Below are 115,343 nucleotides of genomic sequence, written 5' to 3'. Positions count from 1 at the left end.
AAAACAATGGATATTCTTTTTTGGCCGTTTATATCACCACGATTGTTGAAAGCAATCAACTGGAAGATTTTATTCTTCCTTCGCTTGCATCATTTGACCCTGAAAAAGCAAAGGCTGCTGATGACACATCAGACTTTCTTCTAAATCATGTTATTGCTTTAAAGGCGACCAGAAGAATAACGGATATGAATCTTGCCGTTAATGAATTGCTCATGGGGAATAAATACTGTTATCTTTATAGAAGGCCAAACTAGCTGCATTGTAGCTGGAACGGACAAGTTTCCTGAGCGGAGTATTTCAAATCCCAAGGCACAGCGGACATTGAAAGGACCTGACATAGGTTTCAATGAAGATATTTCTTCGAATACAGCGCTTATCAGAAAAATTATTAAAGATCCAACACTAAGGATTGAGTCTCCGGATTATATCAATTCCAATACCAAAATTTCCATTGTTTACATGGAAGGGAAAGCCGATAAGGAAATTTTAAAAGAACTGAAAGAAAAATTATCATCTATAAAAATGGATGTAATCCTTGATTCCAATTATCTAGAAGAAACCCTGACAAGCTCATCAAGTTCCATCTTTCCGCTAACCCTTTCGACCGACAGGCCGGACGTTGTCTGCAGTGAAGTTCTCGAGGGCAGGATTGCTCTCATTGTTGATGGATCGCCATTTGTTGTTACACTGCCAACCGTATTTGTCCAGTTGTTTCAGTCACCTGACGATTACTACTTTCTTACTAAAAAAATATTTGTGAAACGGTTTTCCAGGATTTTAATATACAGCTTTGCAATCTTGCTTCCAGCTTTATACATCGCATTCACCATTTATCATCCGGGGCTGATTCCAACGAATCTGCTTGTAGGAATCGTTACACAGAGGGAACTTGTGCCGGCTCCTACTGTCGTGGAAACCGTCGTGTTTTATTTCCTGATTTTAATTATTACAGAAAGCTCACTTAGACTTCCTCAATCTGTTGTATTTACAGTCACTGTTTTTGCGGCGATCGTTCTGGGCCAATCTGCTGTGGAAGCTTACCTAGTTCAGCCATTTACTCTTGTTGTCTTAAGTGCATCTTACATTTTTTCAAGCATTATACCGGTCTATACACTTGCCCCCGTTTCACAAAAGCTGACAATCATCTTTATGTTTTTGGCATCCATTCTTGGATTCTTTGGAATCATTGCGGGAATTTTGTATTACTTGCTGCAGCTGTCCTCCTCAAGATCATTCGGCGTGCCTTATCTGGCACCGTTTGCCCCCTTTAAGCTGGAAGACCAAAAGGATGCTGCAGTCAGGCTGCCTATTTATGAACAGCTGAATAATAAGAAAACCTTTACGAAGGAAGAAAAAGACCGCCTGAAAAATGATTAGGGAGGATGCTATGAAGAAAAAACTATGGACAGCAATCTTTTTCGCCGTCCTTACTCTTGGCGGCAGTGTGTTTATTTCAAAGAATGTTGAAGATACGCTTATTAAATCCATTGCCATTGTATCTGCGATTGGTATTGATTCGAGTAATGAAGGGTATGAAGTAACCCTCCAGGTAATTAATACAGCATCAAAACCGGATTCATCAGGTGATGAACCTGGCTCAATCACTTACCGTCAATCGGGAAAAACAATTTCACAAGCAATAAAAAACATCTCAAATCGAAATTCAAGGAAGGTTTTTCTTGACAGCGCAGAACTAATTCTGATAGGAGAAGAAATAGCAAAAGAAAAAGGAATCAAAGACATTACCGCCTTTTTTTTAACGGAGTCTGAGATCTCATCAAGCATAAAAATCATGGTTACAAAAAAATTTCCCGCAAGTAAAATCTTAAAGACCATAACCCCTATACAAAAGGTTTCTTCAAAAAGAATAAATGAAATTCTTTATAACAATGAAACAAACATTGGATCCGCTGTTAATATGTATCCAATTAAAGTCATGAACGATTTGCTCAGAAACATAAAGCAGACCGCACTTCCATTTGTTACCTTAAGCAGCGATGATGAGATTGCTTTTACAAAAGAAAACATTTCTACTGCGGAACCGGCTGTTCTGCTGGTCATAAACGGAATGGCCTATTTCAAGCAGGATAAGCTTGCAGGTTATTTGGACAGGGATGAAAGTAAAGTCTATAATGCGTTCACGAACAGAATTAAAAAGACAAGTATCGAGACAGGATGCGGATCAGATGACCAGGGATATTTTACGATTAGCATTACAAGGTCAAAAACCAAAGTCGAACCTGAGTATCAAGAAGGCAAGCCCTCTTTTCATGTAATACTCAAGGCTAAAGGGAAATTCTTAGAAAGCACATGCAAACAGGCCAAAATAAAAAATCTTGAATCCAAGGCTGAAGCGTTCTTGAAAAGCGAAATGAATTCCCTGATAGCCAAAAGTCAGGAGGAAAACAATGATTATCTTGGTGTTTTAAAAGAGGTTTATTTAAAAAATCCTTTTGAATTTAACGAGATCAACAAAAATTGGAGCGAATTGTATCCATCTGTTCCAATTACAGTAGATGTAGACTTGACGATTGAGAAAATGGGGGATGTTAATAAAATACCCTAAACCATATAAACAAAGGATGATAGAATGATTAATCAGCAGATAACCCCTTATCAGGTTTTTTCTTTAATGGTGCTGTTTCTCCTCGGCAGCACAGTAGTTGTCGGACTTAGTATTGATGCAGAGGAAGAGGCATGGCTTGTGAACTTGATTGCGATGATTGCAGGTGTAGGAATCTATTTTCTGTATAACTGGCTGCTCCGCATTCATCAAAGCAGAATAACCTTTTCAGAGCTTTTAAAAACAGGTTTCGGCAAATGGGGAGGGAAATTTGTACTTGGCCTTTATTCGGCTTATTTCCTTTATATCGGCATGAGAGTGGTGAAGGATTTTGAATTTTTTATCAGCTCCGTTCTTTTTTACAACATTCAGACATGGGTAATTGGTCTGGTTTTTGTTCTGCTGGCAGGCTATGCCTGCATTTTGGGCTTAGAGGCCATTGCAAGAGTTTCAGAACTGCTCTTTTTCGGAAGCATCCTGCTGATTGCACTAACTACCTTAATTACCGTCTTAACGCCATTGTTTGAATGGACAAATGTTCTTCCGCTTATAAAACCGGACTGGAAGACGGTTATAGGAAATATTTTCTCTGCCAAGATTACCTTTCCATTTGGAGAATTAGTCGTTTTTCTCATGATTTTTCCCGCTGTTAATGATCAAAGTTTTCTTCTAAAAAAAGGCTGGATGGCTGTCGTATTCAGCGGATTGATCATCATTGCGATTACAGAATCCATTATCGGCTTGTTAGGGGCAAAAATTGCAAAATTTTTTTCCTATCCTCTCATTAAAACAATTGAAACCATTGATTTGCTGGATTTTTTTCAGCATGTGGAGATTTTGTCTGTTATAGTCTTTTTCTTTGTAGGTTTTATTAAGGTGGTGCTTTTCCTTTATGCATCTGTAAAAGGCTTATCTGAGGTTTTGCCAAAAGTTAAAAATAACTATCTTGTATATGCTGCTATTTCCGCTGGATTTGCTTCAACTTTTTTTATGGCAGACAGCATTAATGAGCATATCAAGATCGGGCTGGAAGTTGTTCCAGTATATATCCACCTGCCATTTCAATTCGGGGTTCCCATTCTGCTGCTGATTATCCTTCTGATTAAAGCGCATCTTCAGAAAAAGAATGCGCCTGTGCAATAATAACAGTTGCAAAACCGTCTGGGGAAGAGTAGACTTTTTAACAAACGTAAATATGAAATCGGGAGCTTGTGGAATCAGGCTGAGAGTACGGCTAACTGCCGAAGACCGAATGAACCTGTTGGATAATGCCAGCGCAGGGATGTGTTTCAGGGATACATATGAGCACTTTGCCGCGGCAGAGTGCTCTTTATTTTTAGGGAGGGGAAAACATGATACAAGCGGAAACGATTGCAGCGGCTTTAGAAAAACTAAGAACAGAAAAACCTCTGGTGCACAATATTACAAATGTGGTAGTAACAAATTTTACAGCAAATGGCCTTTTGGCAATCGGAGCATCCCCAGTCATGGCTTATGCAAAAGAAGAAGTGGCAGATATGGCTAAAATTGCAGGGGCACTCGTATTAAATATTGGTACATTAAATGAAGAAAATGTAGAAGCGATGCTGATTGCAGGAAAATCTGCAAATAAGCATAACGTGCCCGTTATTTTTGATCCGGTTGGGGCAGGGGCAACGACGTACCGGACAGTGACGTCACAAAAAATCGTTAAAGAACTGGATATTACTGTCCTTAGAGGAAATGCTGCTGAAGTTGCAAATGTAGTCGGGGAGAACTGGGCGATAAAAGGAGTCGACTCCGGTGATGGTGAGGGTGATTTAATTGCGCTAGCTGTAAAAGCTGCAAAGCAGTTAAACACGATTGCGGTGATTACAGGAAAACAGGATATTGTTTCAGATGGTGAAACAACCTATATTTGCAAAAATGGTCATTCTCTTTTAACAAAAGTAACGGGTGCAGGGTGTTTGTTAACCTCTGTTATCGGCGCATTTTGTGCTGTTGAAAAAGACTATGTTCTTGCTTCAGCCGCAGCATTAGCGGTTTACGGAAGTGCAGCGCAACTTGCAGCTGAAGGAATTGAAGGCCCCGGCAGCTTTCAAATCAAGTTTTTAAACAAGCTCTGCCAAATTTCAGCAGAAGATATCCAAAAGCTAGCAGCACTCGAGGAGGTTAACCATGTCAATCTCTAAAGCACTTACGATTGCAGGCTCTGACAGCGGGGGCGGAGCAGGAATTCAGGCAGATTTAAAAACGTTTCAAGAATTGAATGTGTATGGAATGTCTGCCATTACAGCGATAACCGCACAAAACACGCTTGGTGTTCATGGAGTATTTCCGTTAACAGCGGATGCGGTTGTGCAGCAGATTGAAGCGATTGGCTCAGATCTTGGAGCTGACGCTATAAAAACAGGGATGCTCTTTAATAGTGAAATTATAGAGGCAGTCTCTGAACAAATTAAAAAATTTAACTGGAGCAGAGTGATTGTAGATCCCGTTATGATCGCAAAGGGCGGGGCATCTCTTTTGCAGGGTGAAGCAGTCGATGCAATGAAAAAACATTTACTTCCGCTTGCTTTGATTGTTACACCCAATATTCCAGAAGCTGAAGTGCTGACAGGTATGAAAATTCATAATCTCGATGATCGCCGGACTGCAGCTGAAGTTCTGCACTCTTTAGGCGTCAAGAATGTTGTCATTAAGGGCGGTCATGCTGAAAACGAAAACCATTTAGTGGATTTATTATATGATGGAACTGAGTTCAGTTATTTTTCAAGTGAACGGATTGAGACAAAAAATACGCACGGTACGGGTTGTACATTTGCAGCAGCAATTACAGCTGAGATTGCTAAAGGAAACACAGTCTATCATTCAGTAGAAACCGCCGTGTCATTTATTCAGGAAGCGATTAAAGAAGATCTTGAACTAGGACAGGGGCACGGACCGACAAATCATTGGGCTTACCAGCAGAAAAAGAGGAGATCTTTGCATGTGGAATGAGGAAATGCGTTCAAAACTCCAGCTGTATTTTATCATGGGAAGCACAAACTGTAAGGAAGACCCTGAAAAAGTCCTCCTGAAAGCCATAGATGGAGGCATTACGATGTTTCAGTTCAGGGAAAAGGGAGAAGGCGCTCTTACAGGAACTGAAAAAATGAACCTGGCACAGAAATTGCAGAATCGATGCAAAGAGCATGCCATTCCATTTATCGTAAACGATGACATAGAACTCGCTCTTACTTTGAACGCGGATGGGGTTCATATCGGACAGGATGATGAAGATGCAAGTACAGTCAGAAAGAAATTAGGTGAAGGAAAAATAGTAGGTGTCTCAGCTCATACGCTTTGGGAAGTAAAGAAGGCTATTGCTGATGGAGCTGATTATATCGGGGCTGGACCCATTTATCCGACACTTACAAAGGCAGACGCTGAACCTGTTAAAGGAACTTCTCTAATTGAAGAAGTAAGGAAAAGCGATATAAGGATTCCGATTGTTGGCATTGGCGGAATTAATGAAGGCAATGCTCGAGCAGTTATTGAAGCAGGTGCAGATGGAATATCCGTTATTACTGCGATCAGTCTTGCGGCAGATGTGTTTGAAAGTTCTTCTGCATTGAAGAAAGCAGTTGCTGGAATTTCAGAGTAATAGAAAACGTGCAAATCATTCTCAAGATTTGCACGTTTTTTGTTTGTTAATTTTTTATAACTTTGATGTTGACTAGAATGTTAAATCGTTTAAAAAGGATTAAAAGAAAAAGCATAGAATTAAGAGAGGAAGATTTTTTTTAATAAAATGCATCAATAATATTATTATGTAAAGTGGAGCGGATAAAATGATTAAACACCTAAACCATAGAGATTACAGCACAGCAGAAAAAATTCTGGGAATACAAATCCCTGCTTACCTAATTGAAGCAGAAATAATCGGGTTCAGAGATATCCCACAGCTTAAAGAAACCCCAAAGGACATTGCTGCTTCAACAGAAACCTTTATTGGCTGCATGTTGGAAAATGATATTCGCGGAGTACTGTCTTATGAAAGGGGGGAAGAAGCTCTCAATATATGCAGACTAGTGGTTCATCCTGGCTTTTTTCGATTAGGAATGGCTTCTACTCTGCTTGATTATCTTTTAAAAAAGAATTTGAATAAAAGAGTGACAGTATCTACTGGATCAAAGAATTTCCCTGCAATAGCACTTTATCAATCTTTTGGATTTGAAAAAACAAAAGAAATTGAAGTAGCTCCCGGTGTAAGGATAACATTGCTTCAAAACGGAAGAACAGATTAAATTCTGTTCTTTTTTTGTGAGAATATGTAAATAAAGCATAGGTATGATGTTCTAGAATGAAAGATTATTTATAAAGAATGCATAGGCAGGAATGACTGATTTTTCAGAAGTCATTGACATTGATAATCATTTTCAATTAAGATTCATGTGTATTCACTTACAAGGAAGTAAGGAGCTGAATCCTATAGAAACGCTATATGAATTTGAAGCCGTCATAGAGGACAGAGAGTTAAATCATACCATTTCACTTCGTCCGGTGAAAATAACAGATTTAGAGATTTTATATGTCTGGATGCATCAGCCCCATATTGCTCCTTTCTGGAAGCTGAATGTGAGTAAAGAAGATTTTTATGCTTATTTAGAACGCTCAGTCAAAGCAGAGCACAAACGAGTGTATCTATGTTTTGTAGATGACTTGCCTGCAGGTTATCTCATTGCTTATTCGATCCAGCATGATTCAATTAGAGACTTTTATCAGGCAGAACCGGGTGATCTTGGCATGCATTTATTAATTGGGCCAAGAGAGCTTTTAAATAAAGAGGATGGCTTAATGATTGTCAGGGCGATGACTGCATTTCTTATGAAAAAATTCCGATCAAGAAGAATCATTGGCGAACCTGATATAAGAAACCGGATCGTCATTCCAATTTTAAAAGAGATTGGCGGATATGTTGCGGATACCATTTTGCTCCCTCACAAAAAAGCTGCACTCGTAATAGGTGAACATGATCGTTTTAATGATTATATGTCCAGTAAAAAAGTAACTTTTATCAAACTTCCAAGTGAAGATATTAAGCTATTAAATGTGGAAGGCAGGAGCAATATGTGAAAACTTTTCTCCCGATTGATGATGATATGAAAGAACTGCTGAACAGAATAGGTGCAAGAATGGCTGAACTCAAACACCCTCCATTAAGCGAGTTATCTGCACTGCAGTCAAGGTATTTTTATAAGGAAGCACGAACATTTTTTCAAAGGATTGAAATGAACGACTTAATGATTCACAACGAAAAGATACAATCAGCTGATCATATAATTCCAGTAAGAATTTATCAGCCAAAGTCATCGGAACTGCTGCCTGTATTGATATTTATGCATGGCGGAGGTTGGGTATTTGGAGATCTTGACAGTGCAGATTCCATGTGCCGGTATTTTGCAAAAAACGCCAATTGCCTGATTGTGTCCGTCGGTTACCGGCTTGCGCCTGAGCACCCATTTCCTGCAGCGCTTATGGATGTTCTTGCTGTTTCAGAGTGGGTTCCTCAAAACATCTCAAAATGGAATGGGAATCCAGCACAACTTGCAATTGGAGGAGAATCATCCGGAGCAAATCTTGCAGCAGCAGCTGTCAATTGGATAAGTGATCAGGGAAAACAGACGTTTATATTGCAGGTTTTAATCACTCCTGTATTGAATCACAATTTTGACACAGAATCCTATCGTTCTGGCTATTCGTTTAATCTGACGAAAGAAAAAATGGAATGGTTTTGGAATCATTATTTAAGCGATCAAGAACAGGGAAAGAATCCATATGCATCACCTCTCCTTGCTGTAAATGCAAGCGTCCCTCCGGCAATGATTGTGACGGTTGAATATGATCCGTTAAGGGATGAAGGAAAGCTGTATGCTGAAAAGCTTGCAGATGCTGAAATTCCTGTCACATATTTGTATTATGAACAGCTTGTTCACAGTTTTCCAAATATGATCGGACAAGTAAACAGGGCAGATCTTGCGATGATAGATTTGACCAGTCAGCTGAAAAGTTTGCTGAGAAAAAATTTTTAATTTTTTTAAATGAGAATGAGAATTATTTTCAAATAAGAAAGGTGATTATTTATGCTAACGAATGAGTTTTACTTAAGCAGCCAGCGCAAGAGAGAATCGAATGCAAGGTCTTATCCGCGCAGAATTCCAATCGCGATCAGTGAGGCAGAAGGGATTTATGTGAAAGATGTTGAGAATAAAACCTACATAGATTGCTTGGCAGGGGCAGGCACTCTGGCACTTGGACACAATCATCCGGTTGTGATAGAAGCAATGGAAAATGTGATAAAAGGCAAGCGCCCGCTTCATACGCTCGATCTTACTACACCAATGAAAGAAGAGTTCGTTGAGGAACTGTTCGACGCTCTTCCGAAAAAATTTGCTGAAAATGCGAAAATCCAATTTTGCGGTCCTTCAGGCTCTGATGCGATAGAAGCGGCAATGAAACTTGTAAAAACAGCAACTGGCAGAGGCGGCATGCTATCCTTCCAGGGCGGTTATCACGGAATGACAAATGGTTCGCTTAGTCTAATGGGCAACCTTGGACCGAAAAGCAAAATACCCAATTTAATGTCTGACGTTCACTTTCTGCCATATCCCTATTCGTACCGCTGTCCGTTTGGCATAGGAGGAGACGAGGGTGCAGCAATCGGTTCCACTTTTATTGACCGCACTCTGAACGATCCGGAATCGGGTATTGTGAAACCTGCGGGCATGGTCATGGAAATTGTGCAAGGGGAAGGCGGCGCCATTCCAGCTCCTGATGAATGGGTAAGACAAGTACGAAAGATTTCAAATGAACAGCAAATTCCTCTCATCATCGATGAAGTGCAGACAGGCTTTGGCCGCACTGGGAAAATGTTTGCCTTTGAACATGCTGACATCAACCCTGATGTTGTTGTTCTTTCAAAAGCTATCGGAGGAACACTGCCTTTAGCAGTTGTTGTTTATCATAAAGATCTTGATCAATGGGAACCGGGAGCACATTCAGGCACTTTCCGCGGGAATCAGATTGCGATTGCTGCCGGTACAGCCACAATGAAATTTATTAAGCAGGAAAAGCTTGATGAACAGGCAGCACTGCTTGGCGATTTCTTAATGCTGCGCTTAAAACAAATGAAGCAAGAAGTATCGTCTATTGGAGATGTTCGGGGATTAGGACTGATGGTAGGCGCTGAAATTGTAGATAAAACCGCAGCTGCAGATGCCATTGGGAGTTATCCTGCGCATCCGAAGCTCGCGAAGCTTATCCAGCAGGAATGCTTTAAACGAGGGCTTATCCTTGAGCTTGGGGGGCGCTTTGGGAGTGTGGTCCGTTTCTTGCCGCCGCTGATTATTTCAAAAGAACAGCTAGACACGGTATGTGATATATTCTTCGAATCTGTTAAAGCCGCAGAAAGAACACTCAGCCCAAGTTTAGTTTAGGATGTGGATTATATGATGTCAGCAGTCAAAGAAAAAACAGCTTTTGAACATATATTTTTATCAAATCATCAATCAAGCTTTGAACATTATGAAAATCAAATGACGCATGCGATGAACTCCGTTAAAAGGATAATGGCATCCAAGGATCCATACAGCGGTTTGAGTCCTTTTGACGTGAAGAAGGAATTAGATCAAGATTTTCCAGTCTTTCAGCCTAAAACGAATCAAAATGAGCAAACGGTATATGAAAAGCTTACGGCTACCATCACTTCAAATACCATTCATGTCAGCCATCCATCAACTGCTGCACATCTTCACTGTCCGCCAATGATTCCCGGTTTAGCAGCTGAAGCCATTATTTCCGGCTTAAACCAATCCATGGATTCATGGGATCAAAGCGGCGCAGCTACTATGGTTGAGCAGTATGTTATGAATGGACTGTGCGGGATGTTCGGGCTTCCTGATGGAGATGGTGTGATGACAAGCGGCGGAACGCAGTCTAATTTAATGGGGCTGCTGCTTGCAAGAGAACGTGCTGCTTTAAAATTTTGGAACTGGAATAGTAAAAAAAAGGGTCTTCACCCTGAGCAGCATCGTCTGAAAATCCTCTGCTCAGAAGCAGCCCATTTTTCAGTACAGCAGGCAGCGTCAATATTAGGATTAGGTGAAGATTCTGTTGTTTTAGTAAAAGCGGATGATAAGTACCGAATGTGTATGGATGATTTAGCTTCATGCATTGACGATCTGAAACAGAAGGGGGACTTGCCTTTTGCTCTGATCGGAACAGCAGGAACAACAGACTTTGGCAGCATCGATCCGCTTGCGGAAATGAGCAGCCTGGCTATAGAACATGGCCTGTGGTTTCATGCAGATGCTGCTTATGGAGGCGGGCTGGTCTTATCAGATACCCATAAGCATAAACTTGCAGGTTTAGAGAAAGCAGATTCCATTACAGTCGATTTTCATAAAATGTTTTATCAGCCAATCAGCTGCGGAGCATTTCTGGTAAAGAACAGGGAGTCATTTTCATTAATCAGACATCATGCGGATTACTTGAATCCAATTGAAGACGAGGAAGATGATATCCCGAATTTAGTTTCTAAATCCATTCAGACTACAAGACGCTTTGATGCACTGAAACCGTTTCTGTCCTTTCAATTAGTTGGAAAAGAAGACTGGGAAGAGATGATTGATCACACGCTGCTTGTATCGCAGAAAACGTATGAGCTGCTGAAAAAAGAACGTGAATTCAGTGTCTATCACCACCCTGAACTGAGCACAGTTGTTTTCAGATACATCGGGACAGGCTTTTTAACAAATGGGCAGCTCAATCAATTAAACTATCAAATCCGGGAAATTCTTCTGAAAAATGGAGAAGTGATCATAGCCCGGACGAAGGTGGACGGCAATGCTTGTCTGAAATTCACCTTTTTGAATCCATTAACAAAAATGAGTGATGTTGAAAAAATCATCAGAAGAATGAAAGAAATCGGAGAAGATGAAACAAGGAGGCTGCATGATGAACAAACTTGAAGCGATGGCTCTTGCTGAAAAAGCAACTCTGCAAAGCTATTTAAATTGCTTTCTGCGTGAAACAAACAGCGGGAATCTTAGTGAAGGTGCACCTGTTGCATTAAGAAAGAAGCACAATGGAAAATGGATTCATGTTCGTTTACACAAGCAAAATTCTAACCTTTATATCCCTGCAAGCTATCTATCGGAGACAGGGCGCCACCTGTTAGAATATCCAGTTTACTGTGAAAATGAGGAAATCGATTACATAACATGCATTGTAAAAACGATGAAAGAACTGGATTCAAACTCAGCTGAAAAAAACGAAGAACTGCTTTTACGAGTCAAACAAAGCTGTGAATCCATGGCTCAATTTCTAGAAGAGCGAGCTAAAGATGAGGAAGAGCTGTATCAAACCTCATTTGATTTTATTGCAGCTGAACAGTCCCTTTTGTTTGGCCATTTGCTTCATCCGACACCAAAAAGCAGACAGGGAATGACTGATTCGGATATTAAGACGTATTCACCAGAATTAAAAGGAGCATTTCCGCTGCATTATTTTAGAGCTCATGCAGAGTCCATTTATTCAAAGTCAACAATGCCAAAGTCAGCAATTGACCTTATAAAGCAGCTTGTCAAGGATGACCCGGAGATCGATGATGCGTTTAAAGAGAAGTATGCGGGCGAGGATGAGTACGCGCTTCTTCCCATCCATCCGTGGCAAGCAGAGTATTTGCTTAGAGACTCATCTGTCCAAGAATTCATTCAAGCAGGGAAGCTTGAAAATCTTGGACGGCAGGGACGGACATTTTATGCAACTTCATCTCTGCGGACGGTCTATCATCCGGATGTAGAGTTCATGCTCAAATTTTCACTTAACATCAAAATCACCAATTCTGTCCGGGCGAACCTGTTAAAAGAGCTTGAACGGGGAGTAGAAGTAAAAGAATTGATGGGCACACAGCTCGGAATTGAGTTATCTGAGCATTATCCTGATTTTGAAATCATTCACGATCCTGCATTTATTACATTAAAGATGCACGATCAAAAAGAATCAGGTTTTGAAGTCATACTCAGGGAAAATCCTTTTTATAAAAAACGAGCGGAACAAGCAACAGCTCTAGTTGCCCTTTGTCAGGACGGAATTTCGCCGCAATCATCAAGACTTGCGAGCATCATTCGTGACCTATCTAAAAAGGAAAATCGATCAACAAAGGAAATAAGCTCAGACTGGCTGAAACGCTATTTGGCTATCTCTTTAAAACCGATTCTTTGGCTTTATTTTAAAAAGGGAATTGCGCTTGAAGCACATCAGCAAAACAGCGTTGTTAAGCTTGAAAATGGTTATCCATCGCGCTTTTTTTATAGAGACAATCAGGGCTTTTACTTTTGCGAATCAAAACATGATGAATTGAATTCGTATCTCCCTGGAATCGGTTTGAAAAGTGAAACGGTTTGTTCTGACGCGGTTGCAGATGAACGATTGCGCTATTATTTCTTTTTCAACCATTTATTTGGACTTGTAAATGCATTTGGCACGGCAAATCTGGCAGACGAGAAGGATCTTCTTAATCTGATCAGGGAGGAATTGGAACAGCAGCCACTTCCGGCAAATCATCCATCTCTTTTGCTGAAAACCTTGCTTGAAAATGGCACTTTGCCCTGCAAAGCAAATCTATTAACGAGATTTCATGATTTAGATGAACTGGTTGGACCGCTTGAAACGCAGTCAGTTTATGTACAAGTGCGCAACCCTTTAATGACAAAAAAGGAGGCCTTTCCAACGAAATGAATCAGCTTGAGACCGGTTTATCCATAACATTTCGAAAAGCCGAATTTGAACATGACGCTGCCATGCTTCATAAGTGGCACCATGAACCTCACGTCATTCCTTATTGGAATCAAGATTTTCCGTTCAGCAAATATACGAAGCATCTAAAAAAGCTTTTGGCGGATGATCATCAAACGCTGTGGATCGGGCATCTGGACAGTGTGGCAATGAGCTATTGGGAAACGTATTGGGCAAAAGATGACATCATTGGAGATTATTATGAAGCAGAGACTTATGATCAGGGTGTTCATTTGCTGATCGGTGATCCTTCTTACCTTGGTAAAGGTCTTTCTCTGCCAATGCTCCATGAAATCATGAAACAGATGTTTACAGACAAACGGACACAGAGGATCGTTGCTGAGCCTGACAGCCGAAATAAGAAAATGATACATGTTTTCAAGAAATGCGGATTTTTTCCGCAAAAGGAAATTCAGCTGCCTGATAAAAAAGCACTTTTCATGATTTGTGAAAGAGAAGATTTCGAATGGGGGCCAGAGAATGGTTTATGACGTAATTGGAGTAGGACTTGGACCGTTTAATCTCGGAATGGCAGCATTATTGGATAATGTTGAGGATGTAGAGGCGCTCTTTTTTGATCAAAAGCCCGAATTTAATTGGCATGAAGGACTTTTGATCGAAGGGACAACCTTACAGGTTCCATTTTTGGCTGATGCGGTTTCCATGGTTAACCCGATAAGCAAATACAGCTTTCTGAATTATCTTCATCATCAAAAAAGACTTTATCATTTCTATTTTCTTGAATCGTTCCATATTCCGCGCAGAGAATATAATCACTATCTGCAGTGGGTAGCAGCAGAGCTTGAAAGCTGCAAATTCGGAAAGCGGGTTGCAGATGTTTTGCATCATACTGAAGGATACGAAGTCCTTGTTGAAGATGTTTGCACCGGGGAAATGGAACGCTTTATAGCCCGTCATGTCGTTCTTGGAATGGGAAGTGCTCCGAATATTCCAGAATGGTCTGCAAGAGGGAAATCAGACAATCTTTTTCACTCGGCTGAATTTTTGCATAGGAAAAAAAAGAGTTTGCAGGCTGACACGATTTCCGTCATTGGTTCTGGTCAAAGTGCAGCAGAAATTTTTCTGGAGCTGCTGAAAGAACAAAATGAGTACGGCTATCAATTAAATTGGCTCACACGTACAGAAGGATTTTTCCCAATGGAGTATTCGAAGCTTGGGCTTGAGCATTTTTCGCCTGACTACACAGAATACTTTTACAAGCTTCCGCAGGAATTAAAGGATACGATTGTGCCAAAACAGGATTCTCTTTATAAAGGAATCAGTGCAGATACGATTGCTGAAATCTATGATCTTTTATATGAAAGAACGATTGCGGGGCAAAAGCCGGATGTTCACTTATTGGCCAAAACAGCCGTACTTGATATTGCGGCAACCAGTTCAGATTTAAATTTACAATGTCATCAATGGGAGCAGGGGGAAGCCTTTAACCTGCATTCAGATATCGTCATAGCAGCGACCGGCTATAAGACTGTATGGCCAAGCGCTTTTGGAAATCTATCAAATCTTTTGAAATGGGACAGCAGAAACCGTCCAGTTGTCTCGAAAGATTATGAACTAGAGCTGCAGGATAAAAGGGAAAACAAAATCTTTATTCAAAACGGTGAAATGCACACTCACGGAGTAGGAGCACCCGATCTTGGATTAGGCGCTTACCGGAATGCTAAGATCATCAATCAGCTTGCTTGCAGAGAAGTGTTTGATCTGCCCGAAAAAAATGTCTTTCAGCATTTTGGTACAAGCCATCTTGTACGCAGCAAACAAACAGTATAGGAGAGTGAGAAAGATGTCAGCTGAACAAAAGTGGAATGCAGAAGATTGGAAGAAAGCGAGCAGACGGCTGCTTGCTAAAATGATATCTGAGTTTTTATACGAAGAAATGATCCAGGCGGAAAAAAAGGATGGCATATATATTGTGAACTTTGAGAGCGGAATATCCTACCGCTTTCTAGCTGAAAAAAGGCTGATGGACAGCTATTGGGTTGATGCTCATTCTATTGAAACAAATAAACAGGGTTCATGGGAAGAAGCTGTGAATCCCATTGAGTTTTTATTGGTACTGCAAAAGGAAATAAACATAAAACCTTTTACCGCTGCCTATTTAATAGAAGAATATAAACGCACTCTGCTTGCTGATGCCCACATTATCGCCAATCAGCAAGATCGTTCGACTGCCGATTTAACGGATCTGGACTATGCAGAGCTTGAAGGGGAGATGACAGGCCATCCCTGGATTACTTATAACAAAGGGCGCATCGGGTTTTCCTATTCAGATTACCTGCAATATGCCCCTGAACAAAAGCAGCAGACAACACTTGACTGGATTGCCGTCTCAAAGGAGTGGGGGACTTTCCATTCAACAAAAGAAGTTGAGTATGACAGGTTAATAGAAAGCGAGATCGGACAATCGGCAAAAAGAGAATTTAATGAGAAGCTAATTAATATAGGACTGCAGCCTGAAAGCTTTTTCTTTATGCCTGTCCATGAGTGGCAGTGGAATCACGTCATTGTTCAGCTGTTCTCAGAAGAGCTTTTTGAAAAGCGGATCATCTACCTTGGCAGAGGAGAAGATCAATACCTGCCGCAGCAGTCCATTCGGACATTTGTCAATATGGATCATAAAAAGAAGCATCACGTAAAGCTGCCAATGAGTATTTTAAATACATTAGTGTATAGGGGATTGCCGTCTGAACGTGTGGTGCTGGCACCAGAAATTACTGCTCATATTCAAGGGATCCGGGACAATGATTCATTTTTGAGAGATAAATGCAGGGTTATTCTCCCTGGAGAAGTGGCGAGCATGAATTACCATCATCCTGATTACGTAAAACTAGAAGGAGCTCCGTATCAATTTATGGAGATGCTTGGAGTCATTTGGCGCGAAAGCATCTACTCATTCTTAGACGTGGGAGAACAGGCCATTACTCTTGCCGCCCTTTTATATGAAGGGGAGGACGGGAAATCATATACACTGGAATTGATAGAAAAGTCCGGCCTCAGCGTGGAAGAATGGACAGAGCAGCTGTTTGAAGTTCTCCTGCCGCCGCTTTTGCACTATCTTTATCAATACGGAACGGTCTTTTCACCGCATGGGCAAAATACGGTTGTCATTTTAAAAGACTATAAACCTCACAGACTAGCTGTGAAGGATTTTGTGGATGATGTCAATATCAGCGATCAGCCGCTGGATGAGCTTAATTCCATTTCGGGAGAGCTAAAAACCGTTCTGAGGAGTGAAGCGCCTGAAGGATTGTGCCAATTCATTTTCACTGGATTATTTGTTTGCCATTTCAGGTATTTAGCCGATATCCTTCACAGAAGAGCTGACTTTGATGAAACGAGATTTTGGTATAAGCTGAGAGAATCAATCCTTTCCTATCAAGCTGAATTTCCAGAGCTGAAAGAACGCTTCGAACTCTTTGACCTCCTGAGGCCGACATTTAAAAAGCTCTGTCTCAACCGCAACCGGATGATCGAGTATGGCTATGGAGATGGAGATGACCGGCCTCATGCTTCAGAGTTTGGACAAGTGAAAAACCCGCTGGCAATTAAAGAACATGTCATCGGATAAAAGAGACCAAAAGGGTCTCTTTTTTTTATGCATAACACTTACAACACTGCATAAATTACTTACATATCATTATAAAAACTTGAATAATAGAGTGATATCAATTATAATTACTTATAAGAACTTAAAACCCATGTTATTGTAGAAACATTTCTGAAAGTTAGGTGGGCATTTTGTACCAAGAAGAAAGGCTAATCTCCATTCTTGACTATTTAAAAGAAAATAAACGAATAACTGCAGATCAAATATGTTCGCTTTATAATGTTTCCAAAGACACCGCGAGGCGAGATCTCGTCAAGCTCGAAGAGCAGAAACTGATTATCCGGACAAGAGGCGGGGCTATTTTGCCAAGCTCGCACACTGAAATTAAAGACTATCAAAACCGTCTCCAGACAGTTTCTTATGAAAAAGAATTAATTGGAAGAAAAGCAGCAAGTCTGATCAGTGAAGGCGACAGAATCATTTTAGATGCCTCCACTACTGTCCAGGCATGTGCAGAATTTATTGATGTGAAACATGCGGCCATTATTACGAATTCCATTAATCAGGCCGATATATTATCAACAAAACCAGGGATTCAGATTCACCTTCTTGGAGGAGAACTTCAGAAAGAGCACCGATTCTTATATGGATCCTCAGTGGTGGAAAAACTTTCAAAATATCAGGTTGATAAAGTATTTATAGGGGTTGTGGGCATTTCTGAGAGAGGGCTGTCCATTGCGCATGAAGAGGACGGAATGGTAAAACGGAAAATGATCAATCAGGCAAATCAGGTTATCGCGCTTGCAGATCATTCAAAGCTCGGTGTTACCGATTTTTTTCTTTACGCAGATCTTCATGAAGTCGATTTGCTTATAACAGATAAAGAACCTGATAAAGCATTCAGAGACCTGCTTGATAAACATAACGTGGAATTGCTTGTGGCAGAGGAGGAAATGGAATGACAAAATTAATTGCTATAGACCTGGATGGAACATTATTAAACAGTGAGAATAATATCAGCGCAGAAAATCTGAAAGCAATAAAAGCTGCACAAAAAGAGGGAATTGAAGTGGTTGTAGCTACTGGCAGAGCCCATTTTGATGTGAAGGAAATTTTTAAGGATACAGGCGTAAAAACATGGGTTATTGCTGCTAATGGAGCGACGATTCACAATCCAGAAGGGGTTTTGTTTCATTCACAGCCTATGGAAAAGGATACAGCTGCTGCGGCCCTTCAATTTTTGGAACACAATCAATATTATTATGAAGTGTTCGGCCGTGAAGCTATTTATACTCCTCAAAGCGGAAGAGAGCTTTTGAATATTGAAATTGACCGGGTTGAAAGTGCCAATCCTGATGCGGACCGCTCCCAGCTTCTTCAGGCGGCTGAAAAACAATACAGCCAGACAGGCTTTAGGTTTGTTGAATCGTACATGGACATTCTGAGTCAAACAGAGGAAATCTATAACATTCTCGCTTTTTCTTTTCACCAGGAAAAGCTGGATGCAGGCTGGGAGAAATTTAAAGACACAGAAAATATCACATTGGTTACATCAGCCGCGCATAACTTTGAAATAGAGCATAAGCTTGCTTCTAAAGGAATTGCCCTTCAAAAATTGTCTGGCCATCTTGCCATTGAACTGAAAGACACTGCAGCCATCGGTGACAGCATGAATGATAAATCAATGCTTGAAATAGCGGGGAAGAGCATTGCAATGGGTAATGCCCGCCCGGAAATTAAAGCGATCTGCAGGGATATTACTTTAACAAATGATCAGGACGGGGTGGAGCTCGCTATAAAAAGAATGATGGATGCTAAGCAGAAAGTCTGACAGAAAAGGCCGGTCTCTTTATCAAGAGGCCGGCCTTTTCTAAACCTTGTAATGATCATTATTTATATAATAAACAAGATGATCTGTCCACTGGTTATTTTCATACAGAAACCCTTGGCGGATACACTCAAACTTCATCCCCACACTCTCGGCAAGCTTAACAGAAGGGTGGTTATCAAGATTGATATGCGCTTCAAGACGGTGATATTTCAATTGGTCAAACGCAAGCTCGATAGCCGCTTTAACCGCTTCTGTGCCATATCCCATTCTCCAAAATTGATTATGGATTGTATATCCCATCCGGGCCCACTGGAAATCATCCCGAATCAGTGTAGAGAAATCTACATACCCGACATGCATCCCGTCTGCTGCCCTGAAAATACCGAAAACATACGCTTTATCTTTATTCATGAGCTGATGGTGTTTCTCTGCGAAAGCAGCAAACCACTCTGGGGTGCACACGCTCATATCCAGTCTGCCTTCATCATATTTGTGCTGTTTCGGCCTTCTATTTATATAGGCAGATAGCCAAGTTAAATAGTCAGTTGACTGATAAGGCCTGATGATAAGGCGGCCGGATTTAGTATAATAAGTTGCCAAAGCATATCCCTCTTTCTATTTCAGACAAAAATGTGTTAAATATGGATTATTTTTCAGTTTTAAGGGTATTAAGTACTATTAAGTCTCTGAGGAGAATGGTATGAAACGTGAAAATGAGCTTTTAACCCGAATACTTCAGAAAGAAGCTGCTGCCCTGGAATTATTGTATGATCATTATGAAGTCTTGCTGCTGAGAGTAATTTATTCTGCCGGCAGCGACTCAATTTTTGCAGAGAAAGTTTTGATTGAGCTTTTTAGAGATATTTGGCATAATCCCCTGAAGTATTGTCAAGGCAGATTCTCTTCTGCAGCCATTGTTTCTGCCTGCAAAGATCAAGTGAAAGTACATTCTTCCCTCTGCAGGAAGTCAGTTCGGCAAACTACCGCTCACTTATCAAATAAATTGGCAGATAAATTGTGAATGAAGTACCGGCGCCAGGCTCGCTTTTCACATATATATGCCCGTTCATAGCTTTAACGATGCTGAAAGATACCATCATCCCAAGACCGGTTCCGTTTGATTTAGTAGAGAAATAAGGCTCCCCAAGCCTCAGTACCTGATCTTCGGTCATTCCTTTACCGTGGTCAGAAATTACGATTTTGATGTGAGAGTGATCCTTTGATGTTGAAACTTCGATTAATCCTCCAGCTAAATAAGACTCGATTCCATTTTTGAGAATATTAATCAGTGATTGCTTAAGTTTTAAGGGATCTCCAAGGACAAAAATGTTTTCAGAGCTGAAGCTTTCCTTAAACTGAACGTTTTCCATTTGTGCGAGAGGCGTCAATACGTTGATGCAGTTTCTGAGCTCTGAATGAATATCGATTGAATGATTATTTTCAGCTTCTGGTCTGGCGAATGTCAAATAATCTTTGATTATGTTTGTGGCACGGTCTAATTCATTTAATGAGATTTCTATGTATTCTTCCTTTTTTTTCTGGCTGATATTTTCTTCCCGCAAAAGCTGCAGAAATCCTTTTGTTGTTGTCAGAGGGTTGCGGACTTCATGAGAAATGCTTGCTGCCAGGTGACTGACTACTTCAAGTTTCTCAGCTTTGATGACTCTTTTCAGCAAATTGAAGTTCTGGACAATCGTTTCAAACAGTATAGTCCCGATGATTGCGGCAAATATGTGCAGAACAAATAGTTCAGTGTACATTTGAGGCTCAAAGAATGATCCATAAACCATTTCAATATGCAGAATCGAAAATAGTAAAGAAACAAGGACAATGACAACGACAAGAATTAATTTATTTCTCAATCTGCTTTTTAAATAATAGGATGAAAGCATCGGCACGATGAGAACCAGGATTCCTGCCATCACTAATGTCGGGTAGATGCCGTCCCCCCCTAGTGCCAGCCGGGTCACGATAGTAACCGCAAATAAAAAGAATCCAAGACGATATCCTCCGTAAAGCAACCCCATAACAAAGGGGATGCGCCTGAAGTCAAAGAAAAAATCATTCTCAATCATAAACGGATACAGCATGCTCAAAATGATCGCAAGTGCAGGCAAAAAAGCAAAGAGCCATTTATTCATTTTTTTATTTGTTTCTTTTCTCATGTATAAGAGCTGTATAATCAGCAGCGGGGATAATACGAGTAAAAAATTCAGTAATACATCCTTCATTTCCATGCAGTCCTCACCTTATCAGCAAAAATATTAGTAAAGCGCAAGCACCTTGGCCGGCTCCGACAGGCGGATCCGTTTTGGCCGATGAGTAAGGCACTGGTGCTAGACAACTAAATGCAAAATTTAATAATCCTGAAAACTAAAAAACTTCTCTATTAAAATATATATCAAATTAACTAGAGAATGTTAGAATATTCTAAAAGACTTAAATTTTTTTGTCAGGAGAAGCGAAATGAGCGATCAGAAAATGCAAATTAAATTAATAGATAAAATAGAATACAATCATGCAGCTGAATTTTTACGGACCGATATAGAATTGAATGCATTGATTATCGAGGACTTGTCAGAAGAACATATGATGGTTTACGGAAGTTATCTGAATATGAATTTAAATGCCCTTTTAATGATCTATCCTGAGAAAATTTATTACTACAGTCCTGTTATCAATCTCCCATTAACTGAATTTGCATCTATTATTCAGGAAACTGGCATTCGCAAAATTGTCGGGAAAAAAGAATTGATTGATGAGTTTAAACATCACTTTCAAATGGATCTTGAGACTGATTCGTTCATGCTCAAGTATGGAGGAAGCAGAGGTTTTCAGCCAAGCAAGGAAATAAAAGTGATTACCAGTCTCGAAGAATGCCGAAAGCTTTACGATTTGTTCATGCAGGTTGATGAATATAAAATGGTTGGACCAAATGAAGACTTCTTTGCGAATGATCACTATCAAAACATAGAAGCAGGAAAATTGAAAGTTTTATACAAGGCTGAAGATGGAAAAATGGTTTCGACAGCAGGCGTATTTATTGAAAGCAGCAGCACTGCCATTATAGTTGGTGTAGCTACGCCTCCCGTGCATCGGCGGAAAGGATACGCCTCTGAAATGATACGTGCCATTTGCCATGAGCTTGCAGCTGAAGAAATGGCCATTTATTTGTTTTATAACAATCCGGATGCGGGGAATCTTTATAAACAGCTTGGATTTTATGAAGCTGCCAAATGGAAAGTCCTTGGAATAGCTGCACAGACTTAATATAATACTTGCATGAAAACAAAACTTCAGCTATGCTTAAAAACAATTGTTGCTTAATTTTAAAAATTAAATATTTTCAAAAGCGATAGGTGCTAATGGCAAGAGGATATTTCTGCCTTAGCTTAAAAGGGAAGCCCGGTGAAAATCCGACGCGGTCGCGCCACTGTAATGGGGAGAATTCTATAAAGACCCACTGTTTTTTAAATGAAAAATGGGAAGGGAATAGAATACAATGAACCTGAGTCAGGAGACCTGCCTATCGTATGCACTTTATGCCTACGCGAAATAGGGAGGGTGATGCGATATGTTGAAACCTATCTTGTGTCTCAACTCAAGTTAACTTTGTCCATCAAACTCTCTTTATGCAAGAGAGTTTTTTTCATGCACAGAAGGTTGAGAGATGATAAGAAACGGGGGAACAGCAATGACCATTAATAATTCAAACTTAGGTTATCCGAGAATCGGAGAAAAAAGAGAGTGGAAAAAGACGCTGGAATCGTTTTGGAAAGGCGATATAACAGAGCAGCAATTTGAAGAGCAGATGAAACAGATCAGACTGTCTCATTTGCAGAAGCAGAGGGATAAAGGAATTGATCTAATACCGATTGGCGACTTCAGCTATTATGATCATATCTTGGATACAGCAGTTTTGTTTGGCCTGCTGCCGGAGAGGTTCCGCAAGCAAGATGCTAATTCCCTTCAGACCTATTTTGATATAGCAAGAGGCAGCAGAGATCAAGTGGCGGCTGAAATGACAAAATGGTTTAACACGAATTATCATTATCTTGTACCGGAATTGGGGCAAGCGGAGCCAAGACTGACCAAAAACCGGCTTTTACATCTCTTTCTTGAAGCAAAAGAAGAGCTTGGCATAAACGGCAAGCCTGTTCTTGTCGGTCCGCTAACCTTAGTTGCTTTATCAAAAGGGGAAAATAAAGACCAAGTCCTTCAGAAGTTAATTCCTTTGTATGTTCAGGTCCTGCAGGAGCTTGCAGATGCAGGCGCTGAGTGGATTCAGATTGATGAACCGGTGTTCGTGACATCGGATGCAGATGATGCATTATTTTTAAAGGCTAAAGAAATTTATGGAACAATCAAAAGAGAAACAGTAAATACGAAGCTGCTGATTCAAACTTATTTTGAAAGTGTTGAACAATACGATCACCTAGTCAGCCTTCCAGTTGATGGTATTGGACTAGATTTCGTATACGACAGCGGTATATCCCTTCAAAAGCTGCAAACTGAAGGATTCCCAAAGGATAAAGTTCTCGCTGCAGGGGTCATTGATGGACGGAATGTGTGGAAGGCAAGTCTGCAAAAGACCGTAAAGCTTGTCAACACAATCCTTGAAGCTGTTGACCGGGACAGGCTGATTCTTCAGCCTTCATGCAGTCTCATTCATGTGCCGGTGACTGCAGAAAATGAAAATCAGTTAGATCCGCTTGTAAAAGACGCACTTTCTTTTGCGGATGAAAAGCTTGAAGAGCTTAGCCTGTTGACGAAATTTTTCAACTTTGAAGCTGAAGAAGGGGCGCTTAAAGAATATGATTCATCAGCTGATCAACTATCATCTTCAAAGCTCAGAAATCAAAGCGCAGTTCACGATGCGATGAAGCAGCTGGATTCCTTTTCAACAGTGAGACTGGAAGCAGGTCTGCGGAGAAAGCTGCAAAACAAACGGTTCAGCCTTCCATTGCTGCCTACAACAACCATCGGCAGCTTTCCGCAAACTAAAGAGGTTCGGGCACAGCGGCTTAAATGGAAAAAAGGCGAACTGTCAGAACAGCAATACACTGCTTATATAGAAGAAGAAATAAAAAAATGGATTGAAATCCAGGAAAGTCTGGAGCTTGATGTTCTCGTACATGGAGAATTTGAAAGAACGGACATGGTGGAATTCTTTGGGGATAAATTAACCGGAATTGCGATTACAACTTTTGGCTGGGTGCAATCCTATGGGTCGCGCTGCGTCAGACCGCCGGTTATTTATGGAGATGTATTGCTTGAGGAACCAATGACAGTAAAAGAAACGGTTTTTGCCCAAAGTCTTTCTGAAAAACCTGTAAAAGGAATGCTGACAGGTCCTGTTACCATTTTAAACTGGTCTTTTGTTCGAAATGATCTGCCAAAATCAACTGTCCTTCATCAATTATCACTCAGCATCCGCAAAGAAGTCGAAGCACTTGAACAGGCTGGCATTGCGATGATACAAGTAGATGAACCTGCACTGCGGGAAGGTCTCCCGCTGAAATCAGAGAAATGGAATGACTATTTAGCAGATGCGGTGACAGCATTTAAGCGGTCAACTGCTTCCGTGCAGCCGGATACACAAATTCATACGCATATGTGCTATTCGAATTTTGAAGATATTACCCAGGCCATTGATGCATTGGATGCAGATGTCATTTCAATTGAAACTTCAAGAAGTCACGGTGAACTCATTCATTCCTTTGAGGAATATTCATACGAAAAAGGGATCGGATTAGGTGTATATGACATTCATAGCCCAAGAATCCCTACAGAAGACGAGCTCGTTAAGAACATTGAAAGAGCCCTGCAAGTATTAGATCCAGAACTCTTTTGGGTCAACCCTGACTGCGGGCTGAAAACAAGAGGAGTATCTGAAACGGTAGAAGCATTAAAAGTGATGGTGGCAGCGGCTAAATTCTGCAGAGAAAAAGCACGCCAAGAGACTTCCGTATAAAGATTTCCGGTTATACACAAAAACAAGCCTGTTCCTAAAAGGGAACAGGCTTGTTCGGCGTATTAGCGGACACCCTTCATGTAACTTTGAATTTTAGGAGAAAGAATGAGCATAAGAACTCCTAAAAGGACTGCAATACCGCCAATGATGCCGAAATAGAGAATTTCAGTTTCTGGTTTATAGAATCGAACAATTTGAGCATTGATTGCTTGAGCTGATGCACTTGTCAGGAACCAAAGACTCATGGTCTGGGCTGAGAATGCAGCTGGAGCAAGCTTTGTTGTTGTAGATAAACCGACAGGTGACAGGCAAAGCTCTCCAAGTACAACAAGGAAGAAGCTAAGGATCAGCCAAATTGGATTAGCTAGTGAATCCGTTCCATTTACGTAAGCAGGAATAATCATAATCAAGAATGATAAACCGGCAAAGAACAAACCAAATGCAAACTTTTTCGATGTAGATGGCTGTCTGTTGCCAAGTTTGACCCAAAGCCATGCAAACACAGGCGCCAAGAAGACAACAAATAATGGATTTAACGATTGAAATAATGATGAGGGAATTTCAAAACCGCCAAATGTCAGGTCTGTTCGTTTATCTGCATAAGCTCCAAGGATGGTAGCACCCTGTTCCTGGATTGCCCAGAAAACCATTGCCGCAATGAAAAGCGGAATATAGGCAATCAGTCGTGAACGTTCAACATCAGTTGACTTGGGACTGCGGTACATCACGGTGAAGTAAACAATTGGAATTAAGATACCTAAAATACTGATCAAGAAAGTAAATCTTGCAATCGTCAGATAGCCTGTTGTGATTGAAATAGCTCCTAAAATTCCGATAACAGCTAAACCTATAGCCAATCTTCCGAAAACTTTATTTCTTTCAGCTGGAGTAAGAGGGTTTGGGACTGCTGTTCCCGCTAATCCAAGATTTTTCTTTTTTGTCAGTACGAAGACGATTAATCCTAAAGCCATACCGATTGCAGCAAGACCAAATCCTAAATGGAAATTGTATTTTTGACCTACAGTACCAACGATAATTGGTGCAAGCAATCCGCCTAAGTTGATTCCCATATAGAAAATACTGAATCCAGAATCACGGCGATTATCTTCTTTGCTGTATAGATCACCCACAATATTCGAAATATTTGGCTTGAGCAATCCAGTACCGATTACAATGAAGAACATCGAAACGAAAAACGCTGCAATGCTTCCTGGGAAAGCAAGAATAATATGACCGAGCATAATAAGGACTCCGCCATAAAAAACGGTCCGTGCATTTCCAAGCAATCTGTCGGAAATCCAGCCTCCGATGATTCCGGACATATAAACGAGGGAACCATAGATGGACATAATGGAAAGAGCAGTAGTCTGATCAAGCCCAAGTCCGCCATCTTTCATGGAATAATACATATAATACAGAAGAATTGCTCTCATCCCATAATAAGAAAAACGCTCCCAAAATTCTGTGAAGAACAGGGTGAATAATCCTTTAGGATGACCAAAAAAACCTTGTTGCGGTACACTTTGTACAATTTTGTCTTTGTCAATTGATGACATGATACAAGAAGCCTCCTTTTTACCATGTATAATAATACTACTATTAAAATTGAATTGTCAAAAAAAATCGGAAAAAATACTATATGAATTATTTTTTTAATATAATTTTACAAAAATGAGATTAAAAAACAGAGTTTTTGTTCCGCTCTTTTCGTAAACCTTAAGAATCTATTCTGCAGGAACTTGATTCCTGCGGGAGAAAGACTGCTTTCCAATTTTTCGTTATCATCATTCATACAAATAACTGGTCAGGTAAGTACGTTAATCAGACTTAAATCCTCAAAAGGGGACATAAATCTGCTTTACAAACCATCGGTCTGTTTTTAAAATGTAGAAAGGAGGCGTCGAATCATGAAGCAATTTGAAAGAAGAGTGCGTTCAGAGAAAGCATTGCTTGAAGCTGCATCTGCATTAATAAAAGAAGTGGGCTGCGCCAAAACCACCCTTGCGGAAATCATGGAGAGGACAGGTCTTTCAAAAGGAGCCATCTATCACTATATTAAAAGCAAGGATGAACTATTCGCTAAAGTTCTTGAAGCGAGAATTCATGAAACAAATGATAAATTCTTTGAAAAAATGGGGCAGACCAAAGAGGATATGAAGGACCCTATCGATGTTTTAACAGAGAGTTTTGAAGAAATTAATCATCCAAAAGATGTAGTCAATCAAATCCTGCTGTACTTTATTGGCAGGAATGAACAAAAAAATGCAAAGGAAGCTCTGCGTGAATTTGATCAGTGGATGTTTGAATTTTCAAAGCTATGGATTGTATCAGGTCAAAAAAATGGAGTGATCAGCGAGAAGATTGATGCCAATCAGACAGCTGAGCTTTTTGTTCTGATGTCTTCAGGGTTTAGAATGAGAAACGTCCACAGCGGATCAGATTATGAATTTCAAACCTCTCAGTTTACAGCTTTGATGAAGAGTTTGTTCAGGGAAGACCCTGTACTTTTGAAATAGTCTTTATATTGAAATTATTTTTCTCTTTTGGATTGCAATAAACTATTCGCCTATTTATTCCTTTAAAATCAAAAAAAAAAGAGACCTAAAGTCTCTTTTTTTGATTCTATTAATCTAATACTTCGACTTTTACCGTTTTGCGGCCCCATTTTCTTGCTTCTGCACTATTAGGCATCAAAACATCGATTTTATGATTTTTGATTGCTCCGCCTGTATCACCGGCAATCGCAACTCCATATCCTTCAACCCAGACTTTCTTGCCAAGTGGAATGATTTTTGGATCAACCGCAATTAATTTCATATTAGCATTTTCTTTAATATTTATGCCGATGGCCGTAAAGTCACTGGCTGTATCTTCATGACTGTAAGCTGTAGCTGTTACATAGAAGATTTTGCTTTCATCTTTTTCTTCTTTTGGCGGTTCTTTAGCAGCTGGTTTTTCTGCAGAGACAGGTTTGGCCGGTGCAGCAGCAGCTGCTTTTACTGCTTTCTTTTCCGCAGCAGCAGCTTTGGCTTTTGCTGCTTCCTTAGCTCTTTCAGCTTCTGCACGGGCGTTTGCTTCAGCGAGAAGGGCAGCCTGCTCTTTCTTTTTCGCGGCGGCAATACTTGCTGCACGGGCTTTCGCTGCTTCCTGTTCTTTTTTAATGGTTGCTTCGATTGATTTCATTTGAGCCTGAAGGGCTGATTTTTCCTGTTCAGCAAGCGTCACTTCAGTTGAAATCTTTTGATATTCAGCTTGAAGCGAAGTCATTTTCGTTTGTCTGTTCAGCATTGCTTCTTCAAGCCTCGCACCGCTTGCTGCCAATGTTTGCTGCTGTTCAGTCAGCAGAACCTCTTGTCTGTCGATCTCTTTTTTATCTTCTTCAATTTTCTTCAAATCAGCCTGCTGCTGTTCAAGGATGTCATTATCTGCATTTAATAGAGTAGCAACAGCTCCGATTCTCTCAAAGAAGTTTGAAAAACTTTCTGCATTAACTAAAGTGTGAATGACAATATCAGCGTGATCATTCTCCTGAAGAGCAGTAAGCCTTGCATGCATGATTTCCTCGCGGCTTAACACTTTGTCCTGAAGCGCTACAATTTCTATTTTCTTTTTCTCGATTAATTGCTTCGTCTTTTTAATCTCTGCTTGAATGGAAGCATATTCTTGTTCATTTTTTGCTACAAGAGCTTCCATGTTCTGAAGTTCGTTTTCCATTTTCTGAACTGCGGTATGTACTGCTTGTTTTTGTTTTTCTTTTAGCTTCAGCACTTCCTGACTTTGGTCAAGCTGCTTCTCAGCTTTATGTAAGGTGTCCTGATTCGTTTCTGCTAAGGCAGTGTTATAGCTTGATAGAGCAACAAAACCGACAGAAAGCGCGGTAATCATACGCATTGAAAATCTCATAAAACAACCCCTCTCTTGTATTTCAGTTATACCACAAAAAAGGGGTCTTTTAGATTACAAATCTGTTAAATCATTCAATATGCGACAAATTAATGAAAAAATTCTCTGAAAAAACGCCAAATACTGTCGGTTATTGCTGCCACTCTTTTAAAGTCTGATCTGCAGGCAGGAGATACGCCAGGGTCCCTAAAATTGGCAGCAAAGCGATGCCAGTCATAACAGCTGTTAATCCAAAAGCATCAATTAATGAGCCTAAAGCAACAGAACCAATTGCCCCCATTCCAAAAGCCAGACCAACTGTCAGACCCGACATTGTTCCAATCTTTCCGGGAATAAGCTCTTGGGCGTACACAACTGTGACCGAAAAGCTTGAACTTAATATAAAACCGATTGCTGCAATGAGCGGATATGCTGCAATGGGACCTGCGAATGGCAGAATAAGGGCAAAAGGAGCTGTAGCAAGCAGAGAATAAAGGATAATCGTGCGTTTCCCGTACCGGTCTGCCAAAGGCCCCCCTGCAAAGGTTCCAAGAGCCCCCATAACCAGGAAAATGAAGATATACACCTGTGACTGGGCAATACTTAAATGATATTTCTCAATCACATAGAACGTATAAAAGTTTGATATGGCGCTTCCATACCATGAACGTGCAAATACGAGAAAGACGATCACTGCCAATGCAGAGTAAATGGCTTTTGTCAGTTTGACTTCTTTTTTTATTTTGCCATTTTTCTTTTCTTCTTTTCGAATAGCTGAGAGTTTCAGAGTGTACCAGTTTGCTATATAGATAAGGAACATGACAGCCAGCGCTGCTGCAATTGTGAACCAAATAGCCCCAAACTGTCCGAATGGAACGAGAATAAGCGCTGTAATCAGCGGAGCAGAAGATGATCCGGTATTTCCGCCGACTTGATAAATGGACTGCGCAAGGCCCCGTCTTTCTCCGGCTGCTAAATAGGCTACTCTTGACCCTTCAGGATGAAAGACCGCTGAACCGAGTCCGATGAAAAAGACACTCAGTAAAATCAATGAAAAAGAAGGGGCGAACGAGAGGCCCACAATCCCTGCTAAGCTGCTCGTAAGTCCGATTGGAAGGGCGTAGGGCATCGGTCTTTTATCCGTATACCAACCGACAACAGGCTGAAGAACAGATGACACCATATTCAGCGTAAATGCAATGAAGCCAAGCTGTGTAAACGTAAGCCCCATCGTTTTTTCAAGAATCGGAAACATCGCAGGGATCACAGATTGTATCGAATCGTTTAATAAATGACATAAACCTATGATAAAAAGGATGTTATACATTTTCGGAGACGGTTTTGAAATCGGCTTTTTTAATGAAGCTGCGTTTTCCATTTTATGAGTCCTTTCCCAACTGAATATTTCGATAGACGAAATGTATTTTACCACAAAATATGAGGCTTGAAATCGAAAAATTCAAATAAAAAAGCTTTTGGGCAAGAAACCCTTGAATGTTCATGTAAAAGGAGTAAAATAGATTTTAAAATTTACCTGAAAATTTAAACATTAGGGGATGTTCGCATGAAAGTGGTGAAATTTGGAGGCAGTTCGTTAGCATCAGGAGATCAGGTTAAAAAGGTATTTGATATCGTAACATCTGATCCTGATCGAAAAGTGGTTGTTGTTTCAGCTCCAGGCAAACGGTATCCGGAAGATTGCAAGGTGACGGATCTTTTAATTGAACTTGGCGAAAGAACACTGCGCGGGGAAGAAGCCCCCGAATATTTGTCAGCTGTTATTGACAGATATAGTCAAGTGGCAGCTGAACTGAAATTGCCAGCTGAAATCGTTTCCAAGATTGAAAAGGATTTAATTCAGCTGCTTAATGCAGATAAAACCGTGCAAGCCCGTTACATAGATGCAATAAAAGCAAGCGGAGAAGACAACAATGCAAAGCTGATTGCGGAATATTTCAAGAGCAGAGGCATTGAGGCCTCTTATATAAATCCTAAAGAAGCAGGTCTCCTTGTTGAGGAAAATGGCGGAACAGCACTAGTTCTGAAAAAGTCGTACGAAAATCTCAAATCTCTAAGGAAACGTTCCGGCATTCTTATTTTTCCAGGATTCTTCGGATACAATGAAGCTTCCGAAGTTGTAACGTTTTCCAGGAGCGGGTCAGACATTACTGGATCCATTCTTGCAAATGGCATCGAAGCAGACCTTTATGAAAATTTCACAGATGTGGATGCGGTTTATTCCGTAAATCCGAATGTTGTTTCAAATCCAAAAGAAATCCGCGAGCTTACATACCGTGAAATGCGTGAGCTTTCTTATGCGGGATTCTCTGTGTTTCACGATGAAGCGCTTATACCTGCATTTGAGGCCGGCATTCCGGTTCATATTAAAAATACAAATAATCCTGAAGCGGCAGGCACAAGGATTGTGAATGAACGAAAAAATACGAATGGACCTGTGATCGGCATTGCCAGCGATGATGATTTCTGCAGTATTTATGTGAATAAATATTTAATGAATAAAGAAATCGGTTTCGGACGCAAATTGCTCTCCATTTTAGAGGATTTCGGGTTAACCTATGAGCACAGTCCATCAGGAATCGATGATCTGAGCATTATTCTAAGACAAAAACAAATGAATGCCGAGACTGAAGAGCTTATTTTAGAGCGAATCCGCACAGACCTGAAGCCTGATGAGGTGACTGTTGAACATAATCTGTCACTTATTATGATGGTAGGGGAAGGCATGCGGCATAATATCGGCACCGCAGCCCGTGCTTCTAAAGCTTTGGCAGAGGCGCGCGTCAATATTGAAATGATCAATCAGGGGTCATCAGAGGTCAGCATGATGTTCGGCGTAAAAGAAGCACAGGAGAAAAAAGCCGTTCAGGCACTTTATGAAGAGTTTTTTGTTGGAGTATATGCTTAAGATTGGATAGAGCACTGCTTAGATTAGAAGCAGTGCTTTTTTTATTTTCAACTGAACCTCTCTCCCTGACTTTGTGAACTGAGCTTTTTTTCCTAAAACTAAAGAGATCATATCACTTATAACCTGACAATTATCCTGAAACTAGTCTATAATGATAGAATATATAGATAATTCAGAAATAAGGAGGAAGCTAAGTTTGATAAAGAAGGTTGCTGTTATTGGTTCTGGAACGATGGGGCACGGCATAGCCCAGGTGTTTGCTGCTGCTCAATGTCAGGTGAAAATTTATGATTTAAGAGAAGACCTATTATTGAAGGCTGAGCGAATGATCATTCAGAATTTAGAGATGATGAAAAAAGAATCCTACATAAACAGCGGTGAACAAAAAGAAACGCTTGCAATGCTCTCGTATTCAACGGACCTTTTTGAAGCTGTCCATGAGGCAGATCTGATCATAGAAGCAATTCCTGAGGTGCTGGAATTTAAGCACCAGTTGTTTCAATTGCTTGAAACAATGATACGTTCAACTGCAATCATTGCATCCAATACTTCTACATTTCCGATTTCAAAGCTTGCTGAAGCATGCACGTTTTCCGAGCGCTTGCTCATTACGCATTTTTTCAATCCTGCCCATTTAGTCAAATTGGTTGAAGTAGTTAAACATGAGGATACTCTTCCATGGGCAGCAGAAGAGGTTATCAATCTACTAAAAGCTGCCGGCAAAAAAGTTGTCATGCTGAATAAGGACATTCCCGGGTTTATCGCAAACCGTCTGCAGGCTGCTGTAGTCAGGGAGGCATTTTATCTGCTTGAAGAAGGCATCGCAAATGCAGATGACATTGATCAGGTCATGTCTGAAGGACCCGGAATGAGATGGGCTCTAAACGGACCGCTCCGGATTGCGGACATGGGAGGACTTGATATTTGGGAAAAGGTAACCGGAAATTTGTTCCCAGAACTCGACTGCAGCACCGAAGCTCCGCGGTTTATTGTGGAAAGCGTCAAACAGGGAAATTTGGGAGCAAAAACCGGCAGAGGCATTTATGAATATAGCGGTACAGGAGATGGAGCTTCAGACATCAGGGATAAACAGCTGATTCACCTGCTTAAAATGTAAGCGTTTTATACAAAGGGGAGGAAGATCTGATTGAATTCATTTGCTGTCTTTAGAAGTCCGAAAACGTGTTTTTATGGAAATCACTCATTTCAGAAGCTGGGATCAGTTATGGCTCAATATGGGAAGAACGCACTCATTATCAGTGATCGCGTGATGATGGATCTTGGGTATATAGAGAAGGCGCAGCATTTGATAACAGAGTGCGGCGGCAAAAGCAGTATTTACCTTGGCGTAGCCTCTGAACCGACGGATATATATGTACAGGAAGCACTCCATCAGCTGCAATCAGAAAAATGCGATGTTGTGATCGCTCTTGGAGGAGGGAGCTGTATTGATACAGCTAAGGCAGTTGCGGTTCTTGCAGCAAACGGCGGGTATATAGGAGATTATATGGGAGGCAAAAAAATCGCAGCATATCCTCCTGTGCCTCTTATTGCAATCCCGACAACGGCAGGTACAGGCTCTGAAGCAACAGAGGTAACCATCATCACTAATACGAAAAATGATGTGAAAATGATGATTAAGCAGCCGGCGTTCATGCCAGAAGCGGCAATCGTTGATCCTGTTTTAACCTATTCATCTCCAAGAGAAATAACAGCCGCAACAGGAATAGATGCTCTCAGCCATGCGCTTGAGGCATACCTGTCAAGAAAAGCCCAGCCAATGACAGATATGCTTGCTTTATCTTCCATGAATCATATTCTGCCAAATATCAGGAGTGTCTATGAAGATGGTTCAAACAGTGAAGCCAGAGAAGCGATGTCTTTAGGCTCTCTTCAAGGAGGCATGGCCTTCTCCAATGCATCTGTTTGTCTTGTTCATGGCATGTCACGTCCGATCGGCGCCTTGTTTCACGTTCCGCATGGTATATCAAACGCCATGCTGCTGCCTGCTGTTCTTGAATTCAGCAAGAATCATTGCACAGGCAGACTCGCGGATGTAGGACGGATTTTTTCAATAGAGAAAATGTCAGACAGTGCAGCAGCACAGCTTGCGATTGATGAAATTAAAGCACTTTGCAGGGATTTAAATATCCCAAATTTAAAGGGATGGGGAATTGATCCGCAAGCGTTCGAAAAGGCCATTCCGAAAATGGCGGCAGATGCCCTGGAAAGCGGCAGCCCCGGTCATAATCCGAGAGTGCCATCAATGGATGAGATAGCAGAGCTTTATCGATATTCTTATACCTATTCATATCAGACTGACAAACAAACAGCGGGAGGGGAAAAATGATGAAAACAATTGAAAATTATCTAAATGGAGAATGGGTGCCCGCAAAAACCGGCAAATTTGATGAAGTGCCAAACCCTGCAACAGGAGAAACTCTTGCGAAGGTTGCGATTTCTGGAAAAGAAGACGTAGATGCAGCGGTTACTTCATCCAAAGAAGCATTTGAATCCTGGAGCAAAACACCTGTGCCAAAACGGGCAAGAATTCTTTTCAGCTATCAGCAGCTTCTCATCAAGCACGCCGAGGAACTCGCTTCCTTGATTACAACGGAAAACGGCAAAAGTTTAGAAGAAGCACGCGGTGAGGTGCAAAGAGGAATTGAATGTGTAGAATTTGCTGCAGGGGCGCCAACTTTGATGATGGGATCTGTCCTGCCGGATATTGCGACAGACATTGAGTCGGCTATGTACCGCTATCCTGTTGGAGTCATAGGCGGAATCACTCCGTTTAACTTCCCGATGATGGTGCCGTGCTGGATGTTTCCGCTAGCGATAGCGTGCGGGAATACGTTTGTTCTAAAGCCATCAGAACGTACGCCTGTTTTAGCTTCCAGATTGGCAGAGCTCTTTTCAGAAGCAGGACTGCCTGCAGGGGTGCTCAATATCGTCAATGGAGCGCACGATGTTGTGAACGGTCTGCTAGAACATAAAGGCATCAAAGCCATTTCATTTGTAGGGTCTCAGCCTGTTGCTGAATATATTTACAAAACAGCAGCTTCACACGGTAAAAGAGTACAGGCCCTTGCCGGTGCGAAAAATCATTCCATCGTCCTGTCTGACTGTGATATTGAAAAAGCGGTCACAGGAATAATCGGTGCTGCGTTTGGCAGTGCAGGCGAGAGATGCATGGCATGTTCTGTAGTCGCTGTGGTTGATGAAATTGCCGATGAATTTGTTGAAAAACTCGTACAGTCAGCTAACGCCATCTCAATGGGCAACGGCCTTGATGAGGGAGTGTTTCTGGGCCCAGTAATCAGAAGTTCTCATCTTGACAAAGTCCTGAATTATATTGATCTTGGGGAAAAGGAAAAAGCAAAGCTTGTTAAAGACGGCAGAATCGATGCTAAGAAACATGATAAAGGATATTATATTGGGGCTACCATTTTTGACAATGTCACAAAAGAAATGACCATCTGGAAGGATGAGATTTTTGCACCGGTTTTAAGTGTTGTCCGTGTGAAAAATCTGCAGGATGCAATTGAACTGACAAATGAATCTGATTTTGCCAATGGAGCCGTTCTTTATACAGCAAGCGGAAAAGCAGTCCGTGAATTTCGTGAAAAAATTGAAGCAGGCATGCTTGGAGTCAACGTAAATGTTCCGGCTCCGATGGCCTTCTTCCCATTCTCTGGCTGGAAAAATTCTTTTTACGGGGACCTTCACGCAAACGGCAAGGACGGCGTTGAATTTTATACGAGGAAAAAAGTGGTGACTCAGCGTTGGTTTAATTAACATGACGTTAATGTGAAAATATTGTATAGTTAAAAGTTCAGACAGGCAGGCTCAGGGTTACACGGGCTTGCCTCTTTCATTGAACGGAGCAGATTAACATGACTACAACAAAGACATATCTAAAAGAATGGCAGCAGGCCATTCAAATTGAAATCGGCTATTTAAAAAAATATGGGAGCACGAAATACCGTGTTGCAAATGGACATCTATTATCAACTGGGGATGCTTACACTTACTATTTTGAAAGCAGCAGCTTTTTGAAAATCCCTGTTGGAGCCTCCATCAAATTAGAATGGGACGGCGTGAAGCACAATGGAAGAGTCCTGTCCTCAGAAGGGAAAAACATCATTCTCTCATTTGACAGATCGTTTGGAGATCTCATCCATGAGGCCTTTCTTTTCCACGATCCGTGGGAACTGCTTGAGGAACTCATTGCAAGGCTCGATGACATGAAAAAAAGCAAGATCAAGCGGGCCAGAATCAAAAAGCTGATGGATCCCTCGATGCCCCCGAAGCATCCTGCAGCAGATGGGAAAAGCTCAGTCCATGAATTGTATGTAAGGTCCAAATATAATCCAGTCACTTTCGTCTGGGGACCGCCCGGCACTGGGAAGACCTACACGCTTGCAAGAACAGCAGCCAATCATTATTTTAAAGGAAAACGTGTGCTGATTCTGTCTCACAGCAACAGTGCTGTGGATGTATTAATGAAAGAAATCGCCATTTTTATTCACAAAAAGCAGAAATTTAAAGAAGGTGAGCTACTGAGATATGGGACTGGGAGCGGCGAAACAGCCTTTCCTGTACCTTTAACTACAAGTGAACTTCTCATACAGAAAGATCCTGTGTTATCAAAGGATAGACAGCAGCTTCTCGATGAACGAAAACTTATTAAAAAGGATTTATCAGATTCATTCAGCAAGCGGGATTCCAATCAGCTGCTTGATCTAGAAACCAAAATCAGCAGAGTCTTTGAGAAAATACGCAAGCAGGAATCTGAATTTGTGAAAGAAGCATTTATTGTAGGGACAACCCTTGCAAAAGCAGCAAGCGATTCAACCATATACGAAGACGAATTTGACGTTGTGATTGTCGATGAAACAAGCATGGCTTATGTGCCTCAGGCTGCGTTTGCAGCATCGCTTGGCAGACGGGTGATTTTGTGCGGAGACTTTAAACAGCTGCCGCCAATAGCCTCTTCCCGGCACGAACTTGTTGAAAAATGGCTGAAAGAAGATATATTCATCCGCTCAGGCGCTGCTGACATCAAACAGGAATTGCACCCGCACATGCTTTTATTGAAAGAACAGCGGAGAATGCATCCGGAAATCTCTGCATTTTCTAATCAATATGTCTATCAAAATCAGGTAGGCGATCATGAAAGTGTCAAAAATAGCAGAAATCAGCTCGTTTTAAACGCACCTTTTCCAGGCAGAGCATCCATCCTGCTTGATGCAAGTCATACAGGCGAGCATTGCATGAAAGAGAGGACATCCCACTCCAAGTTTAATTTGTGGCAGCTGCTGCTTTCGTTCCAATCCATTCACGAAGCCTATCTATCGGGAGTGAAATCAATCGGATATGTGACACCTTACCGCGCACAGGCATCTCTTATGCAGCAGCTTTTAGGAGATTTATTTGAAGAAGAACTCCTGAATACCGATATTCTTGCGGCAACCGTGCATAAATTTCAGGGCAGCGAGCGGGATGTGATGATTTTTGACAGTGTTGACAGCTTTCCCGAGAACCGTGCCGGAATGCTGACTACCGGCAAGGACAGTGTGAGGCTTATCAATGTAGCCATTACCAGGACTAAAGGAAAGTTCATCCATGTCAGCAATTCAGACTTTATCCGTCAAAATGTCTACCGCAGCAAAGCGCTCAGACAGCTTGTGGACCATCAGGAGAAACATCATCAGACTGTCAGTCATCAGCAAATAGGGCAATGGATTCAGCACCATCACCCAAAATTGAAATGGATGCATGCTCTAAAACAAGAACCTTTATTTAAAGACATTCGTTCTTCCAAGAACAAGATCATTCTTTCCCTGCCAAAATCGATCAGTCTTCAAAAGGATTTGACAGATGTACTGAAAACGGTCCAGCATTCCCTTACAATCATTTCTGAAAAAAAGCCAGAGATTCCATGCAGGTGGATTCAAGAAAATCTGACGTTCCCATTTGTTATCATTGATGATCAACTTTTATGGCTTGGACAGCCATTTGAGGGAGCAACCAGATTGCAGCCCCCTTATGTAGCAGCGAGACTGAATTCGGAAAAAACAGTTAAGCATTTTCTCACGCAGATCTCCTATTCATAAAAAGAGGAACATGAATTTTTTTCGCGAATTAGTACCCTTTATAACAAATGAAAAGGGTGGAAAGAATGGAATACAGTTTAAAGCCCGCTGGATATTCGGAAAAGGCCATTATTGAAAACTTGCTGCAATATTACTTTTACGACTTTACTGAATTTAACGACGCTGGTGTCAATGATCAAGGAAGATTCGATGATTATCCTTATTTCGAAAACTACTGGAATGAAGAAGGGCGATTTCCCTATCTGATCAAAGTAAAGGAAGAGAATGCCGGTTTTGTCCTGGTAAGGTACGATGCATTTGAAGATTATTTTTCGGTCGCAGAGTTTTTCATCATGAAAAAATTCCGGCGATCGGGACTCGGCAAACAAATTGCTCACAGTGTTTTCCGGATGCATAGCGGAAAGTGGGAAGTTGTACAGATTGAAAAGAATAGACCGGCACAAAGCTTTTGGAGAAAGGTCATTGATGATTATGCATCTGGGATTTATTCTGAACGAGTGGAAAATGGCCGCGTCATTCAAACTTTTTGTTCTAAAAAAAGGAGGGAGCACTGTGAAAACATTTAGATCGCCAAAAAAAATCGTAACGGGTGAAGGGTCTGTAAAAAACTTGCTGCACCTTATAAAAGAATATCAAGCTGTTAAAATCTTTCTTTTTGCCGATCCGATTTTAATCAAGCTCGGAGTTCTTTCTTCAATCGAACAAACGCTTGACGAAAATCAAATTCAATTTGAACGCTATACAGACATTCAGCCTGAACCTCAAGTTTTTATTGGTGATGGTGCAGTCAAAGCACTCAGGAAATCAGGAGCTGACCTTGTCATAGGAATTGGCGGAGGCAGCTGTCTGGATATTGCTAAAGCAGCAGCGGTTCTTGCAAAAAATGAGGGGTCAATTGCAGATTATTTAAATTTATCCGGATCAAAAAAACTGACAGAGCAGGGACTGCCTAAAATCATGATTCCCACAACTTCAGGCACCGGTGCAGAAATGACAGATATCGCCGTCTTTTCATTGGAAGAAACAAAGGATGTCATCACGCATGATTATTTGCTTGCAGATGCTGTCATCATAGATCCGGAGTTAACCTATTCTCTACCTCCAAGAGTAACGGCTGCGAGCGGGATTGATGCGCTCACGCATGCCATTGAATCCTATTTATCTATTAACGCTACGGTACTCACTGACACTCTTGCTTTAGAAGCGGTGGAGAAAATCGCTTCAAGTATCCGCACAGCAGTCTGGCAGGGCGGAGACCGCGAAGCCCGCAGCAGCATGTCTTGGGGAAGTATGCTTGCCGGACTCAGTTTCTTTAATGCCGGAGTAGCCGGTGTACATGCTTTGGCTTATCCGCTTGGTGGGTTGTTTAAAGTGTCGCATGGTGAATCAAACGCCGTGCTGCTGCCATATGTCCTGGACTATATTTGGCCGTCCTGCTTACATAAAATGACGATTCTTGCTTCAGCGCTTGGTATTCGAAGAAATGGGAAAAGTGATCGCGAGCTTGCTCAGTCAGTCGTTTTGGAGATTAGAAATTTGATGGAAGATGTTGGGCTGCCAAACACCCTTCAAGCTTATGGCATTACGGAAAAGGATCTTGAAAAATTAGCGGCGGGCGGCATCAAGCAAACAAGGCTGCTAGCTAGAAGTCCAAAGACATTTCAGCTCCAAGATGTCAAACAAGTCTACCATGCAGCCCTGAATGGAACGTTAAAGGCAGAAGGAGTGCTGAATCATGTTCCATACAACAATTGAACCGCGTGTTTCTGAAACAGATGGCGTCGGACATATCAACAACACAACAGTCCCAGTCTGGTTTGAAGCAGGAAGAAATCAGCTGTTTGCTTTATTCAATCCTGACCGGTCTTTTAAAAACTGGAAAATGATTATTTTAAACATGAATGTCGATTTTATCAGTCAAATTTATTACGGCAAAAATGTAGAAGTGTATTCCTGGGTGAAAAGAATCGGAAACTCAAGTCTAGAGCTTTATGAAGAAATTCATCAGGACGGGGAATTATGCGCTAAAGGCACCGTTATTTACGTGAATTACAATGTGCCTCAAAAAAAATCAGAACCCATCCCCGACACCATTAGACTGGAATTGCAGAAACACCTCTATAAAAACATGTGAGTTTTCTAAATTAAAGCTTGTTTTTTCTGAAATTTCAAAATACACTAGTAACATACCAACTGGTTAGTATTTTAATAGGATGGAGTGAATGTTATGCATTTGCGATTAACAGATGAGCAGAGAATGGTTCAAAAAACAATTCGTAAATTTGTTGAAAACGAATTAATGCCTCTTGAAAATACCGTTCTTAGAAATGAATTAGAAGGAAAGCCAAGTCTATCAAAAGAAAAAATGCACGAGCTTCAGCAAAAGGCGAAGCAGTCCGGCTTCTGGGGCATTAATACGCCGGAGGAATACGGCGGTGCAGACATTGGTCAGATGATGCTTGCCATCGTACAGATGGAGGTCTCTAAAACATTCGTTCCGTTCCGCTTTGGCGGCTCTGCAGACAACATTCTCTATTATGCGAATGAAGAACAAAAAGAAAAGTATTTAATTCCAACAATTAATGGCGACAAAAAATCGTGTTTTGCGATGACAGAACCGGCAGCAGGATCTGATACAAGAAATATCCAGATGACAGCCGTAAAAGACGGAAATGAATGGGTGCTAAACGGTGAAAAAACGTTCATTACAGGGGGAAACGAAGCCGATTTCGTAATGGTTATTGCCATAACAGATAAAGAAAAACACCGGGCAACAGGCCGTGACGGCGTGACATGTTTCATCGTTGACCGCGATATGGGCTGGACTTCAGAATATATTCATACAATGGGCGAGTGGGGACCGGCAAGCTTATTTTTCGATGGCGTCCGCGTGCCTGAAGAAAACATACTCGGAGAATTGCACGGGGGCTATAAACTAGGGCTCGAATGGATTGGCTTTGCCAGATGGATCGTAGGGGCCACAGCTGTCGGAGCTGCAGAACGCCTGCTGCAGATGGCCATCGATTATTCAAAAGAACGGGAAACATTCGGAAGACCAATCGCTGACCGTCAAGCGATTCAATGGCAAATTGCAGATTCAGCAACCGAAATTGAAGCTGCAAAATGGCTTGTCCTGAATGCTGCGTTTACGCTTGATCAAGGCGAAGACAACCGTCACTTGGCATCGATGGCTAAATTATACGGCTCTAATATGGGGAATCGCGTTGTCGACCGCGTGCTTCAAATACATGGCGGTATGGGCTATACAAGAGAACTCCCGATTGAACGCTGGTATCGTGAGGCCCGCCTCTGGAGAATTTATGACGGAACAGATGAAATTCAGCGCTTAATTCTGTCCCGCAATCTTTTAAAAGGAAATGTCAAGATTGGACAATTCATCTAAAAAGGAGGCGGAATCCATGTTTAAACACTTAATTGGGAGCGCTTCCGAAAAAGTGAAGAATTCAATTGAGCTTGGAGCAGTCAGGAAATTTGCTGAAGCCATAGGAGATCCAAATCCGCTTTTTATCGACGAAGAAACCGGGCTGCGTTCAAGATACGAGCGGAATCTGACACCGCCTACATTTCCTGTTACCTTGAACTACGGCACAATCGGGGGATTGAAGCTGCCGTCTAAAGGCCTGATTCATGGTGAACAGTCGTTTCATTATGAAAAACCTCTGTTAGTTGGGGATACCGTCTATTGCTCTTCTAAACTCGTGAACTACAGGGAGAGAACAGGGAGCGGGGGAAGCATGGGCATGCTGACGATTGAGAGAATGGGAGAAACAAAAGACGGAGAACTTCTATTCACAATGAAACAAGTCGTGATTATTACAGAAGCAGTCAGAAAGGTGATGAGTGTATGACAATCGCTGACTTTCGGCTTGGTGAGCACATATTGGACCTTACACTTCCGCCTGTCTCAAGGCTCGATCTCATCAAATATTCCGGAGCTTCAGGCGACTACAATCCGATTCACACCATCGACGAAGAAGCAGAAAAAGCAGGCCTTCCGGGCATCATTGCACATGGGATGTGGACGATGGGCAGCCTGTCTAAACTCTTCTCTCCATTCTATGAAGAAGGCTTTATAGAAGACTATTCCATCCGTTTTAAAGGAATGGTGTTCCTGGGTGATGTGATTACACTGCAGGCAGATCTTTATGAGATGAATGACACATCTGCAAAGTTCCATGTAAGGGCTGTGAATCAGGATGGAGGAGAGGTTGTTAAGGGGGATGTTGTGTTTAGAAAGTTATAAAGAATAAAAATAACAATCTTCAATGATTGTTATTTTTTTGTCTTAAATAAAACAGTGACATCGAATTAGTAGATTTACAATAAATATGAATTCGATGAAATCATCATAACACTTCAAAGTTTGACGATATAATCGAACATCTGATATATTCGATTATATAATCGAACGTATGATACTTGTGTTAGGAGGAACATCGAATGCCTAAGCACCCAGCCTCAATCTTCATCATGGACATCCAAAATTCTTCAGCAGAAGGAATGGGTGAAGAATTATCAGCCTATTTAGAAAAAATGGTAAAATGGATTAAGACTTGGACAAATGAAGAAGTGATTGTGAAGCATCGCAGGGGAGATGAAATGATTTTGATCGCAAATGGATATTCCACTGCCTATGCTATTGCCCATTTCATCAGTGTTATTTGGAAGCTGCGGGGCAATCCTCCATATTTCGGAGTTTCTTTTGGGGACATCAATAGAGAACTAAAAGAGATTGATATAGAAACGTGGATTCATCCGATGATAAAGCTTGCAAGAGAAGCCAATGAATCTTTGAAAAAAGAGGGAGCAGACAGATCACAGTTCAGATTCCATCTGAATGAGAACCACTATGAAATTCAAGTGTTAATCAATTCGCTCTTAATTTTACGGCAAAAAATAATGAATGAACAAACAGACATTCAGAGAGTGGTGTTTTCATTATATGAGATTTTCCGTCAGCAAAGAAAAATTTCCGGCATGCTCAGCAAATCCCCTTCAACGATTTCAAGTCATTTTAAAAAAGGCAGCGGAGAGGAATTAGAATTGATTTTCGCTAATTTGACATCTGTCACAAACTCGCTTCAGCAAAAAGAATTCCCTGATTCACATCAAACTCTTACAGAACTGCAGCAATCCATCCGCACCCATTTAAAGATGAACATTAGCGAATGGTATGAAAACGAGGAGGGAAAGGGGAACATATGATTTTATTAAGTCTCATTCTGGCTCATTTAATTGCTGATTTTTTTCTCCAATCGGATGAGATGGTGCGAGAAAAGCTGAAGAATCTGAAGAAGCATATGCTGCATCACTTACTGGTGCTTTTACCGGTCATCCTGTTGTTCTGGGCGTTGTCCTATGATTTTGCAAAGCCTATGGAACTTGTAGTTTTACCAAGTTTGTTTTTATTAGGGACTCATTTTTTGATCGATTTTCTGAAAATTAAACTGCTGGACAGGACAACCGACCATCAAAATATAAAAAAATTGTTCTATTTTATTGCCGATCAAATTGTCCATCTGGCCATGATTATTATTGCATGTCATTTGTTCTTTCAGGTGACGATTACTGGATTGCAGGAAAAAGGAATTGAGCTTTTAACAGAGAATTCTTCATTGAGCATAGCGAATGCATTTCTTTTTATTATCATTATTGTGATTTTGGTGACTAGTGTGAGCGGGCATATTATTCGGATCCTGCTTGGGACGCTGCCGACTCAGCTGCTTTCGTTTGAGGGAAGGTATGCTTTTAAGAATGAGCGGAAAGAGGAGCAGATGAACGGTGCGGGCGGACTTGTTGAAGAGTACAATTATTATACTTTTAATAAGCATGATCTTTCACGCGGAAAGCTGATCGGGTACATAGAAAGGCTGCTTGTCATTATTTTAACTTTTTATAGTGCATATCCTGCGATCGCATTTATTGTGACAGCTAAGTCAATCGCGAGATTTAAGCAGATGGACGACCGGAATTGGGCTGAATATTTTCTTCTTGGGACATTAACATCCATGCTGCTTGGCATTTTCTTTGGCTTGCTGCTGAGGGAAGTTTTAATTTAACTGTAGGAGATGATGTCTGTGAGGCAGATTATAGCGATGGGGGGCGGCGGTTTTAGTATGGAACCTGAAAATCCGCTGCTTGATCAATACATATTGAAGCAAAGTATGAAAGATCTTCCGAAAGTTTGTTTTGTGCCGACTGCAAGCGGGGATCAGAATCAATATATCGAGCGGTTTTATGACGCCTTTCATACCCAGCCATGTGTGCCTGATCATTTGGCTTTGTTCGATCCTCATTTTCATGATCTGGAGGATTTTGTTCTGTCGCAGGACATCCTTTATGTTGGAGGCGGCAGTACGAGAAACTTGCTGGTTTTATGGAAAGAATGGGGATTGGATTCAATCATTAGAAAGGCCTATGGGAACGGAACGATTCTTGCCGGCTTGAGTGCGGGAGCCATTTGCTGGTTTGAAGAGGGACTGACTGATCCAATGAACGCTCCGCTGTATAAATTGAACGGACTTGGCTTTTTGCAAGGCAGCTGCTGCCCTCATTATGATGGGGAGGAAAAACGCAGACCTGCTTACAAAGAGCATATTTTGTCCGGAAAAATGAAAGCGGGATACGGCCTTGATGATGGTGCTGCAATTCACTTTATAAATGAAAAAATTTATAAAATTCTCAGTTCAAGACAAGATGCTAAAGCATTTTTTGTCAAAAAATCAGAAGATTCCGTATACGAAGAAGAAAAAATCCCTTTATACCTGGGTGAACAATAATGCAGCTGTTTTTTAAATACAATTGGCAGGTAAGAGAAGAGTGGTTTGAATGGTGCAAAGATTTGTCTGAAGTTGAATTGCGGAAAAAACGGACAGGAGGGGTCGGCACGATTATCGGAACATTGCTTCATATTATTGATGTGGAATACAGCTGGATCAATGTCCTTAAAGGTGATGAGGTCATCGACTTTACAATCAGGGAATATGACTCACTTGAAAAGATTAACCGATTATCAAGAGAGCTGCAGCCAGAAATGATCTCTTATCTTCAAAAGTGGACCATTGCATGTGAACATGAAAAAGTAACTCCCCCATGGATGGATGGCACCTATAAAAAAGGGGAAATTATCCGCCATGTGATTGCCCATGAAATCCACCACATTGGACAGCTATCTGTCTGGGCAAGAGAAATAGGAAGGGAACCTGTCGGAGCCAGTTTCATAGGCAGAGGGTTTATACAATAAAAAAGGCTGGATACCCAGCCTTTTAAAATGATTCATTCACTTCCCAAGCTTCGACTAATTGATATGCAGCATTGTATTCATATCCTTTTCCGAGCAGATAGGACATGGCGGCTACTTCCATTAGTGCATGCTGGTACGAGGTGAAATGTGCTTCTTTTAAACCATGCTGTACAAATGGCTGAACTGCACTTAAAGTTGACATTTTTAGTTGCTGCATGACTGGTTTAGGATATCGTGCATATGAATATGGCATGTAAGGATACATGGTAAACCTCCTCAATACGGTCATCATTAGCATATGCAGACTATATAGCTAAGTTCCTGTATTATTTTTTTTGATAAAAGCAGATACTACCAAAAAAAGGATAAGGATGTTGAAAATGGAAAAAACGATGATCAAAGGGCTGTTTGCTCTTTGTGCGGTCATGTTCCCCTTTGTAATACAGAAACCTAATGTAAAGGAAATGCTGATTGTCTTTTTTGCAAAGGGGATATTGTCTACCCTGATAGATGCTTATGTGGTCAATACAAAAAGAGTCGAATACCCTGTAAGGCCATTTCCAAAAATTTTTAAAACAACTATTTTGTATGATATGGTGTTTTTTCCGTTATTAAGTGTAATTTGGGTCCGTCAATCCTACAAAGATAATTTGCCGGGGATCTTGCTAAAAAGTTTAACTAGGAGTGTGCCGATGTCCATTGCCCAATGGTATATGGAAAAAAGGACCCGCTTATTTAAATGGAAAAAGTGGTCAGTCTTTCATACATTTGCAAGCATCAGCTTTACGCTTTTTACGATAAGAGCACTTGCTGATTTAGTGAAAAGGACAGATAAAAATGCATATACATATCAGGACTATTAAGAAGAAATGGGAACTTAGGCAGATCCCATTTCTTCTTTTCGGTCAATTTTCAAATTAAAGACGAGACCAAATAATACAAGCAGTCCTCCGAGTATTTTCCCTTGAGATAATTCACCAAGTGTAAAGTAGTCAATCACGATTCCCGTAAATAACTGTCCAATGAATATAAAGAGTGTTAAATAAAAAGCAGAAACTTTCGGTGTAAGATAGCTTGAGAGAAAGATGACGATGACACCTGCTACACCGCCTAAATAAGCCCATATTGGAACATTACCCAAGGTTAGAGACGAAAGGAAAACAGCTTCACTGCTGAATAAAAGAAAAATAATTGATAACATCAGACCAGTCACAAAATTAATGAGCGTTCCTTCAAGCAAGCCGATTTTATCTGCAAGGTTGGAATTAATGATTCTTGCGATAACAATAGAAACACCAGCTAAAATAGAAATGATCAAATAAACCATTGTAAATTACCTCCCTAATAGAACGTCATTACAGCACTGCCGAACAGAATAAAGGCAAGACCGATGCATTTTGTTTTGTTGAATTTTACGGTTTTCATTCCAAGCATCCCGTAGTGATCGATGATAATGGCAGCCAGCGACTGACCCAAGAGTCCAAGTGCAATCGTGACCGATACCCCAAGAGACATGACGCTAATGTTTGAAAAAAGGACAGTAACCACTCCAATGGCGCCTGCGCTGTACAAATAAAGAGGCAGTCCTTTTTGAAAACGAATGGGTTTTTTTATAAATAAGAAAACGGTGGAAATAGAAAGAAGCCCGACGAGATGAATAGCAGCACTTGAAGTGTAATTTCCAATGCCATTTGAGAGTTCTCCGTTAAATACAATCATGATGGCAATAAAAGCGCCAACAGCAGCAGAGATCAGGTTGTACAAAAATATTCACTCCTTCTATAGATGTCTTGTTTCATTATCCACATATAAAAGAGGTATAATGATGACATATGTCACATGATTAGAGGTTTTTATGAAAAAAATAAACAATCAGCCATTGTTTGAAGAGTACCTGTCCATAAACAAGATTGCCGGCTACTTTTCCTCAGATATGAAAGAGTGGATGGAACTCTATCTCTTTTCAAAAAATGAATACCTATGCCGGGAAGGGGCAGAAATGGATTATCTCTATTTTTTTGTAGATGGTCGAGCGAAGGTTTACACGACATTATCTAACGGGAAATCACTGCTGCTCTCATTTTATGAGGGATTTAAAGTTCTTGGAGATGTAGAACTGTTCCAAATTCGCGGTGCGGCATCAAGTGTTCAGGCGATTGACGATACATATTGCATTGGCATCTATTTGCCGCCGGTAAGAGAGAAACTGCTGCGGGATCCTGTGTTTTTAACCTTTATGGGCTTTTCTTTATCCGACAAGCTGAACAAGCTTTCAAAAAACAGCTCCATTAATTTGTACTATCCGCTTGAACACAGGCTTTCAAGCTATATTTTGGCTACCGGGGTGAAAAAGGAAAGCATCCATTTTAAAGAAAACCTTACGTACCTCTCTGAAATGCTCGGCACAAGCTATCGGCATCTTCTGCGAACGCTTGATATGCTTTGCAAAAGAGGAATAATCCGAAAAAGAGAAAATACTTATGAAGTGATGAATGAAAGTGAACTGCGAAGCCTGGCAAGGGATATTTATCGATAGAGAAGACCCAAAAAATAGTTGGGTCTTTTTTCATCAAAAATGCAGAGGGTGTCCTCTGCACTTTACTTTTTCTCAGGATAAAGCAAATAGTTTAATACACTATTTAAAAGTAAAATTAAACCGATAAATGCTATTCCAGGACCTAATACAATCCACGGAGCTGTCATCAAATCAAATTTGCTTTGGCCGATCATGCCTGCCCATTCACCTGACTGAGAAAGAAAGCGTTCATCATCCCCAAAGATTCCGCCAGGTTTATCTCCGCCAATATAAATTTCAAATACCCCTAAATAAATGAGCAGCAAAAGGGTTTGAATGACCTGCTGGAAAAAGATAATCAGAATTCGTTTTTTCAGCACGGGTAATATGTGTTTGAAGATAACATGTCTGTTGCTGGCTCCTAAATGATAGGAAACTTCGATATAGGGTTCTTTAAGGGTTTGTTTAATTTCGCCGGAAATCAGCAGCATGACCGGTGCAATTCCAACGATGACAATAACTGAAAACTGAAAGGCAACTAAAGATGTATACCCAATTTCATTTCTAATAAAACTCACAGGCCAGATCAGGACAAACACCAGAATGAACGCAGGTATATACTGATAAGGAATCAAAAAGAACTTTGTAAATGATTGGATGGCCCTTGGCAAAAACACAAAAATAGATCCCGCCGCCAAAGCAGCCACTGTTCTAAGAATGGAGACTCCAAGAGCTAAAATGATTGTGTATTTTGCTCCTTGTAATAATCTGAGGCCTAAATCATTTCCATTTCTGTCTGTGCCAAATGGCTGCTGAAGAGATGGGGGAAAAGGAGCTTTTCCTGTTAAATCGCCATTTTCATCGTATTTGATGATCACAGAGCTTGTCTCGGTTTTAAATCCAAATTCATAAATAAAACTAGAAAGGAGAAGCAGGCCAATAAGCACACATGGAAAAAAGACAAATAATCGTTTCTTTTTATTCATATTGAGTACCTCTCAATAACAAAGAAAACCATTTTTCAAATATCCACTTCAGAAAACCGAATGGAATCAGGATAAGCAGAATGCCAATTGCGATTACTTCCTGTTCCTTGTATCCAAATAAAAAGCCGGTGATTCCATTCATTTGGAAAAGATATTCAACCGCCGCTAAGCTTGATAGCATAAACCAATAAATAGAGGAAATGTGATGATGCAAAGAAATAAATACGTTGCGCAAAACATGCGTAAAAAGAATACGAAGATTAGAGACTCCTTTAGCTTTTGCAAACTGGACGTATAATTTCTCTTGCTCCTCTTCTAAAATAATGATAAGTGAGCGGATCATCAGTGCGATCGGGACAAAACACAGACACAGAATCGGAAACAGGTAGACCTTATCTTCTAAGCCATAAATCTGAAGCATCTTGATTCCCGTGCTTTTGAAGAATGAGATAACGGCGTATTGCAGGGCCAAAATGAAGATGACATCCGGAATAGATTCAAAGACCATCAGGATTCCGCGAGCGATTTTGCGAACATGCGATGAAGCAAGGATATACATGATAGATAATAGAAATGCTGCAGTCAGCGAAATCAAAAATGAAAGAAATAAGATGCTGATCGAATAAAAATAGGCATTAAAAATAAAAGGAAACAATTCCAGCTCTTCTCCGGAGCTTGCAAACGTTAAATCAAATGGAGTAAGAATCTCAGCGGTGATCCGTCCAATGGCATTTAGATAAGTTAATGGGAAAAATCCAAATTCAACTGGGAAACCATCTTTTTCTAAGAAGACTAAAGAGGGTAATGCTGCTATACTGCAGATGCCCAGCAGTATAGGGATTAAGAGATTAACGAATTTCCATATTCTAATATTTAACATATATGGCAGACACATCCTTCGGCACATTCTATTGTACCAAAAGTAAAAAGGGAAATACCGAAAAAATTCATATTATGATAGAATGTAAATTGTATAGTTTAGCAGGAATATTCCAAACTTTAGCCCTATTAATTGTTCCACATCTAAACAGAGATAGAAATACATATGATTTTTTTGCAAGAATTAGGGGTGCTTTTACTAATGACAGCTTCAGACGAATTAATTCGGTTTTTAGATGAAAATATTTCAACCTTTATCGCTGCATGGCGCCAGAAAATTACAATTTCAGAAGACGATCTTCATCAGGAAGAAGTAGAGAAAAACGGGATGAGGATGTATGACTTGGTGAAAAAAACGATTCAGTGTCCGTTAAGTTCAGATGAAATTGATTTTCTGGCAAGTAAAGTAGCTCTGGAACGAGTAGAAGCAAATGTTAACATCGGCGATTTCATAAATAATGTGAACCTTGGAAGACGAGAAGTCATCCGGTATATTGTCAGTTCCGGAATACCGCGAAGCGACCTGCAGCCGTATATTGAAGAAATTAATGTTCTTTTTGATAAGTTTTCTTACTTTGCCGTGAAGAAATACACAGAGGTTAAAGAAGAGATTCTGCAGGAGAAAATTTCATTCATCGATCAAAGCCATAAAGAGAGGCTGACCATTCTGGGTCAAATGTCATCAAGCTTTGTTCATGAATTCAGAAATCCGCTTACTGCTGTAAAAGGCTTCATTAAACTCATGCAAAATGAAAATCCTGATTTAAAGTACTTGGACATTATCAGTCATGAGGTTGATCAGCTGAATTTTAGGGTATCCCAATTTCTCCATGCCTCCAAAAAGGAGACAATTGAAAGTAAACGGGAACTGCTTGATCTCAGTGAATTATTAGATGAGGTTCTGGCATTTATGTATCCCAGTCTTCTTGACGGAAGCGTAAAGGTCCAGGAAATCTCAAAAAGACAGACCAGAGTTATTGCGAGCAAAGATGAACTAAGGCAAGTCTTTTTAAACCTGCTGCTCAATTCCATTGATGCGCTTCAGAAAATTGAGACTGACCGAACGATTACAATTGAATTTGAAATGATAGAAGATAAAATATACGTACATATTGGAAACAATGGACCAATGATTCCGCCTAAGCAAATTCAGTCGATCTTTGAACCTTTTTTCACAACAAAAGAATTAGGAACGGGAATCGGCCTGTACATCTGCAGAAAGATAATCGAAAACCATCAAGGGACGATTCAATGTTCTTCTGATGAGCAAATGACCAGGTTTTCCTTATCGCTTCCTCATATTACCGCATAGCAATAGACCTGGATCCTGATCCAGGTCTATTTTAAGTTTTTTATTAGCTTTGATGTGATAATGGCCATAAATAAAGTACTGATAATAAATCCGATCAGCATTTCAGAAGCGGCTATCATATTAGAGATTACACCGATTGATGTAATGTCTCCAAAACCGGTTGTGGTGAATGTTGTAATGCTATAGTATAAGAAATCATCGCCTGAAAGTTCTTTTCCCGAGAACTTAAAGGATTTTTCTCCTTTGATCCGGTATATTTGCATATAAAGATTTGCATAAGTTGTAATAATTAGTGTGAGAAGTAAACCAGAGCCTGTGAAGATGCTTTGAAGGCTTTCTTCGGTTTTAGGAATAGAGATAATAAATTCAAATAGAAAATACAAACAAATGAGCAGCATCACTAATAAAGCCGCAAAAAGTATGTTATGAGGAATATCAAGTGTTAAAAACGTTTCTGCCAGAACCAGGGTGATCATGAAAATGTTTATAGCCAGGTAGATATAAAGCTTTTTTTTATTAAATTCTCGTTTTGCCTTCATAGTTCCCTCGGAAAAATGTATTTTTCCTATTTTCTCCTTTCATGAAAATTTCATACGGTATACTTTTTTTCACTATCTATCACAAAAGTGCGTACTTGTTAAACATGCTGATTTATCTAATAATGTTTTTATCACGAAAAGAGAAAGAGAGGGGTAACATGCAGCTTAGAGTATCAGCTGTTCAATATGATCTCCACACAATCAGTTCTTTTAAAGAATTTGCAGATCAAGTAGAGCATTATATGAAAACAGCAGAAGAATTCGGATCTGATTTTGTGCTTTTCCCTGAGTTTTTTACAACTCAGCTTATGTCTATAGGTAATTCAGAGGGAAATGCTTTAACTATAAACGATTTGCCTGATTTTACCGATCAATATCGAGAATTATTTATAAATCTTGCAAAAAAAACAGGCATGCATATTATTGGCGGGACGCATGTTATTAAAAGAGAGGATCGGCTTTATAATGTTGCTCACTTATTTTATCCGGATGGAAGAGTAGCTGAACAGGCAAAGCTGCACATTACACCTACTGAAGTGCATGAGTGGAATATGACGCCTGGAGATGATCTTGAAGTATTTGAAACAGAAAAAGGAACAATCGCCATGCTGACTTGCTATGACATTGAGTTCCCCGAAATCGTCCGTATTGCAAAAGCAAAGGGGGCAGATGTTATATTTTGTCCGTCATGTACCGATGATCGTCACGGTTTTCATCGGGTTCGTTATACGAGTCATGCCCGGGCAATCGAAAATCAAGTATATGTTGTAACAACAGGTACTGTAGGATCACTTCCAACTGTTGACTTTATGAGAGGAAACTTTGGACAAGCAGCTGTGATTACGCCTAATGATGTACCGTTTCCCCCTAAAGGAATAGCGGCTGAAGGTGAAATCAATCAGCCTATGATTGTAACAGCAGATCTTGATCTTGAGCTTCTTTATAAAGTCCGTGCGAGCGGTTCAGTTACAACATGGCGTGATCGCCGTACAGATTTATACCCTGATTGGGAAGCGAAGCAGGGGGATCGGACTCTGCTATAAGGAGGAGTTCTCTTGTACGTAAAAGAATTTTTTGTTTTTGATGGTGACAAGCCTGTAAAAGCAGTCGTGCGAAACTACACAGAAAAGGATTTTGATGCATTAATCCGCATTCAGCAGGAGAGCTTTCCTCCTCCATTTCCGTCTGAGCTTTTGTGGAATAAAGAACAGCTGAAAAATCATATCACGCTCTTTCCAGAGGGAGCTCTTTGCATTGAAATAAATGGGGAAGTTGCAGGTTCTATGACAGGACTGCTTGTACAATTTGATCCAGAACACCCTGATCATACATGGGAAGAGATCACAGATAATGGGTTTATCCGCAACCATGACCCAAATGGAAAAACTCTTTATGTAGTTGATATTGGTGTGCGTCCCGCTTACAGAAAGTTAGGACTTGGAAAATGGCTTATGTTTTCCATGTATGATGTAGTTGTACAGAAGGGATTGGACAGGCTGCTTGGCGGTGGAAGGATGCCTGGTTATCAGCAGCATTCAGATAAATGGACGCCAGAGCAATATCTTGAACGTGTGGTAGAGGGAAATGTAAAAGATCCAGTTATCTCATTTCTGCTTCGATGCGGAAGAACGCCTGTCCGAGTTGTACCCAATTATTTAGAGGACGAGGAATCGTGCAATTATGGCACGTTAATGGAATGGAAAAATCCTTTTAAAAAATAGGAGTGGGGAAGAAGTATGGAATATAAAAGAATAAATAGCATTACCAATCCATTGTTCAAGTCAATGCATAAATTAATGCAAAAAGTCTTCCCTCCTGAGGAAGTACTTGAATTTGATCTTTGGAAAGAACCGCTTGAAGATCCGGGTATTCGCGTTTTTGCTGCTGTTCACAATGGTGAGGTTGTGGGTGCAACAGAATACCGATACTACGAGGATTTTAATGTAGCTATGACTGACTTTACGATTATTGGACAGCCTGGCCTCGGCATAGGACCATTTTTGGCTCAAAAGCGATTGGCAGACCTTCAATCTTTAGCAGCTGAAAACGGAAAAACCTTAACTGGAATGTTTGCCGAAATTTATGATCCCTATCAAGTGGAAAATTACGAGTTTGGCGGTGTTAAGCCTATGGATCCTTATGTGCGCCGCGAAGTATTAAGTCACCTTGGATACAAACGTTTGGACTTCTCATATGTCCATCCGTCCTGGAACAATGATGGTGAAGCAGTAACAGGGCTTGATCTCGGCTTCCTTCCAATGACAGAAAGAAGTGAAGTAGAAGCAGATCTTATCGTAAGCTTTTTGAAGCGGTATTACACTGTGCTTTCAAACAAGCCTCAAGCATGGGTAGAAATGATTGGAAATTTGAAGGGAAAAGAAAAAGTAGACTTACTGCCATTATAATGAACAAAAAATCCTCGTTTGAATGACGAGGATTTTTTGTTCTAAAATGTGTTATAAATATTATCACATTCACCAGCTTTAGGCTGATAAAAACAATGCAGCTTGTAGCGTGCGACGAATGGCTGATTATACCATGCAGGGGGGGCAGTCTCCAGGCGGCCTGAAATACCATAAGCTGAATTTTGCAGGCCAATACCGTTCTCCCGCTATACTTCGCCTCGAAAGCCTCTGTTGCTCTTTGATAAAAGTAACCGTGCTGTACAGCTTCAAAGGCGTGTTCTTGACACACCATTTGAGGAATGGTACGTATGTTTTTAAAGTCCGAACAATTTGCTCTAACCTGATTAATTCCTACATTTCCTACAAGCTGCATGCCTCTAATTCCTTCCCCTTCAGCTTCGGCACGAAGCAATCTGGCCATTAAATCAATATCTGAGTTTGTCGCTTTTACAACTGCCATGATTTCGCCTCCATCTTCTTGCATATTATTATATTCCAGTAGGCTTGGGGATTTATGTGTTAATTATATTTTTCGAAAATAGGGGATAACAAATAATTCCCTTTTTTGAAAATAAGCATCTTAGTTTACAAAAATCAATACAAAGAGTATGGTTAATAAATGGATTTAATCCGACTTATTTCATAAGAAAAGGTGATTATAACGATGACAGAAACAACTTTAAACAAGTCTGCTGCTATTAAACCTAGAACAACGGTTGTATCGGAATTAAATCCGATGCAAAAACCGCTTGTTGCGGCAGGATTATTTGCAGCAATAATTTTATTCATTGCAATTTTAAGTACAACTAATATGACTCAATCTGTGTTATATGTTATCGGGATTTTACTTGGTGTTACCTTGCTTCATGCCCGTTTTGGATTCACATCCGCTTTCCGGCGCCTGATGTCAGTAGGAAATGTTCAAGGTCTGCAGGCACACATGCTTATGCTTGCAATTGCTTCAATATTATTTGCAGTTATTTTAAGCAACGGCTTTAGTTTTACTGGAACAACTCCAGCTGGTTATGTATCGCCTGTTGGGGTAAGTGTTATTTTCGGTTCATTTATCTTTGGAATAGGAATGCAGCTTGGGAATGGATGTGCTTCTGGCACCCTTTACTCTGTTGGAGGCGGTTCTTTTTCAATGATTTTAACGCTGATCTCATTTATTGCGGGTTCTGTTATTGGAGCATATCACTTTACATTCTGGATGGAAGATATGCCTTCACTTCCGCCGATTTCACTGGCCACTTCAACAGGGCTAGGCTATTTCGGCGCACTTCTCGTCCAGTTAGCAGCATTTGCAATCATCTATTGGATTACGGTACAGATTGCTAAAAAGAAAAATCCGCCAATGATGAAGCCTCTGCCAACTACTCAAGGCTGGAAAAAAATCATAAGAGGTTCTTGGCCGTTGTTCGCAGCAGCTATTATATTGGCACTATTAAACGCTTTAACTCTATCAATTAGAGGAAATCCATGGGGAATCACGTCTGCGTTTGCTCTTTGGGGCGGGAAGGCATTAATGGCTTCAGGTGTTGATGTTTCAAGCTGGGGCTATTTTGCTGGAGCTAACGGAGCTGCACTTACAAAAACAGTGCTCGCTGATTCAACTAGTGTCATGAACTTTGGCATTATCCTTGGAGCCTTTATTTCAGCGGCAGCACAAGGAACATTTAAACCGGGAAAAATAAAACCAGGTGTAGCAGGAGCCTCTATCATCGGTGGACTTCTGATGGGATATGGCGCCCGATTGGCATTTGGATGCAACATCGGTGCTTATTTCGGCGGAATAGCATCATTCAGTCTTCATGGCTGGGTATGGATGATCATGGCTATGCTTGGTACATTCCTTGCCCTGTTTATCCGTCCGCTGTTCGGTCTGAAAAACCCTAAATCTACAGACTCTATTTGCTGAGAACTCTCTTATGAGGGTTCTTTCTTTTTATTAGTTCAAAAAGACTAATTATTTAAAAAATAAGACAGATTCATTTACGAAATCGCTTTCTTCAACTACTATACAAAAGAAAGTGATAAAGGGAGGAATCTAAATGACATACAAAGCAAGTTCTGAACGATATCAATCTATGAAGTACAACCGCTGCGGAAATTCCGGTTTGCTGCTGCCGGCCATTTCACTTGGGCTATGGCACAATTTCGGAGGAGTCGATTCGTTTGAAAACGGCCGCGCCATGCTTCGCCGCGCTTTTGACCTGGGGATTACTCATTTTGATCTGGCAAACAACTACGGTCCGCCGCAAGGATCTGCCGAAGAAATGTTTGGACAAGTGCTGAAAACAGATTTTGCTCCATACCGGGATGAATTAATCATTTCTTCAAAAGCAGGCTATCACATGTGGGACGGCCCTTATGGCGAATGGGGCTCTAAAAAATATTTGATTGCAAGCTTGGATCAAAGCTTAAAACGCATGGGGCTGGACTATGTAGATATTTTTTACTCCCACCGTCCCGATCCTAATACACCACTTGAAGAAACAATGGGAGCATTAGATCAAATCGTCCGTCAGGGAAAAGCTTTATACGTTGGTATTTCAAGCTATACGGCTGAACAAACGGAAGAAGCTGTAAAAATATTAAACCGTCTCGGCACACCGCTTCTTATTCATCAGCCAAGTTATTCGATGCTCAACCGCTGGATTGAAAACGGTCTGCAGGATGTCCTTCAGGAAAATCGTGTAGGCTCAATCGCTTTTTGTCCTCTGGAACAGGGCTTGCTGACAAGCAAATACCTATCTGGGGTTCCTGCTGATTCACGAGCGGCGAAATCAACCGGAGCCCTCAGTGAAGACCGTGTGACAGAAGAAATGGTACATAAAATCAAGCAGCTTAATGAAATTGCAGCAAACCGCGGTCAAAACCTTGCCCAAATGGCATTGGCATGGGTTTTGAGAGAAGGACGCGTGACATCTGCACTTATCGGCGCAAGCAGAGTAAGCCAGATTGAAGAGAATGTTGCTGCTCTGGATCGTCTTGAGTTTACTGGGGATGAGCTTAATAGAATTGAAGATATACTGTCAGATAAATAATGGGAAGCCTTGCTTTTTAAGCAAGGCTTTTCTTTAGGAAATCTAGTATATTAGATTCAAATAAAAAAATTATAACGAGAAAAAGAGGATATTTCTATTTTAAGACTAATTAGTGATTATAATGACCGCATTTTTATAACAACCAATATATGAAAGCTGGTGATCTGTTATGAAAGAAGTACGAGTTGGAATGATAGGGTATAAGTTTATGGGAAAAGCACACAGTCTGGCTTATCGGAATGTTCCATTTTTCTTTCCGGGCTCAGCAATGCCAGTACTCAAAGCAATTGCCGGCCGAAATGAAAAGGGGGTTAAGCAGGCAGCAGATGAACTCGGCTTTGAAACCTATGAAACAGATTGGCGAAAATTAATAGAAAGAGATGATATAGATTTAATCGATATTGTCACTCCGAACAATTCTCATGCAGAAATCGCGATTGCTGCAGCAGAAGCCGGAAAACATGTGATATGCGAAAAGCCTTTGGCATTAAATGTGGAGCAGGCTGAAAGGATGCTTGAGGCAGTGACCAGAAATAAAGTTATTCATATGATCTCGCATAATTACCGCTTCGCTCCTGCCGTTCAATATGCGAAAAAGCTGATTCAACAAGGAAGGCTGGGCCGGATCTATCATGTTCGGGCAACATATCTTCAGGACTGGATTATGGATCCTGATTTCCCGATTGCATGGAGATTAAAAAAAGAAGTTACAGGGTCTGGAGCTTTGGGAGATATAGGAGCACATATCATTGATCTTACGAGATTTCTTGTTGGTGAAATATCAGAGGTAGTTGGAGCCATGGAGACATTTATTAAAGAACGGCCGATAGAAGGAGAAGCCGGGAAAAAAGGACAGGTTGATGTCGACGATGCTGCTTCATTCATCGCCAAATTTGAAAATGGGGCAATGGGTGTTTTTGAAGCAACTCGTTTTGCAGCAGGAAATAGAAATCGCAATAGTTTTGAAATCAATGCTGAGTTTGGTTCCATCAAATGGGATCTTGAAAACATGAACAATTTGCACGTGTACTTAACAGAGGATGACAAAGGCCTTCAGGGTTTTCGGGTCATTAACTGTACAGAAGAAGAGCATCCTTATGCCCATGCATACTGGCCAGCAGGACATATTATTGGGTATGAACATACATTTGTGAACTTAATATCAGAATTGATGAAAGCGATTACAAATAATGAACTTAAACAGCCGAATTTCTATGATGGCTTGCAGAATCAGCTCATACTTGAGGCAATCGAACGTTCGTCTAAAGAAAAGAAATGGATTTCCATTGCAAAGAAACTTGAACAATTGAGTTAAAGCGGGAGGAATCCTGCTTTTTTATGTATTGTTTAGGTTTTTCTATTAGAAAGACACTATAAATCTATATAAATAAAGTATGAATATTCCTAGTTTTCTTATAAAATACTTTTCTAGTGAAGAAATAGTTGTTATATTGAATATATCAACCGTTGAAAGGTGACGCTATGACAACTTTTAATCCTCTTTACCTGAAAGTTTATAATTTACTGTTAAACCAAATTCAGAGCGGAAAATTAAAGCTGGGCGATAAGGTTCCTTCTGAAAAAGAGCTTGCAGATCAATTCCAAGTCAGCCGTATAACCACTAAAAAAGCATTAGATCTTCTCTCTGAAGAAAACTATATTGAAAGAATTCAGGGGAAGGGTTCATATGTTATTCATCCAGATGCGGCAAATGGAACTGCTCTTGCAGCAAAGCCGGAACGATCAAAACGTCATTTAATCGGATTTATTCTGCCAAGTTTTGATGAAAGCTATGGAATGGGACTTGTAAAGGGAATTGAAAAGAGGTGCAGCGAACTTGGTTTTACGGTTCTCTTGAAACTCAGCTACGGAAAGAAAGAAATTGAGGAACAGGCCGTAAATGATTTTCTTGCTATGGGGGCAGAAGGTTTGATTGTCTTTCCGGTTCACGGAGAGCATGTTAATAATAAACTTCTTGAACTGGTTTCAAAGAATTTCCCCGTCGTTTTGATTGATCGATTCATCAAAGGGATACCTGCCTCGTTTGTATGTACGGATCACCGAAAAGCAGCGGCAGAGTTAACGAATCATTTATTTGAAATGGGACACAGAGAAATCGGGTTCATTTCTCCGCCATCAGAGGGAACGACAGCTATTGAGGAGAGAGTGATGGGTTTTCATATTGCCCATTCTGAACAAGGCGTGAAGCTGAATAGGGATTATATCTTGGCTGAAATTAAAAACAGCCTGCCATTACACGAAATGAAGGAATCTCAGGTTTTTAAAGAAGACACCATGATATTAGACAATTTCCTTGACAAGCATCGCAGTATAACAGCCATAGTAGCCTGTGAACATTCTATCGGAGAACAAGTAGCTGAAGGTTTATCGATGCTTGGAAGGCGGATGCCAGATGAAGTGTCTGTCGTTTGTTTTGATTCTCCTGGGAATTCCAGAACTCAGTTTACTCATATTAAACAGGATGAACAGAGTATTGCTATAAAAGCGGTGAATCTTCTTAAAGAAAAAATGCTGGATTCAGACTTTGCGGTTCAGCAGATATTTATTCCGCACACGATCGTTGAAGGCGAGACAACTAAAGCTTTTTCTATGAAATAGGTCTGAATAATCAGGCCTTTTTTATTTATTTTTAAATATTCTGAAAAATATATTGACTTATAATTTCAAAAGCTATTAATATAGTAACTATAAAACATAACAACATGACATGTCATTATATTATTTGAAAGCGCTTTATTTAATTGGAGAAAGGAGGATTTGTAATAACAATTGTTTTTCCATTAAAAGAATAGAGGGGGATTTTTCATGAGGCATTTGAAAAGTATTTTTTTAGTAGCTATTTCATTTTTACTCCTTTTGTCCGGCTGCAGTTCTGATTCAGCATCAACCAAGGAAAGTGCTGATGGCAAGACAACGATAACATTTTGGCATCCAATGACAGATATTACTGGTGATGCGGTAAAAGAAGTTGTAAAAGCTTTTGAAAAAGAAAACCCTGATATTAAAGTGAAATCGGTATATATTGCAAATCAAGGCGAAGGCTCCAACGAAAAATTGCTTTCATCCATTGCGGGCGGAAATCCTCCAGATGTCGCCTACTTCGACAGATTTGAGATTGCATCCTGGGCCGCACAAGGCTCGCTTGAAGACTTGAGTGATCTCGCCAAGAAAGATAAGATTTCCAAAGAAAATTTCTACCCATTCGCATGGGAGGAAGCAACCTTCGAAGATAAACTTTACGGATTACCCACAACGACAGATTCCCGCTTAGTTTACTACAACAAAAAACATTTCGAAAAAGCTGGACTCGATCCAGAAAATCCTCCTAAGACCATTGCAGAACTTGAAGAAGCAGCAGAAAAATTAACGATAAAAAAAGGAAAAAGATTCTCTCAGATCGGCTTTATTCCATGGCTTGACCAAGGCTGGTTCTACGGCTGGGGCTGGGCATTTGGAGGAGATTTTTATAATCCTGACACACAGGAAGTAACGGCTGATGATCCTAAAAATGTTGAAGCGTTGAAGTGGATCGCAGATTACGCTAAAAAATACAATATCGAGGACATTACAGCTTTCACAAATTCTCAAGGCACTGGTGCAATGGATCCATTCTTAACAGAACAAATCAGCATGAAAGTAAGCGGTCCTTGGACTGTGTCTGCCATCAATAAATTTAAGCCGGATTTAGAGTATGGTGTTTTCCCTATCCCTACGCCTACAGGAGATAATTACTCAACCTGGTCTGGCGGCTGGTCCGTTGTCATTCCTAAAGGTGCGAAAGAAAAAGAAGCTGCCTGGGAATTTCTTAAGTTCTTCAGCGGAGAAGAAGGACAAAAAATCTTCAGCGGAATTGCTAAAGACTTTTCAATTATTGATTCTGTAAATGAGGAATTAGGGTACAAGGATGATCCGATTCTTAAAGAATTTGTTGAGATATTGCCTTCAAGTAATCACAGACCTGTTATGACACAAGGAAGCTTATATTGGAATGAACTCGCAAGTGCTGTTGAAAATGCTACTAGAGGCAACGGAACCCCTGAGGAACTTCTGAAAAAAGTGAATGAAAAAGTAGAGAAATCTTTAAAGTAGGGCTGCAAGGGGATTCTCCAATTGGGGAATCCCTGAAACAAAACTAAAGGAGGTATGTTTTCATGCAGCAGCCAGTTCTAAAGAACTCAGCCACAATAAAAGAGGTTCCTGTCACAAAAAAGAAAGTTTGGAGAAACAAAACTTCCTTATACGGTTTGTTATTTGTAACACCTTGGATTATAGGACTTATTATTTTTTATGCCTTTCCATTAATTTCATCCATCTATTTCAGTTTCACAACATATAGCATCCTTCAGCCCGGAGAGTTTGTGGGAATGCAGAATTATAAAGAGCTGATGAGTGATGATCTTTTTTGGAAGTCTGTTTCAAATACCATCTATTTCGCAGTCTTTTATGTTCCGCTAAGCATCATATTTGGTGTATGTCTGGCGATGATTTTGAACTTAAAGGTAAAAGGGATGACAGTTTACCGCACGATTTTCTTCTTGCCGACACTAGTGCCTCAGGTTGCACTTGCCGTACTTTGGATGTGGCTCTTAAACCCGCAGTTTGGGTTAGTCAATGGAATGCTGGATCTTCTGGGAATTCAAGGTCCCGCATGGTTAGGCAGTGAAACCTGGTCTAAGCCTTCTATCGTTATGATGTCGCTTTGGGGCATCGGACAGGCAGTTGTTATCTATTTGGCAGGTCTTACGGATATATCTGAAGATTACTATGATGCTGCTGAAGTGGATGGGGCAAATTGGCTTCAGAAAACGTTTCATATTACCTTGCCATTGTTAACTCCTGTTATCTTTTTTAACCTCGTAATGGGTGTCATTGGCGCATTTCAGCAGTTTGCCTTGCCATACGCGCTTACAGGCGGACAGGGTACTCCCGCAAATTCCTTAACGTTTTATGTCATGTATTTATATGACAATGGATTTAAATTCTTCAAAATGGGCTATGCCTCAGCAATGGCTTGGATCCTTTTTGCCATCATTATGATCTTAACAGCCGTTATCTTTTCTACATCTAAAAGGTGGGTTCATTATCAAGGGAAATAAGGAGGGATACGATGAAAACAAAAACTTCAAACCGTATTTTTGCACATGCATTTCTGATTCTGATTTCGATTCTCTTTTTAGTTCCGTTTTTCTGGATGCTGTCTACTTCGTTAAAAGATCAAACGCAAATTTTTTCGTTTCCTCCTGAATGGATTCCAACCCCTTTTAAATGGAGCAATTATCAGGAGGCTGTAGAATATATTCCTTTTTTCAGCTATTTGAAAAATACAGTTGTGATTACCGTTTTCAGCACAATCGGTGCTGTTATCACGTGCCCTTTGGTAGCTTACGGTTTTGCGAAATTAAAATTTAAAGGCAGCAATGCTTTATTCATAGTGACCATTGCCGTCATGATGATCCCTGGACAAGTTACAATGATTCCCCTGTTCATCCTATTTGAAAAACTTGGCTGGGTTGGCAGCCCTCTCCCGCTGATTGTACCTGTTTTTTTCGGTGTTCCTTTCTACATCTTTTTACTGCGGCAATTCTTTCTCGGATTGCCTGATACGTTAATGGATGCAGCGAGAATTGATGGTGCAGGAGAATTTCGCATTTACTGGCAGATTATGCTTCCGCTTGCAAAACCAGCAGTGCTTGCAGTAGGTCTGTTTCAATTTATGGGAAGCTGGACCGACTTTTTAGGACCGCTGCTTTATCTGACTGACGAAACATCTTACACCCTTTCCTTAGGCCTGCAGCAATTTCAGAGCCAAAGAGGAACAGAATGGGGATTGATGATGGCAGTCTCAACATTAATGACGCTTCCTATCATTATCTTATTCTTTTTCCTGCAAAAAACGTTTATTAAAGGCATTACGTTCAGCGGTATAAAAGGATGACAGGAGATGAATCCGCGTGGAAAAGATCAGAATTGGTTTTATAGGCTCTGGAGGAATTGCCCATTACCATGCCTCACATTTAAAAGAATTAGAGAATGTCCTTATCACAGCAATTGCCGACCCGAATCCTGAAAGCAGGCGCAGTTTCCTGCAAACTCATGAGATTGAAGCTTTGGAATTTGATGATTTTGAAGAAATGCTGAATCGATCTGAAGTAGAAGGAGTGATTATTTGCTCTCCGCATACGCTTCATTACAAGCATGCCAAAGCTGCTCTTTTAAAAGGCTGTCACGTATTGCTTGAGAAGCCAATGGTATGTTCTGTCTTCGAAGCGGAAGAATTGATTGAACTATCCAAAGAGAGAAAATGCGTGCTGCAAATCTCGTACCAGCGTCATTATCAGCCTGAATTTCTTCATATAAAAAAGCTGATCGAAGAAAATCAAATCGGCACACTTACTAGTGTAAATGCATCTCTTTATCAGGATTGGATTTACTTGTCAGCCGGTACATGGAGACAGAACCCAGCCTTGTCAGGCGGCGGCATGCTGTTTGATTCAGGCAGTCATATTTTAGATTCTATTCTATGGATTACTGGACTTACACCGGTTGAAACAAAATCATTTATTCATCAGCGCGGAACAGAAGTTGATATTGATTCATTTACAACAGTCAAATACACACAAAACGTGATGGGAACAATCACGATCGCTGGAATGTCACCATGCTGGCATGAAACATATTCATTTTTGGGCGATAAAGGAGCCATCTTCTGCGAGAATGGACAGGTTTCACTAGTCAAAAACGGGGAAGCCCCGGAAATACAAAGCATTGACGCTGCGAAAACAAACACTGATAAAAGCTTCATCAGGGCCATTACTGGAATTGAAGAGGTTCAAGTGCCCGGCGAATTTGCTGTTCAGGTTTTGCATTTTACAAAAGCCATTTATGAAGGTGCCAGTGAAAAATCACAAATTGACTATCATTCTAAGAGACTGTGAGGGAAAAATATGAACAATAAAATCGGCATGAGGATTCCTCCGTATTTCGGAAAAGAAGGAATTGAATACACAGCAAAATGGGCGAATGAAAATGGGATTAAGGTGCTTGACCTTCCTAACTTGGACGAGTCTGTTAAAAAGATATTAGCAAACTATCAAATAGATATTGGATCGATTGATGGAAAAGGATGTGTTGGCAACACGGATCTTTTAAGTGAGGATGAGGGGAAACGCTGGAATGCAGTACTATCTTTAAAGGAACAGTTTGAACAAGTTTCAGCATTGGGAGGCAAGGTGATTTTCATGTGTCTTGTGCCGGAAAACAGCCTGATCCCTAAAAAAAGAAGCTTAGAAATATGGAAAGAAACATTTCCTGAGGTGGTCGGGCTTGCTGAGAGAAACAATCTTTTTCTGGCACTTGAAGGCTGGCCTGGTCCTGCACCTGCGTATCCAACGCTTGGAACGACTCCAGAGGTGCTCAGATATATGTTTGGTGAGGTGCCATCCAAGCATTTCGGTGTGAATTATGATCCCTCTCATTTAGTAAGACTTGGCATTGATTATCTTCGGTTTCTTGATGAGTTTGGTGAAAAAATTCTTTACTGCCATGGAAAAGATACAGCGCTGCTTAAAGAGGAACAATATGAATTAGGCCATTTGCCTGGCGCATTCGATTCTAAGTATGACTTTTCCGAAGGAGCATGGCGCTATACCATTCCTGGTCATGGGGAGGTTGACTGGAGAAAGGTTGCTGTCAGATTAGATGCGCTCGGGTATAAAGGTCCAATCAGCATTGAACTTGAGGATCATCATTATTGGGGCAATCTTGCTTCTGAACAAGAAGGTATTAAGCATGCAAAAGATTTTCTTCAGTCGGTTTTTCATAAAAAGAAATCAGGAGGAATTGCGGATGTCAAACATTAAAATTGGAATTATTGGAAGCGGAGGAATTGCTGCAGTACATGCTAAAGCTTATCTGCAAATGAAGGATGTCACGATTGCCGCGGTTGCAGACGTCGTTCCCGGAAAAGCAAAGGAATTTATCGAACAGCTGGGAATTCGCAATGCCCAGGCATTCGACAGTCATCTGGAATTGCTTGAACTTGATTTAGATGGTGTAAGTGTCTGTACGCCAAATGTCACTCACCACAGAACCAGTATTGATTCATTGCTTGCAGATAAACATGTACTAGTAGAAAAACCGCTGGCAGTTACTTTAGAACAAGCGGTTGAAATGGTTGAGACATCACGTCGCACTGGAAAAATGCTGACGGTGGGATTTCAGCCAAGATATGATCCAAATATGAAAACGATTAAAGAAATTGTTCAATCCGGACAGCTTGGAGATGTTTATTATATTCAAACCGGCGGGGGGAGAAGAAGGGGGATGCCAGGGGGAACTTTCATAAATAAGGAGCTGGCAGGGGCTGGTGCAATGGCGGATATTGGCTGTTATTCCCTGGACTTGGCTTTAAATGCATTGAATTACCCTAAGCCTTTAACGGTTTCAGCCTATACATCCAGTCATTTTGGCAAGAATCCTCTGTATCATCATGAAGCAGCCAGGTTTGAAGTAGAAGACTTTGGAGTGGCGATGGTTCGCTTAGAAGGAGGAAAGGTGCTGAATTTTAAAATTTCATGGGCGATGCACATGGATTCCTTAGGACCTACCATTTTTCTAGGTACGGACGCAGGACTAAAGCTGACACCTGCAGGACAAGGACCTTGGAGCGGGGTCTGGGACGGCGGCATTGGTAGTATTTCACTCTTTCACGATATTGTCGGACAGCATTCAGAAACGCAGGTTCCAGTCATTGATCATAAAATTGATATTTTCCATGAAAAAGTAAGAGATTTTGTGTCAGCCATAAAAGAAAATCGTCCAGCTCCAATCCCGGCAGAGCAAATCTTACTTAACCAGGCAATTATTGACGGAGTGCTCCGTTCCTCTGCGCTGGGTAAAGAAGTAGATATTAAGGTTCCCGTATTTGTTTAAGTAAATCAGTTTACAAAAACGCCTATGAATTTAGGCGTTTATTTTATTTTAACCAAGTTGATTTAATTGATTTATCCGATTATTCTCCCCATACTAAATAATAGAATAAGATGGGGAGGAATCATTCATGAAAGCAATCGGACTGCATAAATATTTGCCAATCGAAGATGAAGAAAGCTTGCTCGACATTGAAATGGAAAAACCAGTGGCTGCAGGAAAAGATCTGCTGGTCCAAGTTAAAGCCATTTCCATTAATCCTGTTGATACAAAAGTGCGTTCACCTAAAGAAAAAGTAGAGGATGAGCCAAAAATTCTCGGCTGGGATGCTAGCGGCACAGTGGTGGAAACCGGTGAGAATTGTACAGATTTTAGACCAGGCGATGAAGTGTTTTATGCCGGCAGCATCACGAGGCAAGGCACTTACAGCGAATATCATCTGGTAGATGAAAGAATTGTTGGGAAAAAGCCTAAAACCATTACTCATGCAGAAGCAGCAGCTCTTCCGCTGACGGCGATTACAGCATATGAAGGGCTGTTCGATCGATTAAAGATTGATCCTGCTGACAAAGAGCGAAACAAAAGGAATCAGATTTTGATCATCGGCGGAGCAGGAGGAGTGGGATCTATAGCGATACAGCTTGCTAAATGGGCAGGTTTGAACGTGATTGCAACAGCATCACGACCTGAAACGATAGCATGGTCAGAGAAGTATGGCGCCGATCATATCATAAACCATCATAAATCTTTGAAAGAAGAGCTTGAAAAACGGCAAATCACAGAAGTGGACTATATCTTTTGTTTGAATAACACAGATCAGCACTGGATTGGCATGAGTGAAGTAATTAAGCCTCAGGGCAAAATTTGTTCAATCGTTGAAAACAAGGAACCTCTTGATTTGAATGTGTTAAAAAGCAAGAGTGTCACATTCGTCTGGGAATTTATGTTCACAAGAGCCATGTATCAAACAGACGACATGCAAGAACAGCAGATCCTGCTGAACAAAATCAGCGGCCTGATAGATGATGGTGTTTTAAAAACAACCTTAAATCAAACTCTATCACCGATCAATGCCGAGAACATTAAGAAAGCGCATCAATCATTAGAAAGCGGGAAAACGATCGGGAAAATTGTGCTGGACCAATTTTAATAGAAACAAAGATTTAGCGGTCTGATCGCCGCTATTTTTATTTTATTTTCAGAATTATTTAATAAATTTCGAAAAATGATTTGAAAAATGAAGTTCATCATGTTTAAATGAAACTATAACAGATCACTTGTCAGATATGTGATGTCTGAAAAGAAAGGCTGTGAATAAGTGCTAATAGAAAAAATTTCAACCAAGAAAGTTTCAGATACGATCAGCGAGCAGATTGAGAAAATGATTTTGGACGGCTCGATTCCTGCTGGCGAAAAGCTTCCTTCAGTAAGAGAGCTTTGCGAGATGTTTGGAGCAGGACGATCAGCCGTCCGCGATGCCATCACAGTTTTAAAAGGAAAAGGTCTTGTAATAGTGAAACAGGGTGAGGGCACGTATGTCAGTAAGTTTGATTCAAGAAAAATTTTCAGCCATGCTGTCATGCTCCCAAATGCAAATGATATTACCGAGCTTTTTCAAGTAAGAAAAATCGTTGAAACGGGCATGGCTGAAATGGCTGCATGCAATCGCTCCGAAAATGATCTTAAGCGAATGAAGATCATCTTATCAACCCAGACTGATGCCCCTTGGGAAGATGATTATCAGTTTCACTTATCCATTGCCAAAGCAACCGGCAATGCACTGCTGATTCAGTTTGTACAAGTCATATCCACCACGATTAAACATGCAATGATTGATTTTCACCAGTTTATCAAACGTGATACAGAGGCGATAGAAATTATTGCAGAACATCATGAGCGCATCTTCGAAAGCATTTCTTCCGGTACACCCAATCAATCAAACGAATACATGCTGCAGCATTTAACGTTCGTAGAATCCATTCTTCACAAGAGTCTTCAGCAGAATAACTGAATTTTTTTGAAAATAAAGCAAAACAGCGTTTGTTATTACAAAACAATTGGAGGTGGAGTTTTGATTCTGACAGAATTAATCTCACTTTTACCTGAAGAAAAAGTAAAAACGGAGGGTCAGACAAATCACTTGCTCGGAAATAATGGCGAAATGACTGTGTTCCCGACTACAGAAGAGGAAATCACACAAGTCCTTAAATTTGCTGATCAAAATGGCAAAAAAGTTTCCATAATCGGCGGCGGGACAAAGCGCGGATATGGAGGATTAACAGAATATGCAGATATCCAGTTGTCCCTGGCTCATTACACGGGAATAACAGAGCATATTCCCGGAGATATGACAGTAACCGTCAAAGCAGGAACAACGTTTAAAGAGCTTCAGGATTATTTAGCAAAACATAGTCAAAAAGTTTCACTCGATCCGGCTTGGCCAGAGTATTCCACGATCGGAGGGATTATCGCATCTAATGAAAGCGGTCCCAAGAGGCTCGGCTACGGATCTTCAAGAGATTCAGTTATTGGCCTTAGAATCGTTTATCCTGACGGTCAGGTCATTCGCTCAGGGGGAAAAGTAGTTAAAAACGTTGCCGGCTATGATATGAATAAGCTTTTTATAGGATCAATGGGCACACTTGGAGTTGTGACAGAAATCACGTTGAAGCTTAGACCCATTCCAAAATATGAAAGCCTCATTCTTTTATCTTTTCCTATTGAACTTCAGGAAGAAATGAGGTTGTTCGTTATCAATCTGCTGGATTCCATGATGGAGCCAATCGCGTTAGAACTTTTGAGTCCGGCCTTATCTAAACGTTTAACAAATAAAGAAATGTATACGCTTGCAATCGGTTTTGAAGATTTTGAACCCTCAGTCCGCTATCAGGAAGAATTTGTCAAAAGCATCGTGCCGGAGGGTACACTGTTTTCTCTGCTGCCTCAAGCGGAAGCAGAATTATTCTGGGATGCGTTTTATAAGACAGCACCAAACGGGGTCCGCTCAAAGCCTGGTTCAGTTACTGAAGCAGCCTTGAAAATCGGCGTCAAAAATCTGGATGTTTTCCAAATTGTGAAGGAATGTGCCGGTATGCATAAGTCAGTGTCGATAGAAGCTCATGGAGGGTTAGGACACGGTTTATGTCAAGTCATTCTGAGGGGAAGCAGCAATGACTTAATGAATGCAATTGAGCGTATTCAGCAAATCACGGCTCAATTGGGCGGGTATACAATTATCAAGCACCTGCCATACGCATTGAGGCACAAAACGGAAGTATGGGGAGAAAAGCCATCTTATTTCTTTCTTATTCAAGGAATTAAATCGGCAATAGATCCAAAATCAGTCCTGAATTACAAACGTTACCTGGGAGGGATATAAGTGAGCATAAGAGAAAGTGACTTAAAGCAGGCATCCCCGGCATGCAAGGAAACAACTCTCAGCAATTATTTATGGAAGGATCATCCGGATGAGAGCAAATGGGCAGATTGCGTTCACTGCGGCATGTGTCTTGAGTCCTGTCCAACTTATGAGATAACAGGCCAGGAGCAGCATTCACCGCGAGGCCGGGTGCATTTGATTAAATCAGTCGCAGATGGAAAGCTTCAGGTGAATGAACAATTCATGGATCCGGTTTTCGCCTGTCTTGATTGCCGCGCCTGCACGACGGCATGTCCTGCAGATGTGGATGTCGGCGGTCTCATTGAAGAAGCCCGGGGCCAGATCCGCCAGGCAATGCCTTTAACAGGAGTAAAAGGAACCGTAAGCAAATTTTTCTTGAAAGGTCTGTTTCCTCATCAAAATCGATTGAATACTGTGGGAAGTCTGCTTAAATTTTATCAAAAAAGCGGAATGCAAAAAGCGGTGAGAAAAACCGGTATGCTGAAGGTCATGCCAAAGCATCTGGCTGAAATGGAAGCCATTATGCCGGAGATCAAGCAGCCCGTGCGCAAAAAGTACAAAAATCAAACGGTCATACCTGCACAGGGAGCGGCAAAGACTGGGGTATCCTTTCTGACAGGCTGTGTTATGGACGTTATGTTCAGTGATATTAATGAATCCACAATAAATGTATTAACGAAAAACGGAAATGACGTTGCTATTCCGCAAAATCAGACATGCTGCGGAGCCCTTCATGTTCATGCAGGCGACAGAGATACAGGCCGCAAGCTTGCAAAACAGAACATTGAGGCCTTTAAAGATTCGGATAAAGTCATTGTTAATGCAGCAGGATGCGGATGCATGCTGAAGGAGTATGGGGAATTGTTCAGAGAAGTAGATACAGAATGGCATGAAAAAGCAGAAGAATTTGCGGCAAAAGTAGTCGATGTTTCAAAATACCTCCATGACACCGGCTATGAAAAACCTAAAGCTGAATTGAACACAAGAATCACCTATCATGATGCATGCCACTTGGCACATGGACAAGGTGTGCGCCAGGAGCCGCGAGATATCTTACTAGATATCCCAGGCGTGGAAATGGTCCATATGCCTAATGCTGACAGATGCTGCGGAAGTGCAGGCATATACAACATAACCAACCCCGAAATGGCAGGCGCTGTACTTGAAAGCAAAATGGAAAATGTTCCGGATGACGTTGAGATGATCTCAATGGGGAATCCCGGCTGTATGCTCCAAATGGCTATGGGTGTACAAAAATACGGCAGAAATCAAAAGGTTGTTCATACGGTCCAGCTCCTTGATTGGGCCTATCAAATGGAGGAAAAAGGAAAGGAGGAGCTTTAATGGCTGTTAAAGGACTTAAAACGAAAGATAAACATATTCATAGTCTTGCAAAACTGACAGGCGGTCCATCAAACATTCTCTATCATAAAGAAGATTTAATAGCCTATGATTGTGACGGCTTTACCATTCACAAGCATTTGCCAAAAGCAGTTGTTTTTCCGAAAAATACAGAAGAAGTTGCAGCACTCGTCAAATATTGTTCAGAAAATCAGCTGCCATTCCTTGCAAGAGGTGCCGGAACAGGCTTAAGCGGAGGCGCCATTCCTATTAACGGCGAAATCATTATCAGTCTGGTGAAAATGAAAAAACTGATCAGTATAGATCTGGAAAATAGGCGGGCTGTCGTGGAACCCGGATTCGTCAATCTCAAATTAACCAACTCAATTGCAGATAAAGGGTATTACTATGCTCCGGATCCATCCAGTCAATATTGCTGTACCATAGGGGGAAACGTTGCTGAAAATGCAGGCGGCGCCCACTGCCTCAAATATGGCGTAACAACAAACCATATCCTTGGTCTGGAGGTTGTCCTGCCGGGTGGTGAGATCATTGAAATTGGAAAAAATGGTATTCCAGATTCGCCGGGCTATGATCTGCTTGGATTAATCACCGGATCAGAAGGAACGCTTGGAATCGTCACAAAGATCACCGTAAGAATCTTAAAAAACCCTGAGTCTAAGCAGACTGTCCTTGCTTACTTTGATAGTGTGTCAGACGGCAGCGGCGCTGTTTCAGACATTATTTCAGCTGGCATTGTCCCTGCAGCTCTTGAAATGATGGATAAAACCGCAATTGAAGGCGTTGAGGCGGCAGCTTTTCCAGTAGGACATCCAAAAGACATTGAAGCTGTCTTACTAATAGAAGTAGACGGCATTTCTGCCGGCATCGATGAACAAATCACCCAAATTCTTGAGGTATGCACTAAATGGAATGTCCGTGAGGTAAAGGCTGCTGAAAGTGAAGCAGAGCGTGCAAGATGGTGGGCAAACAGAAAGACAGGCTTTGGAGCGATGGGGGCAATTTCACCAGATTATCTTGTACAGGATGGAGTCATTCCGCGAAGCAGACTGCCAGAAGTCCTTGAAAAAATCAATCAGATCAGTAATGAATCAGGTCTCCGAATAGCCAATATCTTTCATGCAGGAGACGGCAATCTTCATCCGCTTGTCTTGTTCGATTCAAGAATTCCGGGTCAGACTGAGGCGGCTTTAAAAGCCGGCAGCGCATGTCTGCAGGTTTGTGCCGAAGTTGGCGGAACGATTACAGGTGAACATGGGGTAGGTATTGAAAAGAGAGAAGAAATGCGGTTTGTCTTTACGGACGAAGAAATTTTAGCACAGACGAAAGTCAGGGAAGTCTTTAACCCTGATAATCTATTAAATGCAGGTAAATTATTTCCAAGTCCAGGACGCTGTGCTGAAGTAAAAAAAGAAATGAAAGCAGCAGGACTGTAAATTAAATTGGTAAAATGTTCTGAAAATGATTGTAAACGCTTTGATTTTCATGCTATTATTTTTTTAACAAAAAGATAAACATCGTTTTGTAATAACAAACACAAGGAGGAACGAATGATGAAAGGCTATATTCAATCAGGTAATCTTCAAGTAGCAGACGTACTCTATGAATTTATTAATTCAGAAGCACTCCCGCAGACAGGTTTAGATCAGGAGGCATTCTGGTCAGGTTTTGAAGCCATTGTTAAGGAATTGACTCCTCAAAACAAAGAGCTGCTGGCAGTCCGCGATGAAATTCAGAGCAAAATTAATTCATGGCACAGGGAAAACAGCGGCACTTTTGATTTTGAAGCTTATAAAGCTTTTTTACATGAAATTGGATACTTAGAGCCTGAAGCAGAGGAATTTAAGATTACAACACAAAATGTAGATGATGAAATTGCTGTTCAGGCTGGCCCTCAATTAGTCGTGCCTGTCAATAATGCCCGCTATGCCATCAATGCGGCAAATGCACGCTGGGGAAGCTTATATGATGCCTTATACGGGACAGATGCCATCAGTGAAGAGGACGGTGCCCGCCGCGAAGGCTCTTATAACCCTGTCCGCGGAGAAAAAGTCATTGAATTTGCGCGCAATTTCCTTGATGAAACAGTGCCTCTAAAAGATGCATCCCATAAAGATGCTGCGGAATATGCGATTGTTGATGGAGCGTTATCGGTCACATTAAGCAGCGGTCAAAAAACAGGTCTTAAAGACAATGATAAACTGGCTGGATACCAGGGAGATGCGGATTCGCCCTCTGCCATCCTCCTTAAAAACAACGGACTTCATTTTGAAATTCAAATCGACCGAACCCATTCAATCGGCAAAACAGATTTAGCAGGCGTGAAAGATATTTTGCTGGAAGCAGCGCTTACAACTATTATGGATTGCGAAGATTCTGTTACAGCTGTAGATGCGGAAGACAAAGTGATCGTATACCGCAATTGGCTCGGCTTAATGACAGGAAATCTGGCGTCTACATTTAAAAAAGGCAAACAAACAATGATACGTACCTTGAACCCTGACCGAACGTATTCAAGCGTTAATGGTGAAGAATTTACTCTCTCTGGAAGATCGCTGATGTTTGTGCGAAATGTGGGCCACTTAATGACAAACAATGCCATTCTTGATGAAAACGGGGAGGAAATTAGGGAAGGCATCCTGGATTGTGTGATGACTGCACTGCTTGCAAAACATTCATTGCTCGGAACCGGACAATATCAAAACTCTTCAAAAGGATCTATCTATATCGTTAAACCGAAAATGCACGGATCGAAAGAAGTTGCCTTTGCAAACACTCTGTTTAATAGAGTCGAGGAACTGCTTGGGCTTGAACGCAATACCATTAAAATCGGGGTAATGGATGAAGAAAGACGGACGTCTCTGAACTTAAAAGCAGCAATACGTGAAGTAAAAGACCGTATCGCATTCATTAATACCGGATTCCTGGACCGTACCGGTGATGAAATTCATACTTCTATGGAAGCAGGTCCGATGATTCCTAAAAATGAGATGAAATCTTCCGCTTGGCTTTTGGGCTATGAAAAATCAAATGTTTATGCAGGCCTTGAAAGCGGCTTCCAGGGCCGTGCTCAAATCGGCAAAGGCATGTGGGCTATGCCGGACATGATGGCAGAGATGCTCAAACAAAAATCTGGCCATCTAAAAGCAGGAGCAAATACAGCATGGGTACCTTCGCCTACAGCAGCAACACTTCATGCACTGCACTATCACCAGGTAGATGTAACAGAAGTCCAAAATAAGCTTAAGAAGGAAGTGGAGGATTTAAGAGATGACATTCTCACCATTCCTGCTGCTGAAAAAGCGAATTGGAGCAAGGAAGAAATTCAGCAGGAGCTTGATAACAATGCACAAGGAATTCTTGGATATGTTGTGCGCTGGGTCGAGCAGGGTGTCGGCTGTTCTAAGGTGCCGGATTACTATAATGTCGGCTTGATGGAAGACCGCGCTACGCTCAGAATCTCAAGTCAGCATCTTGCAAACTGGCTGCACCATGGCATCTGCACAAAAGAGCAGGTAAAAGAAACGCTTAAACGCATGGCAAAAGTGGTAGACAAACAGAATGAAGGGGATCCGCTTTATATGCCAATGGCTCCTAATTATGAAAATTCGGTTGCTTTCCAGGCAGCATGCGATCTTGTTTTTGAAGGCTATGATCAGCCAAATGGCTACACAGAACCAATCCTTCACCGCCGCCGCTTGGAAGCTAAAGCTAAATTTGCAGTTAAGCAATAATCTAATCATTTATATTAAGGAGATGAGGCAATGCAGCACCTTCGGGAAAAATCGCTGGAACTTCACAAGCGTTCACATGGGAAATTAAGTGTAACTGTTAAAGTTTCCGTAGAAAATTCGCATGATTTAAGTCTGGTTTATTCCCCAGGGGTGGCAGAGCCTTGCAGAGAAATCCATCAAAACCCTGAAAAGATATACGATTATACGATGAAAGGCAATTTGGTTGCCGTCATTTCAGATGGATCCGCTGTATTAGGCTTAGGCAATATAGGGGCCGCCGCTTCTATGCCTGTAATGGAGGGAAAAGCCGCTTTGTTTAAAGCCTTTGCCGACATTGATGCTTTTCCGCTTTGTCTGAATACGAATGATCCTGAAGAGATTATTGCCATTGTGAAAGCGCTGGAGCCGACTTTTGGCGGCGTAAATTTAGAGGATATTTCAGCTCCAAATTGCTTTATCGTTGAAGAACGATTAAAACGGGAAATGAACATCCCTGTTTTTCACGATGATCAGCACGGTACAGCCATAGTAACAGCCGCCGGCCTAATAAACGCGTTAAAGATGGTCAATAAACGACTTGAAAATGTGAAAATTGTCATAAATGGCGCCGGTGCTGCCGGGATTGCGATTACAAAGCTGCTCCTTGAAATGGGAGCAGAAAATGTCATCATGTGCGATACAAAAGGCGCGATTTACAAAGGACGAACAGCCGGCATGAATCCGCTGAAGGAATTGATCTCAGAGCTGACAAATAAAAGCTTATTCCAAGGGACGCTTGGTTACGCTTTAAAGGAAGCAGATGTTTTTATTGGCGTTTCCGCTGCAGGAGCTGTTTCTGGTGAAATGGTACAAGAAATGAATAAGGATGCGATTATTTTTGCCATGGCTAATCCAGAACCGGAAATCATGCCCGAAGCTGCAAAAGCTGCTGGAGCAGTAATTGTGGGAACGGGAAGATCGGATTTGCCTAATCAAGTCAATAATGTCCTGGCCTTTCCAGGGATTTTTAAAGGAGCCCTGCAAGTGCATGCAACTGAAATCAATGAGGAAATGAAAATGGCTGCTGTTTATGCCATTGCTGATTTAATTACACCATCAGAGCTTGAATATGAGTATGTCATTCCGCATGCTTTTGATAAAAGAGTCGCTGCTGCTGTATCAGAAGCTGTAGCAAAAGCAGCCGTCAGATCAGGAGCTGCTCGCAAAACTACGTTTTGAAAGGGGTACAGCCATGAAATTTGTCCGATTTAAAGATCAGTCAGCTGTTTTTAGCGGAGTTTTAAAAGAGTCTGAAATCAAAGAAATAAAAGGTGATATCTTTAAAGACTGGGAGTATACAGGCCGTTCTTTTCAAAAAGAGAAGGTGCAGCTTCTTGCACCCTTACTGCCAAATCAGATTATCGGAATTGGCGCAAACTACGTATCAAATAAGATAGATATACCTGAGGTGCTGCCTGAAATTCCGGTGTTTTTCTTCAAGCCGACCTCATCCGTTATTGGACCTGATGAAAATATTGTCATTCCAGCTGGCGCAAAACAGGTGAAATTTGAGTCAGAGCTTGCCATTATTATTGGGAAAGAGGCGAAAAACATCCCAGAATCAGAGATTCTGGATTATGTGTTCGGCTACACAGTAGGAAATGACGTAACAGCTCCTGCCTTTTTCCACGGAGACGGACACTGGACAATCGGCAAATCATTTGACACATTCACGCCTCTTGGACCAGTCATTGAAACAGAGCTTGATCCATTCAATGTGAATGTGGAAGCGAGATTAAACGGGGCTTTGAAGCAGGATAGCCCGACCGGTCTTATGATTATTCCGATTCGAAAAATGATTTCCTATTTAACTAGCGTCATGACCCTGAGGGAAGGGGACGTAATTTTAACAGGAAGTCCAGTTGGGGCAGAATTAGTCAATACAGGTGATGTCATCGAATGCGAAATCAAAGAAATCGGCATTCTAAGGAATTCATTCGCTGAAGCAAGAGAGAGCGTTAAAAGCTAGAGGAACCTTTCTTTACCCGGTATCAGGCATGATATACTAGAGTTAAAGTCAATTTGCACCAGAGGTGAGAGGGTTGGATCGAGAAAATATGGTGAAGTCCGTCAGCCGGGCACTGGATATCATCACGCTCGTAAGTTTGAAAAAAGGCGGACTTGGGGTTACCGAAATAGCGAATCAAATCGACATTAATAAAAGTTCCGTTTACAGGATTTTGTCTACACTTGTGCAATACGGCTATGTAGAACAGGATGCTGAAACGGGAAAGTACAAGCTTGGCTATAAATTCCTGGAAATCAGTTCAAAGCTGCTTGAATCCATTGATTTAAGAGCTGAAGCGAGAATGTATTTACAGGAGCTTGAAAATGAAACAAACGAGGTTATCCATTTAGTCGTGTATGATCAGGGTGAAGTGGTGTATATAGAAAAACTGGACGGCAGTGAAACGCTGCGAATGCATTCAAAAGTGGGCAAGCGTGCCCCTATGCACTGTACATCAGTTGGAAAAGCCATACTAGCTCATCTTCCATCAAACGTGGTTTTGGATATTCTAGAGCGAAAAGGTCTCCCGATGCATACTGACAAAACGATTACAAATAAAGAAGACTTTCTCCTGGAGCTGAGTTCCGTTAAACAAAAAGGATATGCTCTTGACCTGGAAGAGAATGAAAATGGAATTACATGCATCGCCGTGCCTATTTTTGATCATATGGGGAATGCTATTGCAGCTGTGAGTATTTCTGGCCCAACGATTCGCATGACAGAAGAAAGACTGGAACATCTTCAGTCCCGCATGCGAAATATAGGCAGGCAAATATCCTTGAGACTTGGCTTTGAAAAATAGAATAAGCTTCCATTATAAAATTTGTTCGGAGTTCACTTTTCTAAAGGTATACCGGACAAATTTTTTTTGGAGAAAAATAAGAAATTAAATTTTCTAAATATTATTGAAATTAAAATCATAGTTTGTATAATTGATTTGAGGCGCCTTGTGTTATACAACAATATTAAGTATTGTTGTATAACATGTTTCTTCATTGGAAACAAACAGAAATGATGTTGCGTATTACAAAACAAAAAGGGGGAATTGTTTGTGAGTACGGGGATGTTAGGATTTTTATCACTGCTGCCGATTTTAGTTGTCGGTATCTTCTTGGTAGGTCTCAGGTGGCCAGCCAGCAAAGCCATGCCAATTTCGTATCTAACCGCGATCGGACTTGCGCTGTTTGTATGGAAAGTACCTGGAACAACTGTTGCAGCTGCATCTGTCAATGGTTTAGTGGTTGCAGCCACGCTGCTGTACATTATTTTCGGGGCGATCCTTCTGTTAAACACCTTGCAGGAGAGCGGCGGAATTAAAACCATTCGGCAGGGCTTTACAGATATTTCTGTAGACAGACGCATTCAGGTTATTATCATCGCCTGGCTGTTCGGCTCATTTATCGAAGGAGCATCAGGCTTTGGAACACCGGCAGCAGTTGCTGTACCGCTTATGGTCGGACTTGGATTCCCGGCTATGGCTGCTGTAATTGCCGGGATGGTCATTCAAAGTACTCCTGTTTCATTTGGTGCAGTGGGAACACCGATGCTTGTCGGCGTGCAAACAGGCTTATCAGCAGATGCAGGCATTACAGATGATTTCCTTGCACTTGTTACAGAAATTGGAGGCCAGGTTGCGATTTTACATATGATTGCCGGAACGCTGATTCCGCTGTTTGTAGTCGCATTGATGACAAGATATTTTGGAAAAAACAAATCATTTTCTGAAGGATTGAAGGTTTGGAAATTTGCCTTATTTTCTGCCTTTGCTATGACCATTCCGTATGTGATTGTTGCAAATACTTTAGGACCGGAATTTCCGTCCATGGTCGGCGGATTAACAGGGCTTGCAATCGTAGTGTTCGCAGCTAAAAAAGGATTCCTGATGCCGCCAAAAGAAGAAGCATGGGATTTTGAAGAAAAGTCAAAATGGGATCCAGAATGGATGGGTTCACTTGAAATAAAAGATATCAGCCACAAAAGCGGAAATATGAGTATGATTAAGGCGTGGGCACCATATATTCTTGTTGGAGTGTTCTTGGTGATTTCAAGATTGAAAACGCTTCCTGTATTAGGGTGGCTCCAATCATGGGTTGTATCATTCCCTAACATGTTTGGTTCTGAAGTCAGTGCAAGCTTTCAGCCTCTCTATTTGCCGGGAACAATCTTTATCTTAGTTTCACTTATCACATTCTTTTTGCATGGCATGAATGGAAGCGCATACAAAAATGCCTGGTCACAGTCAGCAAAAACGACAGTTGCCGCTTCTACCGCACTTGTATTTACAGTTCCAATGGTACAGGTTTTCATTAACTCAGGAGGCGGAGCAGCAGGTTTTGATAAAATGCCGATTGAGCTTGCAAACGGAGCAGCATCCATTGCCGGAGAATTCTGGCCGTTCTTTGCTACTTTCATCGGCGGCATCGGAGCTTTTATCGCGGGAAGCAACACAGTAAGCAACATGATGTTCAGTTTATTCCAATATGATGTCGGTTCACAAATCGGCGTTAATCCTACATGGATTGTAGCCCTTCAAGCTGTTGGCGGAGCTGCAGGGAACATGATTTGCGTCCATAATGTCGTCGCAGCATCAGCTGTTGTAGGACTTTTCGGAAAAGAAGGACTTGTTATTCGGAAAACATTATTTCCATTCACTTATTATGCCTTATTATCAGGTGCAGTCGGTTATTCCATCGTTTGGTATTCCCAAAAAGGAATCTTCAACCTTGGTTCTTATATTGCCGTTGCGATTGCGATGGCAGCCATATATATTGTGGCGACTAATCAGAAGCGAGCAGAAACGATTGTGAGCAACAATAAGAGTATGAAATTATAAATTTGTTTTTAACTAAGCTGCCTATTGTACAGGCAGCTTTTTCAAATTTAATAAGGCTCTTTTCCTATACTTTGTTGCTTTTAGACTAAATGTTTAAAACTTATAGTGGATCTACGCTGGAGGAACTTGACTCCTGCGGGAAATAGAGGGAAATGGGAGACCCCGCAGGCAAAGCCGAGGAGACTCCCAACCGGACCTCGGAAAGCAACGGACAATCTTTATAATCGAAAACAACAATTTATTCGAAACCAGCCTTTAATAAAGACAGAATAGTTATTTAAAGGAGAGATCAAATGAACGAAAAGAAATTTGGCAGGGGAAGAAACTGCAGATACATTATAGATGGAATGATTGTCGGACTGGGAACTGGCTCAACGGTTTATTACATTATATTTTAGATTGCACAATACCATCTAATCCCGATCCCGCCTTACTTAAACAATAAATATATTTCCGGGCGTTGTCGAAAATGGATTATTTATCGGCATGGCTGACAGGCTCATAACAAACGGTTTGGACAAAAGATTGAAAGAAATTGTAAAAAAACTGTAATGAAAAAAAGAATAGCACACAATGCTATACTAGTCTTAGAATTATTTTACATAGCTAAAGTCATCTCACCAAAGAACAAACTCACGTACCCTGCTTTGAAATCATAATGAAGGAAGGTAGTAAATAAAATGAGTAAAAATGTTCTGATTCTTACTGGAGATGCTGTTGAAGCCCTGGAGGTATTTTATCCTTATTACCGATGTCTGGAAGAAAATATTTCGTGTACGATTGCTTCACCTGTAAAGAAGAAACTGCAGACAGTTGTCCATGATTTCCTCCCGGAAATGGATACATTTACAGAGAAATTAGGCTATAAAATTGATTCACATGCATCTGTAGATGAAATTGATCCTGCTGATTTTGACGGACTAATTATTTCCGGAGGACGAGCACCTGAGTACATTCGCATGAATTCAAAAGTTCAGGAAATTGCTGCTCATTTTTTAAAAGAGGATAAGCCTCTGGGTGTTATCTGCCATGGACAGCTTGTACTTACAACTGTTCGGGAATATATAAAAGGGCGTGAAGTCACGGCATACAGTGCATGCAGACCTGAAGTTGAAGCAGCAGGTGCCACATACATTGAAGAAATGCTTCACGTTGATGGAAACCTTGTAACAGGACACGCCTGGCCTGATTTGCCGGGATTCATGAGAGAATTCTTTAAAGTCCTTCATGTTCCGCAGAAAACAGGGGTTTAATTAAAGAAATGATAAGACTGTGAGAACTTAATCTCACGGTCTTTTTCGTAAATATTGTTGCTTTTAGACTTAGATGTTTAACAATATAAGTGGATCTACGCTGCAGGAACTTGACTCCTGCGGGAAAATAGAGCGAAATGGAAGACCCCGCAGGCTCGCCGAAGAGGCTTCCACGCTCCCCGCGGAAAGCAAGTTCCTGCAGCGGAAAGGAACGGACAACATTTATAATCAAAAACAACAATCTATGCGAAAACAGCCATTAATTTTCAAATTAGGAGACTCACAAAAAAAGGCTGAAAAATAGTGTATAATAAAAAGTAAGAATATTTCGATAAGAGGAGGAGAGTTCGTGAAAGTTTCCCTGTTCATCACTTGTTTAGCAGATGTTTTTTATTCAAATGTCGGGAAAAGCACGGTGGAACTGCTTGAAAAGCTGGGCTGTGAGGTTGATTTTCCCAAATCCCAGACCTGCTGCGGACAGCCTGCCTATAATAGCGGGTATCACAAAGAAACGAGAGAAGTGGCAAAACATATGATCAAAGCATTTGAACAATCTGATTATGTTGTAGGGCCATCAGGTTCTTGTGTGGCTATGCTGCATGAATATGAGGAACTGTTTGCAAATGATCCTGACTGGAGAGAAAAAGCTCATCAGCTTGCTGGAAAATCATATGAGCTTACACAATTTATTGTGGAAGTACTGAAAGTTGAAAATGTAAATGCAGCTCTGCCTGCCCATGCAACATATCATAAATCCTGTCATATGACGAGACTGCTCGGGGTTAAGGATGCACCTGAAACATTACTTCAAAATGTAAGCGGTTTAAACGTAACGCCGCTGCCAAACAGTCATGATTGCTGCGGATTCGGCGGAACGTTTTCTGTTAAAATGGTCCCGATTTCAGAGCAGATGGTCGACGAAAAGGTAAAGCATATTCAAGATACGGATGCCGAACTTTTAATAGGTGCAGACTGCGGCTGTCTGATGAACATCGGCGGCAGAATCAACCGCAAAGGGATTCCGATTAAAGTGATGCATATTGCAGAAGTGCTAAGTAGCGGGGTGAAATGACATGCCAATGAAAATAGGAAATGAAGCTTTTTTCGACAGGGTTGAAAAAGGGGTAAATAACCCGTTTATGAGAAATGCTGTTGCCTCTGCACAAGAACGAATGCAGGGAAGGCGCCTGCAGGCAACGGAAGAGCTTGGCAATTGGGAAGAGTGGCGGAAACTTGGGGAAGAAATCCGCACACATACGATGGAAAATCTTGATTATTATTTGGAACAGCTGAGTGAAAATGTATCAAAACGGGGAGGCCATGTCTTTTTTGCCTCAACAAAAGAAGAAGCAAACAAATACATAACAGATATTGCGATTCAGAAACAAGCTAAAAAGGTCGTTAAATCAAAGTCGATGGTAACAGAAGAAATTCATTTGAATGATGCTTTAGAAAAAGCAGGCTGTGAAGTGATTGAGACAGATCTCGGGGAGTATATTCTTCAGCTTGATGACCATGATCCGCCTTCGCATATTGTCGTTCCTGCTCTCCATAAAAACAAAGAACAAATTCGTGATACATTTAAAGAAAAACGCGGTTACGACAAATCAGAACTGCCTGAAGAGCTCGCCTTATTCGCGAGAGAGCAGCTTCGCAAGGATTTCCTGAGTGCAGATCTCGGAATCACAGGATGCAACTTTGCAGTAGCAGAATCCGGTTCAATCAGTTTGGTCACGAATGAAGGAAATGCAGGCCTTGTAACAGCATTGCCGAAAACCCAAATTACGGTGATGGGGATGGAGCGCATCGTTCCTACTTGGGAAGAGCTGGATGTATTAGTCAGTTTGCTGTGCAGAAGCGCAGTAGGACAAAAGTTAACGAGCTACATCACAGGATTGACGGGTCCAAAAGACGATGGGGATGCAGACGGTCCAGAAGAATTTCATCTCGTTATCGTAGACAATGGCCGTTCGAATATATTAGGCACTGAGTTTCAAAGTGCGCTTCATTGTATCCGGTGTGCAGCATGTGTAAATGTATGTCCTGTTTACCGGCATATTGGAGGTCATTCCTACGGTTCGATTTATGCGGGTCCAATTGGTGCCGTCCTTTCGCCATTGCTTGGAGGCTATGAAGATTACAAAGAGCTTCCATATGCATCATCCCTATGTGCAGCGTGTACAGATGCCTGTCCTGTGAAAATACCTTTGCATGAACTATTAATAAAGCACCGCCGGAAAATTGTTGAAGATGAAGGAAAATCAACATTTGGTGAAAAGCTTGCGATGAAAGGCTATCAGTTGGCTGCAAGCTCGCCAAATTTATACGGGGCAGGAACAAAATCAGCATCAGCGGTGATGTCGCCATTTACAAGTTCAGGCAGCCTCAAAAAAGGACCGGGTCCCATCAAGCCATGGACAGATGTAAGGGACTTTCCTGCTCCAAGTAAAGAGAGATTCAGAGATTGGATGAAGGGAAGGGAGGAGAGCAGAAATGATAAAAGGTAACATACAATATCGTGATCCTTTTCTTGAAACAGTAGCTTCAAAACTCGGCCGGGGGAGAAGAAAAGCAGTTACTAAACCCAACTGGTCGATCTCTCCGCAATGGGAAGTATTAAAAAATGCGGATGCAGATGAGCTGGTGGAAGTTTTAAAAAAGCAGTGCTTGTTAATCCATACACAGTTTATTGAAACAACTGCTGCTCAGCTTTCTGATAAAATGATGCATGTTTTTGACGAGTATGAAGTGAAATCAGCGGTCATTGCTAAAGACAATCGCTTTCAAGAATTTGGTTTGGATAATGAAATAACCAAAGCATGGCCAATAGCTGGCATACATATTCACGAATGGGATCCCCTTTTAAAAGAGAAAAATATTGAAGCCTCGGAAAGATCCGATATCGGAATCATATTCAGTGACATGACCCTTGCTGAATCAGGAACCGTTGTAGTGTTCAGCGATAAAAACAAAGGAAGATCCATTAATCTTCTTCCTAAAACCTGTCTTTGCATCATCCCAAAAAGCACGATCGTGCCGAGATTGACTCAAGCTGCAGAACACATAAGCAGACAAATCAAAAAGGGCAGCCATTTATCATCATGTGTTGACTTTATTACTGGCCCAAGCAACAGTGCCGACATAGAACTTAATCTAATCGTCGGCGTACATGGGCCTATTAAAGCATCCTATATTGTCGTACAGGATAAATGAAATAAAAATGCGCTCTTTTATAATGGCTCTTTTCGTAAATATTGTTGCTCTTAGACTAAATGTTAAAAAACTTGAGTGGATTGCAGCGGATAAACTTGACTCCTGCGGGAAATAGAGCAAAATGGGAGACCCCACAGGCAACGCCGAGGAGGCTCCCATGCTCCCCGCGGAAAGCAAGTTCCTCTCGCTGCAAGGAACGGACAACATTTGGCATGAAAAACAACAATCTATGCGAAAACAGTCTTTATAATAAGTAGTGCCGATAACCTGAAGAAAATCAGAAAACACAGGTTTAACCTATGTATTAGCAACATAAATAACAATAGAATAAGGATACAAAAAAGGTTAAAAAGGTTAGGGTCCAATTTAATTGAAACCCCGGCCTTTTTGACTTTATTGTGTGATTTTCAGAATAACACTTCAATAAATTTAATAATCATCCAAGTTTATCGCTAACTTTTTTCTTTACTGCCATCCAAACTTCACTATATACATTTTCCGATGTACCATTGTACTTTGTAAAAGAAATTCCAGGCAGTTCTACTAGTTCATAATCTGAAGAAGGCAGCCATTCAGTATAAATTTTTGCTGTAGTTTCTTGAAGTGTAGCAGGAAATGGTCCTTGATTAGGGAAAATTGCCCATATACTTTCTTCAATAGTAATTTGCTCTAATTGATCGAATGGATTATCATTTGTAGTTGCAAAACCAATCATATGAGTTAAACATCCTTTTTCCTCCAGGTATCCATCATCAAAATCAAAAGATACATTCAAGACTTGATGAGGATATAAATCAGCTAATTGATGCATTTCATTTCTTTGTTGTTCGGTAATGGAATGGGCTAGTTCTAAGATAGCTTTATTTTCACCTTCGAATTGAATTGGTACTCTTTTCGATACACCTACTATATTAAATTTCTCTTTCTTTTCAATTTTGAATTCCATAGATTTTCCTCCTTTTATATCAATATAGAATGAAAATTTGGGAAATGATTTTTGAATTTTGTTTTTAGTTACTTCTGAAGGTAAAAAACCACTCCATTCACGAAAGGCTCTTGAAAATCCTTCAATTGATTGATAGCCATATTTATAGGCAATATCTGTCACTTTTGCTCCGTTAATTAATTCAACATTCGCAACCGATAATCTCCTATTTTTGATATACACATTCAATGACATTCCAGCCATATACGAAAACATTCTTTTAAAATGATAATCAGATAGTCCTGCAATTCTCGATATATCTTTTCCGGAAATTTCCTCCGTTAAATGTGTTTCGATGTAATCCATTAAATTATTGAATTCTTGTAACATTCATTTCCCTCCTTTACAAATACATATTAGCGTTAAAATTTATGATTTACTCGATATTACTGATACGGAATACATCGGAACGCGTCTTCCATGATTCCTTTAATTACAATCCTGCTTCGTTTGTGTAACTACATCACTCCTAAAACTTTACATATTTTGAATTAAAATGGTATCATCCTATTTATTCTAAAGATAGCCTCCAATTAACATTTGAATTAGCATCCTAACTCGCACGATGACAACAGAACTTGTCATGACGTTATTTTGGGTACAGTTTATTATGCTATTTTAAATATATTTCTTCATAAAAGTTGTTGTACAAATGAAAAAAGCATACCAATTACGATGTTAATTGATATGCTAATTATTATGCTATTTACAATGTTTCTCCATTAATACGGAACTACTTACTTTTATAAAAGAGTGCTTTTTTAATGATTAAAAGGAGATTAAGAACAGAATCTTAATCTCCTTTCAAGTTCTTCATTCATTTGATAAAGCTTACTTAAATAATTGCGGCAGACCATTAATTAAAGAATATCCGCCCATAATTGCCATTGCGATGACGATAAAGACTCCAAAGATTGTCATCCACATTGGATGTTTATAATCGCCTACGATTTTAAATTTATGTGCGGCGATCAGCATAACTCCAAGTGCAATCGGCAGGATGAGTCCGTTTAGAGAACCGGCCAAGATCAGAATTTTTACAGGCTGTCCAATCGATACAAACACAGCGGTTGAAACAGCTATAAATCCAACGATGAACCACTTATGATATTTCTCTATCGCAGGGCTGAACGTTCGAATAAAGGAAACGGAAGTGTAGGCAGCTCCAACAACAGAAGTAACGGCAGCAGCCCACATGATAACACCAAACATTTTATATCCGACGTTTCCAGCTGCATGCTTGAAAACAGAAGCAGGAGGATTTGCGGGATCAAGCTGCAGTCCTTGAGAGACAATTCCAAGTGCTGCTAAAAATAAGAAGATTCGCATGATGGAAGCAATACCAATTGCTGAAATAGAGCTCTTTGTCACTTGAGGCAAAGCAGCTTTTCCTTTAATTCCTGCTTCAAGAAGTCTGTGACCTCCAGCAAATGTGATATATCCACCAACTGTACCTCCGACAAGAGTGACGATGGCAAGAAAGTCGATTTTGTCAGGGATGACTGTTTTTACGGCAGCTTCACCAATAGGCGGCTGCGCAGAAAACATGACATAAATGGTTAATGCAATCATGACAAAGCCCATAATTTGAGCGAAACGGTCCATAACTTTCCCAGCTTCGCGCACTAAAAAGATCCCAATAGCAACAATTCCGCTTAAAAGTGCTCCAAGCTGAGGGGAAACCCCAAAGATCACATTAGTTCCGAGACCTGCACCGCCTATATTTCCTATATTAAAAGCAAGACCTCCAAGAACGATTAAAACAGAGAGGAAATACCCCAGGCCAGGAAGAACAGCGTTAGCAATATCTTGTGCAGGTTTTTCAGATACGGCAATTATTCGCCATATGTTTAGTTGTGCACCAATATCGATTAGAATGGACATAAGAATGACAAAGCCGAAGCTTGCAGCTAAAAGCTGTGTAAAATGTGTGGTTTGGGTTAAAAATCCAGGGCCGATGGCTGAAGTTGCCATCAAAAAGGCTGCGCCAAGCAGCAGGCTAAAGTTTGATTGTTTTTTCATGGTGAGACCTCCTGAATTTTGTTAAGCATGAACACTTCCAGCTTTTTCAATGCTTATTCCTGCATGCTGCAGGGCAACTGATATGTATTTAGCAAATTGAAGGGCATGAGCGCCGTCTCCATGTATACAGATGGTATCTGCTTTAATGGACACGTCTTTGCCGAAAAGGGATGTGACCTTCCCATCTTTCACCATTCGTATTACTTGTGCTACAGCCGTTTCTTGATCCTCAATCAAAGCGCGCGGGTCCCGCCTTGAAGTTAACGTGCCATTGTCCTGATAGGTTCTGTCAGAAAAAACCTCATTTGCGGTTTTTAAACCCAATTTCTCTCCAGCTTTAATTAACTCACTGCCGGCTAGTCCGAATAAAATGAAATTGGAATCAACTTTGTAGACAGCTTCCGCAATGGCTTCTGAAATTTGGCTGTTGACTGAGGCCATATTATATAGGGCACCATGCGGTTTTACGTGCTGAACAGAACCTCCTTCAGAGGACGCAAAGCCTGATAAAGCACCGATTTGATAGACAACAAGATCATATACTTCTCTCGGAGTGAGGTCCATATTTCTTCTTCCAAATCCGGTTAAGTCATGAAAACCGGGATGTGCTCCGATTCCAACGCCTTTTTCAATCGCAAGTTTAACTGTTTTTCTCATAGTAGAAGGATCGCCGGCATGAAATCCGCAGGCAATATTGGCAGAAGAAACGAAATTCAATATGTCTTCATCGTTTCCCATTACATATGCACCAAAGCTTTCTCCCATATCACAGTTTAAATCAACCTTATGCATGTCTTTCAGCTCCCTAATTCAATTTCAGCAGCATGCCCTGTTTTAGCAGATGCAATCTTCTTTCTCTGTCTATCAGCAGCTCCTGAGCTTCCTCAAGCGATATTTCCTTGAAGCGGACAACCTCACCTGGTTTAAATTGGGCAAGGTAGGGCAAATCGACAGAGGCGACCTGTGCGATTTTCGGATATCCGCCGGTAGTCTGTCTGTCAGCCAGCAGGATAATCGGGTTGCCGTCCGCAGGAACTTGGATCGTTCCAAAGCTGACAGCTTCGGAAATCATTTCCGTTTTGTCTTCTAATGTAAGCTTCGGGCCTTCCATTCGGTAACCCATTCGGTCTGATTTGGGTGTTATTTTAAACGTTTCAGAGAAAATCATGGATTTGCTTTCCTCTGAAAAATCTTCAAATTGCCTTCCTTTTATAACACGCACGCTTTCGTCTTCTCGCAGGAAAGGAATAAATTCGGGAGATGCAGACCATTCGATTTCTGAATATAGTGCCGAGTCATGAAGAGCTTCATGCAGTTTAATGGACTGTTCAGACATCTTTCCAACAGATAATATATCCCCATTCTCGATGGCTCTTCCTTCATATCCGCCAATTCCTGCTCTTAGGTAGGTTGATTTGCTTCCCATCACTTCAGGGACTTCAATTCCGCCAGCGACTGCAAGATAGGCTCTGCATCCTTTTTTAGCTCCTCCAAACGTGAGCAAGCTTCCTTTTTTCACAAATAATGGCCTCCACATTTTTGCAGGCCTGTCATTCAGAATGGGAGATAAATCTCCGCCGCAAATAGAAATCATGGAATCTGACTGAAATTCAAAGTGTGCTCCGAGCATCGTCATTTCAACGGCTGCCTCGTTCTCTGAATTTCCGACAAGCATATTTGCGATTCGATGGGAGAGGGTATCCATTGCACCGCTTGCGATCACTCCGTACTTTTGAGAACCATATCTGCCAAGATCTTGAATAGATGTCAGAAGGCCTGATTTATTGACTTTTATCGTCATATCATTTTCTCCTTTTCTTCAAGAAATTGATCATATGAGATCGGTTTGAACCTAATAACATCACCGGCTTTTAATAGACTTGGAGATTTCCTTTCAGGCTGAAAAAGCTTTAAAGGAGTCTGTCCTATTAACTGCCACCCGCCAGGTGTCTCAATTGGGTAGATCCCTGTCTGACTTCCTGCAATTCCTACTGAGCCAGCGGGAATTTTTAATCTAGGAGAACTTATCCTCGGAGCTGCAATCTTTTCAGACATTCCTCCAATGTAAGGAAATCCGGGAGCGAAGCCAATCATATACACTAAATATTCACTGTCAGAATGAATGCTTATGACCTCTTCGGGCGATAACTTGTTATGTTCTGCTACAAATTCCAGATCTGGACCAAGCTCTCCGCCGTAGCATACAGGAATCAAAACGGTTCTTCCAGACTCAGATTGTACTTTATCCAGCGTTTTCATTGTTTCTGATATGTATTCTGAAACAATCTGATAGGGATAGGAATCCCGATTCACTCTGCTCGCTTTTATGGGATCATAAATAAGCGTCACCGTTGTAAATGCAGGAATGCATTCGATCAGCCAGTCTGGTGAATGCTGGTCAAAATAGGAGAAGACATGCTGAACGTTTTCATGAGTATTATTTTCAATCATCTTTCCAAGTTCAATAATAATAGCGGCATCACCTAAGGGACTTAGGGTAAATTCCATTTCAGCACCTCCTAAAATTGATGTATAAATATGAATAATCAATTCATATTAGATGTAGTTCATCTTATAATAAGAAAGCTCAGAATTCAAATGACGGTTTATAAAATTTGGGTTTGACAAGAAAAGGAAAGTGAAGTAAATTTGAAGTAAGCTTTTATATTCTCTATACAATCATCCTTAAAAAAGGGGTTTTGTTATATGTTAGGTGTCGTTCTTAACTAATCCGTAATTTCATACGGTCATCACTGTGCCTGGCGTGCAAAAAACTGATTTTGCAATGCTTATTTAACTATGCGCAGATCGATGAGTTAAGAACAAATCATAGCATATGAGAGGTGCCTGCTCAGCTGTGTTTTTATGCACAGTTTTTTATTTGTCCAAAAAAGGATGAGAGCAGTATGGAGAAAAAGCGCTCTATAGACCATTTCAGCCGCAATGAACGTTTGTTCATTGCGGCTTTTTTTCGTTACTAAAGGAGGAATATTTACATGAACAACCATACATTGAACGTTTTAGATTACCTTACTATAAAAGAAACAATCAGCACTTATGCAATGACAGATTCAGGAAAGCAGCGCGTATTAGCCATTATGCCACTGTCAAATGTAAAACAAATTCAGGCACTTTTGTCAGAAACAGACGAAGCTGCAGCCATTTTGGAAAAAAGTTCAAGTGTCCCTATTTCAGGTCTTGAGGGCATTGAAATCATTGTAAAGCAGTTTAATAAAGGTGTTGCCTTAAGACCGCATCACTTTTCACAGCTTCTGTCATTTATAGAAGACGGCTTGAAAATGAAACGGTTCATGAGAGATAAAGAAATGCTGGCACCCCGTGTGTCCTCTTATGTAAATGGAATTGAAGAGCTTCCTGAGATCGCTGAAGAAATCACCAGATGCATTCGAAACGGCAGAGTTGACGACATGGCGGGAAAAGAGCTGTCAAAAGTAAGAAAACAGCTGGCCATTGCAAATGACCGTTTGAAAGAAAAACTGAATTCCATTGTCAAGTCTCCGAAATATAAGAGCTACTTGCAGGACTCAATTGTAAGTGAACGCGGCGGCCGCTTATGTGTATCTCTTAAAAGAGAATATAAAGGGAAAATTAGAGGAACGATCCTGGATGCATCAGCATCAGGTTCAACACTTTATGTTGAACCTGAAGATGCAGCTTCCGTTCAGGATCAGATCAATCTATTATTGTCACAGGAAGAACTGGAGGCGGAAAAGATTTTAAGTTATTTAACTGGCTTGGCAGAGTCTCATGAAAAACAGCTTCTTCAATCAATAGAAGTGATGGTGCATTATGATGTATTATTTGCAAAAGCAAAATACAGCCGTGTCATTGACGGCAGGGCACCAGCTGTTCATGATCAAAAAATGATCAGCCTGAAAAATGCCAGGCATCCGCTTTTAGGAAGCAAAGCCGTTCCTCTGACCATTGAAATAGGGAAGGATTTTCAGGCCCTCGTCATAACCGGGCCGAATACAGGCGGTAAAACAGTAGTTTTAAAAACGGTAGGTCTTCTTGTTCTGATGGCACAATCCGGGTTTCATATCCCTGCTGATAAGGAAAGCTCAATTGGCATTTACCAGCAGATTCTGCTTGATATCGGTGATGGGCAAAGCATTGAACAAAACTTGAGCACGTTCAGTTCACACATGACGAATATTATTTCAATTTTAAAGAAAACAAATGAATATAGCCTTGTGTTGCTTGATGAGTTAGGATCAGGAACAGATCCGGGAGAAGGTATGGGGCTTGCAAGTGTTATTCTTCAAAAAATTCATCAAAAAGGTGCTACCTTGCTTGCCACGACACATTACAGTGAAATAAAGGACTTCGCTGAAAAAGAAGAAGGGTTCATAAATGGATCGATGGATTTTGATATAGAGACCCTTCAGCCAACCTATAAACTTAAGATAGGCGTAGGCGGGGAGAGTCAGGCGTTTTCCATTGCCCTCCGTTTAGGCATGCACCCGGAATTAATTGAGAAAGCACATGCCATCACGTATAAAGAAACAAAAAAGTACGGAAAAGAGCAATATGATCTATATGAAAAAAAAGAACTGGATAAACAAATTTCTGTCAATCGTTACAAAAAGAAGCAAACAAAAGCAAAAGAGGCAGAGGTGCAGACTTTTATAAAAGGAGACAATGTGCTTTTAAAAGCAACAAACGAGCACGGAATTGTATACAGCGGTCCAGATAAGGGCGGAAACTACACGGTCTTTGTTAAAGGGACAAAACAATCTATCAATCATAAACGAATTCAGCTTCATATTTCAGCTGAAGAGCTTTATCCGGAAGATTACGACTTTGATATCATTTTTGAATCAGCAGAAAATCGAAAAAAAGCCGCACAAATGCAAAAGAGGCACTCTAATTTGACCATTGAACGAGATCAATAAAAAGAGAGGGACATCATTGTCCCTCTTCCTCCATTTCCTGATTATCTTCATCTATGATATCACCGTCTGTTTCTTCTTCCACTTCTTCTTCAACATCATCGTTCATTTCATCCTGTTCGCCATCACCGCATGCGGTCAGGCCGCCAAGCATGATAGCAAGTGTCATTCCGCCAGTTAAGCATTTCTTTTTCCAGGTCATCAAATCGCTCCTCCTAATAAAAGAATTTATAGTCATTAAATACCCGGACTGCCATTGTTTAAACAAAGAATGGCAGGAATGTAATAAGAAGGGAGAATAAAAGAATGAAAAATATCGATAAGAGAAACAGGTTAAATGATATGATTTTCAGCTATCAAATAACTAAGGATCAAGCAGTTCTAATTTATTGGTCTGGAAAACAAATAAAAGTTTTGAAAGGGAAGGCTGCAGCTAAATTCCTTGCAAATGCAGAGAAAGCAGAAACTGAAAAAGATATTCAGCTGCTTCTAGCTAAAGCTACCGGAAATTTTAAGAGAGGAAACGAAAAGGGTTCTGCCCGATAAGTCCCTAAAATAAAGCAGGCAGGAAAAGCAAATGTTATTTCCTGCCTGCTTTTTTCTGTAGGCTCTTTTCGTAAACTTTGTTGTTTTAGACTGTATGTTGAAAATCTTAAGTGGATCTACGCTGCAGGAACTTGACTCCTGCGGAGAATAGAGGCTCCCAGCCGGACCGCCGAAAGCAAGTTCCTGCAGCGGAAAGAAACGAGCAGCATGTATAATCCAAAACAACAAACTATGCGAAAACAGACTTTCTGGACAGCGTCTTTTTATCTATTTTTGTGTCATAGCATCATGATTCTTCTGACGTTATTGCGTCAGCTGCAAGCAGTGCGCCAACAGCCTGAAGATATCCGGCAAACCAACTAAGCGCTCTTCCTTTTTCAGGTAGCTCCTTTAAAAAATAAATGCCGCTGACACCATCTACAGCAGCACCGCCCGCAATTAAAAGATATCCAGCAGTAAGCTGTTCATAATAGGTGAGATTCTTCTGGGCAGCAGCTCCGAGTGCTTCTGCGGCCGCTCCGAGTGTCTGAACCGCATTGCCTATGACATCAACATAATGGCCATCTCTCTTTTGATCATTAAGAAGGAAGGCTCTGGATGCGGCGTTTGCTGAATTTCCTGCTGCCTGAAGCAAGCTGCCAAATACGCTTACTTTCTTTTCCGGCTGGTCTGCTCTCCCGATTGACTGAAGGATATTTCCTGCCGCTTCAATGCTGTTGCCCGGGCCGGTCAATTTATAAGAAAGTTTTTCTTTGCCAATTAGATTCATGCTTTCTCCAGATGCATTGATGAGTGTGCCTGCCACAATAAGCCATGCGCCGATGACATCTAATTCTTTTTCAGTTGCTTTCATACAGGACACCCCGCAGCCATATATGGAGTTTAATGATTACAGCATATGGAATATTTGAAGATTGTTGATTTGGGCAGGAATGTAGTGCGGTTTTATTGGCCGCATGTAAACAGTGTTTTTAATTTCATTACTTTATACATAAGTGCTGCATTTCTGCCTTTTTGCGTTTGATTATTAATTTTTGGACGAAGACATTCAATAAAAGCATAATCGCACTCACAAGATGAAATCCCGCGGTCTAAACAGAGGTCATGCCTTCGACAGCAGGCATCCACATCATTTATGGGAAGACCTGGCCCGCTGCACCCTGGCCCGCACCATCTGTATTCAGGGAAAATACATCGGGCCCTTCTTTTCCTATTCTTTCTTCCTGACATATAGAGATCTCCTTTTTTTATTCATATACTCTATTTATATGAATGTACAAGGATAAAGGGATTGGCGAAATCCCATGCCATATTAAAAATCTATCCTGTTTAAACAAGAAATGTTTTTCTAAAATCAGTACGTACTGTTTCTTCCTTTCTAAAGTGGGTAATATAGTAACAATAAGACCAATTAAAATCACAGCAGCTTAAGAGAGATTTTTTCTAAACCGAAGGGAGAACAAAACCTTGAAATTCACTTCTGAACAAAGGATTCAACTGCATGAATTTAATAATCTTACGAAATCGCTCAGCTTCAATATGTACGATGTTTGCTACACAAAGACAAAAGAAGAGCGTGAAGCTTATATACAGTATATTGATGAGCAGTACAATGCCGAGCGTTTAACCAAAATTTTAAAAAATGTCACGGATATTATCGGTGCACACGTGCTGAATGTTGCTCAGCAAAACTATGTTCCACAGGGAGCAAGCGTGACCATTCTCGTATCAGAGGGCCCAGTTGTTGAAGTACCTAATGAATCATACGAAGAATCACCAGGTCCGCTTCCTGACTCAGTTGTGATGCAGCTTGATAAAAGCCATATTACCGTCCATACATATCCCGAATACCATCCTAATGAAGGAATCAGCACCTTCAGAGCAGATATTGATGTGTCAACCTGCGGGGAAATTTCACCCCTGAAAGCACTCAATTACTTAATCCATTCTTTTGATACAGATATTATGACTATGGATTACCGCGTAAGAGGGTTCACAAGGGATATAAACGGCGAAAAACTCTTTATTGACCATGACATCAATTCTATTCAAAATTACATACCGGATAATGTGAAGGACGCATATGACATGATTGATGTGAATGTGTACCCTCAGAATATCTTCCATACAAAATGCAAGCTGAAGGAATTTGATTTGAATAATTATTTATTTGGCTATACAAAAGACAAGCTCAGTAAAAATGAGAGAAATGAAATTACAGACCGGTTAAAAATTGAAATGGATGAAATTTTTTACGGAAAGAATATGAAGCCATTTTCAGGATGAAGCAAAGAGGGCTTTCTCACTATATGTGGGAAGGCCCTTAGCTTTGATGCTTTCAAAAAAACGGAAGTTGGATTATCATAATGTAAATATGGGAGAAAAAAGGGGTAAAGGAGCAGCCATTTTGAAACTAGTCGAGATAAAACGGAAGATTCTCCGTATTTCTAACGGCAACGCTACCAAGGAAGAGGATTCAATCGTAACAGAATATCCGGTAACGATTAAGGTTAATGGTGAAGAATTCGTTACTATGGTCTGCTCGCCTGAATTTATTGAGGACATGGTAATCGGGTATCTTGCCTCAGAAGGATTCATTCAAAGCTGCAGGGATATAAAAGAGCTCTGGATGCAGAAAAAGGAAGGATTTGTTCATGTCAAAACAGTGAGAGACAATCCTTACTTTCAGCATTTTCAACATAAACGCTATGTCACTTCCTGCTGCGGGATGAGCCGGCAAGGCTTTGTTTTTGCCAGTGATGCAAGGACAGCGAAAAAAATGCACGGCATTCAAGTGCAAATAACCCCTGAAACTTGTTTTTTCCTTATGAAAGAGATGCAAAGTCAGGCCGAAGTTTTTCATCAAACAGGAGGCGTGCATAATGCGGCTCTATGTGATAAAAATGGCGTGATGTTAAGCAGAATGGATATCGGGAGACATAATGCCCTGGATAAGATATATGGACACTGTTTAAAAAACAATATTTCCGTTCGTGATAAAATCCTTGTATTCAGCGGGAGAATCTCTTCAGAAATTCTAATGAAAACAGCTAAAATTGGATGTGAAATCGTTTTATCTAAATCAGCTCCAACTGAATTAGCATTGAATCTGGCTGAAGAACTTGGAATTACGGTCGTTGGTTTTATAAGAGATTCTTCTTTGAATGTCTATACACATCCGCAAAGAATCATTCTCGCGCAAGATATCTGATTGTTTCATTTAGTTCGCATATTCTGAAGCTTGCATGTAAAATACATAACAGAAGAGAGGCGAGGAATATGAAAAATTCTGTACTGGATTCATTGAACCGGCCGCTCAGGGATTTAAGAATTTCCGTCACAGACCGGTGTAATTTCCGCTGCCGCTACTGTATGCCGGAAGAAATATTCGGACCGGATTATTCATTCTTGTCATCTGAGAAAATCTTGTCTTTTGAGGAGATTGAGAGATTAGCAGTCATTTTTTCATCCTTGGGTGTTAAAAAACTCCGCCTTACAGGAGGAGAGCCTCTGCTCAGAAGAGAGCTTCCTGTGTTAATAAGGATGCTTAAAACAGTAGATGGAATTGAAGACATCGGGTTAACGACCAATGGATCGCTTTTAAAAGCGTTTGCTGCTGAACTGTTCGAGGCAGGTTTGAGACGAGTCACGGTAAGTCTGGATTCTTTAAATGAAGAGCGCTTTGCCGAAATGAATGGCCGCCGCAGCAAGGTAAAAACGATTCTTGACGGGATTGAAGCAGCATCTGCAGCGGGCTTACAGGTTAAGATTAATATGGTCGTTCAAAAAGGGATCAACGACGAGGACGTACTTCCAATGGCCGAGTACTTCAAAGCGAAAGGACATACACTCAGATTCATTGAATATATGGATGTGGGGAACTCAAATGGATGGAAGCTTGACCATGTTGTTTCAAAAAGGGAAATTTTGAATTTGATAGAAGAGCGGTTTCCTCTGATTAAGATACCTCCAAACTATCCAGGGGAAGTCGCTGAAAGATATGAGTATCAAGATCAATCTGCAGAGATCGGAATCATCTCATCTGTGACCGATTCTTTTTGTTTAACTTGTTCACGTGCCCGGATATCGGCTGAAGGCAAGCTTTATACCTGTCTTTTTGCCTCAAAAGGATCAGATCTCAGAGAACTGGTCCGTTCAGAAAAAAGCAATATGGAGCTGACAGCTATCATTCAGGATATATGGAACAAACGAAGCGACCGTTACTCTGAAGAAAGGACAGGAGAGACTGGCCGGCAGAATAAAGTGGAGATGTCTCATATCGGAGGATAATTGACAGAGAGGAGAGAAAACAGATTGGCAGAAAAAAGAACACCCATTAAAGTTTCTGACGCTGTTCAAAAAGTCATGGCCTATGCCAGTAGAGGACAAGCGGAGCAAGTGCCTCTTGAAAACTCATACGGACGTTTTTTAGCTGAAGATTTAATCGCAGATCATGATGTTCCGTCTTTTGACCGGTCCCCATATGATGGATTTGCTGTTCGTGCTGCAGATACTGCTGAGATTACCAGAGCTAATCCAGGAGTGTTTGAAGTGATCGGGGAGATTGGCGCAGGTTCTGTCTTTCAAGGAAGAGTTGGCCAAAATCAAGCAGTAAGGATTATGACCGGCGCCCAAATACCAGCAGGAGCTGATGCGGTTGTCATGCTTGAATTGACGAAAGAGCTTGATGCTGCAGAAGGAAAAAGATTCGAATTAAAGCGCACCTTAAAAAGCGGGGAAAACATCTCGTTTCAGGGAGAGGATACACAAAAAGGCACTATATTGGCTGCTAAAGGAAGCTTTATTACACCAGGTATTGCCGCGCTGCTTGCAACGTTCGGATATGATGAGGTTCCATGTGCGAAAAAGCCGGTAATCGGAGTGCTCGCAACTGGAAGTGAACTGCTTGAAGTAAATGAACCGCTTCAGCCCGGAAAAATCCGCAACAGCAACTCCTATATGATTCTCGCTCAAATCGAACGGGCAGGAGGGGAAGCAAAATATTTCGGAAAATTCAGTGATGATCTTGAACAATGCGTCATTGCAGTTAAAGATGCGCTAAATCAAGTTGATTTATTGATTACTACAGGCGGCGTGTCGGTGGGTGATTATGATTATTTGCCGGCCATTTATGAAAAGCTCGGAGCAGACGTTCTCTTTAATAAAATTGCGATGAGGCCGGGAAGCGTCACAACAGTTGCTGCTCTGGGTCAAAAATTGCTTGTCGGGCTTTCGGGGAATCCATCCGCTTGTTTTGTGGGATTTGAATTGTTTGTCAGGCCGGTCATCAGGCATCACAATTTTCACCGTTCACCGCATGTAAGAAAAGAAAAAGCCTATTTGGGCAAGGATTTTCCTAAGGCTAATCCTTATACAAGGTTTGTCAGGGCAGGGCTTCATTATGATGATGGAAGACTGACCGTTCATCCTTCAGGCTTTGATAAATCAAGTGCCGTTTCCTCTTTAGCTGAAGCAAATGCCCTTATTGTTCTGCCGGGCGGGACGAGAGGCTATCAAGATGGCATGATGACAGATGTCCTATTATTGGATGATCAAAAGGGAAGTGAGTGGCCGTGGGAAAACATTGTGCCGTCATACAAATAACCGGGCATCAAAATTCTGGAAAAACGACTTTGATGGAAAAACTCATAAAAAAAGCTGCAGAAAATAGCCTTCATACAGGTACAATTAAACATCACGGCCATGGAGGCATCCCAGATCCGAGGCTTCCAGCTAAAGACAGTGATCGCCATTCAATAGCAGGAGCTGTGCTGGCAGGGGTTGAAGGGGATGGTCTCCTGCAGCTGTATATGGCCAATCAAAAATGGCCGCTTGCAAAGCTCGTGGAAATCTATCAATCTATGTCAATTGATACAATTTTCATAGAGGGATATAAAAAAGAACTATTTCCAAAAGTCGTTTTAATCAAAAACGAAAATGATCTTTCTCTCTTGAAATTAAGCAGCATCATCTGCGTCATTACTTGGATTAATATTCATCACTTAGATCTACAAGTTCCAATCTTTCATATTGAAGATGAAAAAAACTACATACATTACATCATGGAAATGGTGAGGGATCAGCATGAGTCAGGAATATTTTGAGATTACAAAGAATCCAATTTCAGCTGATGAAGTCACGGATAAAGTGGCAAGAAGAGAAGCTGGAGCCATTACGGCCTTTATCGGCACAGTAAGAGAATTTACAAAAGGCAAAAGAACGCTTCATTTAGAATATCAGGCTTATGAACCGATGGCTGTTAAAATGCTTGAACAAATTGGCGCTGAAATAAAAGAGCGATGGCCGGATGCAATAACAGCCATTACCCACCGCATAGGAAAGCTCGAGATTTCAGATATAGCTGTTGTGATTGCTGTATCCTCCCCGCACAGGAAAACAGCTTATGAAGCAAATGAATATGCGATTGAACGGATCAAACAGATTGTTCCCATTTGGAAAAAAGAACATTGGGAGGATGGAACAATGTGGATCGGCGATCAGCTTGAACAAACACCATACCCTGAGGGGAAACCCAGGAAAGAGGGCGGAACAAATGATTAAAATCTTATTTTTTGCTCATTTGCAGGATGAGGCCGGTACCGCTGCAATGAAAATTGACAAAAGCGGCCTTACGGTGGGCGAATTAAAATTGTGGGTACAGGAAAACTACGGTCTTCAAGGTTTAAATAGCGTTATGACAGCAGTCAATGAATCCTTTGCAAATGATAGTGATTTAATTAAAGACGGAGACACTGTAGCCTTTATTCCTCCGGTAAGCGGAGGCTAGGATAAGGAAAGTTCCAGTTAACTGGGACTTTTTTTGTTTAATTCATGACTTTCAATTTCCTGAGGTTTAAGGATTGTTGAAAAGACAGAATCTTGCTACAATTTAGGAAGCGCTTACATTTATTGCTGCTTGTTTTGATCATGGTGAAGAAGGGTAAATGAAATGCTGTACTGAAAATTGATTGAACATTTTAACTATTCGTGAAAGGGGAGGTCTTTTTGTCAGACAGTTTTAACGTAAAAATTAACGGAGCTGAAGTAAAAGCAGAAGAAAATCAGACAGCCCTTCAACTTCTTGCCGCCCAAAAGCTTGAAGTTCCAAACGTTTGTTATCATCCAAGCCTTGGAGCAATTGAAACGTGCGATACATGCATAATAAAAGTAAATGGGGAATTTGTGAGGGCCTGCAAGGCAGAGATCAGGAACGGAGATGTTATTGATTCTGGGTCACCTGAAGTAAAAGAGGCCCAGCTCATCGGCATGGACCGGATTTTGCACAATCATGAGCTATATTGTACGGTCTGTGACTACAATAATGGCGGCTGTGACATACACAATACAGTGAAAGAAATGAAAATCAATCATCAAAGCATTCCGTTTGCTCCAAAGCCCTATGAAATAGACCAATCCAATCCTTTTTACCGTTATGATCCCGATCAGTGCATTCTTTGCGGCAGATGTGTAGAAGCATGCCAGAATGTTCAGGTAACAGAGACTCTTTCTATCGACTGGGAACGGGACCGCCCACGTGTAATTTGGGACAACGATGTGGCGATCAATGAATCTTCCTGTGTATCCTGCGGTCATTGTTCAACAGTGTGTCCCTGCAACGCGATGATGGAAAAAGGGATGGAGGGGGAAGCGGGTTATTTAACAGGCATTGCTAAACAAACGCTGCGTCCGATGATTGAAATTACCAAAAATGTTGAGACAGGCTACGGCTCAATCCTTGCTATATCTGACATGGAATCAGCTATGAGGGACGAGAGAATCAAGAAAACAAAAACTGTCTGTACATATTGCGGTGTCGGGTGCAGCTTTGATATTTGGACTAAGGGGAGAGAAATCTTAAAAGTTGAACCACAGGCTGAAGCTCCTGCAAACGGAATTTCAACCTGCATAAAAGGCAAATTCGGATGGGATTATGTCAATAGTGAAGAACGCCTGACGAAGCCGCTGATCAGGGAAGGCGATGCTTTCCGTGAAGCGGAATGGGATGAGGCGCTATCCCTTATTGAAACAAAGTTTTCTCAAATTAAAAATGAACATGGTCCGGACGCACTGACTTTTATCAGCTCCTCAAAATGCACAAATGAAGAATCTTATTTAATGCAGAAGCTTGCAAGATCAGTAATCGGAACGAATAACATTGATAATTGTTCAAGATACTGTCAGACACCTGCAACAATGGGATTATTCCGGACAGTCGGCTACGGAGGCGATTCCGGCACGATAAAGGATATTGAGATGTCGGAGCTTGTCTTGATAATCGGTTCAAACACGTCAGAATCGCATCCGGTTTTATCTACTAGAGTGAAGAGGGCTCATAAACTTCATGAACAAAAGCTGATTGTCGCTGACCTAAGAAAACATGAAATGGCCGAGCGCTCTGACTTATTCATTCAGCCTGAATCAGGAACAGACATTGTATGGCTATCTGCCGTAACCAACTATATCATCGGCCAGGGCTGGGCAGATATGGAATTTTTAAAGAACAGAGTAAATGGATTTGAAGAGTATAAGGCCAATTTAGAGAAATTCACACTGGAATATGCCGAAAAAACGACAGGCATATCAAAAGCAGAGCTTATCAAAATAGCTAAGATGATTCATGAAGCCAAAAGCACAGTTGTACTCTGGGCAATGGGTGTCACCCAGCATTCAGGCGGCAGCGACACTAGTACAGCCATTTCAAACCTGCTGCTGATTACAGGGAATTATGGGCGTCCAGGTACAGGCTCCTATCCTTTAAGAGGCCATAACAATGTGCAGGGAGCAAGTGATTTCGGAAGCATGCCGGACAGGCTGCCTTCCTATGAAAAAATCACCGATCCTGCAGTACGCGCCAAATATGAGAAAGGCTGGGGGGTTAAACTTCCTGAACACCCTGGTTTAAACAACCACGAAATGGTAGCGGGGATTCACGCTGGAAACGTAAAAGCGATGTATTTAAAAGGAGAAGAAATGGGAATCGTCGACTCCAATATCAACTACGTCCATGCCGCTTATGAGAAATTAGACTTCTTCGTCGTTCAGGACCTCTTTTTATCCAAGACAGCAGAATATGCAGATGTTGTGCTTCCGGCAAGTCCAAGTCTTGAAAAAGAAGGAACATTTACAAATACAGAACGCAGAATTCAGCGTTTATATCAGGTTCTTGAACCTATGGGTGACTCAATGCCGGATTGGAAGATCATTATGGAGATTGCAAATAAGCTGGGAGCTGGATGGGACTATAAACACCCAAGCGACATCATGGCAGAAGCAGCGATGCTTGCACCTCTTTTTGCAGGAGTAAACTATGAGCGGCTGGAAGGCTACAAGAGTCTACTTTGGCCAGTAGCAGCTGATGGAACAGATACACCCGTTCTTTTCCTGGATGAATTTCCTTTTCCAGACGGCAAGGCGCGCCTCTTTCCAGTCGATTGGACGAAACCGCTCCAATTTGAGGCGGAATATGATATTCACGTGAATAACGGGAGGCTCCTCGAACATTTTCATGAAGGCAATATGACCTATAAATCAAAGGGCATTTCCTCAAAAACACCAAATGCATTCCTTGAGGTATCACCTGAGCTTGCCGCGGAACGGGGGATAAAAGACGGTTCTCTGGTCAGGCTGGTATCCCCTTATGGAAAAGTAAAGGTGCAGTGTCTGATTACCGAACGCGTGAAAGGGAAAGAAGTGTACCTGCCTATGAATGATTCTGGAGAAGCAGCGATAAATCTGATTACAAGCAGCTACGCTGATAAAGACACAGATACACCTGCTTATAAAGAAGTAAAGGCAAGACTTGAGGTGCTGGAAATCGAGGGTGTCAATCCGTTGCCAAAAACAAATTTCCGGTATGGAAACCCAAATCCTCAAAGAGGTGTAGAAGTTGAAAGAAAATGGAAGCGCAAAGACTATGTATTCCCAGGCGACCTCGTTAAGAAGGGGGGGAAATAAGCTTGGCAAAAGCAACTAAAACGATAACCCGTATAGAAAAAACAGAAGAAGATAAGCGCAAAGAAGATTTAAGAAAAGTGGAAGATGCCCTGATCAGCCATAAAGAAGCCATTATTGATACGCTTGAAATCTTACAGCACATGCAGGACAGAGGGGTTTTGCCTCTATTGAAGGGTTTATTCGGACAAGGAGACAAAGTGATGGACATTCTTGTAAAAACGGTGGACAAAAATGAAACGACCAACAGTTTGAAAAATTTGCTATTAATGACAGGGGTGCTTGGCATGATCAATGTCAAACAGCTGGAACCGTTTTTATTAAAAGTGAATGCGGGAGTTGCCAGAGTGGCTGAAAATAAAGATCCTGCAGAAAAAACGAGCTACTTTGACCTTGCGCGCTCGCTGAAAGATCCTGAAGTAAACCGGGCCGTCACGATGCTGATCAGTTTCTTGAAAGGAATGGGGCAGGAGACGGAGCACATTGAAAAAACCTCTCAAAGTAAAGAAGATCAAGTGCGTCATAAAAATGAAACTCTGGAATAAGACCATGAAGGCAGGCAAATCAGTTTCCTGCCTTCACTCTAATGCTTAGAAAAGAGGAGAAAAAATGACGAAAACAAAAAATCGCTGGCTGATTGCAGCTGCAGCAGTTGGCATTCACATTTCAATTGGGTCGGTTTACTCCTGGAGTGTTTTTACCAACCCCCTTAGAGATGAACATAATTGGGGATTAAGCGAAATCTCGCTTACATTCAGCATTGCGATTCTTTTTTTGGGATTATCTGCAGCATTTATGGGTCACTTTGTTGAAAGGTATGGACCTAGAGCTTCCGGCCTGCTCTCAACAGTATGTTTTGCAGCAGGGTTAATAGGAGCAGGTTATGCTGAGAGTATCGGATCTTTATATCTTTTGTATTTTTTTTACGGAGCTCTTGGAGGAATTGGGCTTGGCATTGGATATATTACTCCTGTATCCTCGTTAGTAAAATGGTTTCCTGATAGAAGAGGTCTTGCGACGGGACTTGCCATCATGGGCTTTGGGTTCGCATCATTAATTGCAAGCCCTGTTATAGCATCGCTCATAGCAAGTGTTGGAATAGATAAGACTTTTTATATCCTTGGGACCGTCTATTTTTTGATCATGATTTCTTCATCCCTTTATCTTGCCCCTCCGCCTGGAGGATGGATGCCTGCTAATATGAAAGAGAATCAGCAGCAGGCAGAAACGATAAAGAGTGATTTATCCCAGCTTACAGCAAACGAAGCCGTCAAAACGCTCCGGTTTTGGGCATTGTGGACCATGCTTTTTATTAATGTTACTTGCGGAATTGCGATTATATCCGTAGCATCCCCGATGGCTCAGGACATTGCGGGATTAAGCGCAGCTGCAGCCGCAGCGATGGTAGGAATCATGGGATTATTTAATGGATTTGGACGAATCGGCTGGGCATCTGTATCTGATTATATTGGCCGTCCAAATGTTTACACGGCATTCTTTGTTATTCAAACAGCTGCTTTTTTTATGCTTCCGAGTATCACAAACGCCATCCTCTTTCAGGCTCTCATCTTTTTAATTCTAACCTGTTACGGGGGAGGATTCGCTTCCATACCAGCATATATTGGCGATCTCTTCGGCACAAAACAGCTGGGTGCTATTCACGGATACATTTTGACTGCATGGGCAGCTGCGGGGCTTGCAGGACCGCTTCTTGTTTCTTGGATCAGAGAAACGACTGACAGCTACTCCTTGACCCTGTCTATCTTCGGTGGTGCTTTTACAGCAGCAATGGTTGTTTCAATTCTTATTAGGATAAATATTAAAAATGTAAGGCAAAGAAGTCAGCAATCGCCTTCAAATTCACTGACTCCGTAATAAATGATTAAAGGATGGACATTCTATTTAGTAATAGAATGTTTTTTTGAGAATAAATTGGTAAAAAAGAAATATTTATAAGGAAATATTACCTAAAAATTAGTATAATATACTTAATATGGTTGGGAGGTGAACATATAGATGGAGCAAAAGCCATTGCACTATGACGGGAGTGTTCAAGCGGAGGGTGATCATCAGCAGACATCATCTGAACCCTTGAAAATGACAGATGAAATTAGAAAAAATATAGGCAGCAATCCATATTTTATTGAAATAAATGAATAATCTATAGACGGCCTCTAATATAAAGAGGCTTTTTTATTTGACTGTTTTGCTTATCTTCTCCCTTTGGAACGAATTACAATAAAAGTTTCTTCATCCTCATCGTTCTCATATTTATAAGAATCGTGATAGTTTGGTTTTTCAGGAACTTTTTCCTTTATTATCTCTGCAGTGAGTCTTTTTTCCTTTTCCTGTATCACGGTTTTTTCCTGTTTTTCTTGTTTCTTTTCCTTTTTTTCTATTTCTTGTTTTTCCTTTTTATCTTCATTTGTTGCTTTAGCAGGCTCTTTTTTGTCTTCTTTCAGTTCTTTAGTTGAATCTTTTTTTTGTTTTTCCTCTTCCTTTAATTTTTTTTCTTTCTTGTTTTCCTTAAGAGGTTCTTTCACACACTTGACTACTTCATCATTTTCTTCTTTTAAAACTTCATTATCAATTACTTCAAACTCATTTAGTCTAAAGGGTTCGTTATGTGAATAGAGGCATTTCTCATCTTCATGTTCATCTGCATAGCAAGCTTGGTGCGAATGAAGCTGTTCTTCATCCTCTTCGTATTCTGTATCATAAAAAATAATTTCACACTGATCCTTCACTTCTTCAAGCAGCATTTCTACAATGACCTCTTTGTTCATAGCCAGTTTCAATGTATTGTTTAAATCCTTTTTTAAATTGAACAGAAATTCAGACGAAACAGCCTTTTTAATTTCTTTAATTGCAAGAAGCTCTTCATAGATCGCTTCAGATAAAGCATGATTTAAAGTTAAAACCGATTCAAGGAACCTATTAATGTCCCGGCATTTACAGTTGTCACAGGCTCCGGTGCAGCATTCTTTTCCAGTGTTATAAGAAGACACAATAATCCCCCTTCATGTAAGTTTCTCTGAAAATAGACTATGCATTGAAAATCTGAATGGATTAGATAATTGGAATTTGATGATGAAAATAGGTCCATTGCCCATGGTATGAGATGTGTATGAAATGGAAGGGAAAAAGGGCTTCGATTTTTTAATATTTCCTAAAAAGAGGCGAATGCTCTGAATAAAATGCCGTCTCAATAACGTCTCTTTTCACATTATCTATACAAGGACGAAGATAAAGCGAACAATTATTGACAAAATCTATATTTTACGCTTTTTCTTTGTCTAAAAAATATTAGGAGGAATAAATAGATGTCTGTAAATCCGTTCAGAAGAACAACATCTACAAATCATTGTGACGCAACAAACGTCAGACCAAATCCAATTCCAGCATCGCCGGATCCAATTATTAAAGTTCCGGTATTGTTGAATGAAGTATCAGTGCAAATACCAATGCATGCAGAAATTGATTTTCCAGCAGGGCAAAACGTTTTGGAAATCAAAACAATCAAAAAACGCACGTACGTGACACAATGCCGTCTTGTTAACCGTGCTCCTGGCTCTGGCGACACACTTGCTAATTACAGAGCAAAACTTTTCCTTAGCGGCTTTGTGCGCAAAAACATTCAATACGCTGCAAATCCAGTTGCAGATGCTGCTGGTGAAATCTTATCAACAATCAATTCATTAACTGTCGAAGTTCCATTCGACTGTGTAGCAGAAATTACAAATTTCAGAAATTTCCCTGTCGGACCATTCACTGATTCTCGCGAAGAGTTTGGTTATTTAATCTCTCAGCAGCTTCCAAATGACAGAAGCTTTGCTGCAAAAGACCGTTTAGAAGGCACAGATCTTTCTCAGTTCCATCAAATCAGTACAGAATTCTACAACGAATTGCCTTTCTGTGAACTGATCAGAGCTGATATCATTGAATTCGATGAGTCTCTAGACCGAGTTCCATTCCCTGCAGCTGGCGGAGTAGGAGAGGAAGAAATCGTAGGCGAGGGTACATTCACACGCCTTTCTGAAAAAATGGTATTAGATTTAACACTTAAACTATTGCAAAAACAACAAGTCAGAGTTGATTCTTTAGGGCCAGCACCAGGTGGACTCGAAGGCTAATCAGCAAACATCAGTAAATAATGGGTTTGGGCTGTCGGGTATTACCCGGCAGTCTTTTTTTGGTACATAAATAGTTACACATCATATTTTATTGTATTGAAATTACTAAGTGTGCACCCAAAAATAGACTTGTATCTATTTTTCGAGTCCAAACAGGCGAATGCCTTTTGCATATGATAAATTGCACAAAAACTTAAGGAGGAATCACTTAATGTCTGTTGAGCCATTTCCGAGAAGCACTTCCATGCAGCACTGTAAAGCAACGATTGTAGATCCATCAGCAACTCCATCAACTGGTATCATTATTAAAGTTCCAGTCTTGCTGCAGGAAGTCCGAATAGAAATTCCAGTACATGCTAAAATCACTTTTCCTAAAGGAGAAAAAGTTCTTGAAATTAAAGAAATTAAAAAAAGAGTTTTCTTAACCCAATGCCGCCTAATTAACCGAGAATATGCAACTTCCGGGCAGCTATTTTTGAGCGGGTTCGTGCGCAAGAATATTCAATATGCTTCAAATCCAAAAGAGGAATGCAAAGGATCTGTTTCATCTGTTATTAAATCACTGACAGTTGAAGTGCCTTTTGATTGTGTTGCTGAAATTGAACGTTTTCTTACTCCTCCAGTAGGACCTGTCAGTGATTCGAAAGAAGAGTTCGGTTTCTTTATTGCACAGCCGCTTGGAATCGGTTTTCCAGAAAAAGACCAATTATTATCCACTGACATCTCTCAATTCCATCAAATCAGTACAGAACATTTTAATGAACTGCCTTTTTGTGAACTTGTAAAGGCTGACATAATTGAATTTGACGAAGCACTGAACCGCAGCATAAAGAAAGAAGAGTGCAAGTGTGATGAGAGCTGCGACAAAAGAGAAATCATTTTAGAAATCCCGCTTGAAGAGTACATTGAACTGTGCAGTGAAGAAGATGGATGTGAATGTGAAGAATGTAAGAATAAGAATGAATTTAAGCATTCAAGCTCTTCTAAAAGAAATTCATTTAAAGAACTTTCTGACAAACTCAGCATGGAAATCATAGCATATGAAGAAGATTTTGAAAAAAAGCATGTTAAAAAAGATCATCGAAAAAAAGACGCAAAAATTGAAACCTTTACTGAATTGTCAGAGAAAATGATCCTGGATATAACACTTAAATTGCTTCAAAGGCAGCAAATTCGAATAGGGTAAATATCATACTATCAAAGCACCTATAATAGGGTGCTTTCATTTTTCACGTGGAAAATAAGCTATTTACATAGGATTCTAAGAAAATTGGATGAATGAATCACTTCATCTAACCATACGAAAAAAGAATTTCTTAATAAGATAGTATAAGGGATCAGTCACAGATTACATTATTCTTTCTTTGCAAGATTTGAATGAGATATCCGGGAGCTATGCACAGCGATAGTCATACGTTTGTCTGATAGATCAAGACGTCTTCTTGCAATGTTGGGTTTATTAACTAATGATGACTGTACCTCTAGTATGGATTAATGAAAGAGGTGAAAAATATGTGCCAGAAGCATGTTGAAATACGATTAATCTGCAAACGAGTTAAACATTCGGGCGAACAATGTTCATGTGACCATTGCAAAAAACACGATGATAAATGGATCTGTAAATGTGTCAAAGTTTGTGATGAGTGGAAGAAAGAAGAGAAGCACCATTGCGGGTGTGATCACTGGAAAAAAGAAGAGAAGCACCATTGCGGGTGTAATCACTGGAAAAAAGAAGAGAAGCACCATTGCGGATGTGATCACTGGAAAAAAGAAGAGAAGCACTATTGCGAGTGTGGTTACTGGAAAAAAGAAGAGAAGCACCATTGCGAGTGTGGTCACTGGAAAAAAGAAGAGAAGCACCATTGCATGTGTGATCACTGGAAGAAAGAAGAAAAGCATCATTGCATGAGTGACGATTGGAAAAAAGAAGAGCATCATTGCATGTGTGATAAGTGCAAGAAAAAAGAGAAACACCATTGTAAGTGTGATAAATGCAAGAAAAAAGAGAAGCATCATTGTAAGTGTGACAAATGCAAGAAAAAAGAGAAACACCATTGTAAGTGTGACAAATGCAAAAAGAATCATCACTAAAACCAATGTCCATTAAATCGCCCAGCTGCTTATTGCGAATGGGTGCAGCTTGTTTTGACCTTTAAAGTGCGATATTTTTTAAGACTTGTGTAAAAGCAAGTCTTTTTATTTTGCTCTTTTAGTAAATATTGTTGCTATTAGACTAAATGTTAAAAACCCTAAGTGGATTGTAGCGGAAGGAACTTGACTCCTGCGGGATATAGAGCAAAATGGGAGACCCCACAGGCAACGCCGAGGAGGCTCCCATGCTCCCCGCGGAAAGCAAGTTCCTGGAGCGGAAAGGAGCGGGCAACATTTATCATTAAAACCAACAATCTATACGAAAACAGCCTTTTATTTAGATACAAAAGTAGATGGAATATTTTATAGGAAGTTGTAAAAATTAAAGGAAACACACCTGCCTTAGCCCCGAGGTGAAAATATGGAACATAAAAGGCATTTTGATCACATTTTAATCTATTTATGTATACTGGCCATCGGTTTATATGTAGCACCGCTTTTTATCCTGAATGAAAATGCGCACATCCGCGTTCATGATAATCTGGATTCTAATCTTGCCTGGTATAAAGTGCTGACGGAAAATGGTTACCTTTTAAGCGGGCTGAATGAAACTTTGCCGCAAATTATAAACGGACTGCCCAGAAATGCTCTTGGTTCTGAATGGAATCTTCAAATCTGGCTGTACAATTGGTTCCCGACTATGACAGCTTATGCATTCTCTCAATCAATCACAAGAATTTTCGCCTTTTTAGGCATGTATCTTCTCTTGAAGGACCATTTCTTAACAGAAAGGCAATATTGGTTTATTACTGCAGGAACAGCCTTAACATTTGCCCTGACCCCTTTCTGGCCCCAGGGAATGCTCAGCACTCTGGGAATGCCACTTGCTTTATGGGCATTTTTAAATATCAGAAATGGAAATCGTTATTGGCTCAGCATGGCAGTCTTAACTTTGCTCCCTTTTTACTCAAGCTTTGTTTTAGGTTTTTTCTTTTTTTTAACTGCTATAGGCATTTTATGGCTCATGGATGTGATGAAAAAAAAGAAGTGGAATCTGCCTTTTTTGATCTCAATCGGATACATGATATTTGTCTATTGTATCGTTGAATATCGGTTAATCTATTCCTTTTTATTTTCTTCTGAACCAAATAGCCGTGATGAGTACTTTCATGCGAGGCTGCCATTATGGCGGGTCATAAGGCTTACATTTAAGAACTTTGTATTAGGCCATACACATGTCATGACCGTTCATGGCTTGATTATCCTGCCTGTCACTCTGTTTGCTTTATACATAATTATACGAAAAGGAAAATGGAAAACAGAAAAGCCTTTTGTTTTTTTATTCATTTTAAATTTCTGTTTATCAGCCTGGTATGCATTCTGGTTTTATAAGGGCTGGCTTCCTTTAACGGAACGTTTTCATTTCATGGATACCTTTAACTTTGCAAGATTCCACTTCTTGCGGCCGATCATTATTTATGTGGGTTTCGCTCTGGGATTAAAGATTTTATACAGTGAATTCCCCCAAAAGGGGGTAATCGGGGCGTGTATTTTAGCTCAAGTAATAGTGCTTGGCCTCTTTAATGATGAAATTATTTATCAAAAGAAACCATCTGTAAAAGAGTTTTATGCAGAGGAACAGTTTGCTGAAATTAAAGAACATATCGGCTTGCCAGTTGAAGATTATAGAGTTGCAAGCCTCGGACTGCATCCTGCCATCGCTCAATACAATGGATTTTATACTCTCGATACGTATAACAACTTTTACCCGCTCTCGTATAAATACCAATTTCGGAAAATCATCGAAAATGAACTCAGTAAAAATAAAAGACTGAGGATTTATTTTGATGAGTGGGGAGGAAGATGCTATCTCTTTAGCAGCGAGCTTGGGAAAAAGTATATGTTTACTAAAAATTCAACTAATCGAATTAAGGATCTTGATCTGAATACGGTACCATTTAAAAAAATGGGCGGTGAGTATATTTTTTCAAGCTTGCCGATTGAACAGCCGGAAAAGAACCATTTAATCTTAGATAAAGTATTTCATTCTGAGGAATCGGCGTGGAAAATTTATCTCTATAAGGCAAAATAAACAACACGGGAGACTCTACATTATGAATGCACCTACTTTAACTATTGTAGTTCCATGTTATAACGAAGAAGAAATTCTTCCTCATACGATTCATAATCTCAGTCAAGTTCTTGAAAATTTGGTAACAGAAAAAAAAGTATCATTAAAAAGCAGGGTCCTGTTCATTGATGACGGCAGCAAAGACTCTACCTGGTCAATTATTAATAAAGCATGCCTGCATATGGAAAGAGTGGCAGGATTAAAACTATCAAGAAATGCAGGGCATCAAAATGCATTGCTTGCTGGGATGTTCACTGCCCAGGAAGGATCTGACTGTATAATCACTATTGATGCGGATCTGCAGGATGACGTCACAGTCATTTATGAATTTATAGACACCTATCAAAAAGGCTTTGAAATCGTGTATGGAGTCAGAAAGAAAAGAGGAACGGATACTCTTTTTAAACGCAAATCGGCGGAATGGTTTTATAAAATAATGAAAAAGCTGGGAGTCGAGCTTATCTACAATCATGCAGATTATCGGCTGATGAGCAAACGGGCCGTACAAGAATTGAAAGGATTTGATGAGGCTAATTTGTTCTTGAGGGGCATTGTTCCGCTTATTGGATTTAGATCAGCCAAGGTCTATTATGACCGGAAAGAAAGGCTTGCAGGGCAAACCAAGTATCCATTAAGCAAAATGCTGTCATTTGCGTTTGATGGCATTACATCTTTTTCAGTGACACCGATTCGCTTTGTCTTATCAATGGGGTTGATCACTTTCCTTGTCAGCCTTCTGTTCAGCATTTATTGTCTGACGATGAAATATCTGGGCCGGACACAAACGGGGTGGACATCATTAATTGCCTCTATATGGTTAATAGGAGGATTGCAGATGATTGCCACAGGCTTAGTGGGGGAGTATATAGGAAAAGTATACAAAGAAACCAAAAGGCGTCCTAAATATATTGTCGATATTGACTTATTCAATCTTCCGATTCAAAAAAACAATATTCAGGAAGAAGACTTTCGTTATGAGCTCAGAAAGTAATTTAATTCGTTTTGATCCATTATTTATTAGATTCATTCTCGTTGGAATCATGAATACAGCTGCAGGCTTATCAGCAATCTTCCTTTTCCTTAATCTTTTTAACGCGGATTACTGGCTTTCAACTTTTTGGGGAAACATCATCGGTGCAGCTGTCAGCTATTATTTAAATCGTTCCTTCACATTTTCAAGTAAAACCAGCATCAAAAAAAGTCTTCCGCGGTTTATAGCAGTAGTTATTGTGTGTTATTTTGCAGCATTTTCCTTTGGAAAGGCGGCAGCTGAATTCTTGTATCTTATATTTCCACACTTTTTAATAATGACGGAGGATATGCTTGCGGTCATGCTTGGGACAAGTGTTTATACAGTATTAAATTTTTTGGGACAGAAATATCTAGTTTTCGGAATTAAATCTAATTAATTGAAACCTTAAGGATTTCTAATTAAACGATGTTCTAACTAAACAATATTTAATGTATAAAAAGTGTCCAGAGCTTTGGGTCACTTTTTTTGTTTATAGTTATTAAGATAATCAAGTTAAACTATGATTTAAATTATCATAGTTTAAAAAATTCTCCCCAGACGATATCTGAGAAGAACCTGTTTTTTCTTCCCTGAAAAAAGAAATAAAATGTCTAGAGACTTATATAAAATCAGAAATTCATTTAAGGGAGGAGGGACTGATCTGCTGAGCAGAAGTTTCTGCTTCAATCTTTACTGTGAAATCCTGGAATAATGCTACAAGACCTTCAAAATAACCTAATTCCACGCTATTAAACTTCCATTGACCAGAATGTTCATATAGTTTCCCGACAACTATTGCCGGTTCATCTGAAAATGTAATAGAAACAGGGAAGCGGTAATTTCTTGTCAAGCATAATCCTCAGAGAAAGTGCTATCAGAAACTTGACTTAAACAATGTTCTAAACAATAGCTTGCTTAAAAAGCATACCAATAAATTCAATAGATATAAGATTGAAAAGCTTTTTAATTCTAATAAAACCATGTTCTAAATAATCATTTGTAAATCTATTTTTGCTCAGACACTATTCCAAAATATCCTTTAATTAATATAACTCTATATGTTTACAAAGGGGCAAAAGACTCAATTTTCAATATAAAGCAGGAATTTTTCTAAAAACATTGAATTATTAGAACATAATGCTATCAAAATATCTTCAGGAGGGAGATGTTTCGAATGGGTGAGAAACGAAGTGCGAGCGGATTTTTATTAAAACAGAGAGCTTTTCTTAAGCTCTATATGATCCGAATGACGGAACAGGATAAGCTGTATGGGTTAAAGCTGCTTGATGTACTCCGTGATGAATTCAGAAGATATGGATACAGACCAAATCATTCAGAAGTATATAAATCGCTGCATGAATTGATAGAAGACGGAGTATTGAAGCAGGTTAAAAGAAAGAAAGAGGGCATGAAGCTGCAGGAGGTCGTTTATTACAAGTTCGAGGATTATGAGAAAGCAAAGCTGTATAAAAAACAGCTGAAGGCAGAGCTTGATAGGTGTCAAAAGCTGCTGGATAAAGCTCTGCAGGATAATTATTCATAAAAGGCCTATATGGATCGAATCTGAATACCAGGTTCGATCTTTTAATATGTTTGCAGCAGTTTCATGTTGGGTTATGATAGGAATAGATTTCCGCAAATACAGGAGGACTGAACATGCTGCAAAAAACAATTAAAGCATATATTGAAAATCAAATAAATCATCATCCGCAAAATCAATCTATTGGCCTTTACAAACAAGAGAAAGAATTTGCTGAGGCGCATGGCCTTGTTCCTGAACAAATTAAACTAGTGGAAGAGAAAGCACAGTCTCGATTCAAAGATGCTTATATGGAACGCGTTGATAAAGAAACAGAAGAATTGATTTCAGCTGAAAATCCATCTCAGTTTCTTCAGGAAAAAGTAAATTTCTTAAAATCGAATCAAAAAGAGTTTGTTTATTTAGAATCTGATTGGTTTAACATTATTAAAATTGACGGCTTAACGCTAGAACATGATGATGTTTTTGGCACGTACAAAGGACTGCTCGGTTTAAAACAGAAAAAGGCAGCCGGAAGCAGCATCCGAAAATGGTTTAATGAAAAAGCTAATGGAGAGACAACAAAATTCCAGCTGCTTTTCAATGATAAAGACGGTTTATGGGATGTGAATTTTGATTGTGATCTCATAGAGGGCTTTCATGGAGATTTAACCTTGAACAAAGCATTTGAAATGATCTATAGTTTTCTCTTTGAATTAGTAAAAGATTTAGAGAGCACTGTCCAATAAGTATTTTTTGAAGCCTGCAGAAATGCAGGTTTTTTATTTTAAGATTGGGGCGGGGTTGATGGTTCGACGAGGTGCTATGAATCCTCTTTTTTCGAATTTGATCTGCTTTGAGGAATCAAAAAGGGTCTATGTTTCCTCTTTTTCTGGATTTGATCTGTTTTGAGGAATCAAAAAGGGTCTATGTTTCCTCTTTTTCTGGATTTGATCTGTTTTGAGGAATCAAACAGGGACTATGTTTCCTCTTTTTTGGATTTGATCTGCTTTGAGAAATCATACAGGGTCTATGCTTCCTCTTTTTCCGGATTTGATCTGCTTTGAGGAATCAAACAGGGTCTATGTTTCCTCTTTTTCTAAATTTGCTCGTTATTGTGGAATCATACAACTTCTATGATTCACAAATTCATGAATTTAAAAATAGGCGTTCACCCTTACTCACTTTGAACATATGTTAGAAAAAAAGAGTGAGAGGATGATTAGATGAGCGGAAAAGCTCTTCATTATTTTGCCGGCGGGAATACAGCTAAAGGTTATTTCAGCCTGTATGGTTCTGCATTTAAGGATTTATCACGAGTGTTCATGCTTAAGGGCGGGTCAAGAGCCTATAAATCAGAATACATGAAATCGATTAGTGAATCATTCCTTGCAGCCGGACATTCTATTGAGTATTTACACTGTCCTTCTAATAATGAGTGGCTCGACGGGTTCATTATTCCAAGTGCCGGAACAGGAATCATAGATGATGCGGTGCCAGATATTCGCAGTCACATCCCGATAGAAAATCTTGAAGTGATTGTCATGAATAATGACATGAAACACCAATCTGCAAATTATGATGCAATCGGACAGCTCACAGCTGACATTTCTTCTAAATTAAAGCAAGCATACGAAACGTTCGCAGCTTCGCTGAAAGCACATGATGATATTGAAGATATATATATCGCAAATATGGATTTTACTAAAGCGAATCAGTTATCAACTGATCTTATAAACCTTTTCTATGGAGAAGAGAAGGCCGGCAAACCTTCTGATGTAAAACACCGCTTCCTTGGCGCAGCTACACCTGATGGAGCAGTAGACTTTATTCAAAACTTAACAGAAGATATCGAAAAGCGTTATTTTATTAAAGGCAGAGCAGGTTCAGGCAAATCGACAATGCTGAAGAAAATTGCAGCCGCTGGTGAAGAAAGAGGGTTTGATGTTGAAGTCTATCATTGCGGATTTGATCCAAACAGCCTCGACATGGTCATACTGCGGGAACTAGGCATTGCGATTTTTGACAGTACGGCACCTCATGAATATGAGCCTGAGCGTCATGCAGATGAAATAATTGATATGTATGAAAATTGCATAACGCAAGGAACTGATGAAAGATTTGCACCAGAAATTCAAAGAACAACTAAAGCTTATAAAGATAAAATGAAAGAAGCGATTTCTTATTTGGCAGAAGCAAAAGAGATGATGGATCAGCTGGAAGAATTAAAAGGAGATATGCCATCTTCATATTCAGTTGATTTATACAAAATAATCACAGATGAAATAAAATAGGAATATGGAGAGCTAATGATTTTAGCTCTCTAGTTATGTCAGTTTAAAAAAACGGATTGGTTTATCCACACTAGATTGATCCAGGTAAGACCTGTAAGCTACTACCTTATGGTCTAAAGTACGTACATCAAGCTGTAAAATCTTAGACCCCCTGGTTTCCAGCTTGTAATGGACATCACCTTGGTCCAATGTATAAAACGAAAAGGTCAGACCTAAAAGATGCTTGGTCCTTTTTACAGATTGCGGATGGAACCGGATGTAAGCTGCTAATTGTTCAATGGTAGCAGTTTGGGTTCCTGTTAGTGAATCGATTCGCTGTTTGACAAA

110 protein-coding genes, 2 pseudogenes and 1 riboswitch (2 of these 113 cut by a window edge) are annotated in these 115,343 nt (G+C 40.6%); of the genes and pseudogenes, 89 read left to right on the top strand and 23 right to left on the bottom strand.

What is annotated here, in order from left to right; translation table 11 throughout:
* The 18 genes from GJU41_RS08290 to GJU41_RS08205 form a co-directional block, all read left to right on the top strand.
* A protein-coding gene (locus tag GJU41_RS08290) for a spore germination protein (RefSeq protein WP_154318277.1) crosses the window boundary here: on the top strand, positions 1–254 show its 3' portion. It extends 109 nt beyond the left edge of the window; the window shows 254 of its 363 coding nt (coding positions 110–363); its start codon lies beyond the left edge, outside the window; the stop codon is at positions 252–254.
* Positions 202–1,377 carry a spore germination protein gene (locus tag GJU41_RS08285; protein WP_154318276.1) on the top strand — a complete coding sequence of 392 codons (1,176 nt, stop codon included), beginning with the start codon at positions 202–204 and terminating at the stop codon, positions 1,375–1,377. Before GJU41_RS08290 ends, GJU41_RS08285 begins: the two co-directional genes overlap by 53 nt.
* A 10-nt stretch (positions 1,378–1,387) precedes the next feature.
* A complete protein-coding gene (locus tag GJU41_RS08280) occupies positions 1,388–2,566 on the top strand; it encodes a Ger(x)C family spore germination protein (RefSeq protein WP_170292741.1) in 1,179 nt (392 codons plus the stop codon).
* 24 nt (positions 2,567–2,590) lie between these two features.
* A complete protein-coding gene (locus tag GJU41_RS08275) occupies positions 2,591–3,706 on the top strand; it encodes a GerAB/ArcD/ProY family transporter (protein WP_154318274.1) in 1,116 nt (371 codons plus the stop codon).
* A gap of 209 nt (positions 3,707–3,915) precedes the next feature.
* The gene (thiM, locus tag GJU41_RS08270) at positions 3,916–4,734 is read left to right on the top strand and encodes a hydroxyethylthiazole kinase (RefSeq protein ID WP_154318273.1); all 819 of its coding nucleotides are present in this window, start codon (positions 3,916–3,918) and stop codon (positions 4,732–4,734) included.
* On the top strand, positions 4,721–5,542 hold the full coding sequence (gene thiD / locus GJU41_RS08265) for a bifunctional hydroxymethylpyrimidine kinase/phosphomethylpyrimidine kinase (RefSeq protein WP_070877512.1): 822 nt from the start codon (positions 4,721–4,723) through the stop codon (positions 5,540–5,542). The genes thiM and thiD overlap by 14 nt, the downstream gene beginning before the upstream one ends.
* A complete protein-coding gene (gene thiE, locus GJU41_RS08260; RefSeq protein WP_154318272.1) occupies positions 5,532–6,188 on the top strand; it encodes a thiamine phosphate synthase in 657 nt (218 codons plus the stop codon). The genes thiD and thiE overlap by 11 nt, the downstream gene beginning before the upstream one ends.
* A 187-nt stretch (positions 6,189–6,375) precedes the next feature.
* Positions 6,376–6,831: a GNAT family N-acetyltransferase gene (locus GJU41_RS08255; protein WP_154318271.1), complete on the top strand. Its 456-nt coding sequence runs from the start codon at positions 6,376–6,378 to the stop codon at positions 6,829–6,831.
* Positions 6,832–6,922: 91 nt separating this feature from the next.
* On the top strand, positions 6,923–7,660 hold the full coding sequence (locus GJU41_RS08250; RefSeq protein ID WP_224771372.1) for a GNAT family N-acetyltransferase: 738 nt from the start codon (positions 6,923–6,925) through the stop codon (positions 7,658–7,660).
* On the top strand, positions 7,657–8,616 hold the full coding sequence (locus tag GJU41_RS08245; protein WP_154318270.1) for an alpha/beta hydrolase: 960 nt from the start codon (positions 7,657–7,659) through the stop codon (positions 8,614–8,616). Before GJU41_RS08250 ends, GJU41_RS08245 begins: the two co-directional genes overlap by 4 nt.
* 51 nt (positions 8,617–8,667) lie before the next feature.
* Complete coding sequence (locus GJU41_RS08240; protein WP_154318269.1) at positions 8,668–10,020, top strand: aspartate aminotransferase family protein; 1,353 nt, start codon at positions 8,668–8,670, stop codon at positions 10,018–10,020.
* 12 nt (positions 10,021–10,032) lie between these two features.
* Positions 10,033–11,553 carry a pyridoxal phosphate-dependent decarboxylase family protein gene (locus GJU41_RS08235; RefSeq protein ID WP_154318268.1) on the top strand — a complete coding sequence of 507 codons (1,521 nt, stop codon included), beginning with the start codon at positions 10,033–10,035 and terminating at the stop codon, positions 11,551–11,553.
* Positions 11,540–13,324 carry an IucA/IucC family protein gene (locus GJU41_RS08230; protein ID WP_154318267.1) on the top strand — a complete coding sequence of 595 codons (1,785 nt, stop codon included), beginning with the start codon at positions 11,540–11,542 and terminating at the stop codon, positions 13,322–13,324. Before GJU41_RS08235 ends, GJU41_RS08230 begins: the two co-directional genes overlap by 14 nt.
* Positions 13,321–13,872, top strand: coding sequence for a GNAT family N-acetyltransferase (locus tag GJU41_RS08225; RefSeq protein WP_154318266.1), 552 nt, complete (start codon positions 13,321–13,323; stop codon positions 13,870–13,872). The genes GJU41_RS08230 and GJU41_RS08225 overlap by 4 nt, the downstream gene beginning before the upstream one ends.
* A complete protein-coding gene (locus tag GJU41_RS08220; RefSeq protein WP_154318265.1) occupies positions 13,862–15,172 on the top strand; it encodes a lysine N(6)-hydroxylase/L-ornithine N(5)-oxygenase family protein in 1,311 nt (436 codons plus the stop codon). The genes GJU41_RS08225 and GJU41_RS08220 overlap by 11 nt, the downstream gene beginning before the upstream one ends.
* Before the next feature lie 13 nt (positions 15,173–15,185).
* Positions 15,186–16,970, top strand: a complete 1,785-nt coding sequence (locus GJU41_RS08215; protein ID WP_154318264.1) for an IucA/IucC family protein — start codon at positions 15,186–15,188, stop codon at positions 16,968–16,970.
* A gap of 170 nt (positions 16,971–17,140) precedes the next feature.
* Complete coding sequence (glcR, locus tag GJU41_RS08210) at positions 17,141–17,911, top strand: transcriptional regulator GlcR (protein ID WP_070877503.1); 771 nt, start codon at positions 17,141–17,143, stop codon at positions 17,909–17,911.
* On the top strand, positions 17,908–18,780 hold the full coding sequence (locus tag GJU41_RS08205; RefSeq protein ID WP_070877502.1) for a Cof-type HAD-IIB family hydrolase: 873 nt from the start codon (positions 17,908–17,910) through the stop codon (positions 18,778–18,780). The genes glcR and GJU41_RS08205 overlap by 4 nt, the downstream gene beginning before the upstream one ends.
* 39 nt (positions 18,781–18,819) lie before the next feature.
* On the opposite strand, the gene GJU41_RS08200 is transcribed toward GJU41_RS08205, so the two are convergent.
* The gene (locus tag GJU41_RS08200) at positions 18,820–19,380 is read right to left on the bottom strand and encodes a GNAT family N-acetyltransferase (RefSeq protein WP_070877501.1); all 561 of its coding nucleotides are present in this window, start codon (positions 19,378–19,380) and stop codon (positions 18,820–18,822) included.
* A gap of 100 nt (positions 19,381–19,480) precedes the next feature.
* On the opposite strand from GJU41_RS08200, the gene GJU41_RS08195 reads away from it, so the two are divergent.
* Entirely contained in the window at positions 19,481–19,801 is a 321-nt protein-coding gene (locus GJU41_RS08195; protein ID WP_154318263.1) for a hypothetical protein, read from the top strand.
* On the opposite strand, the gene GJU41_RS08190 is transcribed toward GJU41_RS08195, so the two are convergent.
* Positions 19,761–21,017, bottom strand: coding sequence for an ATP-binding protein (locus GJU41_RS08190; protein ID WP_154318262.1), 1,257 nt, complete (start codon positions 21,015–21,017; stop codon positions 19,761–19,763). The genes GJU41_RS08195 and GJU41_RS08190 overlap by 41 nt on opposite strands.
* A 229-nt stretch (positions 21,018–21,246) precedes the next feature.
* Here GJU41_RS08190 and GJU41_RS08185 point away from each other — a divergent pair, with 229 nt between their 5' ends.
* Together GJU41_RS08185 and metE are read left to right on the top strand one after the other, a co-directional pair.
* Positions 21,247–22,050, top strand: a complete 804-nt coding sequence (locus GJU41_RS08185; protein WP_070877498.1) for a GNAT family N-acetyltransferase — start codon at positions 21,247–21,249, stop codon at positions 22,048–22,050.
* 70 nt (positions 22,051–22,120) lie between these two features.
* A riboswitch (cobalamin riboswitch) is annotated at positions 22,121–22,324 on the top strand.
* A 150-nt stretch (positions 22,325–22,474) separates the two neighbouring features.
* On the top strand, positions 22,475–24,754 hold the full coding sequence (metE, locus tag GJU41_RS08180; RefSeq protein WP_154318261.1) for a 5-methyltetrahydropteroyltriglutamate--homocysteine S-methyltransferase: 2,280 nt from the start codon (positions 22,475–22,477) through the stop codon (positions 24,752–24,754).
* A 62-nt stretch (positions 24,755–24,816) separates the two neighbouring features.
* On the opposite strand, the gene GJU41_RS08175 is transcribed toward metE, so the two are convergent.
* Positions 24,817–26,310 (bottom strand): peptide MFS transporter, encoded by a 1,494-nt coding sequence (locus GJU41_RS08175; RefSeq protein ID WP_070877497.1) that lies wholly within the window; start codon positions 26,308–26,310, stop codon positions 24,817–24,819.
* Between the two features lie 351 nt (positions 26,311–26,661).
* Between GJU41_RS08175 and GJU41_RS08170 the strand changes: the two genes are divergently transcribed.
* Positions 26,662–27,270 carry a TetR/AcrR family transcriptional regulator gene (locus GJU41_RS08170; protein ID WP_070877496.1) on the top strand — a complete coding sequence of 203 codons (609 nt, stop codon included), beginning with the start codon at positions 26,662–26,664 and terminating at the stop codon, positions 27,268–27,270.
* A 109-nt stretch (positions 27,271–27,379) separates the two neighbouring features.
* On the opposite strand, the gene GJU41_RS25195 is transcribed toward GJU41_RS08170, so the two are convergent.
* Positions 27,380–28,657 (bottom strand): 3D domain-containing protein, encoded by a 1,278-nt coding sequence (locus tag GJU41_RS25195; protein WP_154318260.1) that lies wholly within the window; start codon positions 28,655–28,657, stop codon positions 27,380–27,382.
* Positions 28,658–28,787: 130 nt separating this feature from the next.
* On the bottom strand, positions 28,788–30,014 hold the full coding sequence (locus tag GJU41_RS08160) for an MFS transporter (RefSeq protein WP_154318259.1): 1,227 nt from the start codon (positions 30,012–30,014) through the stop codon (positions 28,788–28,790).
* Between the two features lie 186 nt (positions 30,015–30,200).
* On the opposite strand from GJU41_RS08160, the gene GJU41_RS08155 reads away from it, so the two are divergent.
* The 15 genes from GJU41_RS08155 to GJU41_RS08085 all read left to right on the top strand — a co-directional run bounded on the left by GJU41_RS08155 (position 30,201) and on the right by GJU41_RS08085 (position 44,945).
* Positions 30,201–31,562: an aspartate kinase gene (locus tag GJU41_RS08155; protein ID WP_154318258.1), complete on the top strand. Its 1,362-nt coding sequence runs from the start codon at positions 30,201–30,203 to the stop codon at positions 31,560–31,562.
* A gap of 196 nt (positions 31,563–31,758) precedes the next feature.
* The gene (locus GJU41_RS08150) at positions 31,759–32,679 is read left to right on the top strand and encodes a 3-hydroxyacyl-CoA dehydrogenase family protein (RefSeq protein ID WP_170292740.1); all 921 of its coding nucleotides are present in this window, start codon (positions 31,759–31,761) and stop codon (positions 32,677–32,679) included.
* Between the two features lie 30 nt (positions 32,680–32,709).
* The gene (locus GJU41_RS08145) at positions 32,710–33,912 is read left to right on the top strand and encodes an iron-containing alcohol dehydrogenase (RefSeq protein WP_154318256.1); all 1,203 of its coding nucleotides are present in this window, start codon (positions 32,710–32,712) and stop codon (positions 33,910–33,912) included.
* A complete protein-coding gene (locus tag GJU41_RS08140) occupies positions 33,909–35,360 on the top strand; it encodes a CoA-acylating methylmalonate-semialdehyde dehydrogenase (RefSeq protein WP_070877491.1) in 1,452 nt (483 codons plus the stop codon). Before GJU41_RS08145 ends, GJU41_RS08140 begins: the two co-directional genes overlap by 4 nt.
* A gap of 98 nt (positions 35,361–35,458) precedes the next feature.
* Positions 35,459–37,681 carry an AAA domain-containing protein gene (locus GJU41_RS08135; protein ID WP_070877490.1) on the top strand — a complete coding sequence of 741 codons (2,223 nt, stop codon included), beginning with the start codon at positions 35,459–35,461 and terminating at the stop codon, positions 37,679–37,681.
* A gap of 65 nt (positions 37,682–37,746) precedes the next feature.
* On the top strand, positions 37,747–38,247 hold the full coding sequence (locus GJU41_RS08130) for a GNAT family N-acetyltransferase (RefSeq protein WP_070877489.1): 501 nt from the start codon (positions 37,747–37,749) through the stop codon (positions 38,245–38,247).
* Positions 38,234–39,436 (top strand): iron-containing alcohol dehydrogenase, encoded by a 1,203-nt coding sequence (locus tag GJU41_RS08125; RefSeq protein ID WP_070877488.1) that lies wholly within the window; start codon positions 38,234–38,236, stop codon positions 39,434–39,436. Before GJU41_RS08130 ends, GJU41_RS08125 begins: the two co-directional genes overlap by 14 nt.
* Positions 39,417–39,815 carry an acyl-CoA thioesterase gene (locus tag GJU41_RS08120; RefSeq protein WP_070877487.1) on the top strand — a complete coding sequence of 133 codons (399 nt, stop codon included), beginning with the start codon at positions 39,417–39,419 and terminating at the stop codon, positions 39,813–39,815. The genes GJU41_RS08125 and GJU41_RS08120 overlap by 20 nt, the downstream gene beginning before the upstream one ends.
* Positions 39,816–39,908: 93 nt before the next feature.
* Entirely contained in the window at positions 39,909–41,084 is a 1,176-nt protein-coding gene (locus tag GJU41_RS08115) for an acyl-CoA dehydrogenase family protein (RefSeq protein WP_070877486.1), read from the top strand.
* A gap of 16 nt (positions 41,085–41,100) precedes the next feature.
* Positions 41,101–41,550 carry a MaoC family dehydratase N-terminal domain-containing protein gene (locus GJU41_RS08110; protein ID WP_070877485.1) on the top strand — a complete coding sequence of 150 codons (450 nt, stop codon included), beginning with the start codon at positions 41,101–41,103 and terminating at the stop codon, positions 41,548–41,550.
* Positions 41,547–41,945 (top strand): MaoC/PaaZ C-terminal domain-containing protein, encoded by a 399-nt coding sequence (locus GJU41_RS08105; protein WP_154318255.1) that lies wholly within the window; start codon positions 41,547–41,549, stop codon positions 41,943–41,945. Before GJU41_RS08110 ends, GJU41_RS08105 begins: the two co-directional genes overlap by 4 nt.
* A 197-nt stretch (positions 41,946–42,142) precedes the next feature.
* A complete protein-coding gene (locus tag GJU41_RS08100; protein WP_154318254.1) occupies positions 42,143–42,907 on the top strand; it encodes a hypothetical protein in 765 nt (254 codons plus the stop codon).
* The gene (locus tag GJU41_RS08095; protein ID WP_154318253.1) at positions 42,904–43,761 is read left to right on the top strand and encodes a DUF3307 domain-containing protein; all 858 of its coding nucleotides are present in this window, start codon (positions 42,904–42,906) and stop codon (positions 43,759–43,761) included. Before GJU41_RS08100 ends, GJU41_RS08095 begins: the two co-directional genes overlap by 4 nt.
* A gap of 18 nt (positions 43,762–43,779) precedes the next feature.
* A complete protein-coding gene (locus tag GJU41_RS08090; protein WP_224771371.1) occupies positions 43,780–44,481 on the top strand; it encodes a Type 1 glutamine amidotransferase-like domain-containing protein in 702 nt (233 codons plus the stop codon).
* Entirely contained in the window at positions 44,481–44,945 is a 465-nt protein-coding gene (locus GJU41_RS08085; protein ID WP_070877480.1) for a DinB family protein, read from the top strand. The genes GJU41_RS08090 and GJU41_RS08085 overlap by 1 nt, the downstream gene beginning before the upstream one ends.
* A 22-nt stretch (positions 44,946–44,967) precedes the next feature.
* On the opposite strand, the gene GJU41_RS08080 is transcribed toward GJU41_RS08085, so the two are convergent.
* Positions 44,968–45,210 (bottom strand): hypothetical protein, encoded by a 243-nt coding sequence (locus GJU41_RS08080; protein ID WP_224771232.1) that lies wholly within the window; start codon positions 45,208–45,210, stop codon positions 44,968–44,970.
* Between the two features lie 115 nt (positions 45,211–45,325).
* On the opposite strand from GJU41_RS08080, the gene GJU41_RS08075 reads away from it, so the two are divergent.
* On the top strand, positions 45,326–45,808 hold the full coding sequence (locus tag GJU41_RS08075) for a CBO0543 family protein (protein WP_154318251.1): 483 nt from the start codon (positions 45,326–45,328) through the stop codon (positions 45,806–45,808).
* A gap of 14 nt (positions 45,809–45,822) precedes the next feature.
* Here GJU41_RS08075 and GJU41_RS08070 read toward each other — a convergent pair whose 3' ends face one another.
* On the bottom strand, positions 45,823–46,272 hold the full coding sequence (locus tag GJU41_RS08070) for a DMT family transporter (protein WP_154318250.1): 450 nt from the start codon (positions 46,270–46,272) through the stop codon (positions 45,823–45,825).
* Between the two features lie 14 nt (positions 46,273–46,286).
* A complete protein-coding gene (locus GJU41_RS08065; protein WP_154318249.1) occupies positions 46,287–46,709 on the bottom strand; it encodes a DMT family transporter in 423 nt (140 codons plus the stop codon).
* 91 nt (positions 46,710–46,800) lie between these two features.
* Here GJU41_RS08065 and GJU41_RS08060 point away from each other — a divergent pair, with 91 nt between their 5' ends.
* Positions 46,801–47,481, top strand: coding sequence for a cyclic nucleotide-binding domain-containing protein (locus tag GJU41_RS08060; RefSeq protein WP_154318248.1), 681 nt, complete (start codon positions 46,801–46,803; stop codon positions 47,479–47,481).
* 62 nt (positions 47,482–47,543) lie between these two features.
* Here GJU41_RS08060 and GJU41_RS08055 read toward each other — a convergent pair whose 3' ends face one another.
* Both GJU41_RS08055 and GJU41_RS08050 read right to left on the bottom strand, forming a co-directional pair.
* Positions 47,544–48,446, bottom strand: coding sequence for an ABC transporter permease subunit (locus GJU41_RS08055; protein ID WP_070877474.1), 903 nt, complete (start codon positions 48,444–48,446; stop codon positions 47,544–47,546).
* Positions 48,439–49,326, bottom strand: a complete 888-nt coding sequence (locus GJU41_RS08050; protein ID WP_170292739.1) for an ABC transporter permease subunit — start codon at positions 49,324–49,326, stop codon at positions 48,439–48,441. The genes GJU41_RS08055 and GJU41_RS08050 overlap by 8 nt, the downstream gene beginning before the upstream one ends.
* Positions 49,327–49,527: 201 nt before the next feature.
* Between GJU41_RS08050 and GJU41_RS08045 the strand changes: the two genes are divergently transcribed.
* Positions 49,528–50,637 carry a histidine kinase N-terminal domain-containing protein gene (locus GJU41_RS08045; RefSeq protein WP_083328262.1) on the top strand — a complete coding sequence of 370 codons (1,110 nt, stop codon included), beginning with the start codon at positions 49,528–49,530 and terminating at the stop codon, positions 50,635–50,637.
* Between the two features lie 26 nt (positions 50,638–50,663).
* Here the strand turns inward: GJU41_RS08045 and GJU41_RS08040 are convergent, their stop codons facing one another.
* Positions 50,664–51,176, bottom strand: a complete 513-nt coding sequence (locus GJU41_RS08040) for an ion channel (RefSeq protein ID WP_070877471.1) — start codon at positions 51,174–51,176, stop codon at positions 50,664–50,666.
* A gap of 158 nt (positions 51,177–51,334) precedes the next feature.
* Between GJU41_RS08040 and GJU41_RS08035 the strand changes: the two genes are divergently transcribed.
* From GJU41_RS08035 to GJU41_RS08025, 3 genes are read left to right on the top strand one after another with little or no spacing between them, the layout of a single operon-like run.
* Entirely contained in the window at positions 51,335–52,219 is an 885-nt protein-coding gene (locus GJU41_RS08035) for a carbon-nitrogen hydrolase family protein (RefSeq protein ID WP_070877470.1), read from the top strand.
* Between the two features lie 12 nt (positions 52,220–52,231).
* On the top strand, positions 52,232–52,897 hold the full coding sequence (locus GJU41_RS08030; protein WP_070877469.1) for a GNAT family N-acetyltransferase: 666 nt from the start codon (positions 52,232–52,234) through the stop codon (positions 52,895–52,897).
* Positions 52,898–52,912: 15 nt separating this feature from the next.
* Positions 52,913–53,581 (top strand): GNAT family N-acetyltransferase, encoded by a 669-nt coding sequence (locus tag GJU41_RS08025; protein WP_154318246.1) that lies wholly within the window; start codon positions 52,913–52,915, stop codon positions 53,579–53,581.
* A 41-nt stretch (positions 53,582–53,622) separates the two neighbouring features.
* On the opposite strand, the pseudogene GJU41_RS08020 reads toward GJU41_RS08025, so the two are convergent.
* A pseudogene (locus GJU41_RS08020) lies at positions 53,623–54,041 on the bottom strand (cell wall hydrolase).
* A 204-nt stretch (positions 54,042–54,245) separates the two neighbouring features.
* Here GJU41_RS08020 and GJU41_RS08015 point away from each other — a divergent pair.
* The 25 genes and pseudogenes from GJU41_RS08015 (at position 54,246) to GJU41_RS07900 (ending at position 83,419) form a co-directional block, all read left to right on the top strand.
* Positions 54,246–55,499: a YeeE/YedE family protein gene (locus tag GJU41_RS08015; RefSeq protein WP_154318245.1), complete on the top strand. Its 1,254-nt coding sequence runs from the start codon at positions 54,246–54,248 to the stop codon at positions 55,497–55,499.
* 133 nt (positions 55,500–55,632) lie between these two features.
* On the top strand, positions 55,633–56,628 hold the full coding sequence (gene mgrA, locus GJU41_RS08010; RefSeq protein ID WP_070877466.1) for an L-glyceraldehyde 3-phosphate reductase: 996 nt from the start codon (positions 55,633–55,635) through the stop codon (positions 56,626–56,628).
* Between the two features lie 169 nt (positions 56,629–56,797).
* A complete protein-coding gene (locus GJU41_RS08005; RefSeq protein WP_154318244.1) occupies positions 56,798–57,943 on the top strand; it encodes a Gfo/Idh/MocA family protein in 1,146 nt (381 codons plus the stop codon).
* Positions 57,944–58,110: 167 nt separating this feature from the next.
* A complete protein-coding gene (locus tag GJU41_RS08000) occupies positions 58,111–59,247 on the top strand; it encodes a LacI family DNA-binding transcriptional regulator (protein WP_070877464.1) in 1,137 nt (378 codons plus the stop codon).
* Between the two features lie 207 nt (positions 59,248–59,454).
* On the top strand, positions 59,455–60,738 hold the full coding sequence (locus tag GJU41_RS07995) for an ABC transporter substrate-binding protein (protein ID WP_070877463.1): 1,284 nt from the start codon (positions 59,455–59,457) through the stop codon (positions 60,736–60,738).
* A gap of 62 nt (positions 60,739–60,800) precedes the next feature.
* On the top strand, positions 60,801–61,745 hold the full coding sequence (locus tag GJU41_RS07990; RefSeq protein ID WP_154318243.1) for a carbohydrate ABC transporter permease: 945 nt from the start codon (positions 60,801–60,803) through the stop codon (positions 61,743–61,745).
* A gap of 11 nt (positions 61,746–61,756) precedes the next feature.
* Positions 61,757–62,584 carry a carbohydrate ABC transporter permease gene (locus tag GJU41_RS07985; RefSeq protein WP_070877461.1) on the top strand — a complete coding sequence of 276 codons (828 nt, stop codon included), beginning with the start codon at positions 61,757–61,759 and terminating at the stop codon, positions 62,582–62,584.
* Between the two features lie 16 nt (positions 62,585–62,600).
* Complete coding sequence (locus tag GJU41_RS25380; protein WP_070877460.1) at positions 62,601–63,584, top strand: Gfo/Idh/MocA family protein; 984 nt, start codon at positions 62,601–62,603, stop codon at positions 63,582–63,584.
* A 9-nt stretch (positions 63,585–63,593) separates the two neighbouring features.
* The gene (locus GJU41_RS07975; protein ID WP_154318242.1) at positions 63,594–64,508 is read left to right on the top strand and encodes a sugar phosphate isomerase/epimerase family protein; all 915 of its coding nucleotides are present in this window, start codon (positions 63,594–63,596) and stop codon (positions 64,506–64,508) included.
* On the top strand, positions 64,495–65,580 hold the full coding sequence (locus GJU41_RS07970) for a Gfo/Idh/MocA family protein (protein ID WP_070877458.1): 1,086 nt from the start codon (positions 64,495–64,497) through the stop codon (positions 65,578–65,580). The genes GJU41_RS07975 and GJU41_RS07970 overlap by 14 nt, the downstream gene beginning before the upstream one ends.
* A 127-nt stretch (positions 65,581–65,707) precedes the next feature.
* On the top strand, positions 65,708–66,727 hold the full coding sequence (locus tag GJU41_RS07965) for a zinc-binding alcohol dehydrogenase family protein (protein WP_070877457.1): 1,020 nt from the start codon (positions 65,708–65,710) through the stop codon (positions 66,725–66,727).
* Positions 66,728–66,895: 168 nt separating this feature from the next.
* Positions 66,896–67,588, top strand: a complete 693-nt coding sequence (locus GJU41_RS25375) for a FadR/GntR family transcriptional regulator (RefSeq protein WP_070877456.1) — start codon at positions 66,896–66,898, stop codon at positions 67,586–67,588.
* Positions 67,589–67,648: 60 nt separating this feature from the next.
* Positions 67,649–68,956, top strand: a complete 1,308-nt coding sequence (locus GJU41_RS07955) for an FAD-binding oxidoreductase (protein ID WP_224771370.1) — start codon at positions 67,649–67,651, stop codon at positions 68,954–68,956.
* A complete protein-coding gene (locus GJU41_RS07950; protein WP_070877455.1) occupies positions 68,957–70,321 on the top strand; it encodes a (Fe-S)-binding protein in 1,365 nt (454 codons plus the stop codon).
* The gene (locus GJU41_RS07945; RefSeq protein WP_070877454.1) at positions 70,321–71,775 is read left to right on the top strand and encodes an FAD-binding oxidoreductase; all 1,455 of its coding nucleotides are present in this window, start codon (positions 70,321–70,323) and stop codon (positions 71,773–71,775) included. Before GJU41_RS07950 ends, GJU41_RS07945 begins: the two co-directional genes overlap by 1 nt.
* Positions 71,776–71,892: 117 nt before the next feature.
* The gene (locus GJU41_RS07940; protein WP_070877453.1) at positions 71,893–74,073 is read left to right on the top strand and encodes a malate synthase G; all 2,181 of its coding nucleotides are present in this window, start codon (positions 71,893–71,895) and stop codon (positions 74,071–74,073) included.
* A gap of 30 nt (positions 74,074–74,103) precedes the next feature.
* On the top strand, positions 74,104–75,291 hold the full coding sequence (locus GJU41_RS07935) for an NAD(P)-dependent malic enzyme (RefSeq protein ID WP_070877452.1): 1,188 nt from the start codon (positions 74,104–74,106) through the stop codon (positions 75,289–75,291).
* A gap of 13 nt (positions 75,292–75,304) precedes the next feature.
* On the top strand, positions 75,305–76,081 hold the full coding sequence (locus GJU41_RS07930; protein ID WP_070877451.1) for a fumarylacetoacetate hydrolase family protein: 777 nt from the start codon (positions 75,305–75,307) through the stop codon (positions 76,079–76,081).
* A 73-nt stretch (positions 76,082–76,154) separates the two neighbouring features.
* A complete protein-coding gene (locus tag GJU41_RS07925; RefSeq protein ID WP_070877450.1) occupies positions 76,155–76,922 on the top strand; it encodes an IclR family transcriptional regulator in 768 nt (255 codons plus the stop codon).
* A 249-nt stretch (positions 76,923–77,171) separates the two neighbouring features.
* Positions 77,172–78,953, top strand: coding sequence for an L-lactate permease (locus GJU41_RS07920; RefSeq protein WP_070877449.1), 1,782 nt, complete (start codon positions 77,172–77,174; stop codon positions 78,951–78,953).
* A gap of 293 nt (positions 78,954–79,246) precedes the next feature.
* A pseudogene (locus GJU41_RS24930) lies at positions 79,247–79,345 on the top strand (ribose 5-phosphate isomerase A); the annotation flags it as partial.
* A 288-nt stretch (positions 79,346–79,633) separates the two neighbouring features.
* Positions 79,634–80,206 (top strand): DJ-1/PfpI family protein, encoded by a 573-nt coding sequence (locus GJU41_RS07915; RefSeq protein ID WP_154318241.1) that lies wholly within the window; start codon positions 79,634–79,636, stop codon positions 80,204–80,206.
* Between the two features lie 349 nt (positions 80,207–80,555).
* Positions 80,556–81,278, top strand: coding sequence for a (Fe-S)-binding protein (locus GJU41_RS07910; protein WP_070877447.1), 723 nt, complete (start codon positions 80,556–80,558; stop codon positions 81,276–81,278).
* A 1-nt stretch (position 81,279) separates the two neighbouring features.
* On the top strand, positions 81,280–82,713 hold the full coding sequence (locus GJU41_RS07905) for a LutB/LldF family L-lactate oxidation iron-sulfur protein (RefSeq protein ID WP_070877446.1): 1,434 nt from the start codon (positions 81,280–81,282) through the stop codon (positions 82,711–82,713).
* Positions 82,700–83,419: a LutC/YkgG family protein gene (locus GJU41_RS07900; protein ID WP_070877445.1), complete on the top strand. Its 720-nt coding sequence runs from the start codon at positions 82,700–82,702 to the stop codon at positions 83,417–83,419. The genes GJU41_RS07905 and GJU41_RS07900 overlap by 14 nt, the downstream gene beginning before the upstream one ends.
* A gap of 436 nt (positions 83,420–83,855) precedes the next feature.
* On the opposite strand, the gene GJU41_RS07895 is transcribed toward GJU41_RS07900, so the two are convergent.
* From GJU41_RS07895 to pxpB, 5 genes are all read right to left on the bottom strand, one after another.
* Positions 83,856–84,734 (bottom strand): AraC family transcriptional regulator, encoded by an 879-nt coding sequence (locus tag GJU41_RS07895; RefSeq protein ID WP_070877444.1) that lies wholly within the window; start codon positions 84,732–84,734, stop codon positions 83,856–83,858.
* Between the two features lie 501 nt (positions 84,735–85,235).
* Positions 85,236–86,426: an NRAMP family divalent metal transporter gene (locus tag GJU41_RS07890; protein WP_154318240.1), complete on the bottom strand. Its 1,191-nt coding sequence runs from the start codon at positions 86,424–86,426 to the stop codon at positions 85,236–85,238.
* A 21-nt stretch (positions 86,427–86,447) separates the two neighbouring features.
* Positions 86,448–87,218, bottom strand: coding sequence for a LamB/YcsF family protein (locus GJU41_RS07885; protein WP_070877442.1), 771 nt, complete (start codon positions 87,216–87,218; stop codon positions 86,448–86,450).
* Positions 87,219–87,231: 13 nt separating this feature from the next.
* Complete coding sequence (locus tag GJU41_RS07880; RefSeq protein WP_070877441.1) at positions 87,232–88,227, bottom strand: 5-oxoprolinase subunit C family protein; 996 nt, start codon at positions 88,225–88,227, stop codon at positions 87,232–87,234.
* Positions 88,224–88,934, bottom strand: coding sequence for a 5-oxoprolinase subunit PxpB (pxpB, locus tag GJU41_RS07875; RefSeq protein WP_070877440.1), 711 nt, complete (start codon positions 88,932–88,934; stop codon positions 88,224–88,226). The genes GJU41_RS07880 and pxpB overlap by 4 nt, the downstream gene beginning before the upstream one ends.
* Before the next feature lie 488 nt (positions 88,935–89,422).
* Between pxpB and GJU41_RS07870 the strand changes: the two genes are divergently transcribed.
* The gene (locus GJU41_RS07870) at positions 89,423–91,342 is read left to right on the top strand and encodes an endonuclease MutS2 (protein ID WP_154318239.1); all 1,920 of its coding nucleotides are present in this window, start codon (positions 89,423–89,425) and stop codon (positions 91,340–91,342) included.
* Positions 91,343–91,355: 13 nt separating this feature from the next.
* Here the strand turns inward: GJU41_RS07870 and GJU41_RS07865 are convergent, their stop codons facing one another.
* The gene (locus GJU41_RS07865) at positions 91,356–91,541 is read right to left on the bottom strand and encodes a hypothetical protein (RefSeq protein ID WP_070877438.1); all 186 of its coding nucleotides are present in this window, start codon (positions 91,539–91,541) and stop codon (positions 91,356–91,358) included.
* A 104-nt stretch (positions 91,542–91,645) separates the two neighbouring features.
* Here GJU41_RS07865 and GJU41_RS07860 point away from each other — a divergent pair, with 104 nt between their 5' ends.
* Positions 91,646–91,885 carry a hypothetical protein gene (locus tag GJU41_RS07860; RefSeq protein WP_154318238.1) on the top strand — a complete coding sequence of 80 codons (240 nt, stop codon included), beginning with the start codon at positions 91,646–91,648 and terminating at the stop codon, positions 91,883–91,885.
* 286 nt (positions 91,886–92,171) lie between these two features.
* Here GJU41_RS07860 and GJU41_RS07855 read toward each other — a convergent pair whose 3' ends face one another.
* Positions 92,172–92,738 carry a DUF6944 family repetitive protein gene (locus tag GJU41_RS07855; protein WP_070877436.1) on the bottom strand — a complete coding sequence of 189 codons (567 nt, stop codon included), beginning with the start codon at positions 92,736–92,738 and terminating at the stop codon, positions 92,172–92,174.
* A 614-nt stretch (positions 92,739–93,352) separates the two neighbouring features.
* Here GJU41_RS07855 and speD point away from each other — a divergent pair.
* From speD to GJU41_RS24625, 11 genes are all read left to right on the top strand, one after another.
* A complete protein-coding gene (gene speD / locus GJU41_RS07850) occupies positions 93,353–94,171 on the top strand; it encodes an adenosylmethionine decarboxylase (protein ID WP_070877434.1) in 819 nt (272 codons plus the stop codon).
* A 121-nt stretch (positions 94,172–94,292) separates the two neighbouring features.
* A complete protein-coding gene (gene fdhD, locus GJU41_RS07845; RefSeq protein ID WP_070877542.1) occupies positions 94,293–95,096 on the top strand; it encodes a formate dehydrogenase accessory sulfurtransferase FdhD in 804 nt (267 codons plus the stop codon).
* Positions 95,097–95,164: 68 nt separating this feature from the next.
* Complete coding sequence (gene moaA / locus GJU41_RS07840; protein WP_070877433.1) at positions 95,165–96,175, top strand: GTP 3',8-cyclase MoaA; 1,011 nt, start codon at positions 95,165–95,167, stop codon at positions 96,173–96,175.
* Between the two features lie 24 nt (positions 96,176–96,199).
* Positions 96,200–97,489: a molybdopterin molybdotransferase MoeA gene (locus GJU41_RS07835; RefSeq protein WP_154318237.1), complete on the top strand. Its 1,290-nt coding sequence runs from the start codon at positions 96,200–96,202 to the stop codon at positions 97,487–97,489.
* The gene (gene mobB, locus GJU41_RS07830; protein ID WP_224771369.1) at positions 97,459–97,989 is read left to right on the top strand and encodes a molybdopterin-guanine dinucleotide biosynthesis protein B; all 531 of its coding nucleotides are present in this window, start codon (positions 97,459–97,461) and stop codon (positions 97,987–97,989) included. The genes GJU41_RS07835 and mobB overlap by 31 nt, the downstream gene beginning before the upstream one ends.
* Complete coding sequence (locus GJU41_RS07825; protein WP_070877431.1) at positions 97,970–98,446, top strand: molybdenum cofactor biosynthesis protein MoaE; 477 nt, start codon at positions 97,970–97,972, stop codon at positions 98,444–98,446. Before mobB ends, GJU41_RS07825 begins: the two co-directional genes overlap by 20 nt.
* Positions 98,439–98,672: a molybdopterin converting factor subunit 1 gene (moaD, locus tag GJU41_RS07820; protein WP_154318236.1), complete on the top strand. Its 234-nt coding sequence runs from the start codon at positions 98,439–98,441 to the stop codon at positions 98,670–98,672. The genes GJU41_RS07825 and moaD overlap by 8 nt, the downstream gene beginning before the upstream one ends.
* A gap of 218 nt (positions 98,673–98,890) precedes the next feature.
* The gene (fdhF, locus tag GJU41_RS07815) at positions 98,891–101,839 is read left to right on the top strand and encodes a formate dehydrogenase subunit alpha (protein ID WP_154318235.1); all 2,949 of its coding nucleotides are present in this window, start codon (positions 98,891–98,893) and stop codon (positions 101,837–101,839) included.
* Between the two features lie 2 nt (positions 101,840–101,841).
* Positions 101,842–102,381 carry a helical membrane plugin domain-containing protein gene (locus GJU41_RS07810; RefSeq protein ID WP_154318234.1) on the top strand — a complete coding sequence of 180 codons (540 nt, stop codon included), beginning with the start codon at positions 101,842–101,844 and terminating at the stop codon, positions 102,379–102,381.
* A 64-nt stretch (positions 102,382–102,445) separates the two neighbouring features.
* Entirely contained in the window at positions 102,446–103,711 is a 1,266-nt protein-coding gene (locus GJU41_RS07805; protein WP_154318233.1) for an L-lactate MFS transporter, read from the top strand.
* Between the two features lie 141 nt (positions 103,712–103,852).
* Complete coding sequence (locus GJU41_RS24625) at positions 103,853–103,996, top strand: hypothetical protein (protein WP_170292738.1); 144 nt, start codon at positions 103,853–103,855, stop codon at positions 103,994–103,996.
* A gap of 50 nt (positions 103,997–104,046) precedes the next feature.
* Here GJU41_RS24625 and GJU41_RS07800 read toward each other — a convergent pair whose 3' ends face one another.
* Complete coding sequence (locus tag GJU41_RS07800; RefSeq protein ID WP_154318232.1) at positions 104,047–104,598, bottom strand: hypothetical protein; 552 nt, start codon at positions 104,596–104,598, stop codon at positions 104,047–104,049.
* Between the two features lie 561 nt (positions 104,599–105,159).
* Here GJU41_RS07800 and GJU41_RS07795 point away from each other — a divergent pair.
* Positions 105,160–105,969: a CsxC family protein gene (locus GJU41_RS07795; protein ID WP_154318231.1), complete on the top strand. Its 810-nt coding sequence runs from the start codon at positions 105,160–105,162 to the stop codon at positions 105,967–105,969.
* Between the two features lie 160 nt (positions 105,970–106,129).
* Positions 106,130–107,155, top strand: a complete 1,026-nt coding sequence (locus GJU41_RS07790) for a CsxC family protein (RefSeq protein WP_449806601.1) — start codon at positions 106,130–106,132, stop codon at positions 107,153–107,155.
* A gap of 392 nt (positions 107,156–107,547) precedes the next feature.
* Here the strand turns inward: GJU41_RS07790 and GJU41_RS07785 are convergent, their stop codons facing one another.
* Positions 107,548–108,057, bottom strand: a complete 510-nt coding sequence (locus GJU41_RS07785) for a hypothetical protein (protein WP_154318229.1) — start codon at positions 108,055–108,057, stop codon at positions 107,548–107,550.
* A 424-nt stretch (positions 108,058–108,481) separates the two neighbouring features.
* Between GJU41_RS07785 and GJU41_RS07780 the strand changes: the two genes are divergently transcribed.
* The 3 genes from GJU41_RS07780 to GJU41_RS07770 are packed head-to-tail and all read left to right on the top strand — an operon-like array spanning position 108,482 to position 111,600.
* Positions 108,482–110,152 carry a DUF6044 family protein gene (locus tag GJU41_RS07780; RefSeq protein ID WP_154318228.1) on the top strand — a complete coding sequence of 557 codons (1,671 nt, stop codon included), beginning with the start codon at positions 108,482–108,484 and terminating at the stop codon, positions 110,150–110,152.
* Between the two features lie 22 nt (positions 110,153–110,174).
* Positions 110,175–111,182 carry a glycosyltransferase family 2 protein gene (locus GJU41_RS07775; protein ID WP_154318227.1) on the top strand — a complete coding sequence of 336 codons (1,008 nt, stop codon included), beginning with the start codon at positions 110,175–110,177 and terminating at the stop codon, positions 111,180–111,182.
* Positions 111,166–111,600 carry a GtrA family protein gene (locus GJU41_RS07770; RefSeq protein ID WP_154318226.1) on the top strand — a complete coding sequence of 145 codons (435 nt, stop codon included), beginning with the start codon at positions 111,166–111,168 and terminating at the stop codon, positions 111,598–111,600. Before GJU41_RS07775 ends, GJU41_RS07770 begins: the two co-directional genes overlap by 17 nt.
* A 240-nt stretch (positions 111,601–111,840) precedes the next feature.
* On the opposite strand, the gene GJU41_RS07765 is transcribed toward GJU41_RS07770, so the two are convergent.
* The gene (locus tag GJU41_RS07765; protein WP_154318225.1) at positions 111,841–112,053 is read right to left on the bottom strand and encodes a TerD family protein; all 213 of its coding nucleotides are present in this window, start codon (positions 112,051–112,053) and stop codon (positions 111,841–111,843) included.
* A 324-nt stretch (positions 112,054–112,377) separates the two neighbouring features.
* On the opposite strand from GJU41_RS07765, the gene GJU41_RS07760 reads away from it, so the two are divergent.
* The 3 genes from GJU41_RS07760 to GJU41_RS07750 all read left to right on the top strand — a co-directional run bounded on the left by GJU41_RS07760 (position 112,378) and on the right by GJU41_RS07750 (position 115,016).
* On the top strand, positions 112,378–112,746 hold the full coding sequence (locus tag GJU41_RS07760; RefSeq protein WP_070877428.1) for a replication termination protein: 369 nt from the start codon (positions 112,378–112,380) through the stop codon (positions 112,744–112,746).
* Positions 112,747–112,859: 113 nt separating this feature from the next.
* The gene (locus GJU41_RS07755; RefSeq protein WP_154318224.1) at positions 112,860–113,471 is read left to right on the top strand and encodes a hypothetical protein; all 612 of its coding nucleotides are present in this window, start codon (positions 112,860–112,862) and stop codon (positions 113,469–113,471) included.
* Positions 113,472–113,948: 477 nt separating this feature from the next.
* Complete coding sequence (locus GJU41_RS07750; protein WP_070877426.1) at positions 113,949–115,016, top strand: PRK06851 family protein; 1,068 nt, start codon at positions 113,949–113,951, stop codon at positions 115,014–115,016.
* 33 nt (positions 115,017–115,049) lie between these two features.
* On the opposite strand, the gene GJU41_RS07745 is transcribed toward GJU41_RS07750, so the two are convergent.
* On the bottom strand, positions 115,050–115,343 hold the 3' portion of the coding sequence (locus tag GJU41_RS07745) for a hypothetical protein (protein WP_070877425.1). The gene runs 63 nt beyond the window's last position; the window shows 294 of its 357 coding nt (coding positions 64–357); its start codon lies off the right edge, out of view; the stop codon is at positions 115,050–115,052.

This window comes from Metabacillus idriensis, from assembly GCF_009674765.1.
GTDB lineage: Bacteria > Bacillota > Bacilli > Bacillales > Bacillaceae > Bacillus_P > Bacillus_P idriensis.
The sequence above is the reverse complement of the archived record's forward strand: the minus strand, read 5'-3'. Positions and strand labels throughout refer to the sequence as shown.

Excerpts from the sequence above, each read along its gene's own strand:
- GJU41_RS08285 (WP_154318276.1), top strand. The coding sequence starts at position 202 with ATGAATTGCTCATGGGGAATAAATACTGTTATCTTTATAGAAGGCCAA.
- GJU41_RS08280 (WP_170292741.1), top strand. The coding sequence starts at position 1,388 with ATGAAGAAAAAACTATGGACAGCAATCTTTTTCGCCGTCCTTACTCTT.
- GJU41_RS08275 (WP_154318274.1), top strand. The coding sequence starts at position 2,591 with ATGATTAATCAGCAGATAACCCCTTATCAGGTTTTTTCTTTAATGGTG.
- thiM (WP_154318273.1), top strand. The coding sequence starts at position 3,916 with ATGATACAAGCGGAAACGATTGCAGCGGCTTTAGAAAAACTAAGAACA.
- thiD (WP_070877512.1), top strand. The coding sequence starts at position 4,721 with ATGTCAATCTCTAAAGCACTTACGATTGCAGGCTCTGACAGCGGGGGC.
- thiE (WP_154318272.1), top strand. The coding sequence starts at position 5,532 with ATGTGGAATGAGGAAATGCGTTCAAAACTCCAGCTGTATTTTATCATG.
- GJU41_RS08255 (WP_154318271.1), top strand. The coding sequence starts at position 6,376 with ATGATTAAACACCTAAACCATAGAGATTACAGCACAGCAGAAAAAATT.
- GJU41_RS08250 (WP_224771372.1), top strand. The coding sequence starts at position 6,923 with ATGACTGATTTTTCAGAAGTCATTGACATTGATAATCATTTTCAATTA.
- GJU41_RS08240 (WP_154318269.1), top strand. The coding sequence starts at position 8,668 with ATGCTAACGAATGAGTTTTACTTAAGCAGCCAGCGCAAGAGAGAATCG.
- GJU41_RS08235 (WP_154318268.1), top strand. The coding sequence starts at position 10,033 with ATGATGTCAGCAGTCAAAGAAAAAACAGCTTTTGAACATATATTTTTA.
- GJU41_RS08230 (WP_154318267.1), top strand. The coding sequence starts at position 11,540 with ATGAACAAACTTGAAGCGATGGCTCTTGCTGAAAAAGCAACTCTGCAA.
- GJU41_RS08225 (WP_154318266.1), top strand. The coding sequence starts at position 13,321 with ATGAATCAGCTTGAGACCGGTTTATCCATAACATTTCGAAAAGCCGAA.
- GJU41_RS08220 (WP_154318265.1), top strand. The coding sequence starts at position 13,862 with ATGGTTTATGACGTAATTGGAGTAGGACTTGGACCGTTTAATCTCGGA.
- GJU41_RS08215 (WP_154318264.1), top strand. The coding sequence starts at position 15,186 with ATGTCAGCTGAACAAAAGTGGAATGCAGAAGATTGGAAGAAAGCGAGC.
- GJU41_RS08205 (WP_070877502.1), top strand. The coding sequence starts at position 17,908 with ATGACAAAATTAATTGCTATAGACCTGGATGGAACATTATTAAACAGT.
- GJU41_RS08195 (WP_154318263.1), top strand. The coding sequence starts at position 19,481 with ATGAAACGTGAAAATGAGCTTTTAACCCGAATACTTCAGAAAGAAGCT.
- GJU41_RS08190 (WP_154318262.1), bottom strand. The coding sequence starts at position 21,017 with ATGGAAATGAAGGATGTATTACTGAATTTTTTACTCGTATTATCCCCG.
- GJU41_RS08185 (WP_070877498.1), top strand. The coding sequence starts at position 21,247 with ATGAGCGATCAGAAAATGCAAATTAAATTAATAGATAAAATAGAATAC.
- metE (WP_154318261.1), top strand. The coding sequence starts at position 22,475 with ATGACCATTAATAATTCAAACTTAGGTTATCCGAGAATCGGAGAAAAA.
- GJU41_RS08175 (WP_070877497.1), bottom strand. The coding sequence starts at position 26,310 with ATGTCATCAATTGACAAAGACAAAATTGTACAAAGTGTACCGCAACAA.
- GJU41_RS08170 (WP_070877496.1), top strand. The coding sequence starts at position 26,662 with ATGAAGCAATTTGAAAGAAGAGTGCGTTCAGAGAAAGCATTGCTTGAA.
- GJU41_RS25195 (WP_154318260.1), bottom strand. The coding sequence starts at position 28,657 with ATGAGATTTTCAATGCGTATGATTACCGCGCTTTCTGTCGGTTTTGTT.
- GJU41_RS08160 (WP_154318259.1), bottom strand. The coding sequence starts at position 30,014 with ATGGAAAACGCAGCTTCATTAAAAAAGCCGATTTCAAAACCGTCTCCG.
- GJU41_RS08155 (WP_154318258.1), top strand. The coding sequence starts at position 30,201 with ATGAAAGTGGTGAAATTTGGAGGCAGTTCGTTAGCATCAGGAGATCAG.
- GJU41_RS08140 (WP_070877491.1), top strand. The coding sequence starts at position 33,909 with ATGATGAAAACAATTGAAAATTATCTAAATGGAGAATGGGTGCCCGCA.
- GJU41_RS08135 (WP_070877490.1), top strand. The coding sequence starts at position 35,459 with ATGACTACAACAAAGACATATCTAAAAGAATGGCAGCAGGCCATTCAA.
- GJU41_RS08130 (WP_070877489.1), top strand. The coding sequence starts at position 37,747 with ATGGAATACAGTTTAAAGCCCGCTGGATATTCGGAAAAGGCCATTATT.
- GJU41_RS08120 (WP_070877487.1), top strand. The coding sequence starts at position 39,417 with ATGTTCCATACAACAATTGAACCGCGTGTTTCTGAAACAGATGGCGTC.
- GJU41_RS08115 (WP_070877486.1), top strand. The coding sequence starts at position 39,909 with ATGCATTTGCGATTAACAGATGAGCAGAGAATGGTTCAAAAAACAATT.
- GJU41_RS08110 (WP_070877485.1), top strand. The coding sequence starts at position 41,101 with ATGTTTAAACACTTAATTGGGAGCGCTTCCGAAAAAGTGAAGAATTCA.
- GJU41_RS08105 (WP_154318255.1), top strand. The coding sequence starts at position 41,547 with ATGACAATCGCTGACTTTCGGCTTGGTGAGCACATATTGGACCTTACA.
- GJU41_RS08100 (WP_154318254.1), top strand. The coding sequence starts at position 42,143 with ATGCCTAAGCACCCAGCCTCAATCTTCATCATGGACATCCAAAATTCT.
- GJU41_RS08095 (WP_154318253.1), top strand. The coding sequence starts at position 42,904 with ATGATTTTATTAAGTCTCATTCTGGCTCATTTAATTGCTGATTTTTTT.
- GJU41_RS08085 (WP_070877480.1), top strand. The coding sequence starts at position 44,481 with ATGCAGCTGTTTTTTAAATACAATTGGCAGGTAAGAGAAGAGTGGTTT.
- GJU41_RS08080 (WP_224771232.1), bottom strand. The coding sequence starts at position 45,210 with ATGTATCCTTACATGCCATATTCATATGCACGATATCCTAAACCAGTC.
- GJU41_RS08075 (WP_154318251.1), top strand. The coding sequence starts at position 45,326 with ATGGAAAAAACGATGATCAAAGGGCTGTTTGCTCTTTGTGCGGTCATG.
- GJU41_RS08070 (WP_154318250.1), bottom strand. The coding sequence starts at position 46,272 with ATGGTTTATTTGATCATTTCTATTTTAGCTGGTGTTTCTATTGTTATC.
- GJU41_RS08060 (WP_154318248.1), top strand. The coding sequence starts at position 46,801 with ATGAAAAAAATAAACAATCAGCCATTGTTTGAAGAGTACCTGTCCATA.
- GJU41_RS08055 (WP_070877474.1), bottom strand. The coding sequence starts at position 48,446 with ATGAATAAAAAGAAACGATTATTTGTCTTTTTTCCATGTGTGCTTATT.
- GJU41_RS08050 (WP_170292739.1), bottom strand. The coding sequence starts at position 49,326 with ATGTTAAATATTAGAATATGGAAATTCGTTAATCTCTTAATCCCTATA.
- GJU41_RS08045 (WP_083328262.1), top strand. The coding sequence starts at position 49,528 with ATGACAGCTTCAGACGAATTAATTCGGTTTTTAGATGAAAATATTTCA.
- GJU41_RS08040 (WP_070877471.1), bottom strand. The coding sequence starts at position 51,176 with ATGAAGGCAAAACGAGAATTTAATAAAAAAAAGCTTTATATCTACCTG.
- GJU41_RS08035 (WP_070877470.1), top strand. The coding sequence starts at position 51,335 with ATGCAGCTTAGAGTATCAGCTGTTCAATATGATCTCCACACAATCAGT.
- GJU41_RS08025 (WP_154318246.1), top strand. The coding sequence starts at position 52,913 with ATGGAATATAAAAGAATAAATAGCATTACCAATCCATTGTTCAAGTCA.
- GJU41_RS08015 (WP_154318245.1), top strand. The coding sequence starts at position 54,246 with ATGACAGAAACAACTTTAAACAAGTCTGCTGCTATTAAACCTAGAACA.
- mgrA (WP_070877466.1), top strand. The coding sequence starts at position 55,633 with ATGACATACAAAGCAAGTTCTGAACGATATCAATCTATGAAGTACAAC.
- GJU41_RS08005 (WP_154318244.1), top strand. The coding sequence starts at position 56,798 with ATGAAAGAAGTACGAGTTGGAATGATAGGGTATAAGTTTATGGGAAAA.
- GJU41_RS08000 (WP_070877464.1), top strand. The coding sequence starts at position 58,111 with ATGACAACTTTTAATCCTCTTTACCTGAAAGTTTATAATTTACTGTTA.
- GJU41_RS07995 (WP_070877463.1), top strand. The coding sequence starts at position 59,455 with ATGAGGCATTTGAAAAGTATTTTTTTAGTAGCTATTTCATTTTTACTC.
- GJU41_RS07990 (WP_154318243.1), top strand. The coding sequence starts at position 60,801 with ATGCAGCAGCCAGTTCTAAAGAACTCAGCCACAATAAAAGAGGTTCCT.
- GJU41_RS07985 (WP_070877461.1), top strand. The coding sequence starts at position 61,757 with ATGAAAACAAAAACTTCAAACCGTATTTTTGCACATGCATTTCTGATT.
- GJU41_RS07975 (WP_154318242.1), top strand. The coding sequence starts at position 63,594 with ATGAACAATAAAATCGGCATGAGGATTCCTCCGTATTTCGGAAAAGAA.
- GJU41_RS07970 (WP_070877458.1), top strand. The coding sequence starts at position 64,495 with ATGTCAAACATTAAAATTGGAATTATTGGAAGCGGAGGAATTGCTGCA.
- GJU41_RS07965 (WP_070877457.1), top strand. The coding sequence starts at position 65,708 with ATGAAAGCAATCGGACTGCATAAATATTTGCCAATCGAAGATGAAGAA.
- GJU41_RS07945 (WP_070877454.1), top strand. The coding sequence starts at position 70,321 with ATGGCTGTTAAAGGACTTAAAACGAAAGATAAACATATTCATAGTCTT.
- GJU41_RS07940 (WP_070877453.1), top strand. The coding sequence starts at position 71,893 with ATGAAAGGCTATATTCAATCAGGTAATCTTCAAGTAGCAGACGTACTC.
- GJU41_RS07935 (WP_070877452.1), top strand. The coding sequence starts at position 74,104 with ATGCAGCACCTTCGGGAAAAATCGCTGGAACTTCACAAGCGTTCACAT.
- GJU41_RS07930 (WP_070877451.1), top strand. The coding sequence starts at position 75,305 with ATGAAATTTGTCCGATTTAAAGATCAGTCAGCTGTTTTTAGCGGAGTT.
- GJU41_RS07915 (WP_154318241.1), top strand. The coding sequence starts at position 79,634 with ATGAGTAAAAATGTTCTGATTCTTACTGGAGATGCTGTTGAAGCCCTG.
- GJU41_RS07905 (WP_070877446.1), top strand. The coding sequence starts at position 81,280 with ATGCCAATGAAAATAGGAAATGAAGCTTTTTTCGACAGGGTTGAAAAA.
- GJU41_RS07900 (WP_070877445.1), top strand. The coding sequence starts at position 82,700 with ATGATAAAAGGTAACATACAATATCGTGATCCTTTTCTTGAAACAGTA.
- GJU41_RS07895 (WP_070877444.1), bottom strand. The coding sequence starts at position 84,734 with ATGTTACAAGAATTCAATAATTTAATGGATTACATCGAAACACATTTA.
- GJU41_RS07890 (WP_154318240.1), bottom strand. The coding sequence starts at position 86,426 with ATGAAAAAACAATCAAACTTTAGCCTGCTGCTTGGCGCAGCCTTTTTG.
- GJU41_RS07885 (WP_070877442.1), bottom strand. The coding sequence starts at position 87,218 with ATGCATAAGGTTGATTTAAACTGTGATATGGGAGAAAGCTTTGGTGCA.
- GJU41_RS07880 (WP_070877441.1), bottom strand. The coding sequence starts at position 88,227 with ATGACGATAAAAGTCAATAAATCAGGCCTTCTGACATCTATTCAAGAT.
- pxpB (WP_070877440.1), bottom strand. The coding sequence starts at position 88,934 with ATGGAATTTACCCTAAGTCCCTTAGGTGATGCCGCTATTATTATTGAA.
- GJU41_RS07870 (WP_154318239.1), top strand. The coding sequence starts at position 89,423 with ATGAACAACCATACATTGAACGTTTTAGATTACCTTACTATAAAAGAA.
- GJU41_RS07865 (WP_070877438.1), bottom strand. The coding sequence starts at position 91,541 with ATGACCTGGAAAAAGAAATGCTTAACTGGCGGAATGACACTTGCTATC.
- GJU41_RS07860 (WP_154318238.1), top strand. The coding sequence starts at position 91,646 with ATGAAAAATATCGATAAGAGAAACAGGTTAAATGATATGATTTTCAGC.
- GJU41_RS07855 (WP_070877436.1), bottom strand. The coding sequence starts at position 92,738 with ATGAAAGCAACTGAAAAAGAATTAGATGTCATCGGCGCATGGCTTATT.
- moaA (WP_070877433.1), top strand. The coding sequence starts at position 95,165 with ATGAAAAATTCTGTACTGGATTCATTGAACCGGCCGCTCAGGGATTTA.
- GJU41_RS07825 (WP_070877431.1), top strand. The coding sequence starts at position 97,970 with ATGAGTCAGGAATATTTTGAGATTACAAAGAATCCAATTTCAGCTGAT.
- moaD (WP_154318236.1), top strand. The coding sequence starts at position 98,439 with ATGATTAAAATCTTATTTTTTGCTCATTTGCAGGATGAGGCCGGTACC.
- GJU41_RS07805 (WP_154318233.1), top strand. The coding sequence starts at position 102,446 with ATGACGAAAACAAAAAATCGCTGGCTGATTGCAGCTGCAGCAGTTGGC.
- GJU41_RS24625 (WP_170292738.1), top strand. The coding sequence starts at position 103,853 with ATGGAGCAAAAGCCATTGCACTATGACGGGAGTGTTCAAGCGGAGGGT.
- GJU41_RS07800 (WP_154318232.1), bottom strand. The coding sequence starts at position 104,598 with ATGCTGCTTGAAGAAGTGAAGGATCAGTGTGAAATTATTTTTTATGAT.
- GJU41_RS07795 (WP_154318231.1), top strand. The coding sequence starts at position 105,160 with ATGTCTGTAAATCCGTTCAGAAGAACAACATCTACAAATCATTGTGAC.
- GJU41_RS07790 (WP_449806601.1), top strand. The coding sequence starts at position 106,130 with ATGCCTTTTGCATATGATAAATTGCACAAAAACTTAAGGAGGAATCAC.
- GJU41_RS07780 (WP_154318228.1), top strand. The coding sequence starts at position 108,482 with ATGGAACATAAAAGGCATTTTGATCACATTTTAATCTATTTATGTATA.
- GJU41_RS07775 (WP_154318227.1), top strand. The coding sequence starts at position 110,175 with ATGAATGCACCTACTTTAACTATTGTAGTTCCATGTTATAACGAAGAA.
- GJU41_RS07770 (WP_154318226.1), top strand. The coding sequence starts at position 111,166 with ATGAGCTCAGAAAGTAATTTAATTCGTTTTGATCCATTATTTATTAGA.
- GJU41_RS07760 (WP_070877428.1), top strand. The coding sequence starts at position 112,378 with ATGGGTGAGAAACGAAGTGCGAGCGGATTTTTATTAAAACAGAGAGCT.
- GJU41_RS07755 (WP_154318224.1), top strand. The coding sequence starts at position 112,860 with ATGCTGCAAAAAACAATTAAAGCATATATTGAAAATCAAATAAATCAT.
- GJU41_RS07750 (WP_070877426.1), top strand. The coding sequence starts at position 113,949 with ATGAGCGGAAAAGCTCTTCATTATTTTGCCGGCGGGAATACAGCTAAA.